The 114,289-nt window shown below is 69.4% G+C and carries 99 protein-coding genes, 1 tRNA gene and 10 pseudogenes (2 of these 110 only partly in view); 43 read left to right on the forward strand and 67 right to left on the reverse strand.

Annotation, left to right across the window (positions count from 1 at the left end):
• Positions 1 to 863 carry the 3' portion of a lectin gene (locus tag ACZ56U_RS31945; protein WP_469087408.1) on the forward strand. Its footprint begins 718 nt before the window's first position, so only the last 863 of its 1,581 coding nucleotides appear in the window; its start codon lies beyond the left edge, outside the window; the stop codon is at positions 861 to 863.
• Positions 864 to 1,049: 186 nt separating this feature from the next.
• On the opposite strand, the pseudogene ACZ56U_RS31950 reads toward ACZ56U_RS31945, so the two are convergent.
• Positions 1,050 to 1,740: pseudogene (locus tag ACZ56U_RS31950) on the reverse strand (haloacid dehalogenase type II).
• Between the two features lie 483 nt (positions 1,741 to 2,223).
• On the opposite strand from ACZ56U_RS31950, the gene ACZ56U_RS31955 reads away from it, so the two are divergent.
• Positions 2,224 to 2,367, forward strand: coding sequence for a hypothetical protein (locus ACZ56U_RS31955; protein WP_469087409.1), 144 nt, complete (start codon positions 2,224 to 2,226; stop codon positions 2,365 to 2,367).
• Positions 2,367 to 2,516, forward strand: coding sequence for a hypothetical protein (locus tag ACZ56U_RS31960; RefSeq protein WP_469087410.1), 150 nt, complete (start codon positions 2,367 to 2,369; stop codon positions 2,514 to 2,516). Before ACZ56U_RS31955 ends, ACZ56U_RS31960 begins: the two co-directional genes overlap by 1 nt.
• A 224-nt stretch (positions 2,517 to 2,740) precedes the next feature.
• On the opposite strand, the gene ACZ56U_RS31965 is transcribed toward ACZ56U_RS31960, so the two are convergent.
• From ACZ56U_RS31965 to ACZ56U_RS32010, 10 genes are all read right to left on the reverse strand, one after another.
• Complete coding sequence (locus tag ACZ56U_RS31965; RefSeq protein ID WP_469087411.1) at positions 2,741 to 3,415, reverse strand: CoA transferase subunit B; 675 nt, start codon at positions 3,413 to 3,415, stop codon at positions 2,741 to 2,743.
• Positions 3,412 to 4,167, reverse strand: coding sequence for a CoA transferase subunit A (locus ACZ56U_RS31970; protein WP_469087412.1), 756 nt, complete (start codon positions 4,165 to 4,167; stop codon positions 3,412 to 3,414). The genes ACZ56U_RS31965 and ACZ56U_RS31970 overlap by 4 nt, the downstream gene beginning before the upstream one ends.
• Positions 4,168 to 4,181: 14 nt before the next feature.
• The gene (locus ACZ56U_RS31975; RefSeq protein ID WP_469087520.1) at positions 4,182 to 4,409 is read right to left on the reverse strand and encodes a hypothetical protein; all 228 of its coding nucleotides are present in this window, start codon (positions 4,407 to 4,409) and stop codon (positions 4,182 to 4,184) included.
• Positions 4,410 to 4,673: 264 nt separating this feature from the next.
• Positions 4,674 to 5,456, reverse strand: coding sequence for an SDR family NAD(P)-dependent oxidoreductase (locus ACZ56U_RS31980; RefSeq protein WP_469087413.1), 783 nt, complete (start codon positions 5,454 to 5,456; stop codon positions 4,674 to 4,676).
• Entirely contained in the window at positions 5,453 to 6,430 is a 978-nt protein-coding gene (locus ACZ56U_RS31985) for a fumarylacetoacetate hydrolase family protein (RefSeq protein ID WP_469087414.1), read from the reverse strand. Before ACZ56U_RS31985 ends, ACZ56U_RS31980 begins: the two co-directional genes overlap by 4 nt.
• 105 nt (positions 6,431 to 6,535) lie before the next feature.
• The gene (locus ACZ56U_RS31990; RefSeq protein ID WP_469087415.1) at positions 6,536 to 7,474 is read right to left on the reverse strand and encodes a VOC family protein; all 939 of its coding nucleotides are present in this window, start codon (positions 7,472 to 7,474) and stop codon (positions 6,536 to 6,538) included.
• A 24-nt stretch (positions 7,475 to 7,498) separates the two neighbouring features.
• Entirely contained in the window at positions 7,499 to 8,575 is a 1,077-nt protein-coding gene (locus tag ACZ56U_RS31995) for an amidohydrolase family protein (protein ID WP_469087416.1), read from the reverse strand.
• The gene (locus tag ACZ56U_RS32000) at positions 8,572 to 9,702 is read right to left on the reverse strand and encodes an FAD-dependent oxidoreductase (RefSeq protein WP_469087417.1); all 1,131 of its coding nucleotides are present in this window, start codon (positions 9,700 to 9,702) and stop codon (positions 8,572 to 8,574) included. Before ACZ56U_RS32000 ends, ACZ56U_RS31995 begins: the two co-directional genes overlap by 4 nt.
• Before the next feature lie 23 nt (positions 9,703 to 9,725).
• On the reverse strand, positions 9,726 to 10,697 hold the full coding sequence (locus ACZ56U_RS32005) for a cyclase family protein (protein ID WP_469087418.1): 972 nt from the start codon (positions 10,695 to 10,697) through the stop codon (positions 9,726 to 9,728).
• Complete coding sequence (locus ACZ56U_RS32010) at positions 10,694 to 11,698, reverse strand: fumarylacetoacetate hydrolase family protein (protein ID WP_469087521.1); 1,005 nt, start codon at positions 11,696 to 11,698, stop codon at positions 10,694 to 10,696. Before ACZ56U_RS32010 ends, ACZ56U_RS32005 begins: the two co-directional genes overlap by 4 nt.
• Positions 11,699 to 11,822: 124 nt before the next feature.
• On the opposite strand from ACZ56U_RS32010, the gene ACZ56U_RS32015 reads away from it, so the two are divergent.
• From ACZ56U_RS32015 to ACZ56U_RS32025, 3 genes and pseudogenes are all read left to right on the forward strand, one after another.
• Positions 11,823 to 12,764, forward strand: a complete 942-nt coding sequence (locus tag ACZ56U_RS32015; protein ID WP_469087419.1) for a LysR family transcriptional regulator — start codon at positions 11,823 to 11,825, stop codon at positions 12,762 to 12,764.
• Positions 12,765 to 13,054: 290 nt separating this feature from the next.
• The gene (locus tag ACZ56U_RS32020; protein ID WP_469087420.1) at positions 13,055 to 14,350 is read left to right on the forward strand and encodes an MFS transporter; all 1,296 of its coding nucleotides are present in this window, start codon (positions 13,055 to 13,057) and stop codon (positions 14,348 to 14,350) included.
• A 196-nt stretch (positions 14,351 to 14,546) separates the two neighbouring features.
• A pseudogene (locus ACZ56U_RS32025) lies at positions 14,547 to 14,973 on the forward strand (transposase); the annotation flags it as partial.
• Positions 14,974 to 15,022: 49 nt separating this feature from the next.
• Here the strand turns inward: ACZ56U_RS32025 and ACZ56U_RS32030 are convergent.
• Positions 15,023 to 15,742, reverse strand: a complete 720-nt coding sequence (locus tag ACZ56U_RS32030; protein WP_469087522.1) for a hypothetical protein — start codon at positions 15,740 to 15,742, stop codon at positions 15,023 to 15,025.
• Between the two features lie 92 nt (positions 15,743 to 15,834).
• Between ACZ56U_RS32030 and ACZ56U_RS32035 the strand changes: the two genes are divergently transcribed.
• Positions 15,835 to 16,407: an ArsR/SmtB family transcription factor gene (locus tag ACZ56U_RS32035; protein ID WP_469087421.1), complete on the forward strand. Its 573-nt coding sequence runs from the start codon at positions 15,835 to 15,837 to the stop codon at positions 16,405 to 16,407.
• A gap of 339 nt (positions 16,408 to 16,746) precedes the next feature.
• Positions 16,747 to 16,998, forward strand: coding sequence for a hypothetical protein (locus ACZ56U_RS32040; protein WP_469087422.1), 252 nt, complete (start codon positions 16,747 to 16,749; stop codon positions 16,996 to 16,998).
• Positions 16,999 to 17,039: 41 nt separating this feature from the next.
• Here ACZ56U_RS32040 and ACZ56U_RS32045 read toward each other — a convergent pair whose 3' ends face one another.
• Both ACZ56U_RS32045 and ACZ56U_RS32050 read right to left on the reverse strand, forming a co-directional pair.
• A complete protein-coding gene (locus ACZ56U_RS32045) occupies positions 17,040 to 19,226 on the reverse strand; it encodes a glycoside hydrolase family 97 catalytic domain-containing protein (protein ID WP_469087423.1) in 2,187 nt (728 codons plus the stop codon).
• Positions 19,227 to 20,097: 871 nt separating this feature from the next.
• Positions 20,098 to 20,239 (reverse strand): annotated as a pseudogene (locus tag ACZ56U_RS32050) (transposase); the annotation flags it as partial.
• 153 nt (positions 20,240 to 20,392) lie between these two features.
• Here ACZ56U_RS32050 and ACZ56U_RS32055 point away from each other — a divergent pair.
• Both ACZ56U_RS32055 and ACZ56U_RS32060 read left to right on the forward strand, forming a co-directional pair.
• The gene (locus tag ACZ56U_RS32055; protein ID WP_469087424.1) at positions 20,393 to 22,444 is read left to right on the forward strand and encodes a family 43 glycosylhydrolase; all 2,052 of its coding nucleotides are present in this window, start codon (positions 20,393 to 20,395) and stop codon (positions 22,442 to 22,444) included.
• Positions 22,445 to 22,601: 157 nt separating this feature from the next.
• Positions 22,602 to 25,787, forward strand: coding sequence for a glycosyl hydrolase family 95 catalytic domain-containing protein (locus ACZ56U_RS32060; RefSeq protein WP_469087425.1), 3,186 nt, complete (start codon positions 22,602 to 22,604; stop codon positions 25,785 to 25,787).
• Positions 25,788 to 25,876: 89 nt separating this feature from the next.
• Here the strand turns inward: ACZ56U_RS32060 and ACZ56U_RS32065 are convergent, their stop codons facing one another.
• From ACZ56U_RS32065 to ACZ56U_RS32110, 10 genes are all read right to left on the reverse strand, one after another.
• The gene (locus tag ACZ56U_RS32065; protein WP_469087426.1) at positions 25,877 to 26,020 is read right to left on the reverse strand and encodes a hypothetical protein; all 144 of its coding nucleotides are present in this window, start codon (positions 26,018 to 26,020) and stop codon (positions 25,877 to 25,879) included.
• A gap of 185 nt (positions 26,021 to 26,205) precedes the next feature.
• Entirely contained in the window at positions 26,206 to 26,841 is a 636-nt protein-coding gene (locus tag ACZ56U_RS32070) for a LutC/YkgG family protein (protein ID WP_469087427.1), read from the reverse strand.
• Positions 26,838 to 28,334 carry a LutB/LldF family L-lactate oxidation iron-sulfur protein gene (locus tag ACZ56U_RS32075; protein WP_469087428.1) on the reverse strand — a complete coding sequence of 499 codons (1,497 nt, stop codon included), beginning with the start codon at positions 28,332 to 28,334 and terminating at the stop codon, positions 26,838 to 26,840. Before ACZ56U_RS32075 ends, ACZ56U_RS32070 begins: the two co-directional genes overlap by 4 nt.
• Positions 28,334 to 29,071 carry a (Fe-S)-binding protein gene (locus tag ACZ56U_RS32080; RefSeq protein ID WP_469087429.1) on the reverse strand — a complete coding sequence of 246 codons (738 nt, stop codon included), beginning with the start codon at positions 29,069 to 29,071 and terminating at the stop codon, positions 28,334 to 28,336. The genes ACZ56U_RS32075 and ACZ56U_RS32080 overlap by 1 nt, the downstream gene beginning before the upstream one ends.
• Complete coding sequence (locus ACZ56U_RS32085; RefSeq protein WP_469087523.1) at positions 29,062 to 29,961, reverse strand: amidohydrolase family protein; 900 nt, start codon at positions 29,959 to 29,961, stop codon at positions 29,062 to 29,064. Before ACZ56U_RS32085 ends, ACZ56U_RS32080 begins: the two co-directional genes overlap by 10 nt.
• Before the next feature lie 5 nt (positions 29,962 to 29,966).
• Positions 29,967 to 30,278, reverse strand: coding sequence for an L-rhamnose mutarotase (locus ACZ56U_RS32090; RefSeq protein WP_469087430.1), 312 nt, complete (start codon positions 30,276 to 30,278; stop codon positions 29,967 to 29,969).
• Positions 30,275 to 31,285, reverse strand: a complete 1,011-nt coding sequence (locus ACZ56U_RS32095; RefSeq protein ID WP_469087431.1) for an aldo/keto reductase — start codon at positions 31,283 to 31,285, stop codon at positions 30,275 to 30,277. Before ACZ56U_RS32095 ends, ACZ56U_RS32090 begins: the two co-directional genes overlap by 4 nt.
• Entirely contained in the window at positions 31,282 to 32,040 is a 759-nt protein-coding gene (locus ACZ56U_RS32100; RefSeq protein ID WP_469087432.1) for an SDR family NAD(P)-dependent oxidoreductase, read from the reverse strand. The genes ACZ56U_RS32095 and ACZ56U_RS32100 overlap by 4 nt, the downstream gene beginning before the upstream one ends.
• Positions 32,037 to 33,374 (reverse strand): L-fuconate dehydratase, encoded by a 1,338-nt coding sequence (locus ACZ56U_RS32105; RefSeq protein ID WP_469087433.1) that lies wholly within the window; start codon positions 33,372 to 33,374, stop codon positions 32,037 to 32,039. Before ACZ56U_RS32105 ends, ACZ56U_RS32100 begins: the two co-directional genes overlap by 4 nt.
• Positions 33,375 to 33,385: 11 nt before the next feature.
• Positions 33,386 to 34,237 (reverse strand): fumarylacetoacetate hydrolase family protein, encoded by an 852-nt coding sequence (locus tag ACZ56U_RS32110; protein WP_469087434.1) that lies wholly within the window; start codon positions 34,235 to 34,237, stop codon positions 33,386 to 33,388.
• An 861-nt stretch (positions 34,238 to 35,098) separates the two neighbouring features.
• Here ACZ56U_RS32110 and ACZ56U_RS32115 point away from each other — a divergent pair.
• The 7 genes from ACZ56U_RS32115 to ACZ56U_RS32145 all read left to right on the forward strand — a co-directional run bounded on the left by ACZ56U_RS32115 (position 35,099) and on the right by ACZ56U_RS32145 (position 45,718).
• Entirely contained in the window at positions 35,099 to 36,151 is a 1,053-nt protein-coding gene (locus ACZ56U_RS32115; RefSeq protein WP_469087435.1) for a sugar ABC transporter substrate-binding protein, read from the forward strand.
• A gap of 131 nt (positions 36,152 to 36,282) precedes the next feature.
• On the forward strand, positions 36,283 to 37,878 hold the full coding sequence (locus tag ACZ56U_RS32120; RefSeq protein ID WP_469087436.1) for a sugar ABC transporter ATP-binding protein: 1,596 nt from the start codon (positions 36,283 to 36,285) through the stop codon (positions 37,876 to 37,878).
• A 2-nt stretch (positions 37,879 to 37,880) separates the two neighbouring features.
• Positions 37,881 to 38,924, forward strand: a complete 1,044-nt coding sequence (locus tag ACZ56U_RS32125; RefSeq protein ID WP_469087437.1) for an ABC transporter permease — start codon at positions 37,881 to 37,883, stop codon at positions 38,922 to 38,924.
• A gap of 87 nt (positions 38,925 to 39,011) precedes the next feature.
• Positions 39,012 to 39,713: a FadR/GntR family transcriptional regulator gene (locus ACZ56U_RS32130; RefSeq protein WP_469087438.1), complete on the forward strand. Its 702-nt coding sequence runs from the start codon at positions 39,012 to 39,014 to the stop codon at positions 39,711 to 39,713.
• 190 nt (positions 39,714 to 39,903) lie between these two features.
• Entirely contained in the window at positions 39,904 to 42,918 is a 3,015-nt protein-coding gene (locus tag ACZ56U_RS32135; protein WP_469087439.1) for a hypothetical protein, read from the forward strand.
• Between the two features lie 516 nt (positions 42,919 to 43,434).
• The gene (locus ACZ56U_RS32140) at positions 43,435 to 45,498 is read left to right on the forward strand and encodes an alpha-L-fucosidase (protein WP_469087440.1); all 2,064 of its coding nucleotides are present in this window, start codon (positions 43,435 to 43,437) and stop codon (positions 45,496 to 45,498) included.
• 67 nt (positions 45,499 to 45,565) lie between these two features.
• Positions 45,566 to 45,718: a hypothetical protein gene (locus ACZ56U_RS32145; protein WP_469087531.1), complete on the forward strand. Its 153-nt coding sequence runs from the start codon at positions 45,566 to 45,568 to the stop codon at positions 45,716 to 45,718.
• Between the two features lie 12 nt (positions 45,719 to 45,730).
• Here the strand turns inward: ACZ56U_RS32145 and ACZ56U_RS32150 are convergent, their stop codons facing one another.
• A complete protein-coding gene (locus ACZ56U_RS32150) occupies positions 45,731 to 46,219 on the reverse strand; it encodes a hypothetical protein (protein ID WP_469087441.1) in 489 nt (162 codons plus the stop codon).
• Positions 46,220 to 46,422: 203 nt separating this feature from the next.
• Here ACZ56U_RS32150 and ACZ56U_RS32155 point away from each other — a divergent pair, with 203 nt between their 5' ends.
• Positions 46,423 to 46,995 (forward strand): MarR family winged helix-turn-helix transcriptional regulator, encoded by a 573-nt coding sequence (locus ACZ56U_RS32155; protein WP_469087442.1) that lies wholly within the window; start codon positions 46,423 to 46,425, stop codon positions 46,993 to 46,995.
• Between the two features lie 51 nt (positions 46,996 to 47,046).
• Here the strand turns inward: ACZ56U_RS32155 and ACZ56U_RS32160 are convergent.
• The 4 genes and pseudogenes from ACZ56U_RS32160 to ACZ56U_RS32175 form a co-directional block, all read right to left on the reverse strand.
• A pseudogene (locus ACZ56U_RS32160) lies at positions 47,047 to 47,250 on the reverse strand (ATP-binding protein); the annotation flags it as partial.
• Positions 47,251 to 47,434: 184 nt separating this feature from the next.
• Positions 47,435 to 47,557, reverse strand: a complete 123-nt coding sequence (locus tag ACZ56U_RS32165; RefSeq protein ID WP_469087443.1) for a hypothetical protein — start codon at positions 47,555 to 47,557, stop codon at positions 47,435 to 47,437.
• Between the two features lie 128 nt (positions 47,558 to 47,685).
• Positions 47,686 to 48,378: a gamma-glutamyl-gamma-aminobutyrate hydrolase family protein gene (locus ACZ56U_RS32170; RefSeq protein ID WP_469087444.1), complete on the reverse strand. Its 693-nt coding sequence runs from the start codon at positions 48,376 to 48,378 to the stop codon at positions 47,686 to 47,688.
• Positions 48,375 to 49,865: an aldehyde dehydrogenase gene (locus ACZ56U_RS32175; RefSeq protein WP_469087445.1), complete on the reverse strand. Its 1,491-nt coding sequence runs from the start codon at positions 49,863 to 49,865 to the stop codon at positions 48,375 to 48,377. The genes ACZ56U_RS32170 and ACZ56U_RS32175 overlap by 4 nt, the downstream gene beginning before the upstream one ends.
• Positions 49,866 to 49,976: 111 nt before the next feature.
• Between ACZ56U_RS32175 and ACZ56U_RS32180 the strand changes: the two genes are divergently transcribed.
• Positions 49,977 to 50,690, forward strand: a complete 714-nt coding sequence (locus ACZ56U_RS32180) for a type 1 glutamine amidotransferase (RefSeq protein WP_469087446.1) — start codon at positions 49,977 to 49,979, stop codon at positions 50,688 to 50,690.
• Positions 50,691 to 50,969: 279 nt separating this feature from the next.
• Here ACZ56U_RS32180 and ACZ56U_RS32185 read toward each other — a convergent pair.
• The 9 genes and pseudogenes from ACZ56U_RS32185 to ACZ56U_RS32225 form a co-directional block, all read right to left on the reverse strand.
• A pseudogene (locus ACZ56U_RS32185) lies at positions 50,970 to 51,290 on the reverse strand (hypothetical protein); the annotation flags it as partial.
• A 249-nt stretch (positions 51,291 to 51,539) separates the two neighbouring features.
• The gene (locus tag ACZ56U_RS32190) at positions 51,540 to 52,997 is read right to left on the reverse strand and encodes an APC family permease (protein WP_469087447.1); all 1,458 of its coding nucleotides are present in this window, start codon (positions 52,995 to 52,997) and stop codon (positions 51,540 to 51,542) included.
• A gap of 204 nt (positions 52,998 to 53,201) precedes the next feature.
• Positions 53,202 to 53,825, reverse strand: a complete 624-nt coding sequence (locus ACZ56U_RS32195; RefSeq protein ID WP_469087448.1) for a TetR/AcrR family transcriptional regulator — start codon at positions 53,823 to 53,825, stop codon at positions 53,202 to 53,204.
• Between the two features lie 105 nt (positions 53,826 to 53,930).
• Positions 53,931 to 54,788: a fumarylacetoacetate hydrolase family protein gene (locus tag ACZ56U_RS32200; protein WP_469087449.1), complete on the reverse strand. Its 858-nt coding sequence runs from the start codon at positions 54,786 to 54,788 to the stop codon at positions 53,931 to 53,933.
• Positions 54,789 to 54,796: 8 nt separating this feature from the next.
• Positions 54,797 to 55,723, reverse strand: coding sequence for a 3,4-dihydroxyphenylacetate 2,3-dioxygenase (locus ACZ56U_RS32205; protein ID WP_469087450.1), 927 nt, complete (start codon positions 55,721 to 55,723; stop codon positions 54,797 to 54,799).
• Positions 55,716 to 57,179, reverse strand: a complete 1,464-nt coding sequence (locus tag ACZ56U_RS32210; protein WP_469087451.1) for an aldehyde dehydrogenase — start codon at positions 57,177 to 57,179, stop codon at positions 55,716 to 55,718. The genes ACZ56U_RS32205 and ACZ56U_RS32210 overlap by 8 nt, the downstream gene beginning before the upstream one ends.
• 35 nt (positions 57,180 to 57,214) lie before the next feature.
• A complete protein-coding gene (locus ACZ56U_RS32215) occupies positions 57,215 to 58,021 on the reverse strand; it encodes an acetoacetate decarboxylase family protein (protein WP_469087452.1) in 807 nt (268 codons plus the stop codon).
• Between the two features lie 10 nt (positions 58,022 to 58,031).
• On the reverse strand, positions 58,032 to 59,240 hold the full coding sequence (locus tag ACZ56U_RS32220) for an NAD(P)/FAD-dependent oxidoreductase (protein ID WP_469087453.1): 1,209 nt from the start codon (positions 59,238 to 59,240) through the stop codon (positions 58,032 to 58,034).
• Between the two features lie 2 nt (positions 59,241 to 59,242).
• Positions 59,243 to 59,431 (reverse strand): ferredoxin, encoded by a 189-nt coding sequence (locus tag ACZ56U_RS32225; RefSeq protein WP_365662232.1) that lies wholly within the window; start codon positions 59,429 to 59,431, stop codon positions 59,243 to 59,245.
• Positions 59,432 to 59,799: 368 nt separating this feature from the next.
• Here ACZ56U_RS32225 and ACZ56U_RS32230 point away from each other — a divergent pair, with 368 nt between their 5' ends.
• Complete coding sequence (locus tag ACZ56U_RS32230) at positions 59,800 to 61,164, forward strand: glutamine synthetase family protein (protein WP_469087454.1); 1,365 nt, start codon at positions 59,800 to 59,802, stop codon at positions 61,162 to 61,164.
• 20 nt (positions 61,165 to 61,184) lie between these two features.
• Complete coding sequence (locus ACZ56U_RS32235; RefSeq protein ID WP_469087455.1) at positions 61,185 to 62,477, forward strand: cytochrome P450; 1,293 nt, start codon at positions 61,185 to 61,187, stop codon at positions 62,475 to 62,477.
• A 108-nt stretch (positions 62,478 to 62,585) separates the two neighbouring features.
• On the opposite strand, the gene tyrS is transcribed toward ACZ56U_RS32235, so the two are convergent.
• The gene (gene tyrS, locus ACZ56U_RS32240) at positions 62,586 to 63,860 is read right to left on the reverse strand and encodes a tyrosine--tRNA ligase (RefSeq protein WP_469087456.1); all 1,275 of its coding nucleotides are present in this window, start codon (positions 63,858 to 63,860) and stop codon (positions 62,586 to 62,588) included.
• 260 nt (positions 63,861 to 64,120) lie between these two features.
• Between tyrS and ACZ56U_RS32245 the strand changes: the two are divergent.
• A pseudogene (locus ACZ56U_RS32245) lies at positions 64,121 to 64,313 on the forward strand (endonuclease); the annotation flags it as partial.
• Between the two features lie 89 nt (positions 64,314 to 64,402).
• Here ACZ56U_RS32245 and ACZ56U_RS32250 read toward each other — a convergent pair.
• The gene (locus ACZ56U_RS32250; protein ID WP_469087457.1) at positions 64,403 to 65,017 is read right to left on the reverse strand and encodes a TetR/AcrR family transcriptional regulator; all 615 of its coding nucleotides are present in this window, start codon (positions 65,015 to 65,017) and stop codon (positions 64,403 to 64,405) included.
• Between the two features lie 411 nt (positions 65,018 to 65,428).
• Here ACZ56U_RS32250 and ACZ56U_RS32255 point away from each other — a divergent pair.
• A pseudogene (locus tag ACZ56U_RS32255) lies at positions 65,429 to 65,515 on the forward strand (IS5/IS1182 family transposase); the annotation flags it as partial.
• Positions 65,516 to 65,556: 41 nt separating this feature from the next.
• On the opposite strand, the gene ACZ56U_RS32260 reads toward ACZ56U_RS32255, so the two are convergent.
• Entirely contained in the window at positions 65,557 to 65,925 is a 369-nt protein-coding gene (locus ACZ56U_RS32260) for a helix-turn-helix domain-containing protein (protein ID WP_469087458.1), read from the reverse strand.
• A gap of 221 nt (positions 65,926 to 66,146) precedes the next feature.
• Between ACZ56U_RS32260 and ACZ56U_RS32265 the strand changes: the two genes are divergently transcribed.
• The gene (locus ACZ56U_RS32265) at positions 66,147 to 66,356 is read left to right on the forward strand and encodes a hypothetical protein (RefSeq protein WP_469087459.1); all 210 of its coding nucleotides are present in this window, start codon (positions 66,147 to 66,149) and stop codon (positions 66,354 to 66,356) included.
• Between the two features lie 488 nt (positions 66,357 to 66,844).
• On the opposite strand, the gene ACZ56U_RS32270 is transcribed toward ACZ56U_RS32265, so the two are convergent.
• Both ACZ56U_RS32270 and ACZ56U_RS32275 read right to left on the reverse strand, forming a co-directional pair.
• The gene (locus tag ACZ56U_RS32270) at positions 66,845 to 69,016 is read right to left on the reverse strand and encodes an MMPL family transporter (protein WP_469087460.1); all 2,172 of its coding nucleotides are present in this window, start codon (positions 69,014 to 69,016) and stop codon (positions 66,845 to 66,847) included.
• Positions 69,017 to 69,131: 115 nt separating this feature from the next.
• On the reverse strand, positions 69,132 to 70,049 hold the full coding sequence (locus ACZ56U_RS32275) for a hypothetical protein (RefSeq protein WP_469087461.1): 918 nt from the start codon (positions 70,047 to 70,049) through the stop codon (positions 69,132 to 69,134).
• A 41-nt stretch (positions 70,050 to 70,090) separates the two neighbouring features.
• Here ACZ56U_RS32275 and ACZ56U_RS32280 point away from each other — a divergent pair, with 41 nt between their 5' ends.
• The 3 genes from ACZ56U_RS32280 to ACZ56U_RS32290 all read left to right on the forward strand — a co-directional run bounded on the left by ACZ56U_RS32280 (position 70,091) and on the right by ACZ56U_RS32290 (position 73,880).
• Positions 70,091 to 71,569, forward strand: coding sequence for a pyridoxal phosphate-dependent decarboxylase family protein (locus tag ACZ56U_RS32280; RefSeq protein WP_469087462.1), 1,479 nt, complete (start codon positions 70,091 to 70,093; stop codon positions 71,567 to 71,569).
• Positions 71,570 to 71,651: 82 nt separating this feature from the next.
• Positions 71,652 to 72,983 carry a WS/DGAT domain-containing protein gene (locus tag ACZ56U_RS32285; protein ID WP_469087463.1) on the forward strand — a complete coding sequence of 444 codons (1,332 nt, stop codon included), beginning with the start codon at positions 71,652 to 71,654 and terminating at the stop codon, positions 72,981 to 72,983.
• A gap of 426 nt (positions 72,984 to 73,409) precedes the next feature.
• Complete coding sequence (locus tag ACZ56U_RS32290; protein WP_469087464.1) at positions 73,410 to 73,880, forward strand: hypothetical protein; 471 nt, start codon at positions 73,410 to 73,412, stop codon at positions 73,878 to 73,880.
• A 606-nt stretch (positions 73,881 to 74,486) separates the two neighbouring features.
• Here the strand turns inward: ACZ56U_RS32290 and ACZ56U_RS32295 are convergent.
• The 3 genes from ACZ56U_RS32295 to ACZ56U_RS32305 form a co-directional block, all read right to left on the reverse strand.
• A complete protein-coding gene (locus ACZ56U_RS32295; protein WP_469087465.1) occupies positions 74,487 to 75,017 on the reverse strand; it encodes a hypothetical protein in 531 nt (176 codons plus the stop codon).
• A complete protein-coding gene (locus ACZ56U_RS32300) occupies positions 75,014 to 75,262 on the reverse strand; it encodes a helix-turn-helix transcriptional regulator (RefSeq protein ID WP_392839217.1) in 249 nt (82 codons plus the stop codon). The genes ACZ56U_RS32295 and ACZ56U_RS32300 overlap by 4 nt, the downstream gene beginning before the upstream one ends.
• A 606-nt stretch (positions 75,263 to 75,868) precedes the next feature.
• Positions 75,869 to 76,843 (reverse strand): phosphotransferase family protein, encoded by a 975-nt coding sequence (locus ACZ56U_RS32305; RefSeq protein WP_469087524.1) that lies wholly within the window; start codon positions 76,841 to 76,843, stop codon positions 75,869 to 75,871.
• Between the two features lie 332 nt (positions 76,844 to 77,175).
• Here ACZ56U_RS32305 and ACZ56U_RS32310 point away from each other — a divergent pair, with 332 nt between their 5' ends.
• On the forward strand, positions 77,176 to 77,571 hold the full coding sequence (locus ACZ56U_RS32310) for a hypothetical protein (RefSeq protein WP_469087466.1): 396 nt from the start codon (positions 77,176 to 77,178) through the stop codon (positions 77,569 to 77,571).
• A gap of 88 nt (positions 77,572 to 77,659) precedes the next feature.
• Here ACZ56U_RS32310 and uppS read toward each other — a convergent pair whose 3' ends face one another.
• The 3 genes from uppS to ACZ56U_RS32325 all read right to left on the reverse strand — a co-directional run bounded on the left by uppS (position 77,660) and on the right by ACZ56U_RS32325 (position 81,002).
• The gene (gene uppS / locus ACZ56U_RS32315) at positions 77,660 to 79,369 is read right to left on the reverse strand and encodes a polyprenyl diphosphate synthase (protein WP_469087467.1); all 1,710 of its coding nucleotides are present in this window, start codon (positions 79,367 to 79,369) and stop codon (positions 77,660 to 77,662) included.
• A gap of 158 nt (positions 79,370 to 79,527) precedes the next feature.
• Positions 79,528 to 80,397 (reverse strand): ABC transporter permease, encoded by an 870-nt coding sequence (locus tag ACZ56U_RS32320; RefSeq protein ID WP_469087468.1) that lies wholly within the window; start codon positions 80,395 to 80,397, stop codon positions 79,528 to 79,530.
• Positions 80,394 to 81,002, reverse strand: a complete 609-nt coding sequence (locus ACZ56U_RS32325) for an ATP-binding cassette domain-containing protein (protein WP_469087469.1) — start codon at positions 81,000 to 81,002, stop codon at positions 80,394 to 80,396. Before ACZ56U_RS32325 ends, ACZ56U_RS32320 begins: the two co-directional genes overlap by 4 nt.
• Before the next feature lie 695 nt (positions 81,003 to 81,697).
• Between ACZ56U_RS32325 and ACZ56U_RS32330 the strand changes: the two genes are divergently transcribed.
• From ACZ56U_RS32330 to ACZ56U_RS32340, 3 genes are all read left to right on the forward strand, one after another.
• Positions 81,698 to 82,042 carry a hypothetical protein gene (locus ACZ56U_RS32330; RefSeq protein WP_469087470.1) on the forward strand — a complete coding sequence of 115 codons (345 nt, stop codon included), beginning with the start codon at positions 81,698 to 81,700 and terminating at the stop codon, positions 82,040 to 82,042.
• Between the two features lie 158 nt (positions 82,043 to 82,200).
• Positions 82,201 to 82,563 carry a YciI family protein gene (locus ACZ56U_RS32335; RefSeq protein WP_469087471.1) on the forward strand — a complete coding sequence of 121 codons (363 nt, stop codon included), beginning with the start codon at positions 82,201 to 82,203 and terminating at the stop codon, positions 82,561 to 82,563.
• Positions 82,560 to 83,816: an RNA polymerase sigma factor gene (locus ACZ56U_RS32340; protein WP_469087472.1), complete on the forward strand. Its 1,257-nt coding sequence runs from the start codon at positions 82,560 to 82,562 to the stop codon at positions 83,814 to 83,816. Before ACZ56U_RS32335 ends, ACZ56U_RS32340 begins: the two co-directional genes overlap by 4 nt.
• Before the next feature lie 331 nt (positions 83,817 to 84,147).
• On the opposite strand, the gene ACZ56U_RS32345 is transcribed toward ACZ56U_RS32340, so the two are convergent.
• On the reverse strand, positions 84,148 to 84,546 hold the full coding sequence (locus tag ACZ56U_RS32345) for a VOC family protein (protein WP_469087473.1): 399 nt from the start codon (positions 84,544 to 84,546) through the stop codon (positions 84,148 to 84,150).
• Between the two features lie 270 nt (positions 84,547 to 84,816).
• Here ACZ56U_RS32345 and ACZ56U_RS32350 point away from each other — a divergent pair.
• Together ACZ56U_RS32350 and ACZ56U_RS32355 are read left to right on the forward strand one after the other, a co-directional pair.
• A pseudogene (locus tag ACZ56U_RS32350) lies at positions 84,817 to 84,921 on the forward strand (IS5/IS1182 family transposase); the annotation flags it as partial.
• An 89-nt stretch (positions 84,922 to 85,010) separates the two neighbouring features.
• Complete coding sequence (locus ACZ56U_RS32355; RefSeq protein WP_469087474.1) at positions 85,011 to 85,466, forward strand: hypothetical protein; 456 nt, start codon at positions 85,011 to 85,013, stop codon at positions 85,464 to 85,466.
• 417 nt (positions 85,467 to 85,883) lie between these two features.
• On the opposite strand, the gene ACZ56U_RS32360 is transcribed toward ACZ56U_RS32355, so the two are convergent.
• A complete protein-coding gene (locus ACZ56U_RS32360) occupies positions 85,884 to 86,051 on the reverse strand; it encodes a hypothetical protein (RefSeq protein WP_469087475.1) in 168 nt (55 codons plus the stop codon).
• Between the two features lie 185 nt (positions 86,052 to 86,236).
• Between ACZ56U_RS32360 and ACZ56U_RS32365 the strand changes: the two genes are divergently transcribed.
• A complete protein-coding gene (locus ACZ56U_RS32365; RefSeq protein WP_469087476.1) occupies positions 86,237 to 86,461 on the forward strand; it encodes a hypothetical protein in 225 nt (74 codons plus the stop codon).
• Positions 86,462 to 87,161: 700 nt separating this feature from the next.
• On the opposite strand, the gene ACZ56U_RS32370 is transcribed toward ACZ56U_RS32365, so the two are convergent.
• From ACZ56U_RS32370 to ACZ56U_RS32385, 4 genes and pseudogenes are all read right to left on the reverse strand, one after another.
• Positions 87,162 to 87,235 (reverse strand) — tRNA-Met (locus tag ACZ56U_RS32370).
• Between the two features lie 119 nt (positions 87,236 to 87,354).
• Positions 87,355 to 88,245 (reverse strand): annotated as a pseudogene (locus ACZ56U_RS32375) (lactonase family protein).
• Positions 88,238 to 88,408 (reverse strand): annotated as a pseudogene (locus ACZ56U_RS32380) (sigma factor); the annotation flags it as partial. The pseudogenes ACZ56U_RS32375 and ACZ56U_RS32380, both read right to left, overlap by 8 nt.
• Positions 88,409 to 88,470: 62 nt before the next feature.
• On the reverse strand, positions 88,471 to 89,688 hold the full coding sequence (locus ACZ56U_RS32385) for an NAD(P)/FAD-dependent oxidoreductase (RefSeq protein ID WP_469087477.1): 1,218 nt from the start codon (positions 89,686 to 89,688) through the stop codon (positions 88,471 to 88,473).
• A 273-nt stretch (positions 89,689 to 89,961) separates the two neighbouring features.
• Between ACZ56U_RS32385 and ACZ56U_RS32390 the strand changes: the two genes are divergently transcribed.
• From ACZ56U_RS32390 to ACZ56U_RS32420, 7 genes are all read left to right on the forward strand, one after another.
• The gene (locus tag ACZ56U_RS32390) at positions 89,962 to 90,237 is read left to right on the forward strand and encodes an IS3 family transposase (RefSeq protein ID WP_469087478.1); all 276 of its coding nucleotides are present in this window, start codon (positions 89,962 to 89,964) and stop codon (positions 90,235 to 90,237) included.
• Between the two features lie 43 nt (positions 90,238 to 90,280).
• A complete protein-coding gene (locus tag ACZ56U_RS32395; protein ID WP_469087525.1) occupies positions 90,281 to 90,529 on the forward strand; it encodes a DDE-type integrase/transposase/recombinase in 249 nt (82 codons plus the stop codon).
• Between the two features lie 499 nt (positions 90,530 to 91,028).
• Positions 91,029 to 92,270, forward strand: coding sequence for a ricin-type beta-trefoil lectin domain protein (locus ACZ56U_RS32400; RefSeq protein ID WP_469087479.1), 1,242 nt, complete (start codon positions 91,029 to 91,031; stop codon positions 92,268 to 92,270).
• 1,507 nt (positions 92,271 to 93,777) lie between these two features.
• Positions 93,778 to 94,533 carry a (5-formylfuran-3-yl)methyl phosphate synthase gene (locus ACZ56U_RS32405; RefSeq protein WP_469087480.1) on the forward strand — a complete coding sequence of 252 codons (756 nt, stop codon included), beginning with the start codon at positions 93,778 to 93,780 and terminating at the stop codon, positions 94,531 to 94,533.
• A gap of 8 nt (positions 94,534 to 94,541) precedes the next feature.
• Complete coding sequence (locus ACZ56U_RS32410) at positions 94,542 to 95,945, forward strand: aldehyde dehydrogenase family protein (protein ID WP_469087481.1); 1,404 nt, start codon at positions 94,542 to 94,544, stop codon at positions 95,943 to 95,945.
• Between the two features lie 2 nt (positions 95,946 to 95,947).
• Positions 95,948 to 97,054, forward strand: a complete 1,107-nt coding sequence (locus ACZ56U_RS32415; protein ID WP_469087526.1) for an NAD(P)-dependent alcohol dehydrogenase — start codon at positions 95,948 to 95,950, stop codon at positions 97,052 to 97,054.
• A gap of 69 nt (positions 97,055 to 97,123) precedes the next feature.
• The gene (locus ACZ56U_RS32420) at positions 97,124 to 98,029 is read left to right on the forward strand and encodes a class I SAM-dependent methyltransferase (RefSeq protein ID WP_469087482.1); all 906 of its coding nucleotides are present in this window, start codon (positions 97,124 to 97,126) and stop codon (positions 98,027 to 98,029) included.
• 148 nt (positions 98,030 to 98,177) lie between these two features.
• Here the strand turns inward: ACZ56U_RS32420 and ACZ56U_RS32425 are convergent, their stop codons facing one another.
• Complete coding sequence (locus tag ACZ56U_RS32425; RefSeq protein ID WP_469087527.1) at positions 98,178 to 98,711, reverse strand: EF-hand domain-containing protein; 534 nt, start codon at positions 98,709 to 98,711, stop codon at positions 98,178 to 98,180.
• Positions 98,712 to 99,837: 1,126 nt separating this feature from the next.
• A complete protein-coding gene (locus ACZ56U_RS32430) occupies positions 99,838 to 99,993 on the reverse strand; it encodes a hypothetical protein (RefSeq protein WP_010059700.1) in 156 nt (51 codons plus the stop codon).
• 803 nt (positions 99,994 to 100,796) lie between these two features.
• Here ACZ56U_RS32430 and ACZ56U_RS32435 point away from each other — a divergent pair.
• Positions 100,797 to 101,489, forward strand: coding sequence for a hypothetical protein (locus ACZ56U_RS32435; RefSeq protein WP_469087483.1), 693 nt, complete (start codon positions 100,797 to 100,799; stop codon positions 101,487 to 101,489).
• Positions 101,490 to 101,875: 386 nt separating this feature from the next.
• Here the strand turns inward: ACZ56U_RS32435 and ACZ56U_RS32440 are convergent, their stop codons facing one another.
• The 9 genes from ACZ56U_RS32440 to ACZ56U_RS32480 form a co-directional block, all read right to left on the reverse strand.
• Complete coding sequence (locus ACZ56U_RS32440) at positions 101,876 to 102,226, reverse strand: hypothetical protein (protein WP_469087484.1); 351 nt, start codon at positions 102,224 to 102,226, stop codon at positions 101,876 to 101,878.
• 449 nt (positions 102,227 to 102,675) lie between these two features.
• Positions 102,676 to 102,948, reverse strand: a complete 273-nt coding sequence (locus ACZ56U_RS32445) for a hypothetical protein (RefSeq protein WP_469087485.1) — start codon at positions 102,946 to 102,948, stop codon at positions 102,676 to 102,678.
• Positions 102,948 to 103,175, reverse strand: a complete 228-nt coding sequence (locus ACZ56U_RS32450) for a hypothetical protein (protein WP_469087486.1) — start codon at positions 103,173 to 103,175, stop codon at positions 102,948 to 102,950. The genes ACZ56U_RS32445 and ACZ56U_RS32450 overlap by 1 nt, the downstream gene beginning before the upstream one ends.
• 395 nt (positions 103,176 to 103,570) lie before the next feature.
• Positions 103,571 to 105,004, reverse strand: a complete 1,434-nt coding sequence (locus tag ACZ56U_RS32455; protein WP_469087487.1) for a non-reducing end alpha-L-arabinofuranosidase family hydrolase — start codon at positions 105,002 to 105,004, stop codon at positions 103,571 to 103,573.
• A gap of 642 nt (positions 105,005 to 105,646) precedes the next feature.
• Positions 105,647 to 105,898, reverse strand: a complete 252-nt coding sequence (locus ACZ56U_RS32460) for a transposase family protein (RefSeq protein ID WP_469087488.1) — start codon at positions 105,896 to 105,898, stop codon at positions 105,647 to 105,649.
• Positions 105,899 to 106,075: 177 nt separating this feature from the next.
• Positions 106,076 to 108,517, reverse strand: a complete 2,442-nt coding sequence (locus ACZ56U_RS32465) for a non-reducing end alpha-L-arabinofuranosidase family hydrolase (protein WP_469087489.1) — start codon at positions 108,515 to 108,517, stop codon at positions 106,076 to 106,078.
• Positions 108,518 to 108,652: 135 nt separating this feature from the next.
• The gene (locus ACZ56U_RS32470; RefSeq protein WP_469087490.1) at positions 108,653 to 109,438 is read right to left on the reverse strand and encodes a hypothetical protein; all 786 of its coding nucleotides are present in this window, start codon (positions 109,436 to 109,438) and stop codon (positions 108,653 to 108,655) included.
• Complete coding sequence (locus tag ACZ56U_RS32475) at positions 109,435 to 109,965, reverse strand: SigE family RNA polymerase sigma factor (protein WP_469087491.1); 531 nt, start codon at positions 109,963 to 109,965, stop codon at positions 109,435 to 109,437. Before ACZ56U_RS32475 ends, ACZ56U_RS32470 begins: the two co-directional genes overlap by 4 nt.
• Before the next feature lie 537 nt (positions 109,966 to 110,502).
• The gene (locus ACZ56U_RS32480; RefSeq protein ID WP_469087492.1) at positions 110,503 to 111,258 is read right to left on the reverse strand and encodes a helix-turn-helix domain-containing protein; all 756 of its coding nucleotides are present in this window, start codon (positions 111,256 to 111,258) and stop codon (positions 110,503 to 110,505) included.
• Between ACZ56U_RS32480 and ACZ56U_RS32485 the strand changes: the two genes are divergently transcribed.
• Entirely contained in the window at positions 111,239 to 111,787 is a 549-nt protein-coding gene (locus tag ACZ56U_RS32485) for a hypothetical protein (RefSeq protein WP_469087493.1), read from the forward strand. The genes ACZ56U_RS32480 and ACZ56U_RS32485 overlap by 20 nt on opposite strands.
• A gap of 205 nt (positions 111,788 to 111,992) precedes the next feature.
• On the opposite strand, the gene ACZ56U_RS32490 is transcribed toward ACZ56U_RS32485, so the two are convergent.
• Positions 111,993 to 114,289 carry the 3' portion of an MGH1-like glycoside hydrolase domain-containing protein gene (locus tag ACZ56U_RS32490; protein WP_469087494.1) on the reverse strand. It continues 727 nt past the right edge of the window, so the window shows 2,297 of its 3,024 coding nt (coding positions 728-3,024); its start codon lies beyond the right edge, outside the window — the gene reads right to left on this strand; the stop codon is at positions 111,993 to 111,995.

Raw genomic sequence — 114,289 nt, forward strand, 5'->3', positions numbered from 1 at the left:
GTGCCTGGAACGACCCGGACATGCTGGAGGTCGGAAACGGTCTGTCCGACACCGAGTCCCGAGCCCACTTCAGCCTCTGGGCGCTGCTGAACGCGCCTCTGATCGCGGGCAACGACCTGCGCACCATGAGTGCCGCCACCAAGTCGATCCTGACCAACACCGAGGTCATCGGGGTCAACCAGGACTGGGGCGGCCGGCAGGGCAACCGCCTCGTCGACAACGGCAACACCGAGGTGTGGACCAAGCCGATGGCCAACGGCTCTGTCGCAGTGGTCCTCCTCAACCGCGGCAGCGGCACGGCCACCGTCTCCACGTCCGCTACGCAGATCGGCCTCGGCTCGGCGTCCAGTTACTCGGTACGCGATCTGTGGGCGCACACCACCAGTACGACCAGCGGCTCCGTCAGCGCCTCCGTCCCCGCCCACGGCGCCGCGATGTACGTGGTATCCGGCGGCGGGACGCCGCCCGGCAACAGCACCTACTCGCTCAAGGGCCAGGGCTCCGGCCGCTGTCTCGACATCACCGGCGGCTCCCAGGCCAACGGCACGCTCGCCGAGATCTGGGACTGCAACGGCGCCGCCAACCAGCAGTTCACCAGCACCAGTGCGGGCGAGCTGCGGGTCTACGGCGGCGCCAAATGCCTGGACGTCGTCGGCGCCGCCACCGCCAACGGCACCGCCGTGAACATCTGGGACTGCAACGGCCAGTCCAACCAGCGGTTCCGCCTCAATACCGACGGCACCATCACGGCCGTCGGCTCAGGTAAGTGCCTCGACGTCAGTGGCGGCGCGACCACCAACGGCACCAAGGTCCAGATCTGGACCTGCGGCGGCTCAGCCAACCAGAAGTGGACCCGCGTCTGACTGATCGCTGCCCACCGACACCCCCCTCTGTCTGCGCCGTACGGCGCAGACAGAGGGGGGCACTTCGTGTCTGATTGAGGCTCAGACCACGTCCGTGTTCACCGAGGGGATGCCGGTATCACTGACTTGGCTCCTGTGCGGCGGAGATCCGGGCATATGCGTTGGCTTCCAGCGCAAAGTACAGCTCTAAGCATGGTCGAGTTGGTCAGCCAGGCCGGCCAGATCGTCGGCGTGCAGGTCGAACCTGTCCGAGGAGATGGGTGGGTCGCCGACGGGGCGGGCGATGTAAGCGGTGCGCAGGCCGAGGCCCTGTGCTCCGCGCAGGTCCCAGGCGTGGGAGGCGACCATCAGAAGCCGCTCCGGCGGTCGCCCGGAGACGGTGACGGCCAGCTGGTAGACCGCTGGGTCCGGCTTGTAGGTCCGGGCGCCTTCGGCGGACAGTGCCTGGTGCCAGCGCAGTCCGGCGTGCGCGTTGAGTCCCAACAGCGCCATCCGGCTCGCATTCGAAAGCCCGATCAGCGGGAACCGTTCGGCGAGTCGGGCGAGCCCTGCCGACGGTGTCGGGCCACGGCGGCAGCCTGCGACCTGACAGGGCCAGCGCCGCTACGGCGGTCGGGTCGTCGACTCCGGCGGCATCGGCGACGAGCCGGGCGGCTTCCAGGTCAAGGACATCGCTGGTGAGGTACGGCCGGGCGCCGTCGAGGATGCGACGTTGCTCGCGGTCGATGTGCTGCCGCCACAGGCACAAAAGTTGCTCGACCTTCTGATCGTCGAGCAATGGGGTGAGTTCACTAATGCCGGCGCGAATACCGGCGGGTTCGTCGACGAGCGTGCCAAGCACGTCGAACACAACGGCATCGATCTTTGGCTCTGACATGAGAGAGGTCTCCTGGACGAAGCAGGCGCCTAAGAGTGGCTGTCAGCCGAACGCGGCTGGAAGCCACCCGAATTCCCCGGACCGCACGGCCCGTGAGGCAGCCCCGTCAACGTCGCCAACACCGCGCCCGCCAAGCCCCAAAAGACGGTCGGCCCCACGCGCACAGCTACGGGAGACGTGCGAAGAGCAGGTCAGCCGAGAGAGCGCCCCCGGACGGCGAGGGTTGTGCCCCTTCCCATCGGATCTCCGTGGTCAGCCCGCCGCGGCACCGGCCGATCGCCTCACCCGGCCACAACCGCCATTTCGAGCGCCCCGGCCGCGTGCCGGTCGGCCCGCGCGGTCGTGACGTTCCCCCGTCGGTTCAGTCCGCCCTGGCAGGCCCAGATCACGGTCCTCGTGCCGGGAGTAGTGCCGGAGGCCTCGGCATCCAGGCACTTGGCGCGTACACGCGCAAGGTCCCCCGCGGCAGCGCGGCTTGGAGTCGTGAAGACAACCGCCATCGAACGTCACGCCGAACTGCTGCCTCTGTACACCGGGCTGCCCTGGCAGTCCGCCCTGCGCCGGGTCGAGGCCGCCGCACCCGGCACGCTGCTGATCCCACAGCCGGACGCCGACCAGCTCCTGTGATGGCCGCACCGGCCTGGCGCCGGATCACTACCGTGCACCCGTGGGGCATCGAATACGTCGACCCGCGCCCGGACCGCCTCCTGATCGGCTTCCAGGCCGGCCCCTTCCTGACCAGCTGTGGTGTCCCGCCCGAGCGGCACGGACCGTAGCTTGCGGCCTTCGCCAAGATCAGCTGCCCTTCCGCCGTTCTTCTCGGGGCAGTGTCCGCCGACAGCGGCCCCTGGGCGGGGATCGAGCGCCTGCCTGGCCCTGGCTCTCACCCCACAACGCGGCCGCGGCCCGCACGCATGAGAGACATACCGGGCTCGGCAGTGTTCGGACAGTGGTGACGGGCCGCTGCCGAACCTGCGAGCGGGGTCCTGGCCGACCGCGATCAGCAAGCAGCAGTGACGGCGTCGGTCCGCAGGGGCGCGGCCGTCTTCGCGGTGATCTCGTCCAGGGTGATGCCGGGTGCGGTCTCGACGACGGCGAGGCCGTCGGGTGTGACGTCGAGGACGCCGAGGTCAGTGATGACGCGGTGGACGCACCGTTCGCCGGTCAGCGGCAGGGTGCACGTGGTCAGGATCTTCGGGCTGCCGTCCTTGGCCGTGTGCTCCATCAGGACGATGACCCGGCGGGCGCCGTGGACCAGGTCCATCGCTCCGCCCATGCCCTTGACCATCTTTCCGGGGATCATCCAGTTGGCGAGGTCACCGCGTTCCGACACCTGCATGGCGCCCAGCACCGCGGTGTCGATGTGACCGCCGCGGATCATGCCGAAGGACAGGGCCGAGTCGAAGAAGGACGCGCCGCTCAGGACGGTGACCGTCTCCTTGCCCGCGTTGATGAGGTCCGGGTCGACCTCGTCGGCGGTCGGGTAACGGCCGGTGCCCAAGATCCCGTTCTCGGAGTGCAGCACCACCTGCACGCCGGGCGGGAGATGGCCGGGGATGAGGGTGGGCAGGCCGATGCCCAGGTTGACGTAGGAGCCGTCGGTGAGTTCTGCGGCGGCGCGGGCGGCCATCTGGTCGCGGGTCCAGCCCCGGGGCGTGTCCGTCGTCGTGCTCATGCTCGTACCGTCCTCTTCTCGATCTGTTTGTCAGCGGCCTGAGCGGGGGTGAGCTCCACGATCCGCTGGACGAAGACGCCGGGCAGGTGGACGGCGTCGGGGCTCAGCTGGCCCGGTTCCACGAGTTCTTCGACCTCGGCGATCGTGATCCGGCCGGCCATCGCCGCGAGCGGGTTGAAGTTGGCCGCGGCGCGGCGGAAGACCAGATTGCCGTGCCGGTCCCCCCGCCAGGCCCGGACGAGGGCGAAGTCGGTGGTGATGGCGTGCTCCAAGACGTGCGGTCGGCCGTGGAAGTCGCGGGTCTCCTTGGGCGGGGAGGCCACCGCGACCGAACCGTCCGCCGCATACCTCCACGGCAGACCGCCCTTCGCGACCTGGGTACCCACACCGGCCGGGGTGTAGAAGGCGGGGATGCCCGCACCGCCGGCGCGCAACCGCTCGGCCAGTGTCCCCTGCGGCACCAGCTCCACCTCCAGCTCGCCCGACAGGTACTGGCGGGCGAACTCCTTGTTCTCGCCGACGTAACTGCCTGTCACGCGGCCGATCCGGCCGGCGGCGAGCAGCACGCCCAGGCCGCGGCCGTCCACGCCGCAGTTGTTCGACACGACCTGCAGGCCGGTGGCGCCCTGCTCGTGCAGGGCGCGGATCACCACTTCCGGGATGCCGCTGAGACCGAAGCCGCCGACGGCCAGTGACGCGCCGTCGGGAATGTCGGCGACTGCCTCGTCGGCGTTCGCGCTCACTTTGTTCACGGACGTGGTCCTTTTCAGCCGGGGAGTACGGACGACCGGCCGCCGTCAACGGGGGTGGCGCCGGTGGTGCAGGACGCCTCGTCGGAGGCGAGGAAGACGGCCGCCTGACGACCTCCTGGGGAAGTCCGACGCGGCGGAGGGGGATGCTTCGGGCGATGGTCCGCACGGGATGGTCGTCGTTCTGCTGGTCGCCGCGCGTGACCTCGGCGTCGATCACCGGGGCTGACGCAGTTCGCGCGGATGCCGTACGGGGCTTTCTTCGGCGGCGAGCTGCCGGGGCATCGCGATCACCGCGCCCTTGGACGCCATGGGAGCACTTCCCGATCGAGCGAAGCCGAGAGCTGGGGGAGGCCGGTCCGCTGATGCGTGAGCGAACCGGTCAGACCCGCCGGCCACACCGACTCCAGCTCGGCGCCGTCTGGTTCGGCACGGTCGACACCCAGCCTTACGAGGACTTCGGCTTCACGACCGTGCCCGACATCAGGGCCACCTTCGTCTCCAGTGTTTCAATTCCCCTCCGAACTCGAAGCAGCCGAACCCAGAGCAACCGAACCCAGAGCGTCCGAGATGGACTTGACGCCGCCGTGCGCGGTGAGTCCGCCGTCGACCGGGATCTCGGCGCCGGTGATGAAGGACGACTCGTCGGACAGGAGGAAGACCACGAGCGGGGCGACCTCGTCCACCGTGCCGGTGCGGCCGAGAGGGGTCTCGCGGATGTTCGCCTCGCGGAAGGCGGGCGCGGCGGAGGTGGTCATCTCGGTCTCGATGAAGCCGGGGTGGATCGTGTTGACGCGGATGCGGCGCGGGCCCAGCTCCATGGCGGCGGTCTTCGACAGGCCGCGCAGTGCCCACTTGCTGGTTGTGTAGGCGACCGGGTAATGGCCGCTGAGCGCGGCGGTGGAGCCGACGTTGACGATGGACGAGCCGGGCGGCATCAGCGGTGTCAGGTGCTGGATGCCCAGCAGCGGGCCCGTGACGTTGACGGCGTGGACGCGGGCGAAGTCGTCGGGGGTCACATCGCCGAGGCGGGCGCGCCAGGTGATGCCCGCGTTGTTGACCAGGCCGTGCACCTGGCCGTACGACTGCCGCAACTCGGCGGCCAATTCTGCCCAGTGCTCCTCGTCGGTGACGTCGAGGTGGCGGCAGCCGGGGGCATCGGTCACGTCGGTGGCGATGACGCGGGCGCCTTCGCGGGTCAAAGCCTCGGCCTCGGCGGCGCCCTGGCCGTGCGCGGCGCCGGTGACGACGACGACCTTGCCGAGGAGCCTCTTGGGGTGCAGATCGTTCACGGCCGCTCCCGGCTGCGGCGCCGGGCGGTCGGCAGCGGCTGCGGATCCCTGCCCGCGACCACGGTGTTGGAGACGGTGCCGATGCCCTCCACGGTGAGGGTGACGGTGTCTCCCGGCTTCAGCGGGGGCGGGGACTGCTCCCCCCGGACGCCCCACAGCTCGGCGAGGCAGCCGCCGTTGCCGCAGGTGCCGGAGCCGAGCACATCGCCGGGGCGGACGACGGTGCCGCGGGAGGCGTAGGCGACCATCTCCTCGAAGGTCCAGCTCATATTGGACAGCAGGTCCTTGCCGACGACCTCGCCGTTCACCGAGGCGGTCAGCGCCAGGCGCAGGAAGCCGTCGGTGTCGCGGTACGGCTCCAGCTCGTCGGCGGTGACCAGGTACGGGCCGAGGGTGGCGGCGGTGTCCTTGCCCTTGCACGGGCCGAGGCGGACCTGCATCTCGCGGGACTGCAGGTCGCGGGCCGACCAGTCGTTGAAGACCGTGTAGCCGATGATGTGGTCCCGTGCCTGCTCTGGCGTCAGGTCCCGCCCCTCCCGGCCGATGACGGCGGCGACCTCCAGCTCGAAGTCGAGGACTTCGCTGCCCGGCGGCACCGGGACGTCGTCGTGGGCGCCGATGACGGCGTACGGGTTGGTGAAGTAGAACGTGGGGGCGTCGTACCAGGCTTCGGGCACCCCGCCGACGCCGACACCGTCGACGGATCGCCGTACGCCTTCGACGTGTTCCTCGAAGGTGACGAAGTCCCGCACGGTGGGCGGCTGAAGCGGTGGCAGCAGCCGCACTTCGGAGACGTGAGGGCCCGGCGGGACGTCGAGCGTGGCGGCGCCGGCGTGCAGGAGCGCGTCGAGTCCGTCGCCGGAGCGGATCAGCTCCGTGAGCGAGCGCGCCCCGGGAACCGGGTGGAGGGTGCCGTCCTCCTCCACGACGGCGGCCCGTCGCTGGTGTCGATGTTCATAGGTGGCGAAACGCATGTACGGCTCCAGGCTCCGGAGGTCTTCGGCAGCGGTGGGAACCGGGGACGCGGCGAGGGCGTCAGGGCGGTGACAGGGCCGCCACGTCCCCGGGGTTCGAGGGGGTCAGACCGGCGGGGCGACGAAGCAGCCGCGGTCGACGTCGTTGAAGGACTCCTTGGCGACCAGTTCGTTCATGGGGTTGGCGGTGCCCCACTGGTCGGTGACCTCGGGCTGGGAGAAGTCGTAGACGTGGGGGTGCCAGGTGTCCTCGTCCAGCAGCTCCAGTTCCGTCGTGTACTCGACGGTGTTGCCGTGCGGGTCCAGGAAATACGTGAACGTGTTGTCCCCCGCCAAGTGCCGGCCGGGGCCCCAGACCTTTTTGAAGCCGGCGCGGATCACGCGGCCGGAGCCGCGCATGTACTCGTCCAGGCCGCGCATCTCGAAGGAGACGTGGTGCAGGGAGGTGTGCGGGCCCTTCGCGATGGCCATCGAGTGGTGCTGGTTGGAGATCCGCATGAAGTGCATGACCTCGCCCATGTGCGGCGTGCCGAGGGTGTCGGAGAGCCGGAAGCCGAGGTGGGTCTCATACCACTCGCGGGTCCTGTCGAGGTCCGGCGAGTTCAGCACGACGTGCGACAGGCGGACCGGGATCGCCTCCTTCTCCTCGATACGGCGGTGCTGCCGTGCCTCGACATCGGCGGAGACCTCGATGGTGCGGCCGTCGACGTCGAAGAAGCGGAAGCCGTAGCCGCCGCCGGGGGTGTCGAGCTTGCCCGGCTGGGAGATCAACTGCACGCCGCCCGCGAGGAGTTGCTCGGCGAGGGTGTCCACGTCCCCGGTGGAGCCGGCGCCGTACGAGACGAGGTCGAGGCGCTTCTCCTCGGCCTTGCGCAGCCGCACCACGTACTGCTCGGGGCTGCCTTCAGCGGCGAGGAAGGAGATGCCGGAGTCCTCGGCGACCTGGGTCAGGCCCCAGACGCCGGCGTAGAAGTCGAGCTGCTTGTCGTAGTCGGGCACGGCGAGGTCGACGTGCCGCAGATGTGTGAGCAGGCGTGCGCTCATGGTGGGTTTCCTCCGGTGTGGGGGTCAGGCGAGGCGCAGCAGGGTTGTCGCGTTGCCACCGCGCACGGCGTGGAAGTCGTCGTCGGGCAGGCGTGCGGCGCGCAGTGCGCCGACGGGGTCCTCGGTGCCCATGTCGAAGGGGAAGTCGGAGCCGAGCAGCACACGGTCCGCGCCGACCGCGCCGATCAGCGCCCGCAGTACCTGCGGTTCGTGGACCAGCGAGTCGAAGTACAAGCGCTTGAGGTAGCTGCTGGGCCGGTGGGCGCAGCCGGCACCCGCGTCGGAGCGTGCCGACCAGGCGTGGTCGGAGCGGCCGATGTGGGTGGGCAGATAGCCGCCCCCGTGCGCGGCGATGACCTTCAGCTCCGGGTGCCGGTCCAGCACCCCGGAGAAGATCAGGTGCGAGAGCGCGATGGCGTTCTCGGTGGGCTGGCCGACGGTGTTGGACAGGTACCACTGGTCGAGGCGCTCGTCGAGCGTGCAGCCGAAGGGGTGCAGGAAGAGGATCGCGCCCGTCTCCTCGGCCCGGGTCCAGAAGGGTTCGTACGCCGGATCCGACAGCTCCCGGCCCGGCGCGTGCGAGGAGATCTCGACACCCAACAGGCCCATGCCCATGGCGAGTTCGAGCGCGCGCACCGCCGATTCCGGGTGCTGCAGGGGGACAAGGCCCAGACCGTGCAGCCGGCCGGGCGCCTGGGCGCAGTGGGCGGCCGTCGCCTCGTCGGCGAGGCGGTACACCTTCTCCGCGGTCTCCTCGTCCGCCCAGTAGTGGTAGTGCGACGGCGACGGGCTGACCAGCTGGACGTCCACACCCTGCGCGTCCATCGCGGCCAGTCGTACGGCCACGTCCGTCAGCCTCGGGATGCGCTCGGCGACCATGGGGCCACTGACGGCCTGGGCCGCGGGCCCGTTGCGGCGGGCGTCGAGGGCCCTGGCCGTTGCCAGGCCCGGCAGGCCGGCCACCAGGGCCTCGACCTCCGGGATCAGGACGTGCGCGTGGACGTCGACAGTCGGGGAAATGCGCGCGTCCGTGCTCGGCCAGGGGCGAGGATCGCGCCGGGGGCGGCTCCCGGCGGTGGCCGGGGGAGGGTGGGCCGTCACGGCAGTTCCTTGAGGGCGGCCATGGTGCGTCCGATCAGACCGGGCACATCCGCGTCGTGCACCTGGTCCAGCTGCCACTGGCAGAGCTGGACGGACGCCTCGACAACGGTCCGGACGCGCGGGACGCGTCGGTCGTAGTACGCCTGGAAGAGGGCGTCGTCCCATTCGCGCCCACTGGTGAGCAGTTCCGTCAGGACGGAAGCGTCCTCCAAGGACATCGCCGCGCCCTGGGCGAAGGTGGGCGGGCAGCAGTGAGCGGCGTCCCCGACAAGGACGACCCGGCCGCGGTGCCAGGAGCCCTCGACCAGATGCCGGTCGAACCACGTGTAGTTGACCTTCGCCGGGTCCGTGATGTGCTTGGTGATCTCGGGCCAGGCACCGCCGTACTGCTCGGCCAGCCGGCGCATCTCGTCCGCGTAGCTGGCCGGGTCGATGGAGTCGCGGTCCCGGTTGGCCTCGACGACGTAGGCGTAGAGGGTGTTCTCGCCGGTGGGGGTGTAGCCCGCGATGTAGGCGGGGCCACCGAAGGTGAGGTCCGAGCGGGTGACGCTCTCGGGGCGCGGGGCGGGGGCGCGCCAGATGGCCATGCCGACGGGCTCGGGACGGTCGCTGATGCCGATCGCGGCGCGGGTCGCGGAGTTCAGGCCGTCGGCGGCGATCACCAGGTCGTAGCGGCCCTCGGTGCCGTCGCTGAACCGGACGGAGACACCGTCGGCGTCCTGCTCCAGAGTCTCGGCGGTGGTGCCCAGGCGTACGGTGGCACCTGTCGCGCGGACGGCGCCGATGAGAATCTGCTGAAGTTGCGGCCGCCGCATGCCGAGGGTGGCGGGCAGGTCGGCACCGCCGGACTTTATGTCCTCCTTGACGAACAGCAGGGTGCCGTCGGGGGCGGTCACCCCCAGCGAGCCGTAGGCGAACCCCGATGCTTCCACCTGCTCCCACACGCCCAGCTCGCGCAGGACACGCAGGGCGTTGCCCTGGAGGGTGATGCCGGAGCCGGTGGTGGCGTTCCAGTCGGGTCTGGCCTCGATCAGGTCGACGGAGAGGCCGGCCCAGCGCAGCAGGATGGTGATGGCGTTGCCGGAGGCGCCGCCGCCTATGACGAGGACCGTGCGAGGTGTGGTCATGGGGAACTCCCTTGTTCCGCCGCTTACTTGACGGCGAGCGGATTGACGGGGGAGCCGACGGCTCCGGTGATGGGCAGGGGCGCGGCGGTGAGCCAGAACTCGTACACCCCGTCGCGGGCGCAGTCGTCCGCGAGAGCGTCGGGGTCCCACATCTCGCCGATCAGCAGGCCCATGTTGGGGATGACGACCTGGTGCAGCGGCTGGAAGGCGCCGTCGAACTCGTTCGGCCGCACCTCGAAGCCCCACGTGTCGGTGGCGATCGCGGCGATCTCGCTCGTGTGCAGCCAGCCGGCGGTGGTGAAGGACAGGCCGGGCGAGTCTCCGCCCGCGTAGTCACCCCAGCCCTCGCGGCGGGCGCGCGTCAGCCGCCCGGTCCGGACGACGACGATGTCCCCGCGGACGACGGCCACGCCGTGCGCCTCGGCGGTCGCGGTCAGGTGTTCCTCGGTGATCGCGAAACCGTCCGGCAGTTCCCCGCGTTCGTCGCCGATCACCCGGCCGACGTCGAGGAGGACTCCGCGCCCGGCGACGTACGGGGCCATGTGCTCGATGCCGGTGACCAGATCGCCGTCCGAGGTGACGGTCTTCGCGGCGTCGCGTCCGTTCCACGCCTTGCCGTGGTCGAAGATGTGCCCGAGCCCGTCCCACTGGGTGGAGCACTGCAGGGGCATCGTGATCACGTCGTCGGCGCCGCCGATGCCGTGCGGAAAGCCCTGGTTGCCCAGCGCCGCGTCCGTTCCCGTGTCCAGCATGGTGTGGACGGGGTTGGTGCGGCGGCGCCAGCCCTTCTGCGGCCCGTTCATGTCGAACCGCTGCGACAGCGAGAAACTCACGCCCCGGCGGACCAGTGCCGCGCCCTCGCGGCGCTTGGCCTCGTCGAGGAAGTTCAGGGTGCCGAGCACATCGTCCACGCCCCAACGCCCCCAGTTGGAATACCGCTTGGCGGCCTCGTTGATCGCGCCCTCGGCGTCCGTGGGATCAAGCGTGGCCGTCACGACGCGGTCCCCTCGGCGACGCAGCGGGTGCGCTGCGCGCCCAGACCTGTGATGGAGCCCTCCATGACGTCGCCGTCGCGCAGCAGCCGTCCCCAGTGCATACCGTTGCCGGCCGGGCTGCCGGTGAGCACAAGGTCGCCGGGCAGGAGCCGGGAGGTCTGGGAGATGTACGACACCAGCCGCGCGATGCCGAAGAGCATGTCCTTGGTGGACTCGTCCTGCATGGTCTCGCCGTTGAGCTTCAGCGTGACACGCAGGTCACCCGGGTCGGCGATCGACTCGGCGGGCACGATCCACGGGCCGAGCGGGGTGAAGCCGGGGGCGTTCTTGCAGCGCAGCCAGTCGGTGCCGATGGCCTTCATGTCCCGGCGGAAGACGGTGGCGCGATCGGTGAGGTCGTTGGCGATGGTGTAGCCGGCCACGTACTCCAGGGCCTCCTCGACCGTCACCCGGTAGGCGGGCCTGGCGATGACGGCCGCCAGCTCCAGCTCCCAGTCCGGCTGCTGCGCCCAGTCCGGAAGTACGACGTCGTCGAACGGGCCGGCGATCGCGCTCGGCAGGCCGATGAACACGTACGGCAGGTCCTCTGCCGCCCGCCGGTCCATGACTGCGGCGATCTCCGCGCGCGCTTCCTCCACGGTGCGGGGGTCGTCGGAGGAGCGGTGGGCGACCTCCAGGTCGATCACGTGCTGCCGGTAGTTGGCGCCGGACTGGAAGACCTGGCGGGGCTCGACCGGCGCGTGCGCCCGCAGGTGCTCCAACGGCCGCCAGCCGGCCGTCTCGTCGGCCGCGAGCTCGTGCAGGCGAGGGAACATCTCGTCCCAGCGCTCAAGGATCCCCCGGGTCGTCAGGGCCGGCTCGCCGAGGGCCGTACGAAGATCCAGCACGCGCCCCCCGGGTATCACGAGACCGGGGAAAGGCGCCTGGCCTGGGGCGGAGAGGACGCCAAGGGCGAAGGGTCCGGAGAAGGACGCGGAAGCGGCTGCGAGTTTCACGGGAATGTCCTCCAGATTGCGGTGCGACCAATGTGGCTCCCCACCCCGTAATCTGGGAAATAGATTGTTTAGATGTTGATCATCTGTGGTGCAAATGTTCCGCCGCAAGCGGTCTCGCTCTGGAGGCGTCGTGTCCCTCTCCGGCCTCGATCTCAATCTCGTCCTGTCCCTGCGGGCCCTGCTGGAGGAGCGCAACGTCACCCGCGCCGGGCAGCGCGTCGGGCTCAGCCAGCCGGCGATGAGCGCGGCCCTGGCCCGCCTGCGCCGCCACTTCGACGACGACCTGCTCGCGCGCGTCGGCAAACAGTACGAACTGACCGCCCTCGGCCGCGCTCTGCTGGACCGCACCTCGACCGCCTGCGACCTGCTGGAACGGGTCTTCAGCAGCAGGGCCGACTTCGCCCCGGGCAGCGAGGAGCACGAGTTCACCCTGCTCACCTCCGACTACGCCCTCGCCGTATTCGGCGCCGAGTTCGCCCGGACCGTGCACGCCGAGGCCCCGGGGGTACGGCTGCGCTTCCAGCGGACGCCCATCGACGTCACGGAGGACACCGCACCACTGCTCAGCACGGCCGACGGGCTGCTGATGCCGCGCGGCGTCATCGGCGGCTTCCCCGCCGTCGACCTGTTCACCGACCGCTGGGCCTTCCTGGTGGCCGAGACGAACGACGAGGTCGGCGACCAGCTGACCATGGACGACCTGGCACGGCTGCCCTGGGTCATCTACCAGCGCGCCTACGACGCCCCTGCCGCCCGGCAACTGAGCATGCTGGGTGTCGATCCCCACGTGGAGATCTCCGTCGACAGCTTCCAGGCGCTGCCCTTCCTGGTCGCCGGCACCCGCCGGATCGCTCTGGTACAGCAGCGCCTGGCCGAGCTGCTGCGCGGCGTGGCCGCCGTACGCCTCATGGAACCTCCCTACGGGGCGGTGCCTCTCCAGGAGGCACTGTGGTGGCACCCCGTGCACACCCACGACGCGGCCCACATCTGGCTGCGCGAGACCGCGGCCCGCGTGGGAGCGGAGCTGGCCGCTTCCGATCCCGGCCGTATCGCCACGGTCGCACCGAGATAACGGGCTCCTGCAGATGCCCAGCATCCAGGTCCCAGATGATCCACATCTTCGATATCGATCGGATGAGGGCTAGGCAGGACCTGCTCCTTGGCCCATAGTCGACTCAACCCGGCGCCGGAGCCGCACCATCACCCGCTGGCCGGGACCGCGCAGGCGCCCGGTGCGTCTGCCCGCCGCGACGCCCGGCAGTCACCGGCACTCCGCTCCGAACCTGCCACGGGCACCGGGCAGCCCGACCACGACGGCCGCACCGCCCGTTCCCCTCCCGACCCGCCACGTGGAGATCCCGCATGCCTGCACCCCTGCCCCCGCTCCCGTCCCCGACGCCCACAGCCGTCAAGGACACCCCGACCGAGCAGGCCGTGTCCGGCCCCGGCCACCGACTTCGCCTCATGCTGCTGATGACTGGGAGCTGCCTGCCCATCCTGGGCGCCGTACTCATCGCCCCCGTCCTGCCGCAGATGCAGTCCCACTTCGCCGACGTGCCGGGCGTCGACGCGCTCGTCCCCATGGCCCTGACCATCCCCGCCCTCTCCCTGGCGCTGCTGGCCCCCTTCGCCGGCGTCATCGTCGACCGGCTCGGCCGCAAACGCCTGCTCGTCGTCTCGACGGTGCTGTACGCGCTCCTCGGCACCGCCCCCCTGTGGCTGGACTCCCTCGGCGCCATCGTCGCCAGCCGCGCCCTCGTCGGTGTCGCCGAAGCCGCCATCATGACCTGCAGCACCACGCTGATCGGCGACTACTACTCCGGCCGGCAACGCGACCGCTACCTCGCGATGCAGACGATGTGCGCCTCGATCTCCGCGACGGCCTTCTTCGTCCTGGGCGGCGCCGCCGGATCGGCCGGCTGGCGCATGCCCTTCTGGGCCTACGCCGTGAGCCTGCTGCTCGCCCCCGCCATGGCCGCCTTCCTGCCCCAGCCCCGACCGGCTGACCACGCGGACGAGACCTCCCCCACCGCCTCGGAACCGACGGAGCAGGCGGTCAAACGGCCCTTTCCCTGGCGTCCGCTGGCCGGCACGTGCGCGCTGACCCTCTTCGGCGCCATCCTCTTCTACACCGTCCAGGTGGAGATGGCGTTCCTCCTGGACGACATGGGCGTGAGCAACCCCGGCGTGATCGGACTGGCCACAGCCAGCTCCAGTGCCGCGGTCGTGGTCGGCGCCATCGTCTTCGCCAAGGCCGGCCGCAGCCCTCAAGTCTGGCTGCCCACCGCCTTCGGCCTGTGCGCCCTGGGCTTCGCGGTGATCTGGCTAGCCCCCAACCCCGTCATCCTGACCGTCGGCGCCGTGATCAACTGCCTCGGCAGCGGCATCCTGCTGCCCAGCCTGCTCACCCTCGCCATGTCCAAGCTCGACTACGCCGACCGCGGCCGCGGCACCGGCCTGTGGACAGGCTCCTTCTTCCTCGGCCAGTTCATCTGCCCGCTCGTGGTCCTCGCACTCACCTCCGCCGTCGGCACCCTCGCGAACGCCCTGGGCATCCTCGCCCTCGCCGGGACCGCCGCCACCGCCGCACTCAGCCTCACCGCCCGGCGCCGCCGGACGGGAGCCACCCCGGAACCGATCCGCCAAATGGCGGGCTGATCTGACGCGGCGCCGATCCATCAGGCCGGTGCGCTTCGCAGTAGTCCGAAGACACCGGGCGCCACCGTCTTTCAGAAGGTCTCGCGGGACCGGGATGCCGCAAGGAGGCAGCCCGGCGCCGACCGACCGGTACGAGCCGCACCACATCAACAGGCCGGCCGGTCTCCGACGGGGGCCGACCAGAACCGCTCATGCGTCGACCCAGCGCGGTGCACGCAAGGTATTGCAGGACATCTACAGCGCCGAGGACCGCGAGCACGCGGTCAAGGCCGTCGCCGCGTTCGACAAGACGTACGCCGCGAAGTGGTCCAAGGCGGCTCAGAAGATCACCGACGACGTCGACGAACTGCTGGCGTTCGACGACTTCCCCGCCGAGCACTTGGGTTCACCTGCGCACGGAGAGCCCTATCGAATCGACCTTCGCGACTGTCCGGCTCAGGCCCAGGGTCACCAAGGGCGCCGGCAGTGCGACCGCCGCCCTCGCCATGGTCTTCAAGCTCGTCGAGTCCGCCCAGCAGCGGTGGCGAGCGGCCAACGCACCCCACCTCGTCGCGTTCGTCCGGGCCGGAGCCCGCTTCGAGCGCGGCCACCTCATCGAACGCTCCGCGGCTCACGCGGCCTGAACCACCTCAACTGGCTCACGGGTATGGACAATGACTCAACTGCACCGGTCTACATGTAGGACCGGATGGCTACCGTGACATCCATGTCGAAGGCGTTCGCCCCCGCCGCGGACGGCAGGCCCAGGGCCCGGTCGAGCGCGCGGCCAAGGAGGCCGCAGCCACTAGTGCCCGGGGCGGCGAACTCCGCGTCCTGGGCACTGAAGGCGACGACCAGGGGGTCCTTGGATATCACCCGGGTGGGATCGGTGTCCTTGAGTACTAGGTGGACCGCGTCCTCATCGCTGCCCACCGAGCAGCCCGACGACAGCCGGGCCGGCAGCCCGTGCGCCCAGCCCATGGCGAACTTGATGTCGAACTCGCCGCGCCGGGTGTCGTCGGACAGGAAGTCCGAGTAGCCGCCGTACTGCGGAGTCAGGGTCAACAGGGTGCCTCCCGCCCGGATCGGCGCAGCGGTCATCTTCCCGAAGACCTGGCGGAATTCACCGTCCACACGGCCTTCCGCAAAGGTGATCTTCATAGGTTCGGTGAGCGGCTCGTCGACGGCGCCCATGCGCAGATGCCCCGTGGCGTGCATGACCTCGCAGCGCCAGGTCCCGGGGTCCGCACCCGCGGGCAGCTCATCGACGGTCGGGCAGGCGGAGAAGTCGAACTTGGGCAGATCCGCGGCCCGTTCAGCTCCGTACGCGGGAGCGGCGCCCAGGGCGAGTGCGGCAAGCAGGGCCCCAGCGGCAGCACTTGTGAAGCGTCGGACTGTGCGATTCAAGGTCACTCGGTTCGGCGTCATACGTCACAGCATTGCAGAGGTTTCTCTGCAGAGGAAGGGCTGCAGGGAAACCGCTGCAATCTGGATAGACTGGTGTCATGACGAAAGAGCGGAGCGCGGACGCCGCAGGGCGGCGCACGGTCGACAGCCCCCAGGTGCTCAAGGCCCTCTCGCACCCCCTGCGCCTGCGTATCTTGCGCCACCTCGGCACGGCGGGCCCGGCCACCTCGACCACGCTGTCCACCGCCCTCGGCGAGAACACCGGGACGCTCAGCTACCACCTGCGCATGCTGGAGCGCAGCGGCCTCATCGAGGACATCCCCGAACGCTCCACCGGGCGGGAGCGCTGGTGGCGCGGGGTGCGCGGCCTCGACATCCGCAGACCGCCGCAGGGTGAGCTGACGGAGGCCGAGCGCGCCATGTCGGCCGAGCTGGACAGGATGAGGATGGAGGAGGACGTCGAGCTCGCCCGGCAGTTCACCGCCGGACAGGCGGAGTCCGAAGGCTGGATGCGGGGTTCCCGCAGCCTCATCCACCTCACGAAGGGTGAGCTGGACGCATTCCATGACGACTATCTGGCCCTGCTCGCGCGCTATGCCCGCGGGCCCGAGGGCGCTCCCGACGACGCACGACCCGTACTCCTCCGCTGGTTCGGCCTGCCCGCTGACTGACCGGCAGCCGGCCGGCGAACTGTCTGATCGGCCGACTGACCGTACGGGTGAGCTGAGGGAAGGCACCATGTCGGGCGAACGTCTTCACGGGCAGCCACGGTCTCCTCATTCGGGCGACGCATTGCGCGGACCTCGAACGAGAAGAGGATCAACAATCAGTCACGCCGCCCATCGAGACTGTGGGCGTGACCAAGATCGATCCACAGGTCTTGACAATTGCTCATGCCGGGGTGAACCGGGCCTCAGCAGCTGTGCGTCGGGGCTCTGATCGGCGCACTCGGGACACTGGTTCTGTCCGACGCAATGGCGCAGGTGGCGGCCGGCGGAGTCGCGGAAGGAGTGGCAGTTGGCGTCCGTGAGGCCGAGCACGACCGTGAAGGTCGTGCTCGGCTTGACGGGCAGTCGCCGCACGTCTCCCGCTCGGAGGACCGCGAGGCCGACCAGGGCGGGCTGGTGCAGGTTCCGGACGGCGCACGGCACTTCGTGACCTTCGTGACCCATCACGGCCACGGCGGCTGGGAGCGGAGCGCCCTCCTCACCGCCGGGGCCGTGGCCTTCGAGCACGGCCCCGGCCGGGGCACAGGGTTCTGACCCGGTGATGTACTGCTGTAAGGCTGTCTCGTCCAGCGGTTTCAGGAGACGGTGAACATCTGGTGGTCGGCCCTGTCGAACGGGCGCTGCTCCAACTGGTCGCCCTGGGCGCTGCCCGCCGTGAGGTAGAGACCGCTGTGCCGGTTGAGGAGCCGGATACGGCCGTTGCCCGCGTCTTCCGCCAGCCATTCGTCGTTGGTGTTCGCGCCGGCTTCATACGAGTACTGGACGGCCGTCGCGCCCGCGTCGCGGGAGGCATACCGGACGACGACGTCCTTGCCGCTCGCCTCATTGACGATCCGCGTGTATCCGTCGCCGAGGGGCACGAACGCGAAGCGCTGGTTGGTACCGCCGGTGCTGGTCCAGCGGATGATCGCGGCGTCGTTCGCGAGGCTCTTGCTCTTCACGTCCAGTACCTGGCTGCTGCCGGCGACGGTCACCGTGCGGTTCCCGGTCGGGATGACCGGGACCTTGGTCAGCCTGACCACATGGCCGCCGTTGGCGACCACCGGGACGCTCAGCGTGTCACCGGCCTGGATCACCTTGCTGGTACGGGTCAGGCCGTCGGAGCCGTCGGTGGTGATCTCCGCGTGCCAGGTACCCGAGCCGAGGAACGTGGTCGGGTAACTGACGGTGGTGGCGCCGCCGCGCCTGAGAGCCCCGACGAACCACCGGTCGCCGTCGCGGCGCGCGATGACCCCTCCGGTGAGCGGGTCACCCGAGACGTACTTCGTCTCGTCCCACACGGTCGGCAGCATGCGCATCCACCGCTGTGCCTCGGGCCGGGCCTGGTAGTCCGGGATGCGGCTGCCCGGCAGCATGATGCCGCTGTCCAGGAGTACGCCGAGGGCGAGTTCGGCGGCGTCGCTGTTCGGGTTGCGCTGCTGGAAGCTCATCGGCGAGTAGTCGGCCGGGCCCAGCAGGCCGCGCGTGAACGGGAGCGCGGACACGTGCCCGATGTCCCGGCCGCCGGGGTATTCCTCGCCGCGGACGGCCTCGTTGGTCAGCACGTGCGGCCAGGTGCGGTGGACACCGACGGACAGGCGCGAGCCGTGCAGGTCGACCATCAGCTTGTAGCGGGCGGTGTCGGCCAGGGCCGCGTCGTACCACTGCTGACGGGCCCGGGTCTCGGAACCCATGAAGTCCATCTTGACGCCGACCGCACCCCACCCGGTGATCTTGGTGAACTCGGCGTCCCGCTCGGCGGCGGTGTCCAGGTCCTGCCAGTGGTACCAGAGCATGATCCGTACGCCGCGGTCCCGGGCGTAGGTCACGAGCTCGGGAATGATCGCCTGGTTGGCCTTCCACCCGTCGTCCACAAGGAGATAGGGCCAGCCCTGCGAGGAGGCGTAGTCGACCCACTGCTTGAGCTTGGTCAGGTCGCGCTGGGTCTCGAACATGCCGTCCAGCCACGGCCACGCGGCGATACCCGGCTTGATCCACGAGGTGTCGGAGATCTTCGACGCGGGCGCGACGTCATCGACCAGCGTGGACTCCACGATCGTCGCCGTGCTGCCGATGGTGGCGGTGCGCCAGGCCGTGGTGAACGCGTCGGACCGCGCGATCTGCGCGTCGGCCAGCGCGACGGTGAACCGGCCGGTGCCCTGGGTGTGGGTGAACGAGCCACCCGAATAGCCACCGTCCACACCGGACTCGGCCAGCAGCACCCGCGCGCCGTTGGTCTGCTGGGCGAACATGCCCATGTCGTAGGAGCCCGTCGGGACGTCGGTGACCGCAGAGGTCACGTAACCCCTCTCGTGATCGGGGCTGAACACCTGGCGGGACAGTTGGGCGTCGGTCGGTAGTTCGAACGATGTCGCTTCTCTCAGCACCGTCGCACCCGACGGCAGTTCGTAGCGCAGCGCCATACCGTCCGCGGACGTGCGGACATGCACGGTCATCTGCGCGGAGCCCTTCGCGAACACCAGTCTCGTCTCGGTCGCGGACCGCGTCCGGACGCGCGACTTCCCTGCTATCACCTGGTAACTGTCCGAGACGGGCGTATCCGTGCGCCGGACGAACTCCAGTCCTGTGGTGAAGTCGGCTTGGCTGGTCACCAGCCCGATGGGAGCGGGTATCAGGGCCTGGCGGCAGTTCCAGGTCGCGCCGAGCGAGAGGGCGCCGGTCGCGTCCAGCGCCACGGTCGCGCGCACGCCGTCACAACCGGTCTGTGCGACACCGGGCTGGACCGAGGTCCAGTTCCCCGGCGTGGCGGCGGATGCGGGCACCGAGGTGAGCGAGCCTACGCCGGCGAGGACGGCGACGGCCGTACCAGCGACTCGAATCCCGCTTCGTTGGAGGAGTTTCATCCGGCCTTCCGAGTAATGGCAGGTGGCCCGTCGCGTATCGCTCGCGTCGGGAGTCGGTGGGACACTCGCCTTTACATCCCATGGCTGTCAAGGGATATGTCTCTGGATCACCGAAGTTACCTCGCAGTTGGGGCTTGCGGCCCGGTTTATATGGGATGTCTGGTGCCTGGCTGGGGGTTGTCGGAGTCGGGTCAGCTCGTCACGCGAGGTGGCGTCGCCAACGTCCTGGACGTGGTGGTGATCGGATCGAGGCGGAGTCGGTACGCGTAGTGCCGGACGTACCGGTCGGGGAGGGCACCAGGTCGGCCGCTTCGGCACCGATGACCCGGCCACCGGCATCGCCGAGCGCCAGGCCTTCGTCGTGCAGATCCGCAAGGACGTGCCGAGGATCCACTGGGCGGCGACTGGGTCGGGAAGATCGTGTCGTGCGGACGCGGGCGGCAGTGTTCGACTGGAGCCATGGGTAGGCGTAGATGTGAACGGCGTCGAACCTCTCCGTTGGCGCTGTGCCCAGAACCTGTACGAAGAGATCCCAGCCCGTGGGCGGGTGGTCGCTCTGGCTGTACGACCTCGTGGTCAGGCGCATCGGGGACCGTATACAGCGGGGATGTCTTCTGCCCTGGGGACCTGCCCCCCCTGCCATCCCACCGTTGAGTTGGCCGGGACCGACTGACCGCGTCATCAGCCAGGCCACTCGGTGATGGCGTGGCCCGGACGCCGGTGTACGGCCGCGTCCAACTCCTCGCCCACCGACTGCGGCAAGGGCTCACCCAGGGCCCAGTCGAACACTGACGGCGGTCAGCCGCCGCTGCCGCTTCTTGACGATCTGCGACTCGAAGCTGCCGCCGCGGTCACGCGGCACGTGATCTGAACCGGGCCGACATCGGCCAGCACGGTCTTGGACCGGGCCACCCGTTACGGCTGTTGCCGCTGCCGGTACACGAACACCGCCTCCGCGGCACCGACTTCCATCCGATGTTTCTGATCGACATCTATGCGTAACACAGGAACCACGCTATGGTTCGCGTCGAAAAGCGCCAATACATCGGATGACTTGCAGAGTCTTGTTATGCAAGGACGGGTTCGTGGACATCACCAGACGGCAACTCGGCCGGCTCGCCGCGGTCGGCACCGGGGCGTTCCTTCTGCCGGGCCTGCTGCCACCGGGTACCGCGGCAGCAGCCGCACTCTCGGCCGGGAAGTGGGGGGACCAGGGGGACGGCACGTACGTCAACCCCGTGCTTCCGGGCGACTTCAGTGACTGGGACTGCATACGGGTCGGTTCCGACTACTACGGCATCACCAGCACGATTCAGTTCTCCCCCGGCATGGCCGTCCTGCACTCGAAGGACCTGGTCAACTGGCGGACCATCAGCGGCGCGGTCGACGATCTCACCCGCATCGGGCCGGCACTGAACTGGGACCGCATGAGCCGCTACGGCCGCGGCGTGTGGGCCGGGGCCATCCGCTACCACGCGGGCCGCTACTGGGTGTACTTCAATACGCCCGACGAAGGCTTCTTCATGACCTCCGCCCCGTCGCCGGCCGGCCCCTGGGAGCCGTTGACGGCGCTGTGGCGGACCTCCGGCTGGAACGACGTGTGCCCGTTCTGGGACGACGACGGCCAGGGCTACCTCGTCACCACGCACTTCTCGGACTCCTACAAGGTGCACCTGTTCAAGCTGTCGGAGGACGGCAAGTCGCTGGTCGGCGCGTCCACGGTCATCCACCAGTCGCCACGCAGCGAGGCCAGCAAGCTGTACAAGATCAACGGTGTCTACTACCACCTGTTCAGCGAGGTGAAGACCGAGGGCCGGGTGCTCATGATGAACCGCGGCTCCAGCCCCTACGGCCCCTTCGAGACCCGGCAGCTGCTGCACGTCAACACCCCGGTCGACCGTGATCCCAACCAGGGCGGCCTGCTGCAGACTCCGGACGGCACGTGGTACTTCGTGACCCATCACGGCCACGGCGACTGGGAGGGTCGTCCGCTGTCCTTGCTGCCGGTGACCTGGGTGGACGGCTGGCCGATCATCGGTGAGGTGGGCTCGGACGGCATCGGCACCATGGTGTGGACCGGCCAGGTGCCCGCCGGCGGCACGCCCGGTCTGCCGCTCGACGCGCTGCCGCCCGTGGTGACCAGCGACCGGTTCACCGACACCCGCCTGAAGCCGCAGTGGGAGTGGCACTACCAGCCGCGCGCGGGCTACTGGTCGTTGACCGAACGCCCCGGCTACCTGCGGTTGAAGGCGTTCGCCCCGCTGGTGGCCGACAACCTGACCAAGGCGGGCAACACCCTCACCCAGCGGGTGCTGCGCACGGCGGGCGGCGCGACGGTGACCGTCCGCCTCGAACTGGCCGGCCTCGCCGACGGCCAGCACGCCGGGCTGTGCCACTTCGCGGCCACCTACGCGGGGCTGGGCGTCCGGCGCTCCGGGACCACCACCACGATCGCGCACAACGCAAACGGCACCGTGACCGACGGTCCGGCGGTCACGCAGGACGCGGTGTGGCTGCGCACCATCTGGGACGTCAACGGGGTCAGCCGGTTCTCCTACAGCCTCGACGGGAACGCCTTCACCGCGTTCGGCGGTACCTACCAGCTCACCTGGGGCGGTTACCGCGGTGACCGGATCGGCCTGTACACCTACAACCCGAACGACACCGGCTATGTCGACGTCGACTCGGTGCAGTACACCATCACACCCAACCCGGCCTACAAGTGCGTCAGTGCGCGCAGCGGCAAGGTCGCCGACATCTACCGCGCGTCGACCGCGGACGGCGCCGCCGTGATCCAGTGGACCGACAACGGTGAGTCGAACCAGCACTGGGCCTTCCAGTCCACCGGCGACGGCTACCACACCATCACCTGCGCCCGCAGCGGCAAGGTGCTCGACGTGGCGGGGTCCTCGACCGCGGACGGCGCACGAGTCGTACAGGCGACCGCGGACGGCCGGACGAGCCAGCAGTGGCAGTTGCGCCCGCTGACCGGTGGTGCGTTCACCGTGGTCAACCGCAACAGCGGCAAGGTCCTCGACGTCAACTCGGGCAGTACGGCCGATGGTGCCCCGCTGATCCAGTACACCGACAGGGGAAGCACCAACCAGCAGTGGACCTTCCGCCGCGTCACCCCCTAGGGAACCCCTTCCGGTCGACACCGTCGCAACAGGCGTGACGGACAGCATCAGTGCCCCCAGATGATCGCCCGGGATGGATGTCGCTGCCCTCGGCGGATGTCGATGTGGCTGCCCTTCTCCCCTGAAAGAACCGACCTGACGGTCAGGAGAACTAGCCGTGACCCATGAGCCGCAACCGCAGCGCAGAAGCATCCTGAAGTTCGGCGGCGCTCTCGCCCTCGCCCCGGTGATCACTCACCTGGCCGGCGGAAGCCTCACCGGCCAGGCTGTCGCCGCCGAGGACGCCGCCGCAGCGGCCATCACGTGGCCGACCCTGTCGCGCAAGGCGCTGAAGTACCCCGTCCCCGCCACCGACTGGCAGTCGCAGGCGTTGCCGATCGGCAACGGCCGACTCGGAGCCATGCTCTTCGCCGACCCCGACGAAGAGCGCATTCAGTTCAACGAGTTGAGCATGTGGGGCGGTGCCAACAACTACGACAACGCCCTCGCGGGCAAGCCGGACAGCGCCTTCGACACCAGCGTGACCGGCTTCGGCTCCTACCGGAACTTCGGTGATGTCACCGTCACTTTCACTCCCCGCCCGAAGGTCACGGCGCCGGGTGGCCCGTACCGCACCTCCTCGACGGAGGGTCTCGACAAGTCCCACGACGGCAGCTCGGCCACCAAGTGGTGCATCGAGGGGCCGCCCGCGAAGGTGCAGTGGCAGATTGACCTGCCCAAGCCCGTCGCTGTCGCGTCCTACCGTCTGACGAGTGCCAACGACCGGCCGGAGCGCGACCCCCAGGAGTGGACGCTCTACGGTTCCGTGGACGGCACCACGTGGGCGAAGCTCGACAGCCGCACGCTGGCGGCACCCTTCGAGAGCCGCTTCCAGACGAAGGAGTTCACCTTCACCAACAGCACGGTCTACCGCTTCTACCGGTTCGACTTCGTCCCCAAGGCGGGAGTCACCCACTGGCAGGTGAGCGAGATCGCGCTGGCGGGCGACCCCGTCGGGGCAGGCTCGATGTACCTGTGGTCGCCGAGCGGGCACGCCGCGGGATCCAGCACCGCGGCCACGGACATCTCGCGTTCGGTGGACGGCGACGCGACCACCGTCTGGCGGGTCGACACCGCCCCGGCGACCGTCGTCTGGCAGGCCAACCTGCCGCGCGCTTCCGCCGTCACCTCGTACACGCTGACCGCCGCGGCCGACCGCCCGCTGGACGACCCCCGTCGCTGGACGCTCGAAGGGTCGCAGGACGGGCAGGCATGGGTGACCCTCGACACCCAGAGCCCCGGCGCGCCGTTCGCCGGCCGCGGCGAAAGCAGGACCTTCCGCATCACCAACACCACGGCCTACCGCGCCTACCGGCTCATGTTCACCCCCGGCGATTCGTCCACGAGCTTCCAGATCGCGGACATCGTCCTGGAGGGCAGCGGATTCACCACGCGCACGTTGCGCACGCTCACCGACTACCAGCGCGCGCTGGAGTTCGGCGACGGTGTCCACGTGACCCGCTACGGCGCGCCGGGCAACCGCGTCCTGCGGGAGGCCTTCGCGAGCCGGGCCGCCGACGTCATGGTCTTCCGCTACACGACGGAGAGCGCCGACGGCCTGTCCGGAACGATCTCCCTCACATCCGCGCAGGGGGCCACGACGACGGTCGACGCCACCAATCGGCGGATCACGTTCCGCGGGACCACGGCCAACGCCCTCAAGCACGCCTGCACCGTCCAGATCGCGCACACCGACGGCACCTTCAGCGCCGACGGGTCGGTGCTCCGGTTCAGCAAGTGCACCACCCTGACCCTGCTGCTGGACGCCCGCACCAACTACAAGCTCGACGCCGCCGCCAACTGGCGCGGGGCCGATCCGGAACCCGCCATCGCCACCGCGCTCACCAATGCGGCCGCCAAGACCTACGATGCTCTGCGCACCGAGCACACCGCTCAGGTCCGCGCTCTGATGAACCGTGTCTCGGTCACCTGGGGCACCTCCGACGACGCGGTTCTCGCCCTGCCGACCAGCGCCAGGCTGGCCCGGTACGGGGCCGGCGGGAAGGACCCGAGCCTCGAGCAGACCATGTTCGACTACGGCCGGTACCTGCTGATCAGTTCCTCGCGCCCCGGCGGCCTGCCCGCCAACCTCCAGGGCGTGTGGAACGACAGCAACTCACCGGCCTGGGCGTCCGACTACCACAACAACATCAACGTCCAGATGAACTACTGGGGAGCCGAGACGACGAACCTGCCGGAGTGTCACGAGGCGCTCATCGGGTTCATCCGGCAGGCGGCGGTGCCCAGCCGCGTGGCGACCCGCAACGCCTTCGGCAGCGGCGTGCGTGGCTGGACCGCCCGCACCAGCCAGAGCATCTTCGGCGGCAACGGGTGGGAGTGGAACACCGTCGCGAGTGCCTGGTACGCGCAACACCTCTACGAGCACTTCGCGTTCACGCAGGACCTGGACTACCTGCGCACCGTGGCCTACCCGATGATCAAGGAGATCTGCGAGTTCTGGGAGGACCGCCTCAAGGTGCGCGCGGACGGCCTCCTCGTCTCGCCCGATGGCTGGTCGCCCGAGCACGGGCCGCGCGAGGACGGCGTCATGTACGACCAGCAGATCATCTGGGACCTGTTCCAGAACTACCTCGACTGCCAGGCGGTGCTCGGGGTCGACACCGCCTACCGGACCAAGGTCGCCGACATGCAGGCGCGGCTCGCGCCGAACAAGATCGGCAGCTGGGGTCAGCTCCAGGAGTGGCAGGAGGACATCGACAGCCCCACCGACATCCACCGCCACACCTCACACCTCTTCGCGGTCTACCCGGGCCGCCAGATCACCCCCAGGACACCCGCTTTCGCGGCAGCCGCCCTCGTCTCGCTCAAGGCACGGTGCGGTGAGAAGACCGGCGTCCCCTTCACGGCGGCCACGGTGTCGGGCGACAGCCGCCGCTCGTGGACCTGGCCCTGGCGGGCGGCCCTCTTCGCCCGCCTCGGCGACGGACAGCGCGCCCAGACCATGCTGCGCGGACTGCTGAGCTACAACACGCTGTCCAACCTGTTCTGCAACCACCCGCCCTTCCAGATGGACGGCAACTTCGGCATCTCCGGTGCCGTGACGGAGATGCTCCTACAGAGCCACGACGGCGTCATCCACCTGCTGCCCGCCCTCCCGGACGAGTGGAAGGCGACGGGTTCCTTCACCGGGCTCCGCGCCCGCGGTGGTTACCAGGTCAACTGTGAGTGGCGGGACGGGAAGGTCACGACCTACAAGATCGTGGCCGACCGGGCACGCGGCACAGGGAGCGTCACCGTGCGGGTGAACGGCGCCGACACAAAGATCACGCCGATCGTGCCCTGACGGCGACACCCGCTCACCGGCACATCAGCCGGGGCGGCGACCCGCCGCCCCCTGGGACGAGGGACACGGGTCGCCGGCTGCTCAGCGGACTAAGGACCGTGCTCACCGAAGGTGCGGACGACCCACTCCCACTGCTCCTTCTGTGAACGTTCGCCGTCCTGCGTCTGAAGATGGGTGAGCGAGGTTTCGCCGACGATCGCGGATGCGTCACGGTGCTTCACGATGCCGGTCACGCTCTCGTTCGGGCCCTGGTGGGCGGCCCGTCGGCAAGAAGGCCGGCAGAGTGGTGGCCGCGTACAGCAGCGGTAGCCGAAGTGGGCGACATCCTCCATGGTGCATGTCTGTGGCGACCTCGTGGCGCGCCCCGCGCAGCACCTCCCTCAGGCCGCCATAGAGCGGCGGACATGACCTCAGGCCCTTACGTGGCCGCGACGACGATGATGTCCAGTGTCCGCGGGCCGTGCACACCCTCGACCCGGTCGAGCTCGATGTCGCTGGTCGCCGAGGGACCGGACACCAGTGTCAGGGGCCGGTACGGATCGAGTCGGCTCAGCGCCTCGGGTACGTCGGGGGCGATCTGGTCCTCGCGGACCAGGCAGATGTGCTGGTCCGGCAGGAGGGTCAGGGCCCGGCGGCCCTGGCCGGGGCCGTGGTCGAGGATGACGGTCCCGGTGACGGCGATGGCGGTCGCGCTGGTGGTGAGCACCGCGTCCGCCGCGTCGAGCTGTCCTGGCGTCAGCGGCGGAGTGTCCTCCAGCAGCGTCCAGGGTCCCTCGGGGATCAGATCGGCGGGCAGGCCCGGCGGTACGACCAGCGAACGTGCTCCGGTGCGTGCCAGCGCGTCTTTGACCGCGGCAGCGGCACGTGCCGCCGGAACGCGGACCACCGTGGCGCGGTATTCGGCGGTGCGTTCGCTGAAGAGTTCGACGATGTCCGGCCCCGTGGGGTCGTTGCGGTGACCGTGTGGGGGTAGTGGGCCGTCGGGGTTCTCAGCGCGGGGCACGTCGGTCAGGGCGTTCCTGACCGCCCGCAGCACGGTGTCGCGGCCGCTCATCGGCGTCCCTCTTCTTCCGTCGTCGTACGGGGTGTTTCGTTCACGGCTCTGGTGCGGCGCCACCACGCGCGCAGGGACTCCCGGGCTGGTGCCGGCGTGTCGCGGGTGCCGGTCCAGCGGGCCAGCGGGCCCGGCAGGGAACCGATGAGGCCGTCGCGGGCGACGAGGCGGGCGCCGAGTGCGGCCAGCCGGTGGGCTGCCGCGAGCCGCTTCGGGGAGGACATGACCCATCCGGCGGCCTTCATGGCCAGTGCCTCGGCGGTGGGCAGGAGCCGGCTGCGGCGTTTGGCCTCCACGACCTGGGCACGCAGATGGACCAGCACCTCCGGAATGTTGATCTTCACGGGGCAGGCGTCGTAGCAGGCGCCGCACAGGGTCGAGGCGAAGGGCAGTGAGGCCGCGTTCTCCACTCCGACGAGCTGCGGGGTCAGTACGGCTCCGATCGGTCCGGGGTACACCGAGCCGTAGGCGTGGCCGCCCGTGCGCTCGTACACCGGGCAGACGTTCAGGCAGGCCGAGCAGCGGATGCAGGACAGGGCCTGTCGGCCCACCTCGTCGGCCAGGGTGGCGGTGCGGCCGTTGTCGAGCAGCACCAGGTGGAAGTTCGTGGGGCCGTCGCCTTCGGTGACGCCCGTCCACAGCGAGGTGTACGGGTTCATCCGCTCGCCGGTCGAGGATCGTGGCAGCAGTTGGAGGAAGACGTCCAGGTCGGCGAAGGAGGGCAGGACCTTCTCGATGCCCATGACGGTGATGAGGGTGTCCGGCAGGGTCAGGCACATCCGCCCGTTGCCCTCCGACTCCACGACCATCACCGTGCCGGTGTCGGCGGCCGCGAAGTTGGCGCCGGAGACGGCGACCTTGCACCGCAGGAACTTCTCCCGCAGATGCAGCCGGGCGGCTTCGGCGAGGTCGCGTGGGTCGTCGCCGAGGCCCTCGGGGGCCGCTCTGCCCCACTCCCCCATCTCCCGCAGGAAGATCTCCCGGATCTCGGAGCGGCCCCGGTGGATGGCCGGCACGAGGATGTGGGACGGGCGGTCGCCGTCCAACTGCACGATGAGTTCCGCGAGATCGGTCTCGTAGGCACGGATGCCCGCGTCGGCGAGCGCCTCGTTGAGGCCGATCTCCTGGGTGGCCATCGACTTGACCTTGACGACCTCGCTCTCGCCCGTCGCCTTCACCAGATAGGTGACGATGCGGTTGGCCTCGGCGGCGTCCGCGGCCCAATGGACCGTGCCGCCGGCGGCGGTCACCGCCTTCTCCAGCCGCAGCAGATGGTGGTCGAGGTGGCGCAGGGTGTGGCGCTTGATGGCCGCCGCCCTCTCGCGCAGCTCCTCCCAGTCGTCGAGTTCGGCGGTGACCGCCAGCCGCTTGTCGCGGATGGTCGCGGTGGCCCGGCGCAGGTTCGCGCGCAGTCGGGTGTCGGCGAGCGCTTCACGCGCGGCCTCGGGAAAAGCCGGCGTGCCCAGCCATACGACGTTGTCGGCGCCGCTCATCAGGCATCCCCTTCCGTGGCGGCCAGGATCTCGGCCAGGTGCAGGGTCCCGATGCCGGTACGCAACCGGGACAGGCCGCCGCCGATGTGCGTGAGGCAGGAGTTGTCGCCCGCGCACAGGTACTCGGCTCCGGTGCTTTGGACATGGCGCATCTTGTCGGCCAGCATGGCGTTGGAGACCTCGTGGTTCTTCAGGGCGAAGGTGCCGCCGAATCCGCAGCAGGAGTCGGCGGCGGGCAGCTCGACGAGGTCGATGCCCCTGACGGCGCGCAGCAGGCGCAGTGGCCGGTCGCCGACCCGGAGCATGCGCAGCGAGTGGCAGGTCGGGTGGTAGGTGACGCGGTGCGGGAAGTAGGCGCCCACGTCGGTGACGCCGAGGACGTCGACGAGGAGTTCCGACAGTTCGTACACCGTCGGGACCACCTCTTCCACGGCCTCGGTGAGGGCGCTGTCCCCGTACTGGGCTGCCACCACCCGGTGGTGGTCGCGCACCATGCCCGCGCAGGAGCCGGACGGGGCGACGACGGCGTCGTAGCCTGCGAAGACCTCCGCGAAGCGGCGCACCATGGGCAGGGTTTCGGGGCGGTAGCCGGTGTTGAAGTGCATCTGGCCGCAGCAGGTCTGGCCCTGCGGGAACTCCACGGTGTGGCCGAGCCGTTCCAGCAGGACGGTCACCGCGCGGCCGGTGCTGGGGAACATGGTGTCGTTGAAGCAGGTGATGAAGAGAGCTATGCGCATGGTGCTTCCTGGGGTGGGCCTGGGGAGCCGGTGACGGTCAGGCCGTAGGTCCGCGCGGCGGTGCCGGTGAAGACCTGGTGGCGTTCCCCGGGGGTGAGCTGGGTCGTCAACTCGCGGGCGGCTGCGATGACTTGGCCGTAGTCGGCGGCGAGTCGGCAGACGGGCCAGTCGGAGCCGAACATCAGCCGGCCGGGGCCGAAGGCGTCCAGGACGGTGTCGGCGTACGGCTTGAGATCCTGTGTGGTCCAAGAGCCCCAGTCGGCTTCGGTGACCAGGCCGGAGAGTTTGCAGCGAGTGTTGGGGAGGGCGCCGAGCCGTCGGGTCTCCTCGGCCCAGGGTGCGAGGGCGCCGGACGCGATGGGCGGCTTGCCGAGGTGGTCGAGGACGAACGTGAGGTGCGGAAGGCGCGCGGCGGCCTCTGCCGCGGCCTTGATCTGGTGGGGCTTCACCACGAGGTCGTAGACGAGTCCCGCTTCGGCGACCGCGGTCAGACCACGCAGCACGTCGGGGCGCACCAGCCAGCGGGGGTCCGGTTCTGCCTGTACCTGGTGGCGGATGCCCACCAGGTACTCGCCTCCCGGGCCCGCGCGCAACGACGCGAGCTGGTCGGCGACATCGGGTGCGGTCAGGTCCGTCCAGCCGACAACGCCGGCGACCAGGTCGCTGCACGCGGCCAGCTGAAGAAACTCCGGGGTCTCCTCCGGCACGGTGATCGTCTGTACCAGCACCGTGGCGGTGACGCCGGCCGTGCGGGCCTCCGGCTCCAGGTCGGCGAGAAGGAAGTCGCGGCGCAGCGGCGCGAGTTCGGGGCCGCTGATCCAGTCCTGATCGCGGACGGACAGGTCCCACACGTGATGGTGCGCGTCGATGACGCCGGGTTCGGTCTCCACGCGGTTCACAACCGCCACACCACCGGGAGGGAGGCGTCCGTGCCCTGCGACGAGTAGTCGTGGACGACGTCCAGCAGCTCGGCCATCCGGGCCTGCCAGGCGATGTTGACCGGCAGCTTCTCCAGTTCGGCGATCATCGCCGCGTAGTCCTCGACCTCCAGGACGTGGAACAGGTCCGTTCCGCTGCGCCAGATCGTCCACTCGCTCGCCCCGGCGGCACGGATGGCGGCGGTCAGCTCCTCGGGCACCTCGCGGTGGGCAGCCTCGTACTCCTCGATGCGGTCGGCGCGGACCTTGGTGTGCAGGGCGATCCTCATGACGGCTCCTTCGACGGCGTGGCCGCGGGTACGGGGGTGTCCGGGGTCAACAGCCCCTCGGCGCGCAGCTCGTCCCACAGCGCGTCCGGGATCGGGCGGCGTAGCTGCTCGAGGGTGTCGCGTACCTCTTCGGGGGAACGGGCGCCGGTCAGGATGCCGGCGACCGCCCGGTGGCCGAAGGGGAAGTGCAGAGCGGCGGCGCGCAGCGGCACGCCGTGGCGTTCGGTCACCTCCAGCAGGCGCAGCGCGCGGTCGAGCACCGGCCGGTCCGCCGGGGCGTAGTCGTACGTGGCGCCGGGGCGCGGGGCGGTGAGCAGCCCGGAGTTGAAGACCCCGCCGATGACCACGCTCCGGCCGCGGGCGGCGGCCTCGGGCAGCAGTTCGGCGAGGCCGCCTTGGTCCAGGAGGGTGTAGCGGCCGGCCAGCAGCACCACGTCGATGTCGGTCTCGCGCAGGAAGCGGGCGGGCAGCGCCGACTGGTTCATGCCGACGCCGATCGCCCCGACCACGCCTTCGGCCCGCAGCCGCTCCAGCGCCGGGTACGCCTCGGTGAGGGCCTGCTCGGCGTGGTCGTCCGGGTCGTGCAGGAGGGCGATGTCGACCCGGTCCAGGCCGAGGCGGTCCAGGCTCGCCTCCAGCGAGCGCAGCACGCCGTCGGCGCTGAAGTCCCAGATACGGCGGTGGGTCGCGGAGACGGCGAAGCCGTTCGCGAGGTCGTCGCCGAGGCCGTCGTCGTGGTTCGGTACGAGCAGCCGGCCCACCTTGGTGGAGACGGTGAACGTGCCCCGGGGGCGGCCGCGCAGCGCGGCGCCGAGCCGCCGTTCCGACAGGCCGAGCCCGTAGTGGGGCGCGGTGTCGAAGGTGCGGATTCCGGCGTCCCAGGCCGCCTCCACGGTGGCGAGGGCGGCCTCCTCGGTGACTGGCTGGTAGAGGTTGCCGATGCCCGCGCAGCCGAGCGCGAGTTGCGTGACCTGCACCGCGCTGCCGCCCAGCATGGTGGTCCTCACGACTGGGCCGCCGGACGCAGCCGCAGTCCCTGCACGCCGCCGTCCACGGCGAGTACGGTGCCGGTGACGCTGGCCGCGGCGGGACTCGCGAGGTAGACGATGGCGGCTGCCACCTCGTCGGCGGTGACCAGGCGTCCGATGGGCTGGCGGGCGCCCAGGGCGGCGCGCTCGGCCTCGGGGTCGTCCGCCGCGTCGAGGAGCCGGGCCACCCAGGGGGTGTCGGCGGTGCCGGGGTTGACGCAGTTGACGCGGATGCCCTCGCGGACGTGGTCGGCGGCCATGGCCAGGGTCAGGGACAGCACGGCGCCCTTGCTGGCGGAGTACAGGGCGCGCTGCGGGAGGCCGGCGGTGGTGGCGATCGAGCCGGTGTTGACGATCGCCGCGTGGGCCGAGCGCCGCAGATGAGGCAAGGCGGCCCGGGTGGTGCGCACCATGCCGAGGACGTTGACGTCCAGGACGCGGTGCCACTGCTCGTCGGGGTTGTCCTCGATGGTGCCGATGGCGCCGATGCCCGCGTTGTTGACGAGGATGTCCAGGCCGCCGAGCCGCTCGGCGGCGCCTTCCACGGCGGCGCGCACCGAGGTGTCGTCGCTGACGTCGGCCTTGAAGGCGTGCAGCGGCTCGGGCACCCCGGCGGGTTCGAGGTCGAGCACGGCCACCGCCGCGCCCTGCGCGGCCAGCGCGCGGGCTGTGGCCAGTCCGATACCGGAGGCGCCGCCGGTGACGAGGGCCTTGAGCCCTGACAGGTCGGTCATGAGGCACTCTCCTGCTGGGCGCGGTCGGCGGTCCAGAACGTTCCGTCCGGGAAGTCGTAGGCGGCGATGGACTCCTCGTGCATGGTGGCGGAGAAGCCCGGCGCGAGGGGGGCGGTGTAGTGCCCGTCGCGCATCACCACGGGCGCGGTGAAGTGCTGGTGGAGGTGGTCGACGTACTCGATGACCCGGTTCTCGGTGGTACCGGACAGGGCCAGGTAGTCGAACATCGACAGGTGCTGCACCAGCTCGCACAGCCCCACTCCGCCGGCGTGCGGGCAGACGGGCACCCCGAACTTCGCGGCGAGCAGCAGGATCGCGAGGTTCTCGTTGACGCCGCCGACCCGGGCCGCGTCGATCTGCAGCACGTCGATGGCGCCGGCCTGCAGAAGCTGCTTGAAGACGACGCGGTTCTGCACGTGCTCACCGGTCGCGACCTTCACGGGGCCGACCGCCTTGCGTACGGAGGCGTGGCCGAGGATGTCGTCGGGGCTGGTGGGCTCCTCGATCCAGTACGGGTCGAACTCGGCGAGCGCGTTGGTCCACTCGATCGCCTCGCCGACGTTCCACCGCTGGTTGGCGTCGACGGCGATGCGGATGCCGTCGCCGACCGCGGCACGAGCCACGCGCAGCCGCCGGATGTCGTCCTGAAGGTCGGCGCCGACCTTGAGCTTGATCTGGGTGAAGCCGTCCGCGACGGCCTCCTTGGCCAGCCGGGTGAGCTTGTCGTCGGAGTAACCGAGCCAGCCGGGCGAGGTGGTGTAGCCGGGGTAGCCGCGGTTCAGCAGCACGGTCTCGCGCTCGGCGAGACCCTCGCGGCCCTTGCGCAGGAGGGTGAGGGCGTCCTCGGGGGTGAGGGCGTCGGCGATGTAGCGGAAGTCGACCTGGGACACGAGCCACTCGGGTTCGGCGTGGGCGAGCAGGCGCCACAGTGGCTGACCGGCCCGCTTGGCGGCCAGGTCCCACACGGCGTTGACGACGGCGCCGATCGCCATGTGCATCACGCCCTTCTCGGGGCCGAGCCAGCGCAGCTGGCTGTCGCCGATCAGGTCGCGGCTGAGGGAGCCCGGATCGGCGCACAGCTCTTGCACGGAGCGGCCCACGACGTGGTGCCGCAGGGCGCCGATCGCGGCGACCTGCACGTCGTTGCCGCGTCCGATGGTGAAGGTGAAACCGTGGCCCGCGAGGCCGTCACCGGCGTCGGTACGCAGCACGACGTAGGCCGCGGAGTAGTCGGGGTCCGGGTTCATCGCGTCGGAACCGTCCAGTTCCCGCGAGGTGGGGAAGCGGACGTCGTAGGTGTCGACCGCGGTGATCCGGGCTGAGATGGCAGTCAAGGGGGTGCCTTTCACGCTTGGCCGAAGGTCTGGCGCTGGCTGCCGAGCCTGTCGACGGAGAGTTCGACGGTGTCGCCGGGGCGGAGGTAGGGCGTGCCCGGCAAGCCGAGGGCCACACCCGCGGGGGTACCTGTGTTGATCACGTCGCCGGGCTCAAGGACCATGTACTGGCTCAGGTACGACACGATGTGGTCGACCGGGAAGATCATGTCGCTGGTGTGGCCGTTCTGCCGCTTCACGCCGTTGACGCTCAGGTGCAGTCCGAGGTCCTGCGGGTCGCCGACCTCGTCGGCGGTGACCAGCCACGGGCCGAGCGGGTTGAAGGTCTCGCAGGACTTGCCGAGGTCCCACTGCGGGGAGTACTCCAGCTGGAACTCCCGCTCCGAGACGTCATGACTGATCGCGTACCCGGCGATCACGTCCCGGGCCGCTTCGGGGCCGTCCAGGTAGCGTGCCCGGCGGCCGATGACGACCGCCAGCTCGACCTCCCAGTCGGTCTTCACCGAGCCACGGGGGACGAGTACCTCGTCGTACGGCCCGACGACGGTGCCCGGGTCCTTCATGAACACCACCGGCCGCTCGGGGATCGCCGCGCCCGTCTCGGCGGCGTGGTCGCGGTAGTTCAGACCGACGCAGACGATCTTGCCGGGGCGTGCGACGGGCGGGCCGATCCGCAGACCGTCCGCGTCCAGCTCGGGCAGGTCTCCCGCCGCGACGGCGGCACGGGCACGGCCGATACCGTCCGAGGCGAGGAACGCGGCATCGACGTCGCGGGTCACGCGGGACAGGTCCAGCAGCCGGCCGTCGTCGGTGCGGACAGCGGGCCGCTCTTCGCCGGGGGCACCGACTCGTAGCAGTTTCACTGGCAGTTCCCTTGCCGTAGGTGGTTCTCGAAAGGAAGGTGGCGGTCGGTCGTACGGGCCGTGCCGCCGGCCGCGCCCTGACCGGACCAGGAGGGAGCTACCAGCTCCCTGCCCCCTCCCAGTCATCGGATGTATGGCCGGCAGCGCGACTTTAGACGCAGCCAAGCCGACTGACAACAAATACCTCGGATGTCTTTCTCTGTCGTTGCCAGTTCGCCCGAATTTACTGGGACTTGGCTCCGGCATCACGGACGGCCAGGGCGGCGAGCGAAGGTTTCCTCGGATGACTGAGACATCGGCTGTGTGCGGCAAGATCCGCTGGTGGGAGCCGCGAGACGGCATGCAGAGCATCCCCGGTGCGGGTGGCAGGTCCCCCGGGCACGCCCCTCAGCCGCCGCCGCGACTGAAGCGGCCGCGGACGTCGTTGCCGAACCGTGAGGCGGTGCCGGTCCCGGCAGCCCGACCGGAGGACTGGGAAGAACTGCAGGTCACGAGGGGATGGTGGCGGGTTGCCGACTCCTTCCGGCGGGGCTGCGGAGCCTTGCGCCGTCATACTGCGCAATTCAGTGGCGGCGAAGGCTTGTCAACTTCGGCAACGTCGTCGTAACGTCCTCGGCGTCCGAGAGACATCGGAGGAATGGATCGCATTCTTCTACGAATGCGAACTTCGCGCTTGACCTCTGTCCTTCGGCACCGGCTGTCCCACATGATCCGTCCCCATCGGGCGCGGTCCGCACTGTCTCGTGCCGGGCCACCTTCTGCCCGGCCCGCGTACTCGCCCGTCATCCTCGGCCGGCGCATACGCCTCCCTCTCCGCGCTGCCCCGCAGTCCTCCGCCCCGTCAAAGGAGACACCACAGCCATGAAGCTCACTCGCACCCGCTCCACCGCCGCAGCCGCCACCGCCGTGCTCGCGGTCCTCACCCTCGCCACCGCGTGCAACCGCAGCGGCTCGGAAGCCGCCGGCTCGGGCGGTGACAAGCCGGCCATCGGCATCGACCTGCCGCGTTCCGACTCCGACTTCTGGAACTCCTACGCGCAGTACCTGAAGACGGGCATCAAGACGGACGGCATCAACGCCCTGCCGATCAGCAACTCGCAGAACGACGTCACCAAGCTCGTCGCCAACGTCCAGGTCTTCCAGAACACCGGAGCCAAGGCCGTCGTCATGGCCCCGCAGGACACCGGCGCCATCGCCTCCACCCTCGAATCCCTCTCGGCGAAGAAGATCCCGGTCATCAGTGTGGACACCCGACCCGAAAAGGGCGACGTCTACATGGTGGTCCGCGCCGACAACCGGGCGTACGGCACCAAGGCCTGCGAGTTCCTCGGCAAGCAGCTCGGCGGCAAGGGCAAGGTGGCCGAGTTCCAGGGCGCCCTGGACTCCATCAACGGACGCGACCGCTCGGAGGCGTTCGCCGAGTGCATGAAGACCAAGTTCCCCAAGATCAAGGTCTTCGAGCTCCCCACGGACTGGAAGGGTGACGTCGCCTCCGCCAAGCTGCAGTCGCTGCTGGCCCAGCACCCGGACCTGAACGGCATCTACATGCAGGCCGGCGGTGTCTTCCTGCAGCCCACGCTGGCGCTGCTGGAGCAGAAGGGCCTGCTCAAGCCCGCCGGGCAGAAGGGCCACATCAGCATCGTCTCCAACGACGGCATCCCGCAGGAGTTCGACGCCATCCGCAAGGGCCAGATCGACGCCACCATCTCCCAGCCCGCCGACCTCTACGCCAAGTACGCGCTGTACTACGCCAAGGCCGCCGCCGAGGGCAAGACCTTCAAGCCGGGTGCGACCGACCACGACTCCACCATCATCAAGCTGCCCAACGGTCTGGAGGACCAGCTCCCCGCCCCGCTGGTGACCAAGGACAACGTGGACGACAAGTCCCTGTGGGGCAACTCCGTCGGGCAGTGACCCGGCGGGCACCGACGCCGCAGCCGGGGACCTCGCCCCTCCTCCCCCGGCTGCGCCTCCCGCCCCGGATCCGGGTCCACTGCCCGCTCCGCGCTCCCCCACCATCCGTACCCCGAAGGACGGTACCCACCATGGCGGACACCGCCACCATCCCGGCGGCCGGCTCCGGAACCCGGGCCCCGGTCGCCGAGGCGACCGGCATCAGCAAACGGTTCGGCGCCACCGTCGCGCTGCGCGACGCCCGCATCAGCATCGCCGAGGGCGAGTCGCACGCCCTGGTGGGACGCAACGGCGCCGGCAAGTCGACGCTCGTGTCGATCCTCACCGGCCTCCAGCAGCCCGACACGGGCTCACTGCGCTTCTCCGGCGCGCCGGCGCCCGCCTTCGGCGACATCGACGCCTGGCGCTCGAAGGTCGCCTGTGTCTACCAGCGGTCCACCATCATCGGTGAGCTGACCGTCGCCGAGAACCTCTTCCTGAACCGGCAGAGCCCCGGCGCGGTGCGCCCCATCCGCTGGAAGCACCTCAGGCAGCGTGCGGAGGAGCTTCTCGGCGAGTACGGCGTGGCCGTCGACCCCGCCGCCCGGGCCAGGGACCTGACCGTCGAACAGCGGCAGTTCATCGAGATCGCCCGCGCGCTGTCCTTCGGCGCCCGTTTCATCATCCTGGACGAGCCCACCGCCAAGCTCGACGCCCGCGGCATCGGCCGTCTCTTCGACAAACTCCGGGACCTGCAGGAACAGGGCGTCGCCTTCCTCTTCATCTCCCACCACCTGCAAGAGGTGTACGACCTGTGCACCACGGTCACGGTCTACCGCGACGCGGCCCACATCCTGACCGCGCCCGTGGCCGAACTCGGTCACCGCTTGCTCGTGGAGGCCATGACCGGAGAGGCCGCCTCCGCGGCCACCAGCCTCGCGAGCGCGTCCCCGACCGCACCGGCCGACGGGGCGGAGCTGCTGCGCATCGACGCCCTGACCCTGTCCGGCACCTGCGAGGACCTCTCCCTCTCGGTGCGCTCCGGCGAGGTGGTCGGGCTCGCAGGAGCGGCGGCCAGCGGCAACGTGCAGGTGGGTGAGGCCGTCGCCGGTCTGCACCGCGCCACGAGCGGTCGCATCTCGGTCGGCGGCAGGAACGTGCGCACCGGCAGCGTGCCCTCCGCCCTGGCCGCCGGAGTGGGCTTCGTCCCCGAGGACCGGCATCTGCAGGGCCTGGTCAACAACCGCAGCGTGGCGGAGAACGCGACCCTCACCGTCACCGACCAGCTCGGCCCGTTCGGCGTCGTGCTGCCCGCCCGCACCCGGGCCTTCGCCCAGCACATGATCCGTGACCTCGACATCAAGACCCCGCAGGCCGCCACCCCGGTCTCCGCGCTCTCCGGCGGCAACCAGCAGAAGGTCGTGGTCGCCCGCGCCCTGGCCACCGACCCGCATGTGCTGGTGGCCATCCGCCCCACCAACGGCGTCGACGTCAAGTCCAAGGAGTTCCTTCTCGGCCGGATCCGGCGGACCGCCGACGAGGGCAAGGCCGCGCTGATCGTCTCCGACGAACTGGACGACCTCAAAGCCTGCGACCGGGTCGTGGTCATGTTCCACGGACGGGTGGTCGCCGAGTTCGACCGCGGCTGGAAGGACGAGCACGTCGTCGCCGCCATCGAGGGCGTCGCCGACACCACCACCCCGCCCGCCGCGTCCACGGCGGCCGGTACTCACCAGCACGGAAGGTAGACATGTCCACCACCACAGACGTCACGGAGCCCGCACCGAGCACGACGGCGCCGGCCGCGGCGGACACCACCGGGCGCCGGCTGGACCTCGGCCGATTCCGTGAACTGTCCCTGATCCCGGCCATCCTCGTGCTGGGCCTGATCGGTTTCATCGTCTCGCCGGCCTTCCTCACCGCCGACAACCTCATCGGGGTGGCGCAGCAGTCCACCGAACTGAGCCTGCTCGTCCTCGCCACCGCCCTCATCCTCATCTGCGGGCGGATGGACCTGTCCCTGGAGTCCACCATCGGCGTGGCCCCGGTCATCGCCGTATGGCTCGTCCTGCCCACCAGCGGCGGGCGGTTCAACGGGCTCGGGCTCTTCCCCGAGTGGATGGCCATCCCGCTGTGCCTTCTGGTCGGCGTAGCGATCGGCGCCCTGAACGGCTTCCTCATCCTCAAGCTGCGGCTCAACGGCTTCATCGTCACCCTCGGCGGTCTGACCATGCTGCGCGGCCTGCAGGTCGCCCTCTCCGAGGGCCAGTCCATCGTGGACCTGCCGTCCTCGTTCACCTACCTGGGCAAGGCGTCCTGGTTCGGCGTCCCGGCAGCCATCTGGATCTGCGCCATGCTGTTCGCGGCGGGCGGCAGCGCACTGGCCTGGCTGCGCCACGGGCGGGCCCTGTACGCCATCGGCGGCAACGCGGAGGCCGCCCGCACCGCCGGCATCCGCGTCGACCGCATCGTGTGGGCCGTCCTCATCCTCGGCAGCCTGCTGGCCGCGTTCGCCGGCATCCTCTACAGCGGCCACTACGGCTCCATCTCGGCGACGCAGGGCAGCGGCTGGATCTTCCAGGTGTTCGCCGCGACCGTCATCGGCGGCGTGAGCCTCAACGGCGGCAAGGGCTCCGTGTTCGGCGCCCTCACCGGTGTCCTCACCCTCCAGCTCGTCGTCAACGTCATGACGCTCGCGGGCGTACCGGCGCTGTGGAACCAGTTCCTGAACGGCGCCATCATCATCGTCGCCCTGATCATCTCGCGCTTCGCCTCCGGCGAGAAGCAGGACTAGTCACGGCTCGCGCGCCGCTCCGCCCCCGCCCCGGTACCGCACGGCGGAGCGGACCCCGCACCTCCCCCGGCACAGGAAGGCACGCTCGTGGCACTCACCGACGAGGCGATGGACAAGATCAAGGCGATGATCATCGCCGGAGAACTGGCGCCCGGGTCCCGCCTGCCCAAGGAGGAACTCCTCGCCGCCCAGCTGGGCCTGTCCCGCAACTCGCTGCGCGAGGCCGTCCGCGCGCTCACCGCGATGCGCATCCTCATGGCGCGGCAGGGCGACGGCACCTACGTCTCCAGCCTGGAGCCCCACCTCCTCCTGGAGACGCTCTCCTTCGCCTCCGACGTCTCCCAGGGACGGACCGCCCTGCAACTGATCCAGGTACGCAGGCTCCTGGAGCCGCAGGCGACCGGGCTGGCCGCCGCACTGCTGACACCCAAGGACCTGCGGGAACTCGGCGACATCCTGGAACAGTCCAAGTCGGCCGCCACCGTCGAGGAGTTCGTCGCCCACGACATCGCCTTCCACGCAAGGATCATCGAAGCCGTCGGCAACCCGGTGCTGTCCATGCTGCTGCGCGTGCTGTCCACCAGCACCCAGCGGGTCCGCATCGTCCGCGGCAGCCAGGCCCGGCGCGCCGTGGACAACGCGCACCGCGACCACCAGCAGATCCTCGACGCGCTCCGGGCACGCGACGCCCTGCTGGCCGCCTCGGCCGCGACGGTGCACATCACCGCCGTCGAGCAGTGGCTGGCGACCAGCCTGACCGATGCCCCTGAGGAACCTCTCACCGGCTGACCGCCCGGCCCACTCCGCTCCCGCCGCCGCCAGAACCCCCTCCCACGCCGCTCTGGCGGCGGCGGGTCACCAACTCCCCAAGCCGCAGCCGGTACATGCTCGGCGTGATCCACGCCGACGGGCGCCGCCCTTGTGGACCGGGGGGTCGCATCCCCGATTTCCTCACCGCTCACCCCCTGAAGGAGCATCAATGCAGCTGTTCCGCTCCAGAGCCGCCGGCCTGTCCGGTGCGCTCGGCACACTGGCGGGGCTCATATGCGCCGCGCTCTCCTCGGCCGGCCCGGCGTACGCCGCCACCCCGACCGTGTTGTACGCCTCTCCCTCCGGCTCCGGCAGTACCTGCTCGCTGAGCGCGCCGTGCAGTCTGGACGGCGCCAAGAGCAAGGTGGCGGGTCTCGCCCCCGGCATGGCAGCCGACATCGACGTCTATCTGCGCGGCGGCACCTACCGCCTGTCCCAGGCGTTCGCCCTCGGTCCGTCCGACTCCGGCCGCAACGGCTTCAAGGTCGTCTACGCCGGCTACCCGGGCGAGAAGCCCGTCCTCAGCGGGGCGACCAAGATCAGCGGTTTTTCCCAGTTCGACAGCGGAAAGAACATCTACCGCGCCTCGGTGCCGGCCGGCACGCAGAGCCGGCAGCTGTTCGTCGACGGAGTACGGGCCCAGCGCGCACGCGGTCCGCTCAACCCCTCGGGTTTCACCCTCTCCGGGTCCAGCTTCACCACCAGCGACTCCTCCTACACGTCGTTCACCAACGCCTCCTCGGTGGAGGTCGTGGACAACAACGCCTGGAAGCAGATGCGCTGCCCGCTGGCGAGCATCACCACGCCCAGTGGCGGCGGGTCCAGCCTCAACGTCGACCCAGCCTGCTTCGCGAACAACAACACCTCGGTGCCCAACCGGGGCTTCCCCTTCAACGGCGCCGGACTGCCGAAGCTGGACGGGATCAGCTACGTGGAGAACGCCTACCAGCTGCTCGACTCCCCAGGCGAGTTCTACCTCGACAGCTCAGCGGGGTTCGTGTACTACAAGCCGCGCAGCGGTGAGGACCTCAGCACCGCCGACGTGGAACTGCCCACCACCGAGACACTGCTGAACGTCAAGGGCACGCCCGGCCACCTCACCCCGGTCAACGACACGGACCCGGCCATCACCTACACCGGCTCCTGGAGCTCCTCCAGCGGCCGTGGCCTGGGCGACCTCTACAACGACGTGCACACCACCACGACCAACGGCGACTCGGTGAGCTACACCTTCACCGGTACCGGGATCGACGTGCTGTCGGAGACCAACAGCGACGAGGGCGGCATCGACGTCTACATCGACGGCACCAAGGTCCAGAGCGTGTCCGCCGCCGGCTCCTCGCGCCTCGCCCAGCAGGTCGTCGCCTCCGTCAGCGGCCTCGCCAAGGGCCAGCACACCATCAAGCTGGTCAAGACCGGCGGGACGTCCATGCTCCTGGACGGCTTCACCGTGGTGCCGGACGCGATCACGCCCGTCCACGACATCGCCTTCCAGAACCTGACCTTCGCCTACACCACCTGGACGCTGCCCTCCACGGCCGGCTACATCGACAACCAGGCCGGCGTGCTGTGGGACCCCAGCAACAACAACGCCCCCATCCGCATCCCCGCCGCCGTCCAGGTCCACCGCGGATCCGACATCACCTTCACCGGCGATGAGATCGCGCACACCGGCGGCACCGGCATCGACCTCGCCGACGGCACCAAGAACTCCACCATCACCGGGAACTTCATCCACGACACCTCCGGCGGCGGCGTCTCCGTGGGCGAGGTGGACGACTACTACCTCACCGACACCAACCGCATGACCACCGGCGACACCGTCTCCCAGAACTGGATCTCCGACGTCGGGCAGGACTACTCCGACGCCGTCGGCATCTGGGCCGGCTACACCCGGAACCTCACCGTCTCGCACAACGACATCGGCCACACCCCCTACTCCGGCATGTCGCTCGGCTGGGGCTGGGGCTACGCCTCACCGTGCTCCATGCAGTCCGCCCAGGGCCTGCGCACCTGCGCACACGGCACCAACTACGCCGGCGACAACCAGATCCTGAACAACCACGTGCACGACGTGATGAGCATCCTCCACGACGGCGGCGCCATCTACACCCTCGGCGGTCAGGGCAACGGAGACGGCTCCACCACGTCCGTGCTCGCCGGCAACCTCGTCGAGGTAGGCAACAACACCAACAACAGGCTGTACCAGGACGAGGGCAGCTCGTACTGGAACACCCACGACAACGTCACCCGCATCGGCGGCGGCAACTGGATCGGCATGTGGACGCCGACCATCCACGACATCAACATCCACGACAACTACTCCGACATCTCCGCCACCCTCAACCACGGCACCAACATCACCTTGAACCAGGCCACGATCGTCTCCGGCGGCGCATGGCCCTCCGCCGCCCAGGACATCATCGCCGCCGCCGGCCCCGACGCCGCCCACCAGCCGCTGACCGGCTGGATCGACGACGACGACACCGCCATCTCCTACACCGGCAACTGGACGGCGAACGGCCACCGCGGCGCGGGCGACTACGAGGACGCCGTGCACGCCACGAGGAACAACGGCGACACCGCCTCGCTGACGTTCACCGGCACCGGCATCTCGGTCATCGGCGAGAAGAACACCGACCAGGGACAGGTCGAGATCTTCATCGACGGAACCTCCAAGGGCCTGGTCAACACCAGCGCCACCACCCGCCAGGCCCAGGCGGTGATCTACAGCACCAGCGGACTGAGCGCGGGCAGCCACACCATCCAGTTCGTCAAGCGCAGCGGCACCTGGGCCACCCTGGACGGCTTCGAGGTCACCGGTGTCCACAACGACACCAACTCCTCCATCACCTACACCGGCGCCTCCTGGCGCTCCTACGACAACCGGGGTTTCGGCGACTACAAGGACGACGTCCACGCCACCACGGCCAACGGCGACTCGGCCACCGTCACCTTCACCGGCACCGGAATCAGCCTCGTCACTGAGACCAACTCCGACGAGGGCACCATCGCGGTCTCCCTCGACGGCGCCTCCAAGGGAACCGTCAACGCGGTCTCCGCGAGCCGCCAGGCCCAGCAGACCGTCTACTCCGTCAGCGGCCTGCCGCTGGGACGGCACACCCTCACCCTCACCAAGACAGGAGGCAGCTGGCTGGTGATCGACCGGTTCGACGTGCGCTGACCGCACGGCGGCCACCGGCCGCACCACACCGCCCGTGCCGGACCCACCGGCACGGGCGGTCCGCCCCGCGGCGGCATCCTGGGACGCGCACGCAGGCCGTCGGCTCCCACCCACCGCCCGCCCCAGGCCACCGCACCAGCGAAGACCTGACCATCTCGACCAAGGACTGGTGGACGTCTCCCTGGACAACGTCCTGCGGGCCACAGCACGCCATCCCTCCCCAGGAACCGCCCCCCTAAGCCCCACCAGCTGGACAACTCCCCCGTCATAGATCCGATGTATAGAGCTCCCACTCATCGAGCGGGCGACCTTTCAGGGGCTAGCCCCTCGCCGAGAAGCCTTCTTAACCTTGTTATTTGGATTGATATCGCCAGAGCTGTAGACGCGGCCATCATGGTTCCTCTATAAATCCATCGGATGTCTTCTGGAAGTTGAAGCGGAACACCGCCGCCGCGCCGGTGCTCCGCTCCTCGCGCCCTGCTCTCCCTCCTCCCCTCTGACACATGGAGCCGCACCATGTCCTCTGCCTCCCTCAGCAGACGTTCTTTGATGAAGGCCGCCGCCCTTGCCGGGGGCGTGGCGGCCATCGGGTTGCCGCAGGCCCTGTGGCCCTCCTCCGCCGAGGCTTACACCGTCCCCTCGAAGATGGACTGGTGGTACCAGGCCAGGTTCGGGATGTTCATCCACTTCGGGTCCTACTCGCATCTCGCCAAGGGTGAGTGGGCGATGGACCAGCAGCGGTGGAGCAAGGCGAGCTACCAGACCCAGGTCAGCCAGCAGTTCGACCCGAGCCAGTTCAACGCCGCCGCCGTCGCCGAACTGGCCAAGAACGCCGGCATGAAGTACCTCGTGATCACCGCCAAGCACCACGAGGGCTACGCGATGTGGAACTCCGACGTGGCGAGCTTCACCGACACCACCGGCGCCAAGCTGTACAACCTGCACGACTACAGCGGCTTCCAGACCGACGTGCTCGGGGACCTCAAGAGGGAGTGTGAGAGCCGTGGGATCAAGTTCTGCCTGTACTACTCGATCCTCGACTGGAACCATCCTTCACAGTTCGACCGCTACCAGGGCGGTTTCACCACGATGTCCTCGCAGGCCGCCCGCACCGCCTACATCACCGACATGAAGGCGCAGCTCCAGGAACTGCTGGACCGTTACGACCCGGCGCTGCTGTGGTTCGACGGCGACTGGTCCGGCGAGCCTTCCAGCCCCACCCTTACGGACTGGTGGCTGAAGTCGGACGGCGTCGACCTCTACAACTGGCTGATGGCCCGCAAGCCCGGTCTCATCGTCAACGAACGGGTCAAGCGGGACCTCGGTCTCGGCGACTACGCGGTCGCGGAGTTCGGGGTGCCAGCCCAGCCGATGGACCGGCAGTGGGAGAAGTGCGCCACCATGAACGGTTCCTGGGGTTACAACGCGGGCTTCGAGACCCGCTACAGACCCTTGAAGGACCTCGTGCGGGAACTCGTCACGGTGGTCTCCCGGGACGGCAACTACCTGTTGAACATCGGCCCCACGGGCGAGGGCCTGGTCACCCCGGGAACGGAATCCGTCCTGAACGGCCTGGCCTCGTGGATGTCGACGTACAGCGACAGCATTCACGGGACCAGCGGCAGCCCGTTCACCTTCGAACCGGGGTGGGGGAAGGTCACCAAGAAGAGCGGCAAGCTCTTCGCCCACGTCTTCACCTGGCCCACGAACGGCCAGCTGCGGATCCCGGCGCTCGACAACACGATCAGCCGCGTCTATCTGCTGAACAACCCCTCGGTCTCGCTCTCGTACACCATCAGCGGCGGCACCATCGACGTCACCGTGCCGGCCACCGCGCCGGACGCCAACGACTCGGTGGTGTGCGTCGAGGTCCAGGGCATGCCCGTCGGGGTTTCCGCGTCAGCGACGGTGTTCTCGAACGTCAACTACCAAGGCACCAGCGCCGTTCTGCCGCTGGGCAGCTATACGTCCTCCCAGCTGTCCGCCGCAGGCCTGGGGCCCGCCATGGCCTCCTCCATCCTGGTACCGGACGGCTACCAGGCGACGGGCTACTCCGGCGACAACTTCACCGGCACCGCCTGGACGTTCACCTCCAACACCCCCGACCTCGTGGCGACCGGCAACAACGACGCGATCAGATCACTGAAGGTGACATTCAGGGCGGACAAGTACTACCGCCTGACCAATGTCACGAGCCGCTTGGTGCTGGACAGCGGCGGCGATGTCGCCAGCGGCTCGAACCTGAAGCAGTGGTCGCCGGGAGACCACCCCAATCTTCAGTGGCAGGCAGTCGAACTCGGCGACGGTTACTACAAGCTCGTCAACCGCACCAACGGCATGGTCGCCGACGGTTGGGGCTCCACCGCCAACGGCGATCCGGCCCGACAGAAGGCCTGGGACGGCAGCGACACGCAGCAGTGGCTCATCACCCCCCGCGGCCAGGGCCAGTACTCGATCGCCAACCGCAGCACAGGACTGGTCCTCGACAGCGGCGGAAGAGTCGCCTCAGGGTCCGTGACCAAGCAGTGGACCTGGCAACAGAACAACAACCTGCTCTGGACGATCCGACCGGTCACCTGACCGGCGCCTTCCCGGTGACCCACCTTCCCACCCGCTCGGGGCTGCGGCACACGACCGGGTGGGAAGCATGGAACAGGTCTTCTCCGCCCAGGCCATCTACGGCTGGCGCGGCGCCCGCGATGTGATGACCGGCTTCGACGCCATCCACCTGGCGGTGTGCATCGTGGAGCTTGCCGGTCAAGTGGGCTCCGGGGTGCTCATGCTGGTCGGGGGCGGATGACTCCCGGCAAGGTCATCGGTCAGCGGGCGACTTCGCGTCGTCCAGACGGCCGGCTCGGGACACGGGCAACCCGAACTCCGCGTCCGTGACCGCGTCCGACAGATCCTGCTTACGCCACCGGATACCGGATCGGTGATGACGTCCGGGCACCAGCGCACCGGTCCGCTGCCCGTGAATGAACCGATGGCGTTCATTCACGGGCAGCGGTAGCCACGTTTTGCGCTTGCAGGCGGCCCTGTCACCCGGTCGTGGGCGTGGCGCGGTCGGTCGCGGCTTGTTGTCCGCGGACAACAAATGCCTGTCGCCGAAGAGGAGAGGGCGAGACCCGGGTGTGTAGGCGACGTACACGACGCCCGCGATCACCGCTGCCCCCGCGAGTCCCATGGCCCAACAGATGCCGATGTTCAGAACGCGGATCTCGGTCTCCTTGATCACACCGTCTCCCTGGTAGGCCCCGGCCAGGGTCTGGATGTAGATGAGTGAGGCGAAGACCAGCAGCATGGCGCCGACGACGCCGCTATCAGGCCCGCCCAAGTCACTACAAACGACCCGGACACAGCCCCTGAGAACTGCCCAGCAATCAGAACAAGCACCGTTGCAGTACTGAGGGGCGCCTCCGTCACTGTGACGTCGGCCCCTTCGGATCGAGGCATCGGCCGGCCGTCTCGTATAATTCGGTTCCGAACGATCAGAGGAGCGTGCCTGTGCCCGGCGACCGGTCCGTCACCGATGCGGAGAAGCGGGCGGCGGCGAAGCTCGCGGGGATACCGATCCGTCGCGAACAGATGGCGGTGGTCGCCAACATCTACCGCGCCGCTTCGGTTGTCCGCCAGCACCTGGAGAACTCGGTGCTGCGGAGCGCCGACCTGACCTGGACGGCGTTCGTCGTGCTCTGGGTGGTGTGGATCTGGGGCGAGTCGGAGACCCGGCATGTCGCGGAGGAGGCGGGGATTTCCAAGGGGACGCTCACCGGGGTGTTGCGGACGTTGGAGGGGCGAGGTCTGGTCAAGAGGGCCGGTCATCCTTCCGACGGCAGGCTGGTGCTGGTCAGCCTCACTGGTGAGGGCGAGGCGCTGATGCGGCGGCTGTTCCCGGAGTTCAACCAGGAGGAGGCGTTCGTCGCCTCGCGGCTCAGTGACGAGGAGTGCCGGCGCGTCGCGGAGGGACTGCGGCAGGTCGTACGGCAGGTGGAGGAGCACGGTGAGGAGCGCCGCCTGACCCTCCTCGGCGGTGCCGATCCGGCCCCCCGCCGCAGCGGGCGGCGACCGAAGCGCTGAAAGTCCGTCACCGTCGTCACAGGGAGAAAGAGGCAACTGGGGCGGGTTCGGGGGCACTTCGGTCCAGATCGTCTTGCCTGCCGGCGTGTAGCGGGTGCCCCAGCTGTCGGTCAGCTGCGCCACGAGGAACAGGCCCCGGCCCCCCTCGTCCTGCATGGCGACCCTGCGCAGGTGCGGGGAGGTGTGGCCGCCGTCGGAGACCTCGACGATGAGTCCGCGTTCCCGGATGAGCTCGCTTGAGCGGCGACGGACCGGCAGTCAGTTTTCGCAGGCCGCCCCGTGTCACGACCCCGATGGCCGCCGTCGTGTCACGACCCCGATGGCCGCCGTCGACAGTGCCTCCCGTCCTTCGCCGTATCGCTGCCGGTGTTGGTCGGCCTCGACATGGGCCGTCTCGCCGTGTCCTCCTCACCCTCTCCCTAGGGGTGTAATCGGCTGCTCAACTGCGGCTCCAGTAGGTGAAGCGTTCCACGGGGTGACCGTCGTGGCCCCATGGCCAGGGGGTGACCAGCCCGCCGGTCGTGGCGAACAGGATGGGCGCGGTCTCGGTGAGTACGCGCACGCGGTGGCAGCGGCGGTCCCGGCCCGCGGCCGGAGCCGAGTCTCTTCAGGACCCGGCCCAGCGGGATGTCGTCGAGTTCGGGCGTGAGTCGTGGACCCTGCTTGCTGCGCAAGAGGTCCATGGCGGGCTCAGCGTCTGTCGCGGGCGGCTCGGACGAGCGCGTCGAACAGACCCTGCTGTGCGGGGTCCTCGTGTGCGGTGTCCTCGGGGTGCCACTGGACCGCGGTGAACCATCCGTGGGAGCCGGGGAGTTCGACTCCCTCCACGGTGCCGTCGGCGGCCCGCGCGGTGACTGTCAGTCCCGCACCCGTGCGGTCCACCCGCTGGTGGTGATAGCAGGAGGCGTCCGTCTTCTCCTCGCCGGTGGCCTGTTCCAGCAGGGTGCCGCGCTGGATCGCCACCGGGTGCACGACATGCCGGTGGTCGCTGTCCATGTGCTGTTCCAGGGTCCCGCCCAGGGCAACGTTGACGACCTGGAGGCCACGGCAGATCGCCAGCAGGGGCAGGCCCAAGTTCAGGGAGGCGCGGGCGACTTCGAGGTCGAAGGTGTCTTGGAGATCGTCGACGTCGTAGACGCTGTCATGGGTGTCGGCGGCGCCGTAGCGGTGCGGGGCGAGGTCACCGCCGCCGGGGAGGAGGAGGCCGTCGAAGCGGGCGAGGCGTTCCTCGGTGCCGTCCTCGGCGGGGTGGATGCTCGCGGGTTCGCCGCCCGCCCGGTAGACGGCCTCGATCAGGGCGCGGGCGTTGGCCTCGGCGGCGTACCGCAGGGCGGACGTGGTGGCGGAGAAGCGGGCGGGAATCGCGATGAGTGGTCGGGTCACAGCTGGATCCAGGTGGTCTTGAGTTCGGTGTACTTCTCCAGGGCGTGCACGGACTTGTCGCGCCCGTTGCCGGACTGCTTCATGCCGCCGAAGGGGACCGTGAGGTCGCCCTCCTCGTAGCAGTTGACCCAGACCGTGCCGGCCTTCAGGGCGCGGGAGACCTGATGGGCGGTGGAGAGGTCGGAGGTCCACAGGCCCGCGGCAAGGCCGTACTCGGTGGCGTTGGCGAGGCGGACGGCCTCGTCGACGTCGTCGAAGGTGAGTACGGAGAGCACGGGGCCGAAGATCTCCTCGGCGGCGAGTCGCATGCCGGGGTCGACGTGGTCGAAGACAGTCGGCTCCAGGAAGCTGCCGCCGGTGTCGGTGAGGACGCGGGAGCCGCCGGTGAGCAGGCGGGCGCCCTCGGCCAGGCCCGTGGCGATGTGGTCCTGGACGCGGGCCAGGTGGCTCTCGCCGACCAGGGCGCCCATCTCGGTGGCCGGGTCGAGGGGGTCGCCGACCCGCAGCTCGCCGGCACGGCGGACGATCGCCTCCGTGACCCGGTCGGCGATCGAGGAGTGCACAAGGAGCCGGGAGGGGGCGGTGCACATCTCGCCCTGGTTGAAGAAGATGCCCCAGGCCGCGGTGGCGGCGGCCTTCTCCAGGTCGGGGGCGTCCGGGAGGATGATGTTGGGTGACTTGCCGCCCAGTTCGAGCCAGACGCGTTTGAGGTTGGAGTCGGCGGAGTAGCGCAGGAAGTGCCGGCCGACGGCGGTGGAGCCGGTGAAGGCGAGGACGTCGACATCGGGGTGCAGGCCCAACGCTCGCCCGGCCACCGGCCCGTTGCCGCCGACCACGTTCAGTACGCCCGGAGGCAGTCCCGCGTCGGTCGCGATGCGGCCCAGCAGCAACGCCGACAGCGGAGAGTTCTCCGACGGCTTCAGTACGACCGTGCAGCCGGCTGCCAGTGCCGGGGCCACCTTCCAACCGGCCAGTGTCAGCGGGAAGTTCCAGGGCACGACGGCTCCGACGACACCAGCCGGCTCACGGGTGACCAGGGCCAGGGCGTCCGGTGCGGTGTGCGGGGACTCGTCTGTGAGCTTGTCGGCGAGCTGGCCGTAGAAGCGGAAGGTGTTGATCAGAGCGCGCAGTTCAATGGCGTACGCGTCCGTGATGGGCTTGCCCATCTCCAGGCTCACGGTCAGCGCCAGTTCGGCACGCCGCTCTTCGAGCAGGTCGGCGACCCGCAGCAATGCCCGGCCGCGCTCCACGGGGGCGAGGCGGGGCCACGGCCCGGAGTCGAAGGCCCGCCGGGCGGCGGCGACGGCGAGGTCGACCTCGGCCTGCCCCGCGTCCGCGACCTGGGTCAGCACCTGACCGTTACGGGGCGAGACGGCCGCGAACGTCGCCCCTCCTCCGCCCTCGTCGACGCCGTCGATGTGATGGGCGCCGACGAAATCCAGGGACTTGGCGTGGCGCTGCCACTCCTCGTGGGTGACGTCCGGCATGCGGAACCTCCAGGAAGTTATTTGAACCCAAACGATAGGATGCGCGACGAACCACTGCAAGGGCTCTGGGCAACGATCCGGCGGGTCCGCGGACCCGGAGGAAGGGAGCGCATGGTGCGCGCACTCGTCGTACAGCACGACCATGTGACGGACTCCGGGCTGGTCGGCGACCGGCTCGCGGAGCACGGATACGATCTGACAACTCTGAGAGTCGTACCCGCGGACCGGTACCATTCGCCGGACGTGGCCTTCGACTTCCCCGACGCAGACGGCTGGGACCTGATCGTGTCGCTGGGTGCCCCCTGGTCGGTGTACGACGAGACGGCAGTCGGCAGCTGGATCGGCGGCGAACTGGCGCTGCTGCGCAAGGCCCATCACCTCGGCGTCCCGGTCCTGGGCGTCTGCTTCGGCGCCCAGGCGCTGGCCACCGCGCTCGGCGGCTCGGTCGAGGCGGCACCGCGCCCCGAGATCGGCTGGGTCGAGGTCGACACGGACGATCCCTCCCTGGTCGGTCCCGGTCCCTGGTTCCAGTGGCACTACGACCGCTGCGTCCCGCCGCCCGGCGCCGTGAGCGTGGCCCGCAACGACGTGTGTGTACAGGCGTTCCGGACCGGGCGCAGCCTGGGCGTGCAGTTCCATCCGGAGATCACCACGAGGACGGTGCGCGGCTGGCTGGACAACGGTGGTGCGAAGCAGTGTGCGAGGCGCGACGTGGACCCCGGTGAGCTGCTCGCCCGGTGCCGGAGCATGGAGCCCACGGCCCGGACGAACGCCCGCCACCTGGTCGACGGCTTCCTCGACCGGGTGGCGGGCGTGGCCGGCTGACCTCCTGGCCACCGGCCCGTCGGGGGCTCGGACCGCCCCGGCGGGCCGGGGAAGGACACGCTGGCGACCAGCACACGCAGGCCAGCGGGTCCAGCGCGTGGGGTCGAAACCCTGGCCATGACGATGAGTTCGGGGGCGAAAGCAGCAGCGTGGGGGCGACGATGTGCTCGGAGGCGTAGAGGTAGCCGAATTCGCCGGTGCCGGGCAGGAGCGAGACGTTCCCCGCGCTGCCGGGGGCGGCGGGGCCACGGCGCTCGGTGAGGTGTCCATCGCGACCCGTCGTACGCTCAGGGCCGCCCGGGCGTGGGCGATCGCGACGGCCACGTTGTTCAGCAGGCAACGGCCCATGCCCGTATGGGCTGGCGCGTGGTGGCCCGCGGGGTGCACAAGCGCGTAGCCACTGTCCGCCTGCCCGGTGACGACGTCCTCGACGAGGGCGATCGTGCCTCCGGAGGCGAGCCTGGCGATGTCGCAACCGCCCCCCTTTCCGAACAGCGACATCTCGTCGCCCGGGTCGCCGCCCTTGAGCAGGGCGCTGCCGGCTGCCAGGCGCGCGAGGTGCTCGGGGGCGTGCACCCGCAGAGCTCCTTTTCGGTGGCGGGCCCTGGCGCTGCACGGACCAGGTGGTCGATCAGTCCCGAGAAGACGACGAGTTTGTGCAGGCGGCGCTTGGTGTCGGGGTGTGCCGCGCGGTGACTGATCGGCTGCATCCCGACCGCCGGGTCGGCGGGGAACAGACCGCCGCTGCCAAGGCCCAGAGGGTGGGAAGCCGCGAGTGGCGTCGGCCCCGGCAGGAGGCCTGGCGCAGTGCCGGGCAGGGGTCCTGGCGGGCCCGACGCCGGGTCGACGTCAGGCGTCGGCCGCCGTCCTGCCACGGCTCAGCCAGGCCGCGAGAACCCCCAGGGCCAGAACCAACGGGACGGTGAGTTCGAGCCAGAGCGCCGTCGTCGGGTCGCCGCCGATGAGCGTGGTGAAGTTCCCGATGATCAGCACGATGGCACCGGCGATGCCGAGGGCTCCCAGCACGGGAGCGATCAGCGTGTTCCAGGGCCGGGTGTCGAGCTGTTCGCGGCGGAAGAAGACGACCACGGAGACCGAGGTCAGAAAGTACAGCAGCATGATCCCGAGCACAGCCACACCGCTGCCCCAGGAGAACAGGGTCAGCACCGGGTCCTTGTCGGCCAGCGCGAAGGGCATGACGAAGAGGACCGCGATGGCGGTCTGGACCCGGCCGGCCACTCCGGGAGAGTGGCGTCGGTTGATCGACGACAGCTTGCGGGGCAGCAGTCCGTCGCGGCTGAGGGCGAACAGGTAGCGGTTGGCGGAGTTGTGGAAGGCGAGGATGCCGGCGAAGAGGGAGGTGACCAGCAGGAGGGGCAGGACGTCGTTCACCCAACCACCGAACAGGGCGGCGATCGGCGCGAAGACGAAGCCCGTCGAGTCGCCGCTCTCCAGGGCCTTGCCGGCCGCCGCCGTGGCCTGGGAGGTGCCGTGGGCGGAGATCAGCATCCAGGAGGCGAACGCGAAGAACCCGGTGACGACGGCGACGGCCAGGTAGGTGGCCCGGGGCACCGTCTTGCGGGGTTCGCGGGCCTCCTCGCCGTAGATGGCGGTGGCCTCGAAGCCGATCATGGACGCCATGGCGAACATCAGCGCCACACCCGGCGCCCCGTCCAGAGCCGCGCTCGGCGAGAACGACTGGGTGAGGCCGAGACCCTCGGGCCCGCCGCCCTTGAGGAGGGTGACGAGCGCGAAGACGCTCAGGATGCTGAACTCCGCGAGCACGAGGACGGCCAGCACCTTGGCGCCCATCTCGATGCCCGAGGCGCCCAGCACCTGGACGATCGCCATGGTGACCAGCGCACACGCCCACCAGGGCACGTCCGCCCCCGTGTAGTGCCCCAGCAGGGCGCTCGTGGTCGCACCGTACAGGCCGTACATCGCGGCCTGGATCGCACAGTAGGCGAACAGCGCGATCCCGGCGCTTCCGATGCCCGGATACCGGCCGAGGCCCTTGCCGATGTACGTGTAGAAGGCGCCGGCATCCACGACGTGCCGCCCCATGGCCACGAAGCCCACCGAGAACAACAGGGTGATCACACCGGCCGCCAGGTAGGCGGCCGGCGCCCCGGCGCCGTTGCCGATGGCGACGGAGATGGGGACGGAACCCGCGATGCCGGTGAGCGGCGCCTGGGCGGAGAGAACGAAGAAGAGAATGCCCAGAACACCGAGGGAGTTGGGCTTGAGCTTGCCTGCGGTGGAGGCGTCGGCCGCGGTCCCGTTTCTGACCACCGTCGGACTGTCCACTCAGATCACCTGCCAGGAGAGAAGGAGTACTTCGTTTCTGGCCAAACGAGTTGCCTCATGGTGAGCCGAAACTATCCACTTGGCAAGGGGTTGCATGGAGATTCTCAGACGGCGCCCGGTTCTTTACGACGTCGTAATCGCCACGGAATGCGAAGGCCCCGGACGCCGAACGTCCGGGGCCTCGGAATGCGCAGGGCAGAGCTGTCAGCCGGATGTCTCACCGGTCCGCCCGTCCGCCTCCAGCAAGCGGAGCAGGGCGCGCAGCTCCTCGATGGCGGCGTCGGTGGTCTCGGGCTCGCCGAAGACGAGCTGGTGCAGTACGAGCCCGTCCAGGGCGGCGAAAACCAGCCGGGCCAGCGGCCGGTCGGTGCCCGCGGGCAGCATCCGGGCCAGCTCGCGCCGGGTGGCGTCGAAGTACTCGTTGTACAGCGCCCGCAGATGCGGCAGCAGCTCGGGGCGGCGCCGGCCTTCCAGCAGCAGCTCGTACTGGAAGGCCTGTATGTCGGGATGGCCTGTCACCATGTCGGAGACTCCCGCTGAGAAGTCCGAGATCTTGCCTGTGCCCGGTTCCAGTGAGCTGGTGTCCAGCGAGGTCCTGATCGCGTGTTCCAGCGCCGCCTCGATCAGGGCATCGCGCGAGCCGAAGTGGTGGACGACCAGGCCGTGCGTGGTTCCCGCCTCCTGTGCGACCGCCCGGTAGGTGAGCTTGCGCAGTCCACCTCGCGCCACCACGCGCACGGCGGCGTCGAGCAGGGCTTCGCGGCCTTCCCCGTAGTTCATGCGCCGACGTGGCTTGCGGTCTTCAGGAGTCTCGGCGGGTTCGGTCATGGCTGCGACCATACCCGGAAGCTCCCATGACCAGGTGTGGGCGTGAGCGCGGCCGACCGTGGGTGACCGCGCTCATGGCAGCGCCGCACCGGGAGACCTCCTCCGTCAGGCCCGGTGACGGGTGACGGGCGGGCGGATACCGCGGAACTCCCAGTCGCCGCCGAGCGCGGTGGACAGCACCTCCTCCGACTCGGTGGGCTGGGCGCCCACGTCGGTGCGGATCGGGGTGGGGCCGGTGACGATGTGGTTGGTGAGGCGGCCGAGGCCCTCGACCTCGACCTCGACGACGTCACCGGGCTGGACGGGACGGGAGTTGGCGGGTGTGCCGGACAGCAGCACATCACCGGGGTACAGGGTGATGGTGCGGGCGATGTCCGCGACGAGGTAGTGCATGTCCCACTGCATCTCGTCGGTCGAACCGTCCTGGACGACCTCGCCGTTGACGTATGTCCGCAGGCTCTTGCCGTGGAAGTCCCAGTCGGTGACCAGGCCGGGGCCGAGCGGGCAGAGGGTGTCGGAGCCCTTGACGCGAAGCATGGAGCCCGCGTCGGTGTCGCGGAAGTCGTGCAGGCCGTAGTCGTTGGCGACGGTGTAGCCGGCGATGTATTCGCCCGCCTCGACCGGCGAGATGTTCCGCGCGGTCTTCCCGATGACGATGGCGACCTCGCCCTCGTAGTTCAGCCACTTGCAGCCCTCGGGGCGCACGATCGCGCCCTTGTGGGAGTTGAGGGCGGATGTCGGCTTGTGGAAGTAGGTGGGGGTGGCCGGGAGTTCGATGCCGAACTCGTCCACGCGGCTCTGGTGGTTGAGGTGGACGGCGATCACTTTCGACGGCACGACAGGCGGCAGGTGCTGTGCCTCGTCGATCTTGACGCGGCGGCCGTCCCCGGCGACGAGTTCGTCACCGTCGACGGTGACCTGGACAGCGGCGCCGTCGAGGAGGATGCGGCGGTACTCGGGCATGGAGGCTCCTAGACGCGGGAGTGGGGGTTGTGCGGGGTGGGCAGGCCGGTGCCGGTCCAGCCGTCGGCCGGGCGGTCGAACCAGAGGTGGACCTGGCCGGTGCCGATGGAGTTCTCGTACTCGCCGTACTGGCGGGCCTTGGCCACGCAGGCCTGCTCTCCGAGGGCGCCGGCCATCATCAGGTAGTGGAAGAACTTGGCCTCGGGCTTGTACTTCCAGAAGGCGTCCATGGTGTCGAGGACCTTGTCGTGACGGCCCTCCTTGAACCAGGCGATCCGCTCGTAGTCGGCCTCGCGCGCTTGCGGGGTGAAGATGTGCGCCGGGTCGCTGGCCTCGTGGTCGCGCAGCTCGCGCAGTGGCCAGAAGGTGTGCGAGAGCGCGCCGGAGGCGATGATCAGCACCCGTCGCCCCGGAGTGGCGGCGATGCCGTCGGCGAGCGCGCGGCCGAGGCGCAGGTGGTCCTCCATGTCGCCGGTCTGGCATACGCCGATGGTGACCCACCGCTTGTCCGTGAGGCCCTCGCCGAGGTACTTCCAGAGGTTGATCGTGGCGTAGTAGATCGGCAGGTACTCGTCGTCGATCGCGGTGATCCAGGTGCCGTGCTTGTCCGCGAACTTCTCGATGTTCTGGGCGAGTTCCTGGTCGCCCGGAAAGTCGTACGGCATCCGGCACATGCCGCGCGGGAGTTCCTCGGAGGTGAAGAGGCCGGCCCGGCGCGCTTGCGCGGTGACGACGAACTCGACGGTGGTCGCCCAGTGGGAGTCCAGGACGACGACGGTGTCGTAGTCGTCGCGCTCGAAGACGTCCCGGCGAAGCTCCTGGAGCCCGGTGACGAGGGTGATCTCCTTGCCCTCGTTCAGCTCCAGCCGGTCCTCCTCCGGGAGCACGATGGTGGGGACGTGGGCGAGGAGCCCCGCCCCGACGATCTCACCCATGGTCCTTCCAGCCCTTCGGTGCGGTGACGGTGTTCTTGACGTCGCAGTAGAAGTCGAAGCTCCAGGTGCCGCCCTCGCGGCCGACACCGGAGTGGCGGGAGCCGCCGAAGGGGGCCTGCAGGTCGCGTACGAAGAAGCAGTTGACCCACACGGTGCCCGCGACGAGGCGCGCGGTGACGCGTTCGGCGCGCTCGGGATCGCCGGTGGCCAGGGTGGCGGCCAGTCCGAAGCGGGTGCCGTTGGCGAGCCGTACGGCTTCTTCCTCGGTGGTGAAGGTCTGGAGGGTCAGGACCGGCCCGAAGACCTCTTCCTGCACGATCTCCGAGTCCTGGGCGACGTCGGTGAGCAGGGTGGGCGCGTAGTACTGCCCGTCCTTGCGATGCCCGCCGATGACGGCGCGCGCTCCGGCGGCCAGGGCCCGCTGCACGAAGCCGTCGATCTTGTCCAGCTGACGGGGGTGGATGTTCGGCCCGATGTCTGTGGCCTCGTCGCGCGGGTCACCCTGCACGAGAGTGGCGGCCTTCTGGACGAACCGCCGGGTGAACTCCTCGGCGACCGACTCCTCGACGAGGAACCGGGTGGCCGCGAGGCAGACCTGCCCCGCGTTGTCGTACTGCTCCACCGCGAGGTCGACCGCGAGGTCCAGGTCGGCGTCGGCGAACACCAGCAGCGGGGACTTGCCGCCGAGTTCGAGGCTGAGCGGGGTGAGGTTCCCCGACGCCGACTCGCTGATCCGCTTGGCCGTGGGCACGGACCCGGTGAAGCTGATCCGCCGCACGTCCGGGTGGGAGGTGAGGGCGTCGCCGATCTCGGAGCCGTAGCCCTGCACGACGTTCAGGACACCGGCGGGGAGCCCGGCCTCGGCGGCGATGTCGGCGAGGAGGGAGGCGGTCAGCGGGGTCCACTCGGCGGGCTTGAGCACGACGGTGTTGCCGGCGGCGAGCGCCGGGGCGACCTTCCAGGTGGACAGCATCAGCGGCGCGTTCCACGGGGTGATCAGCACGCTGGGACCCGCAGGGTCCCAGCTGACGTGGTTCTTGTGCCCGCGCGTCTCGAAGTCCCCGTGCTCCAGCTGCAGCAGCCAGTCCGCGAAGAACCGGAAGTTGTGCGCGACCCGGGGCATCACACCGCGCCGGTGCGAGCGCAGCAGCGCCCCGTTGTCGGTGGTCTCGACGATCGCGAGCTCTTCGAGGCGCTTCTCCACGCCGTCGGCGATGGCGTGCAGGACGCGGGCGCGTTCGGCGCGGGGGGTGGCGGCCCAGCCGGGGAAGGCGGCCTTCGCGGCGGCCACCGCGGCCGCGGCCTCCATCGCGGTGCCCCGCGAGATCTCGCCGAGGACACTGCCGTCGATCGGCGAGACGTCGGTGAACGTCTCGGCGGAGGCGACGCGTTCGCCGCCGATCCAGTGCCGGGTGTCGATGGCGACCCCGGCCACCGTGAGGGTGTGTTCGGTCATGTCCGGTTCTCCAAGTCCTGTGATGTGTGAGGGGGCTACTCGGCGCCGGACGTGCCGGACTCCAGCAGCCGCCCGCCGTCCCACACGACACCGACCTGGCGGTAGTACGCGGCGATCGGCTCGCGGATCTCCAGCCGGGCCAGCTCCTCGGTGGGCGCCTCGAACAGCTCCAACTCGGCGTCACCGACCCACGGCTGACCGCCCTCGAAGGACGCCGCGCCGGACTCGATCAGCTCGTCGAGTGCGAGCCCCTTGCCCTTCTCGATGGAGGGCAGCCAGCGGTGGTGGGCCATGGGGTGGCCGTTGACGAAACCGTTGGTCTCCGACGGCTCCCGCAGGGTGACCACGGCCTGGGCGAGGCGCCGGTCCGCGGCGGCCAGGGTCGCGCCGAAGCGGGCACCGGCCTCGATGCGCGGCGCGGGGCCGTACGGGTGCGGGCGGGTCTGGTGGATGGAGCCGAGCTTCTTCGGGTAGCCCTGGTGCAGTCCACGGGCGATCGCGAAGTCCTTGTCGACCCAGATGTAGACGCAGCGGGTATAGGTCTGCCCCTTGTACTTGCAGCGGACGACCGCGAAGGCCTCCTTGTACTGGGCGAGCACGGGGTCGAGGAGCTCGTCCCCGGAGGCGGAGCAGGACTGCCAGTCGGCCCAGATCAGCGCGACCGCGCCCGGGTCCTCGTCGGCCGGCTCCAGGGGCTCGGGGAGCAGTTCGCGCACCCGGGCGGGGTCCGTGCGGTACTCGACGGTGAGCAGGTCGCCGGAGTAGCGCCACGGCGGGGAGGGGATCAGCGACGAGGCACCGCTCGCCGTCTTGGGGTGGAAGTAACCACGGACAGCAGACACGACGGGTTCCTTACGGGGTGAGAGCGGGCTGCTTCAGCAGCTGGGAGCGGTAACGGGCGGCGCCCGTGGCGGCGGCCTGACCGCCGAGCGCGACGACACCCACCAGCTGACCGCCGGTGTGGTAGCCGACCAGGACGTCACCCTCGAGGTCGCCGTCCAGGATCCGTACGTCGTCCTTGCCGAGCGCCGGGGCGCCGAAGGACTGCAGTCGGAACTCGTGCTGGTCGCTCCAGAAGGTGGGCAGGGGCGCGAAGGGCGCGAGCTCGGCGCCCGCGCCGTTGAGGTGGGCGACGAGGACCTTGGCGGCGTGCTTGGCGGTGTCGGTGGGAATCGACCAGTGCTCGACCCGGCGCGGCACACCGTCGTAGCGGGTGTTGGGGAAGCGGGCCACGTCACCGACCGCGATCACGTCCGGCCGTCCACCGACCCGCAGCTGTTCGTCGGTGAGCACACCGTCGGAGAGGTCGAGTCCGTTCCCTTCCAGCCACTCGACGTTGGCGACGGAGCCGACCGACTCCACCACCACGTCAGCGGGGAGGACGGTGCCGTCGCTCAGAACGACCCCGGTCACACGGTCCTCGCCCTCGAACCCGGCGACACCGGTACCGAGCGCGAAGCGCACTCCGCGCTCCTCGTGCCGCCTGAGCAGTGCCTCGCCGAGCAGCTCGCCGAGCGGTCCGACCATGGGCAGCGGCAGCGGATCGACGACGGTCACCTCTCGGACACCGAGTCCTACGGCGGTGGCGGCCACCTCACACCCGATGAACCCGCCGCCGACCACGACCACGCGCACGCCGGGCCGGATCAGCGCGTCCCGCAGGCTCTGCGCGTCGGCCAGGGTGCGGACGGTGTGGCGGCCGGTGAGCGGGCCGGGACAGCGCAGGCGCCGAGGGCGCATGCCGGTGGCGACGACCAGACCCGCGTACGGCAGAGCCTCCCCGTCGTCCAGCATGACGATCCGCCGGTCCAGGTCGGCGGAGGTGACCCGGGTGCCCAGCCGCCAGGTGACGTCGGCGACGCTCGCCCGGGGCCGGAAGGCCAGCGACTCGAAGGGTGCCTTGCCGGCCAGCACCTCCTTGGACAGCGGGGGACGGTTGTACGGCATGTGGGGCTCGTCGCCGACGAGCGTGACGGCCCCGGTCCAGCCGGCCGCCCGCAGTTGCTCGGCGGCGCGCAGGCCGGCCATGGAGGCACCGGCCACCACGATGGGTGCGCTCACGGTCAGTCCTCGATCCGGATGGCCTGCAGCGGGCATACGTCCGCGGCTTCCTCGACCTCGTCGCGCAGCGCGTCGTCCGGGTCGGCGACGTAGGCCAGATGGCCGGCGTCGTCGAAGCTGAAGACATCGGGGGCGGCGAAGACGCACTGGCCGTGGTCCTGGCACTTGTTCATGTCGACGACGACCTTCATGGCCGGTCCTCCAGGTGCTGAGGCGTCGGGCGGGGAAAGAGACAAAGGGCTGAAGGAGCCCGGCCCGGAACACGGGCCGGACCCCGGCCAAAGGGGCGAGGCGATCGCCGTACGGCGAGAGCCGCACCCCCTACTCGTTTGGCTTCAAACAACATAGGAACGCGCGGGGCTCTGGTCAATAGCTATCCGGATGGATAAATTTCTGCCACCAACCCCTTGCGGGAAGGTGACAACCGTTCATACCGTTTGATGCCAAACAACGGAACGCGGCCCCCGTTCCCCCCGCAGTGCGAGCCGCGTCCGCCTCCCTCTCCCCCAGTGGCCTCCGCGCCCTGGGCGGCGCCCCACTTCCCCTAGAGGAGACATCGGTGAGCGCATCCGACACCCACCCCGTCCACCGGTACACGGACCGGCTCGCCGCCGAGGGCATCGACGTCGTGCGGGTGACCTATCCCGACCTCATCGGCACCGAACGGGCCCGGGACGTCCTGCTGGACCACCTACCCTCGGCCTGCGACCACGGCCTCGCGTTCTGCCGCGCCGTCTACCACACCAGCCCCCAGGGCGACGTGGTGCCAGTGGCCGGCGGCATGGACGCCGGGCTGCCCGACATCTGCGTCGTCCCCGACCTCGACACGCTCACCGCGCTGCCATGGGAGCCCGGCGTCGCGACCTGCCTGGGCGACGTCACCGACCCGGCGACCGGCCGGCCCGCCCCCGAATCCCCCCGCCACCTGCTCCGCACCGTCCTCGACCGGTGTACCGAGCACGGCCTGCGCCCGGTGATCGGCCCCGAGCTGGAGTACTTCCTCTGCGATGCGGCCCCCGACACTCCGTCCGGCTGGCGCCGCTACGACGAGGCCACCGGCGTCGTCTACACCGCCGGGCTGCGCGCCGACCGTGACAACCACCTGCTGCGGACCCTTCGCAAGCTGCGCGACCTCGGCATCGGCGTCACCAACGGCAATCACGAGTTCGACGGGGGACAGTTCGAGATCAATCTGACCCACTCCGATGCCCTACAGGCCGCCGACCGCGCCTTCCGCTTCAAGGCGGCGATCAAGGAGCTGGCCCGCCAGGAAGGCCGCATGGCCACCTTCATGGCCAAACCGTTCAACGGCGCGGGCGGCTCTGGCTTCCACCTCCACCTGTCCTGCCTGACCGGCGACGGCGAGGAAGCCCGCAACGCTTTCGACGACCCGACGGCGCCGTTCGGCCTGTCCGCCACCGCCCGGCACGCAGCGGCCGGCGTCCTCGCCCACGCCCCCGCACTGGCGGCGCTGGCCAATCCGACCATCAACTCCTACAAGCGCTTCGGCCCTGACACCCTCGCCCCCTGGCTGGTCGACTGGGGTCTGGACAACCGCAGCGCCATGCTCCGCGTCCCGCCCGAGCGCGGCCCCGGCGCCCGTCTCGAACTGCGCCTGGGGGACGCCAGCGCCAACCCCTACCTGCTGATCGCCGGGACCATAGCCGCCGCACTGCTGGGCATCCTGGCCCGCCAGGAACCACCCGCCCCGCTCGAGGGCTACGGCTACGACACGACGAAGTCCGCCATGCTGCCGGCGACCCTGCCCGCCGCACTCGACGCACTGGAAGCGGACAGCGCGCTCACCGAGCTGCTCGGCAAGGACTTCACCGCTTCCTACCTCTCGTACAAGCGCGACGAAGTCGCACGCTTCCACCGGCACGTCACCGACTGGGAGTTCACCGAGTACGCCTTCCACCTGTGACGCCGAGGAGACCACCCACCATGACCACGACCACACACTCCCTCACCGACGCCGTACGCGAGCCGATGCCGCTGGCCGACGTCGATCTCGCCAACCTCGACCACTTCACCGACGGGGTGACGCCCTGGCGGATGTTCCACACCCTGCGCCACCAGGACCCGGTCCACTGGCAGGAGGAGGAAGCCCCCAACTCCGGCTTCTGGTCCATCACCCGGCACGCCGACATCGCCCGCGTCGATCGCGACGCGCAGACCTTCACCTCCACGAAGTTCGTGAACCTGGAGGAGGTCGACGACGACCAGATCAAGAAGCGCGCCTCCATCCTGGAGCTGGACGGCGTCCGCCACCGCGCCCTGCGCAGCCTGCTGCAGCGCCAGTTCGGCGCCAGCGTGATCAACTCCTACACCGACTTCCTGCGCGGCCTGACCGCTACCACCCTGGACGCCGCGCTCGCCAAGGGCACCTTCGACTTCGTCAAAGAGGTCTCCGCGGACTTCCCCATCAACGTCCTCGCCCGCCTCCTCGACGTACCCCCGGAGGACAACCAGCAGCTCATCGACTGGGGCAACCGCATCATCGGCAACACCGACCCCGATTACGCGGACGTCCTACTGAACAGCGAGGAGAGCGAGAAGTACCGCGACCTGCCCTTCCGCTCCCCCGCCTCGCTGGAGGTCTTCGAGTACGGCCGGGAACTGGCCCGGCAGCGGCGCGGCGGCAACGGCACCGACCTGATCTCCAAACTCGTCAACGAGACCCCCCGGGACGGCGTCCCGCTCTCCCCCCAGGACTTCGACAACTACTTCCTGCTCCTGGTCGTCGCCGGCAACGAGACCACCCGCCACACCATCACCCACTCCATGCTGGCCCTGCTCCAACACCCCGAGCAGCTCGCCCGCCTCAAGGACGACCCCTCCCTCATCCCGACGGCGGTGGAAGAGTTCCTGCGCTGGGCCTCCCCCGTCTACCACTTCCGCCGCACCGCCACCCGAGACGTCGAACTCGGCGGCAAGAACATCAAGGAAGGCGACAAGGTCGTCATGTGGTTCGCCTCTGGCAACCGCGACGAGGAGGTCTTCGGCAACCCCTACGACCTGGACGTCGCCCGCCAGGACAACGACCACGTCACCTTCGGCAAGGGCAGTCCCCACCTGTGCCTGGGCAACCTGCTCGCCCGTACCGAGATCCGCATCATGTTCGAGGAACTGATCCCGCGCCTGGCGGACATCCGCCTCGCCGGGGACGTCCCCCGCGTCCGCTCCAACTTCGTCAACGGCATCAAGAAGTTGCCGGTCACGGTGACGCTCGCCTGACCGCCCTGCCCTCACCGCGACGACCGGAGCCGCGCCCCCTCTGAAGGGGGCGCGGCTCCACGCCTCCGCACATGTGCGCCCCGGTGCCGACCTGACTGTCGGGCCCGTTCAGACGCCGCTGCCAGTAATCTCCACCGCGGCCAGATTCCTCTTGCCGCGGCGCAGTACCAGCCAGCGGCCGTGCAGCAGGTCCCCGACAGCGGGAACGGCGTCCTCGGTGGTCACCTTGACGTTGTTCACGTAGGCGCCGCCCTCCTTGACCGTGCGGCGCGCGGCCGACTTACTGACCACCAGCCCGGTCTCCACGAGCAGGTCGACCACCGGTCCCGGCTCGGCCACCGTCACGCGCGGCAGTTCCGCCAGCGCCGCCCCCAGCGTCGCCTCGTCCAGCCGGTCCAGTTCCCCTTGTCCGAACAGGGCCCGGGACGCAGCGATGACCGCGGCCGCCTGGTCCGCGCCGTGCACCAGCGTCGTCAGCTCCTCGGCCAGCGCCCGCTGCGCCGCACGGTCCTGCGGCCGCTCCGCGGTCCGCCGCTCCAGCTCCTCCAGCTCCACCCGGGACCGGAAGGAAAGAATGCGCATGTAGCGAGAAATATCCCGGTCATCCGCATTCAGCCAGAACTGGTAGAAGGCGTACGGTGACGTCATCTCCGGGTCGAGCCACACGGCGCCGCCCTCGGTCTTGCCGAATTTGGTGCCGTCCGCCTTGGTCAGCAGCGGTGTGGCGAAGGCGTGCACCTCGGCCTCAGGCTCCAGGCGGTGGATCAGGTCCAGACCGGCCGTGAGGTTGCCCCACTGGTCGCTGCCGCCGGTCTGCAGTACCGCACCGTGACGCCGGTGCAGTTGCAGGTAGTCCATGGCCTGCAGGATCTGGTAGCTGAACTCCGTGAAACTGATCCCCGCGTCCGATTCCAGGCGCCGGGCGACGGAGTCCTTGGTCAGCATCTTGCCGACGCGGAAATGCTTGCCCACATCGCGCAGGAAGTCGATCGCGGACAGGTCTCGTGTCCAGTCGAGATTGTTGACCATCACGGCCGCGTTGGCCCCCTCGAAGGAGAGGAACGGTTCGACCTGGGCGCGCAGCTTCTCCACCCAGCCAGCAACCGTCTCCGGCGGGTTCAGGGTGCGTTCCGCAGTAGGCCGGGGGTCACCGATGAGACCGGTGGCGCCGCCGACCAGGGCCAGGGGCCGATGCCCGGCCTGCTGGAGTCGGCGCACGGTCAGTACCTGCACCAAGTGCCCCACGTGCAGTGAGGGCGCCGTCGGGTCAAAGCCGCAGTAGAAGGTCGCGGGACCGTTCGCGAGCGCCTTGCGCAGGGCGTCTTCATCGGTGGAATGGGCGAACAACCCGCGCCACTTCAGCTCGTCGACGATGTCCGTCACGATAGTCACTGTTCCTTGCGTCATTCCGGTGCTGCCGATCGTCCCACCACCGGTGGACGTCGCCGGCGCACCACGACGGCTCTCAGCAGAGGCGCGACGCCTCCCGCAGTGGCGAGCCGATGACCACGCGATCGTTTGCTTTCAAAAGATACGTGGCGCCGCCCAACCCGGCAAACCTCCGAGGCGGCCTCCCTCCTGGTGGACGACATGTCGCTCCAGGAAGGTCATGACAGCGCCCAGCCCTGCGGCGACAGCTGCCAGACCTGGAGCTCGACGACGCCGTCACCAACGGCACCGTCCCCCTCCACGGCCGCCTCTCTGTCCTGAAGGCAGTGGAACGACGAGGACCCGCCGGACGCCTTCAAGGAGCGCCGCCAGAACCTCATCTACTCCAACTACCAGGGCAACCGAAACCCGTTCATCGACCACCCGGAGTGGTTCGAGGCGATCTGGCCAAGGACTGTCCCGGATCTGCTGGCTAGCCCCGAGCAGGCTGTGGGCGCCAGAGGCGTGCGGTGCACAACACATTGAGGCTCGGCGAGTCATCTGTGGCTGGATGCTCTTTGCAGCAGGTGGTCGATGTGGCGTTGGAGGATGGCCCGCGCCATCTCCGGAGAGTGGTGGCCTGCAAGGACGTGGACCGTGAGGCCATCAGCCAAAGCGAGGAGGGTGTGGGCCTCGCGGGTGGGGTCGAGGTGCTGTGGGATTTCCTGGGTGTCCTGGCCATAGCGGATGAGCCACGCGATGAGGTCGTGGAGCTTGGCGTAGGTGTCGTGCAGGACGGCGGATAGTTTCTCGCTCGCCGGTGCGTGGGTGACGAAGGCCAGCCAGACGTGCGCCTGCGTCTTCGATTCCTCATCCAGCAAGGCGAGTTCGGTCAGGGTGTGTGACAGCAGAGTGGATGCGGCCTGGGGGGCGGAGGCTGTGGCGATGCGCTGGTTAGCGCGTTCGCTGACGTGTTGGGAGACGTGCTCCAGCGCAAAGAGCAGCATGTCCTCCTTGGTGCGGAAACACCGCTGGACGGCGCCCATGGACACGTCCGCCTGAGCGGCGACGTCTCGGAGGCTGACGGCTTCCATGCCGGAACGCGCGATCAGGGTGCAGACCGCCTCGGTGATCCGGCGGCGTCGGTCCTCGTAGTCGACCTGCCTGGGCACGCTTAGCTCCTCCTGTTTTCCGATGCACTTGCATCATATCCGGTTCCGCTGCACGATGTGATGCGATCGCATCGAAAACGGGTGCGCACACCGGAGAGGACGCCCGTCATGGGGAAGCAGCTAAAGAAGTCGGACAACAGCTCGGGCCAGGGGCTGCTCTGGCTGTTCGGTGCCATCCTGGCCATCCAGGGGTTCGGCTCCGCCATCACGGAGGCCGGATGGGATACAAGCTTCGGTGTCGCCGGCCTTCTGCGGGCAGCTCACGTGCCTGAGTGGGGAACCCTCCTGGTCGGCTTTGCAGGTGCCGCCTTACTGGCGACAGCGGCGCGCCGTCACCATACGAGGAGGCAGGCGCACCGACGTCCGTGAGCGGTCCAGAGGTCAACCACCGCTGCGTGGGAAGCACTTGACGTGACTGGTGTGATCACGGCGTCGGAGCCTTCCTGGATAGCCCCGTTCACCGGGCTGAGCCCACGGCTGTTCCAGAAGCTGGTGACAGGGTCGAAGACATCTCAGTCGCTGGCGGGTCAAGTAGGCGCTCAGGCAGCAAGATCCATGGGTGGTGCGAAGGCACGGTCGGGGTCGAACAGCGTGCGGTGCTGTAGGCAATGGAAGAGGCAGCCGAGCAGCTGCGTTCCGCCCTCCGGCACCGCTTCCAACGTCCGCACCACCACCTCCTCGACCTGCGCATCGGTGATGGTGCGCGGCACCCCGGGGCGCGGCTCGTCGGACAAGCCGTCGAGCCGCTCGGCCAGAAACCGGGTCCGCCACCGGCGCATCGTCTTGCGGTCGGTCTCCAGCCGGGCCGCCACCGCGGTATTGCTCAGGCCGTCCGCGCAGGCGAGCACGATCGCGGCCCGCTTGGCCAGGCCCTGCGCCGTCGACCGGCGCCGGGCCCAGTTCCGCAAGATCGGGGGGTCGCGATGGACAGCACGTCCCAGGCCTTGCAGGCGGCCAAGTTCTCAGTGGACGCGTTGGCCGCGAGAGGCCAGAGCCGCTCGATCATTTAAGTCTGTGACGTGTCTGGATGGCCAGGTCCGTTCCGACGCATGTGTCCTGGATGAGCCGATGCGGTGGCGGCGCGGCGTGGGACGCCGTAACCGCTGCACCTTCCGACGATTATGCAGATGTGATCAAGCACATCGCCGCTACCGCGGCCTTCGCCACCGTCGCCCTCGGAGGCTTCTCCGCCTCTGCCCAGGCAGCCGACGGCATCAACCTTCCCGTCGGCTCCGTCATCTACGACACGGCCAACACCACCCTCGTCGTCGTGTCGGACGTCGTCACCGTCTTGGTGCCCCCCGGTCAGGTGCTGCCGCCCACCGCCCCGCCGGTCTGACCTGGCGCATGAAGTTACCGGCCGACTCGCTGCCCTTGCGTTCTGTCGCACGTGCCTGCCTGCCCGCAGGGCTTCCATCCAGGCAGCCTCAAGATCGCTGGGACAAGTCTTAGCCGCACCGGTACCCCCAGGGGCCCGCCAGGAGCGGGCCCCCTTTCGTATGTCCGCACGCCCGCCAAGGTGTGGGGTGCCAATCATCCGGGAGGCCGCCACTTTGTCGGAGTTGGCGACCTCGGTGTGCACCGTGAGCCGAAGAACGATAGTTGTCACATAGGCAGGTCTCTTGTCACCGGCGAGGCCGTTGCTGATCGCCGTGGCCGACTTCGTCGCAGGCGGTCTCGGTCCTGCCCTGGAATCCGCCGCCTGCGGTATCAGACCGTCTCGGATGCTGGGCTTGTTCTGGAGCCACCCGCGCATCAGCCGGTTGCCGTCACCGTTCACCGTGACACAGGCGGTGGGGTGCGGGTGGTGACCTGGCAGCCGGGCGGTCAGTCCGTCGCGGGTTCACTTTGTGCGGTGCGAGGGCCGCCACCACGTCGTCGGCCGATGTGTGCCGGCCTCCACCAGTTGGCGGGACCGAGAAGTGCCATGACTGAGGGGACGAGGATTCCGCGGACCAGGACTGCGTCGAGGATCGCTGCCGAGGCGATGCCCGCGCCCATGAGTTTGAGGATGGTGACGTGGGATGTCGTGATGGCAGCGGTGGAGATGGCGAGGGCAGCTGCGGCGGAGGTCATCAGCCGTCCGGTGCGGGAGATGCCCTTGATGATGGCCGCCTGGTTGTCCAGGCCGCGGTCGAACTCCTCCCTGATCCTGCCGAGGAGGAAGACCTCGTAGTCGATGGAGAGGCCGAACGCGACGGCCAGGGTGAACAGCAGCAGACTTGCGTCGAGGGTGCCGGTGACCGTGAACCCGCCCAGCACGTCCGCCCCGTGTCCGTACTGGAAGGTCCACACGATCAATCCGGTTACGGCAGTCAAGCTGATGACGGCCACCGCGAGCGCTTTCAGAGGGGCCATTGCACTGTGGGTGAACGCGGTGAGCGCGGCCAGCAGGAACACACACATCGCCACTGCCACCCAGGGCAGCGCGCCGCGCACCGCGTCCGTGGTGTCGGTGATCTGCGCGGCACGGCCGCCTACCAGGACCGGGCCCGGCGCGGGAGTCTTGCGCAGCCCATCGACCAGACGCGCCGCCTGGGGCGTGTCGGGTCTCACCGTTGCCGCCACCAGCACCACTGCCGGGCGCTGTTCCTGCGCCGCCTGTCCGGGCCGATGCGCCGCAGGGTTGGGCACAATACGCACCGCACCTACATGCGGCAGCCGGGCCACGGCGGCCGTGTAGTTTCCAAGACTCGCGCCCGGCCGTTCGAGGATCACCACCTGGACTCGTTCCGGAGATACGTCGAAGCGCCCGCGCAGGTCCGCGGCCGCAGTGGCGGCCGAGGCCGCCGACGGCAGCGTCTGCTCGTCGATCGCGCCCAACCGCAGACCCATTGCGGGCCAAGCCACCACGACCAGCACCGCGAGCGCCCCCAGGCCCGCCGCCACGGGCCGGGCAACGACACGGCGGGCGAGCTCCCGCCAGAACCGGCTGGCTCCTGCGACCGGAGCCCGGCGCAGTCTGCGCAGCGGGTCGGCGCCATCGACGTGATCACCCAGCAGCGTCAACGCGGCCGGCAGCACCGTCAACGCGGCCAGCGCCGCCAGCAACGTCACCGCCACACCCGCAAGAGCCAGCGCGCGCAGCAGCGGGACGGGGATGAAGGCCACCGCCACCAGGCATGACGAGATCACCACAGCCGAACAGAACACGCAGCGACCAGATGTATTGAGCGCCACGTCCAGTGCCCGGGCGCGCGGCCTTCCCTTCGCGTGCTCCTCGCGGTAGCGGGCCAGGACGAACAAGGTGAAGTCGATCGACAGACCGAAGCCGATAGCCGCGGCCGCGTTGACCGCGAATGCTGACACGTCACTCACGTGGCCCAGCAGACCCAGCAACGGTACACAGCAGACGACGGCCAGCATCGCGACCACGAGGGGCAGCGCGGCCGCAGCCCACGAACCGTAGGTCAGCAACAGGAGAAGCATGATGAGCGGCGCAGCCCAGAGTTCCGCCTTCAGCAGATCGGCCTCGGCCTGTTGGTCGATCTCGGCCGTCGCCCATGAGACGCCGCTCGCGTCCACCCGCATCCCCGGCACCGCCGCCCGCGCCTTGGGCACGAGACGCAACGCCGCTTCCTTGCGGTCCGCGTCGCTGCCCGACAGCGAGACCGTCACCAGGCCGGTGCGTCCGTCCCGCGACATCAGCCACGGATCTCCCGTGGCGGCCGACTGCACCGTACGCACACCCGGCTCGCGTGCCAGCACACGGGCAACGACACCGGCACCGGCTGCAAGCGCCGGCCGTGCGCCCCCGTCGCGCACCGTCACGGCGAGCACCAGATCCGGAGTGCCGACTCCTAGTACCTCAGCCTGAGTCTGAGCCCTGGTTGACTCGGTGCCTGTGGCGATGGTCCCTCCTGCGCCGAAAGCGCCGGACACGGCTGGGAGGCTCAGGAGCGCCGCGGCCAGGGCAACCGCCGCGCACAGCACCACCCTCCAGGCTCGGGAAGCCGACCATGCATCCCTCCCTGTCCCGTCCTCGCTGCGTACTGGCATACCGGCACTAACGATCAAGGCGCACACAAGTGATGTTGTTGTTGGTGGGAAGACCACTCAGCGGCCGAGCCGGGGCTGCTTCCCCCCGCCCGCCCGGGGCGCGTCAAGTGCGGGTTCACGGGCGCATGGTGAGGTTTTCATTGCGGGCGTCGGGCAGTTGGGCCGGCATGCTGGCGGGCGCGGCGTCCAGAGCGGTGCGGCGCCGCTGGCACAGGCGGTCCAGGACCTGCACCCCCGGTTCCGCGCCGCGGAGCAGGGAGGGTCCGGAGGGGACGAAGCGCGAGCAGACGCCCACGTGGGCGTGGTGAACATCTGTCAGGACTTCGACCAGGTGACGGTGGGCGGGGCGCAAGCTGGAGGACTTCGCCGGTGCGGCACGCCCCCACTCGCACAGACTCTGCACGAGGACGCGGTGATCGGCCGACCACAGGCCGGAGAATCCACGGGGAGCCTGCGGTGGGGCCATCGAGGGCCGGACAGTGTTGTGGTAGTCCTGCGCGTCGAAAGACGCGGTGATGCGCAGGGCGGACGCGCTGGCGCGCAGGAAGTGAGCGGCGCTTTCCAGACCGAGGGCGGAACCTGCGGGCGAGGGAGCGCGAAGGGCGTGACGCAGAGCGACCACGGTCGCCTGGGTGAGGGCGAAGAACAGCCGGTGCCCCTGAATCCAGCGTTGGCGCACCGTGGCCTGCGTCCGGGGCTCGTAGAGGCCGGTCTTCGGGGTCAGGCCGGCCGCGTGCGCGGCGAGATCGAGGTCGGGCTCCGTTAAAGATCCGTCCGGCTGACGGGAGAAGGCCCGCACTGTGGCGAGGGTGTCGTCGAGGGCGTCGATCAACAAGGGCGCGGGGGCGCAGGCGCATCGTGCGACCGCGAAGTATTCGTCGAACGCGGCTTCGCGGGGGTCGCTTTCGTGGAGCCGACGGTGGTCTGGGGGTGTGTGGTGACGGTCGGGTCGGTCCGCGGCCTCGCGCAGGGTCCCCAGGCCGTGGGGCAGGTGCTGGGGCGGGGCGAGCCACAGCACGGATTCGCTTGTCATCTGGGCCATTTCACTAGTTTTTATGCGGTACGTTACCCAGCATGTCAGTGACTCTTGGTGATGCTTCGTTTCGCAGCGCAATCGGCGAGGTCGCCGCGATCCTCGAGGACTACTGGGAGGACCTGCGCGAGGAACGCCTGCCGGTGACGCCGGATCTTCACCCCGGGGACGTACGCGCGATGCTGCCGGACTGCGTACCGGAACACGGCGAGCCCATCCGGGACGTCCTTGCCGATGTACGGCGGGTGGTGATCCCCGGGCTCGTCCACTGGCAGCACCCTTCGTTCCTCGGCTACTACCCGACCCAGACCAGCCCCGCGTCGGTGGTCGGCGAGCTGTTGGCCGCCGGCCTGGCGGTCCAGCACATGATGTGGTCGACGGGCCCGGCCGCCACCGAACTCGAGGAGGCGGTCCTGGACCACCTCGCGGTCGCGCTGGGCCTGCCGGAGCGATTCCTCAGCACCGGGGACGGCGGCGGGGTCCTGCAGGACTCCGCGTCCTCAGCGGTGCTGGTGGCCGTAGCCGCCGCCTTGTACCGCGCGTCAGGCGGACGCTGGCGCGAGCGCGGCACCGAGGGGCGCTACCGCCTGTACTGCACCGGCCAGGCGAACTCCTGCATCCCCAAGGCCTCACGCATCGCCGGCCTGGGGGAACCGACTCAGATCCCCACCCTGCCTGGCACCTGCGAGATGGACCCCCGCGCCCTGCACGAGCAACTGGCAGCCGATCGCGCCGCAGGCCTGGTGCCCGCGATCGTGGTCACCTCCGTCGGTACCACCGGCACGTGCGCCATCGACCCCGTCGCCGCCGTCGCCGCCGTGTGCCGCGAGTTCGGGGCCTGGCTGCACGTGGACGCCGCCTACGCCGGCTCGGCCGCCGTCTGCCCAGAGAACCGCTGGATCAACGAGGGCGTCGAGCACGCCGACTCCTACGCCGTGAACTGCCACAAGTGGCTGCTCACCGGGCCGCCCTGCGACGCCATGTGGGTAGCCGACCGGCACAGCCTCACCGCCGCCATGGACATCCGCCCGCCATTCCTGCGCAACCAGGCCAGCGACTCAGGCGACGTCACCGACTTCCGCGACTGGCAGGTGCCGCTCATGCACCCCTTCCGCGCCCTGAAACTGTGGTTCGTCCTGCGCACCCACGGCGTCGAGGGCCTGCGCGCGCACATCCGCGAACAGCTCTCCCACGCCGAGCTGCTCGCCGACCTGGTCCGGGACAGCCCCGGCTTCGAACTGGTCTCACACTCACTCGGACTGGTGTGTTTCCGCCTCACCGGTGACAACGCCCGCACAGAGCGCCTGCGTGACAAGCTCGACGCTACCCACCGGATCCTCGTGACACCCACCACCGTCGACGGCCGCTACATCCTGCGCGCGGCCCTCGGCTCGCGCCTGGCGTCCCAGGCCTCCGTACGCAACGCCTGGGCGCTGGTGCGCGAGATCGCCGCCGCGATCCCCGACGACCGGCCCGCGTCATCCGAAACGTCGCCGACGACCTCAGTAGGCGCCCGGTAACCGGGAACGCATCGGTATGACACCACGCCCCCGGGAGGCCGCGGACGTGGACGTGAGCAAGTCCCAGGTAATGACACGCCGCGTGGACACAAGCGCGCACACCCCCATCTCGGCACGCGAACGACATTTAGCGGAGAACACCGTGCACGACCATGACGACGCGAGCGCAGCGGGCGAACGCTGGTTCGACTACGCGGCGGCACACCCGCACACGAACATGGAGATCGGAGGGGTAGCCGTGGTCACCGGCCCCGCCCCTTCGACCGTCGAACTACACGCGTTGATCGACTTGGTCCGCGCGGCCCACCCGCCGCTGCTCGACCGGGCCCGCCCACGGGGCGTGAATGCGGGAGGCCCGCCCGAGCCGTCCGATCACTTCGAGGAGGTCGCGCTGCCCGTGCACGGCGGTGACGTCGCACTGCACGCAGGGATCGAGCGCGTGTGCGGCCGGCCGCTTACGGACGTCACCTGGGGCATGACCCTGCTCCACGGCCACCGTGACAACGAGTTCGCCCTGCTCCTTCGCGCCCATCACGGCCTCCTGGACGGCATGTCCCTGATCGGTATCATGCACGCCGCGCTGGGCGCGCCCGGCCTCCCGCGCCGCCGCACACCCCCGGTGCCCCCACCTTCCTGGACGACCGCTCGCGTGCGCGCCCTGATGCGAGCGGTCGCCGGCATCGCGCTGCCCGCGAACGCAATCAGCCTCGGCCCCGACCGCGTCCAGGTACCGACCGGCCCACCGCGACGCATGTGGGTCCACACGCCACTGCCTCGTATGAAGGCCATCGCGCGGGCGGGCGATGCCAGCCTCAACGACGTCTACCTGGCCGCCCTTGCCGGCGCCCTGCGGCCCGGGGTGCCCGACCGTGCCACAGGCAGCGTGCGGGCGATGGTCCCCCTCAGCACTCGCGGCGGCAACAGCGCCGCGTTGGGCAACTTCCACCGTGGCATCCCCGTCGTCCTGCCCTGTCACCTGCCCACCGCCGCCGAGCGCCTGGCCGCCACGCACCTGGCCACCGCGAACATCCGGAACGGCCGCCGCGATCCCAACGCGGACGTCCTCTTCGAGGTCCTGCCCACGCGCTGGCACGGCAGGGCCCTGGCGCGGGTTCTGCATCCGCAGCGCACCACCATGGTGGCCACCCATGTCCCCGGTCCCGCACGTCCCCTCGAACTCTACGGTCACAGCATCCGTACGTTGTTGCCGCTGATGTTCCTGCCCGCAGGACATCACCTGTCGGTCTGCCTGGGCGAATACGCCGGAACCGCGCACCTGGCCGCCGTCGCCGATCCCAGCCTGCCCGACTTCAACTCACTACCTACCCGCTGGCTCGCCGAACTCGACGCACTCGAAGCCACCCTCGTGCACCCCCGACGACCTTCTGATGCGGGCGCTCGGGCAGCGTGGTGAGAGCCGGGTCGACTCGCGCTTCGGTTCACCCAGGCCCGGGCGCAACAGATCACCGAAGTGGAAGACCGTGTACACCCGCTTCCGCCGTTACGCCCTCGACGGGGTGTTTCACCCAAGCCCTGCAGCACATCCAGACCCACGCCGACGCAGCCGGCGACATCGACTGGATCGTGCAGATCGACTCCACCATCGTCCGCGCCCACCAGCCCGCCGCCGCCACCGGCTGAAAAAGGGGACCAACCGGTCGGAGACAAGGCCTACAGCTCCCGCAGCTTCCGCGCCTACCTGGGCAAACGCGGCATCGGCCACACCATCCCGGAGAAGACCGACCAGCAGCGAAACCGGCACAACCGCGGCCGCCGCGGCGCGCGACCGCCAACGTTCGACCGGCAGATCTACCGCCGACACCACCCCGCCCTGCAGCGCATGGACTGGAGTTCAGTGCTGTCGACGGTTGTCGGCGCGGCAATCGGCATCACAGCCACCGTCATTGCGGATCGCAATCGCTGGCGCCGAGAAGTGTCCACTCGGGCGCTGGAGGTTCGGCGGGAGACTTACACATCGTTCATGACAGCCACGAACGATGGTGACGAAGCCATCCGTGCAGTGAGTCTCGGCGACCAACAAAACGAGGCGGCGCGAGACTCGCTGACACGGGAGGCATTCAGGTCCGCGGGAGTTCACGCCGCGCTGGAGCGCCTTCGCCTCGTGGCGTCACCTGGTGTCGAAACAGCAGCCAATGAGACCTTCCGATCCATGCGCCGTCTGCGCGTTCAGTACGCCGCCGGTAAGGCTCCCACCAATACCGAGGCGCATGCCGTTCGCATGGAGCTCGAGGCCAACTTCGCAATCTTGCGAGGCTTGATGCGGACAGACCTGACGGTTACGAATTCTTGATCGCGGTGGAGTGGTTGTTCCTCAGGGTTGGGAACCTTCTCCGTGCCACCTGAGCACAGAGTGCTACACGTCGATGGGGGTGACTTCGACGACGGTGCTCGAGTTCGAAGACGACCTGATCGCAAGCCTCGCCGAGCTGTGCCCAGGTGGCAGAACGGCCAGAGCGGATTGCGGCCGCGGCCACCACAACGCCGCCCGGATCGGCGCTCTGCTGCTGGCCGTTCCCAGACTCCCCCTATGGCCGGCCCACTCTCGGCGAGAACCCGGTGCGCCTGACCTCCTTCCCCACCGCACAACGCGACGTTCGCACGAGCAGAATTCGACGCCGGACTTCAAGGAGTTCCGACCGTTCTGCTGATTCGGGTGGGCTCGCGAGGCCCACCCGAACCGGGTCACCGTGCGTCAGTCACAGCAATGGCACCGCGTTGAGCTTGGAGTGTCCAACTCGGGTGCTCACTGGCCAACTGAAGCGCCCAGCCACAGCCGCTGTGACTGAGCGTCGTGGTTGGCCCCTGAGCGCTTGAGTTGTCCCACGTGAGCGCGAGAGTTGGCCCGGCCGATCTCTGACGCATCGGAGCGATCAGCTGTCGGCCGGCAGCGAACATGTCAGGCCGCGAGGCCGTCGTCTTCGGCTGGCTCGTCCTGAGCCATCAGGCCGGCCACCCACAATGGCATCAGCCAGTGCACTACAAGGACCGCGATGAGCAGCGGCGCCGCATACGCCGTGGGGGCATTGCCGTCGGCCGCACCCGCGATCAGCAGGCCGGCGGCGGATGCGGCAAGGAGCAGGGTCATCGCCCGGTGGGCGCGGGCTTGCACCCGGGTGCGTTCGGCGGATTGCCGCTCGTCCAGCGCTCGTTCGCGCAGTTCGAGCAGGCCACGGGTGGCTGCATTGATCGCCCCGGTCGCGACCATCCACGGCAGCAGCAGCAGCGCCATGACGACGACGGCCCAGATCGGTTCCCCCTCCACGAGGTAGGAGTAGGTCATCAGCCCGCCGATGGCCGCGGTCAGCACCAGATGCGCGGCGACGACCAGGCGCCGACGGGCGGCCGTGACGTACATCGGCCGGCCTCGGCGGTCGTTCATCAGCCGCAACATGGTGCGGTCGTAGCGCGTCAGCCGTGTCGTTGTCATGACGTCTTCCTCCCGTAGATCTCATCCGTGAGCGGCCGGAACGGTTCGAGCGAGAACAGCGCCTCCACCGGCAGCTCGAAGAACTTCGCGATCTTCAATGCCAGGTCGAGGCTCGGGTTGTACTGCCCCCGCTCGATGTAGCCGATGGTCTGGTAGTGCGCCCCCACCGCCTCGGCCAGGCGCTGCCGCGACACCTTCCGCTCGGCGCGAACCATGGCCAATCTGTTGTGCACCTGCTCGCTCATATACAAGAACTACTACATTCTGCGCGAGAGTTGCAACCATCGGCAACACTCCTATGGATCGAGGATGCCGCTGGGGCAGCTCTCGCGCTCAGCCGGGCCAACTCAAGTACTCAGGGGCCAACTGAAGCGCTCAGTCACAGCTTGGCGGCCTGGCTGATGTCCCCGGCCCCCGCTGCGTCAGCGAACGTGGGAGAAGGACACGCTGGTCACCGTAGGCCGTCCGGGGCCCGCGTGCCGTCACACGGTGCCGGGGGTGGCATACGCCGACCATGCCCTCACCGCCCGCCGCCTGGTCGCTCCCCCAGCCCATGCGCGCCGTACCGGTCAACAGCCCGGCATTGCCCGCGGGGTGGGCAGCGCGGCCCAAGTGGGGCGGTTCTCCAGACACTTGAAGGTGTCTCAGCCGCGTGACATCGCGGCATCTCCCAGCACACCTCCGACCGGCGCCGAAAGACTGCACGTTGCCGGAGTGGTGACGGCTGCTTGTGGGGTCATGTGCAGCTGTTCGTCACCCAACGGCATCTACCACCTCGGCTTCCCACCGGGAAGCAGCTACAACCCACCTCACCTGCCGGCTACTTGCCGAACAAGTCGACACCCGGAAGTTCAGGCGTGGGCCAGTTCCAATGCCTGCTTCAGGTTGTACTCGGCGATGCCCGCCATGAACGCCCGGTCAGGGAAGTCGCCGTCGAGCAGCCGCAGCGGGCCCGCCGTCAGAGACAAACGCTGCGCGAGCATGTAGAGCGCGAGCCGGTCCTCGTCCAAGCCATCCGCCTCCAGCCGCTGGTAGGCATCGTGCAGGCGGATTCGCAGAAACACGTGCTCCCACTCGACGTCGAAGTACATCAATCCCTCGATGTCGATCGCCACGGGGTTCCCTTCCTCGTCCACAAGCACATGGTCGGGTCCCAGTTCGCCGTGCACGACCGCGTACTCCGCGCGTGGCTGCACCGCCGCCGCCAGGATCAGCAGCCGCTCCTCCAGCCGGTCGCGGGCGGCCGCGATCCGCGAATCGCGCGAGGCCGCCTCGGCAAGGTCCCGCAGCGCACGGTCCAGAACCAGCCCCTCGCACGAGGTTCCGCGCGAGGTCCCTCCTCCGTCGACCAGGGCCACTTTGCCGTACGTCGGTGCACGGTGGCGTCGCATGGCCTTCAGCGACTCCGCGAGCCGGGCCATAACCGGAGCAGCAGCGCCTGGATCCCGCGCGAGCAACTTCTCCAGGCTCTCGCCCGGAAGGTCCTCGACGATCGCAAGGTCGGCCGGGCAATGAGTACCGTCGCGATCGACGAGACGGATTGCTGGAACGCGAACGCCGAGCGCGTCCAGCCGCGCGTGCGCGGCCTGGAACAGATCGAGCCCGAGACCGGGCGAGAACGGGTCGGTGAGGTCGTCGTCCCCCTCGGCCGCCGGCCAGTAGTTCTCGGTGCCATCCCATAGGTAGGCGATCGCTGTCGTCGCGTCGTCCATCACCAGGCGGTACACGCCCTTCTTACTGCCGCCCGCGACCCGTTCGACCGCCTCCAATCGCCGCCTGCGGCCCAGCGCGGCCCGCGCTGCACTCGTCAACTGCTCCCGCGTCACTGCCCTGGGTGCCACGTTGGGTGCCACGTTCCGACCCGCCTCTCCCCCACGACAACCCGCGAACCCTACGGGAGCATCGACGTTGGGGCGATTGGTTTGTTCCGGATCCGAGGACTCCAAGAGCCGAGATCACGACGGTGAGGCGGAACTGGACTCCACAGAAGCTGGCGACAGTTGAATACGCGAGCGCACCAGTATCCGTCCCGATGTCTCATGAGATACATCAAAGTCTGGAGAAGGACGGCTGAGGTCGAAGGCGACCAGGTGCGCCGGGAACTCGGCGGCCGCGCGGGCCGCGGCTCCTTGCGGAGGGTCTGTCGGCTCCTTGGTCGTTGTGCCCGACCACGACCGACCCCAAGCAGGCGGCCGCGTGGCTGGCCGACTTCCCGGCCGTCGGCATCGAGGGGCTGGTGTTCAGGCCCATGACGAACAGGTATGTGCCGGGCGGGCGCGGGTGGACCAAGTACAAGATGAGGCACACCACGGAGGCCATCGTCGGCGCGGTCACCGGCAGTCTCACCGCGCCCACCACGGCGCTGCTGGGCCGCTACGACGAACACGGCCGTTTCCGATACACGGCCGCACCACAACGCTCAGCGCGGCCATCCGGCACGCCCTTGCCGACCAGCTGCACGCCGCGGACGCGGAGCCGGGTCGGCGGTCGTCCGGCCCGCACGCGAATGTGCGCACGGGCCGGGGCCCACGCCAGGACCGATGGCTGGCCCTGATCCGATCTGGAACGCGGAACCGTCCGCCGTTGAATTTGCCGGATGTCTGGGGTGCCCGTCGGTGTGGACTTCGCCGAGCGCGGACTCGTCAGCTCCGAAAGTCAGATCGGCCGTGACGGAACGGTCGGTGGTGAGAGGCGGGGGCGGCGCCGTGGCGGCGTTGGCGTCGGCTGTATTCGGTGATGGCCTGCCACAGGTCACGCCGGTCGACGTCGGGCCAGTAGTCGGGGGTGAAGTGCAGCTCGGCGTAGGTGGCGTGCCAGGGCAGGAAGTTGGAGGTGCGCTGTTCGTTGCCGGTGCGCCACAGCAGGTCGACGTCCGGCATGTCGGGGTGGGGCAGGTGGCGGGCGAAGTCGTCCTGACCGATGAGGTGGGGGTCGATGTCGCCTGCTCGGGCTGCCTGGGCGAGGGCTGCGGCGGTGCGGGTGATCTCGTCGCGGCCGCCGTAGTTGAGGCACACGGTCAGGGTCAGTGCGGTGCGGTTGCGGGTGCGGCGCTCCTCGCGTCGAAGGGCCTGGACGAGCTCTTCGGGCAGTTTGGCGGGGTGGCCCAACCAGCGCTGGCGTACGTCGAGGTCGCGGAGGGGGCCTTCGTCGAGGTCGCGTCGGATCGCTTCCAGGATCGTGGTGATCTCCTCGGTGTCGCGTTTCCAGTTCTCGGTGGAGAACGCGTAGAGGGTCAGGTGGCGTAGGCCGATCTCCAGGGCGCCGTAGACCATCTCGTGGACGGCGGCGGTGCCGGCGCGGTGACCTTCCGGGCGGGGCAGGCCGCGCTGCTCGGCCCAGCGGCCGTTGCCGTCCATGATGACCGCCACGTGTAACGGCATCTGGTCGGCGGCGATCTGCGGGGGTCGGGCGCCGCCTGGGTGCGGTGGCGGGCGCCGGAGAGCTGTGTCGTCCGCTGCCGGGCTCGGATCGCGCGTGGTCATCGCGGGTCGTCGCGGTCCGGGCACGGTCAGGGGCGTCAGGCTCCAGGCCAGGCGCGAGCGCAGGCGGGCAGGGGCAAGGATGCGGGTGCGGACGATGAGGGAAGGGCGCGGTGCGCGCTTGAGCAAGGCGGGTCCGGCCGCGTCGACGGCATCGAGTTGGGCGCGCATCAGGCAGGCGGCGGTGTTGAGCATGTTGGCAGCGCCCGGGTGCATACCTCTGGTCATCGCGGGCCTGGTCAGCCACTGGCGGGCCAGAGTCGTCAGCTCTCGGATCAACGCCGCCGTGGCCGGGCTCCAACGCCCCTGCCGCAGGTCGTCTTCCGCGCCGGGAAAGGCGTCGAGGGCCTCATGCGGCAGGAGCAGGTCGCCTTGAGGGAGGTCAGTGCTCAGGTCGGTGAGGGTGTCGGTGAGCTGGGCGCCGTCGACGAACTGCTCGTAGTCCTTGTGCCGGTCCAACCGGAGTGTCATCGGGGCTCCGGCTTGCTCGAACAGGTGCCGTAGCTGGTCGACCCACGGCACCACTGCCTCGTTGCACCAGGCCCGCCACTCGGTCCAGTCGGCGAAGCGCCGGCCGCGGACGTCGTCACGCGTGCTGATCATGGCGCCCTGCAGGCTGGACAGGTCCAGATGCCATTGCAGGGCGGTATCCACCAGGGCATGCCGGATCAGATCCGTGCTGGTGCCGGCCGCCAAGTCCCGTTGCAGGGCTTGGGTCCACGCTTCGACGCGGGCCTCACGCTCGGCCGGTTCCGCATCCCGCCGGTCGGCCAGGTCATCCAGGACGCTCACCGCCGCCCACAACGCCCAGCCTGCCGGGCGCAGCACGGCCGGCATCAGCTGGATGAGGGCGTAGACCCCGGGATCGTGCACACGTGTGGTGTGTCGGCACAGCTGGTACGCCGCCCGCAGCGACGGGTCATCACTGGTGGGCGGGCGGCGAACGCGTCGCCCTCGCTGTGCGGGCAGGGCCGCATCGAGGTCTGCCGTGGTGAGCTTCATGGTGGGGCGCATGTCGGGGAACCGGGACCTCAGTGTGCTTCCGTGTCAGACGCCGCAGCCGATGGCGTGGCAGCTTGGCGCGGCGCGGGAAGGCCCGCCTTGCTGCTTCCCGGCCCGGGCGGCGAGGTGGGGGCGGTCGACGGCAGGCAGTTGCGGGTGCTGCCACGAAAGCCCAGCAGGGCGAGAAGGGCGGCACCGGCGAACCAGGTGAGCTGGATGGCCAGATGCCCGGGGACCGGGGTGGTGGAGAATCCGGCCGCCGTGCTGGCCTGCATGGCCCCATACGAGGGCAGGTAGCGCACGACCGGGTTGTCAGCCCCGGAACTCGTGATGGGATTCTGCAGCGCCAGGTCGATGATGCTGGTCATCACGATGGCGAACATCCCCTCGACTTCTCGGCGCAGCAGTGACCCGAAGCCGACGCCGAGGGCGCCGTAGGTCAGTCCGGCGCAGAACAGGGCGGCGGCGAGCAGGAGGGGCTGGCGGGGTGTCCAGGCCAGGCAGGTGATGGCGGTGGCGTAGACGGCGACCGCCGCCGAGACCAGAGCCAGGGCGGTGACCTTGGCCAGGACCAGGTGGGCGCGCGGGTAGCCGGCCATGGCCAGCCGGCGGTCGAAGCCGCTGCCGGAGAATGTGGCGGCGAACATCATGAATCCGGTGATCAGGGTGACGGCGTTGAGGGCGCCGCTGATCGAGGTCAGTTCGTTGCCGTGCGGTGCCAGCGCCTCTCCGGTGGCGCGAAGCCGCATCCGGGCCGGCGTGTCGGGCATCGCCAGGTACGCCAGGGTCGTCCACACCGGGATGAACAGGGTCACCAGGATCATGGCGAACCGGTTGCGGCCGTGCTCGAGGAGCGTGAACCGGGTGGCGACGGTGAAGCGGGTCAGGTGGAACCTCATGCGGCGGCCCCCGCCTCGTCCGCACGCAGCACGCCGGTGTCCAGGCGCCACAGCTCATCCAGACGCTCCGTGTCGTACGCCAGATGGGAGACGACCAGGACCGAGCGTCCCGCGTCCCGCAGTCGCGCGGCCAGGTCCCAGAACCGCTGGTAGGTGTCCCAGTCGAAGCCCTGATACGGCTCGTCCAACAACAGCACCTGCGGATCGTGCATGAGTGCCAGCGTCACGTTCAGCTTCTGCCGCGTGCCGCCGCTGAGCACCCCGGCCCGCTCATCGGCGTATCCGGTAAAGCCCAGGATCTCCATGATCTCCTCGGCGTAGCGCACATCGGCCAGGCGGTAGGCCGTCTGGAAGAACGTCAGGTGCTGCCGGACGGTCAGCGCGTCATTGAGGACCACGTGCTGCGGGCAGTAGCCGAACCGGCCGCTGTGACGGACCGTGCCGCGCGTGGGACTCAGTTCGCCGGAGAGGACCTTCAGCAGCGTGGACTTGCCGGCGCCGTTCTCCCCAACGATCCCGCAGAGCGTCCCTGGCAGAAGCCGCAGGTCAACACCTCGCAGGACCACACGCCGACGGTAGGCATGATGGACATCCCTGACCTCCACTCCCGTCTCCCCCCATAGGCCCAGACCGACCATGTACCCAATGGCCTAACGATCGCGGGGCGGAACAGACACGAGCCCCATGTCACCGGCGTAGCCGCGAGGAGCCGGCGGCGTTCAAGACGATGACGCTGCTGCGCCCCGCAAAGCTGCCGATACCTCAAGCGGTGGTGCCTCGCGGAAGACGCCGGGGCACACACCGCGTGGATCGCGGCCGGTTTCCTGATCGAGTGCATGCAGGAGGTCGACCAGGTGAGCCAGTTCCTCGCCGACATCCGCGGCGATGCCGGCGCCCGGTACAGGGCGGCCGCGGCCTGAGCCGAGCGGGAGGCCGGCGGCCAGGGGGCGACGCGCGCCACCGCACCGCATGTCCGGTGCGGTGGCGCGCGGGTGCGGACTGGCACGCCGCACGGTGCGTTGAGTTGCGGACGATGTAACGCACTTCCCCACCCGGTGGAGCGCACCGAGTGGACTCCACCCGCATCCGGTGGCCTCCACTCTCCACTCGGTGCGGACGACGCCGTGCGCTTCCACTCGGTGAGCCTCCGCCAACTACCGCAGGCCAAAGGGCTGGTGTGACCGGTTCCCGGAGTGCTCACGCTGGTCCTGGGCGGCAGTCTGAGGACTCGATCGTCTGGCGGGCGGCCGGTGCGTCGATTCCTGTCCGTGTGGCCGGGCAGCCTTCTACGATCCAGGGCATGGATCCCGAGCTTCTGGAACGGATCACCGCGCGGCGCGCGGAACTGGACGACCTCGAAGGGCAGCTGGCCAAGCAGTTGACGGAGGTGCGGGCCGAGCGGGACGAACTCGCGGTTGCCGAGCGGGTTCTTGAGCGGGTGAGCGAGCAGCTCTCCGACAAGCGCGCCTCGGCCGCGCCGCTGTCCGGGCAGGTGGGCGGACGGACGGTGATGCTGATCCCGCACCGCACATCGGGCGTGGACGAGGCCACGCTCCCGCCGGATTACCAGCGCGCACAGGTCTTGTACCGCCAGGTACACGCGAATGTGCCAAGCGGCTGCCCTCTTCGTAGCGAGGCCAGGTAGGTTGATCGTTTGTGGCGCACGTGGCCTGAAAGCGGTCTTCGGCCCTGTGCAAGAAAAGTTGAAGAAAGTTGTCGTCGGATGTCGAGGGCCCGTTCCCGGCTCCGACTGAGGGGTGACAGCGCGCCGACGGGGCGCGCGGGACTGAGGGGACACCCGAGATGAAGTACGTCGCGATGATCTACGGCAACCAGGCCAAGTGGGAGTCCTTCCCGGCCGAGGCATGGCCGGAGGCCATCGCCAAGCAGGAGGCGTTCAACAAGAAGTACCGGGAGACCGGAGAGCTTGTGGGCGCCTACGGCCTGGCGGACGCGGCCAACGCCCAGCTCGTCATGCGCAAGGACGGGATCCCCGCGGTCACCGACGGTCCGTACCTGGAGACCAAGGAGTACATCGCCAGCTTCTACCTGCTCGACTGCGAGAGCGAGGAGCGCGCGCAGCAGATCGCGGCGGACATGCCCTTCGCCGATGTGGAGCCGGTCGAGCTGTGGCCGGTCCTGCACGAGTCCGCGGCGGACGTGTGAGCGAGCAGCACCGTGTCGAGGACCTGCTGCGCGAGCTGGCGCCGCAGGTCCTCGGCACGCTGGTCCGCCGGTACGGCGTCTTCGACACGTGTGAGGACGCCGTCCAAGAGGCGCTGCTCGCCGCCGCGCTCCAGTGGCCTTCCGAGGGAATACCGGACAGCCCCCGGGCCTGGCTGGTCACCGTCGCCTCCCGCAAGCTGGTGGACCAGGTACGCAGTGAACAGGCACGCAGGCAGCGCGAGGACCGCATCGCCCTGGCCACCCCGCAGGCGGAGCTGCTCAGTCGGTCCGCCGACGCCGAGCCGGCGGCGGCGGACCGGGACGACTCCCTCGCGCTGCTGTTCCTGTGCTGCCACCCGGCGCTGTCGCAGCCGAGCCGGATCGCGCTGACGCTCCGCGCGGTCGGCGGCCTGACCACCGCACAGATCGCGGCGGCCTTCCTCGTTCCCGAGGCGACCATGGCCCAGCGCATCAGCCGGGCCAAGCAGACCATCAAGGCCTACGGCAAGCCCCTGCGCATGCCGCAGGCAGCAGCCCATGCCGAGCGGCTGGGAGAGGTGCTGCACGTGCTGTATCTGATCTTCAACGAGGGATACACCACCACGGACGGCGTCGACCTGACCGCGCCCGCTCTGTCGACCGAGGCCATCCGGCTCACCCGGCTGTTGCACCGTCTGCTGCCCGACGACGCGGAAACGGCGGGCCTGCTGGCGCTGATGCTGCTCACCGACGCGCGCCGCCCTGCTCGCATCGGCGCCGACGGCGATCTGGTGCCGCTGGCGGAGCAGGACCGCGGTCAGTGGGACCGCCGGCTCATCACCGAGGGAATCGACCTGATCAGCAAGACCCTGCCGCGGGGGCAGGTCGGCCCCTACCAGCTGCAGGCAGCCATCGCCGCTGTCCACGATGAGGCCGAGCACGTCGACGCCACGGACTGGCCGCAGATCCTCGCCCTGTACGAACTGCTGGAGCACATCACTCCCAACCCGATGGTCACCCTCAACCGCGCGGTCGCCGTCGCCATGGTGCACGGTCCCGCCGCCGGACTCGACCTGCTCGCAACCCTGCAAACCGACAAGCACATGGCACGCCACCATCGCCTGCTCTCCACTCGAGCCCACCTCCTGGAAATGCTCGGTCAGCTTGACGTCGCGGCGGACACCTACCGCGACGCCGCCCGACGCACCACCAGCGCACCGGAACGCCGTCACCTCACCGCCCGCGCGGCACGACTCACACCCGCACCGAGTTGATCAAAAACGCCCGAGCTGTCAGCACCAACATGTAGCCCGGGCACAGACGCTGTGTACTGCAGAGGTACGCCGACACCAGGGACGCTCCCGCCCGATGCGGTGCCTCACGGGAGTAACCGCGTTGCCGTCAGGGGCCGTTGGGCGCGGGCAGGTTCCGTACCCGGCCTGGACTGGGCCGTCACCGCAGGACTCCTGCGCTACAGCGGACCCGCCTACCAGTGCCGCCACGCCTGCTTTCATGGGTGGGGTCGTGGGCGTGGGGTTTTCGCATCGTGACTCTGGTCGGGCCCTGGTGGTCGGCTTCCTGGTCGCGGCCGGCTGCTCGCCTGTCCTAGAGGCGCGGCGCCGGTGGTGGTGTCGCGGCTCGGTCGGACTCGCTGCGCAGAACGCAGAACTCGTTGCCTTCGGGGTCAGCAAGGACCGCCCAGCCAGAGCCATCGGGATTCCGGTGATCGGTGACAAGGGTGGCGCCGAGGCCCAGCAGTCGTTCTACCTCCTGCTCGCGCGAGGTTTCTGGGCGCAAACACAGATGGATCCGGTTCTTGATCGTCTTGGACTCGGGCACCTGGTTGAAGTGCAGCACTGTGCCCTCCGCCAACAGCACGTGAACCTCCGGATCACCCGGTTTGTCCTCCGGGTGCAGCGGACGGCCGGTCACCCTGCTCCAGAACCGGGCCAGCTCGTAGGCATCCGCGCAGTCAATCGCCACGTTCTGCAATACCGAGACCATGTGCGCGAGCCTTCCTGATTTCCACTCCAGACGCCATCGAGTTGCGCTCGTTCATCGCGCACGTGCGTTGGGCGACCTGCAAGTTGGGCTGGTTGGATGCGGCAGGCGGGACAGCCCGGTGGCTGGGAGTTTGAGGGTTGGGCAGGTAGCCGACCTTGATGCTGGCCGACTCCCGGACGCGACCAGGTGGAGATGGCACGCCCAGGCCTTCGGATTCGACAAGCCGTCCGGCAGATTCCGCCCGGGCCAGGCCCGTACGAGCGGGCCGGCGGCAAGGGCTTCGTCCCGCAACCGAAGCGGTGGGTGGTCGAGCAGGTCAACAGCATCCTCATGCTGCACCGGCGCTCCGCAGCCCCTGCCTCGGACGCACCCCGAGCGCCCCCACCCTGATAGCTGTCAGGGTCACGACATCCCTGGTGCGGTCTACGGTTCGAGTCGCCGATTACGACTACAGAGGAGATCACATGGGACTGAGAAAACGAGCGGCTGCGACGGTCACGACGCTGATCGCCGCGTTCCTTCTTCCGCTGGCCGCGCAGGCACCGGCACAGGCCGCCGCCACCGCGTGGACGCCGGGGATCTCCCCCCTGCACTCAGGCGAGTATGTGGAGCGGGACATACCAGGTGGTGCCGATGCTGACAGGGCGCTCAAGATTTGCGCCGCGGCATCAGGGATCGCCTGTGTCTCGGTCGGTCAGGGCGACGGCAAGCAGAGCATCTTCCACCTGTACAGGTGCGGCACCCGGTCGCTCTCGAACTTCATCGACGCGCTCTCCGTGCTCAACAACCAGACGGGCGGAGCCGAAGTCAAATTCACGGGGCCCAACGTGGGTACGTACCGCGCCCCTGCCAACTCCAACGTCATCTGGAGGTTCCCGAACGAGGCGACGTACGACTTCAACACCATGTCCATCTGCTGAGGTCACACCACCCCGGGCACGTCGGTCAGGGTGTCCGGGACGTCGCCCCGTACGACTCCTGAGCAACTCGACGACCCTGACCCTGATCTCCGTCGCCCCGAACCCCCACAGCGCGGCGCCGTCCTCCTTGTGGAGGCGGATGCCGCCGGCTGGGTGCCGGCGGGGGGCGTGGCCAGCACGCGTCACCGCCGTAGACGCGCTCGTGGACGTCGATGAGCGTGGCAATGGTGTCGGGGGTGTCTGCGAGGCCGGCCCACTGTCCGTGCGCGGTGAAGACCGGCACGGCGTCGACGATGACGACGTAGTCGCCGTACCGGTTGAGCGCCATGTCGTGCAGGCCCGGAACCGGTGCGGTGTTCAGGACTTCCAGGCCGTCGACGGTGAAACATGCGGGTTCGCCGGGCGTCTGAGGCAGGGTCAGGGGTCGGTGACGCACATCAGGTCGCTGGGCTGGATGCCGGTCAGCAGCTCGTGGGTGATCCGGGGGCGGTCGCTGGTGCAGGACACGAGCGTGTCCGGGGCGCCCTCGGGGGGTGTCGATGTCGACGGGCCGCACGACGATCTGGCCCGGGGTGTCGCGATCACCCTGAAACAGATCCTGCCCGGCGATCTGCTCAGCGCCACAGTCCGGCACGCTGTCCTGGACAAGTACGCCTCCAGCCTCTCCCGCCACGACGAGCGAGGGGAGCGACAGGAGGTGACCCATGTGGCGGACACACTGTCAGAGGTAGTCCCTACGGTGCCCGGCATGAACGAACTCCTGCCTCTGTGTGAGGCAAAGACGGCCCTGTCCGACTCTCGATCGCTTCCGCCTTGCCTTCGTAGAGCACGAAAACGAGGAGATCCCCAAGCGCATCGAGCTGGCAGCCGGCACGTGGAATCCCATCTTCGAGGACTGGAACGTTTGGGAGTCCCTGCGCGAACACGTCGCCGAACGCCCGGATCTCACACTCGACGACATCATCGTGCGCCTGGACTTCGCCCTGCTGGACTGATGAACGCAGCTCCTGACCTCACGGCCAGGAGAAAGGAAGCCCATCCCCCTGCCCTGGACCCGGGGCGTCGCACTGCCGGCAATCGCCGCGCCGCCCAACTCCGTACGTGGGTGGGGTGTGGGCGTGGTCGGGAGTGGGGTTATCGCATCGTGACCGTGGTCGGGTCCTGATGGTCGGCTTCCTGGTCGGGGCCGGCTGCTCGCCTGTGAAGGGCTCGTGGACCCGATCACGTTGCCTCAGGCGGGCCGGACCCTGGTCTGGTTCCCCGCCGGTTACGGGGCCGAGGTGGCCTCGGAGTGGCCGGAGTTGCCGGAGTGGCAGCTGGCGAAGCCGGGGGCGCCTGTTACAGGAAGCCGCCCTGCCCTCCCGCAAGGACGGTACCGACGCGCCGGCTCTGGACGGCTCTGTCCGGCAGCAGCGTTCTACTGGTCGCCGGCCGGTGGCGACGGCTTGGTAGGGGCTGCCGTGCGCCGGCGGCGGGCGCGCAGTGCAGTGGGACCGCTCAGTAGCGCCTCAGGCCGCAGGCCAGAACCCAGCGGTAGGAAGTCAAGGACCCGATCGGGCATTGTGCAGCCAGCACCACATGGTGGGGGCCGGCCCGGAACAAGCCGGAGTGCCGGACACGACACGCGCGCCCTGCAGTCCACGGTACAAACGCGGCAGGGCCCGGATCCCAACGGATCCGAGCCCTGTATCGCAGTAGCGGGGACAGGATTTGAACCTGCGACCTCTGGGTTATGAGCCCAGCGAGCTACCGAGCTGCTCCACCCCGCGTCGGTAGATCCCACAGTACGCCATCACCACCCCGGCGAAGACCACCCCGGTGCACGACGGCAGCCTGGCTTCGCCAGGGCCTGGTGTGCGGCGGGACCACACCCCGAGCGGGTCTGCTCTCAGGGCGCGGCTGGTTGGCCCCGGACTCTGGTTGCTCGTCGCGGTGCAACCGTCCTCGTTGATACTCGAAAGGCGGTAATGGTGTCGGTTGCCTGGTTGGCGGCGTACGGAGTGGTACCGGTCGGGTCGGTGGTGAAGAACCGGGGCTGTTGGCCGCCGATCGGAGTCCAGCGCGGTGTGTGCGAGGTGCCGTCGCCGCGGACTGCGTAGGTGGTGATGAACGCGGTTGGAGACGAACAGGACGCGTGCGCCCGGGGTGAGTTGGATCCCGGCTGCGGTGTTGTCGCCGGTGTAGGTGGGCGGCAGGCTCGGTAGCCAGGAGCGGGGCATGAGGGCGCCCGTCGCGGGGTCGTAGGTGTACGTGGTGACCTGGGAGTTCAGTTCGTCGGCGACGTAGGCCAAGGGCAGGTGGGGGTGGTAGGCGGTGTGGCGGGGACCTGCGCCGGAGCGGACGGTGGTGGTCGCGGGGGTGGCGGGGATCAGGCGTCCGGCGGTCGAGTCGTAGGTGAAGTGGTGGATGCGGTCGGTGCCCTTGTCGGAACGAGGACGTGGCGTTGGTCGGGGGGCGAAGGGGATGTGGTGGGGGTGAGGGCCGGTTTGCTGCGTGCGGTGGGGCCGGGGGCACCGGTCAGTTCGATGGCCTGGTCGGCCGGCCGGAGGCGGCCGCCTGCACCGCGGGGCAGGACGGCGAGGGTGCCGGTGGCGTAGTTGGCGACCAGGAGACACCGGTTGTCGGGGGCAAGGTGGACCCCTTGCTCGGCTGGCTGCCGAGTGGGGTGAGGCGTCCGCTGCGGTGGTTGATGGCGTAGGCGCTGACCTGGTCGAGGCCGCCATGTCCGGCGTAAAAGAACGACTGGGTGTGATCGAGGGGCTTTCCGATCAGCGCTGATCGCGTACCTGCTCCCGGTCGGCCCTGGCCCATTGCAGCCAGCTCTCCTGGAGGACGTCCTCGGCGTCGGCCGCCAATCCGAGCACTTCATAGGCGGCCGCGAAGAGAAGGCCGCGGTGGGCGAGGAACGCCTCGGTCACCGGGCCGTCGGCGTCGCCGCTCACGTCCCGGCCGGTGTCCTCGTCCTGCGCGGGCGTCCGCGGCGGGTTCCCGGAGCGCACACCGGTCAGGCCGTCCGGTCAGGGGCGGCCGGTGCCTCGATCCCATGAGTGCCGTCGGCGTACAGCAGCCGTCGGCGCTTGGCTGCTCCACCCGGCACTCGGTGCAGGCGGAACGAGCCGGGCTGGTGCGCCTCCGCGGACAGGTGCTCGGGGATGGCCTTGCAGATGAGTTCCTTCATCTTGGCGCCCAGCCCCTGGCCGATGTGCAGCCCCACGGCGACGTCCGACCGGTTGGCCAACTGATAGATGCCCGCGCCCCGGCCCAGGCTGATGCACTGGGCGTAGAACCCCTGGTGGATGGGGCCCGGTCGTTCGCCCGCGAGTCGACTCAGAATCGTGTCGGCGGCTCGCGCGCCCAGCGGTGTCGCGTTCAGGCAGCTCATGCGCAGCGGTCGATGCGACGGTGCCGCCGAGTCCCCGGCCGCGAGGATCCGCTCGTCGTCCACGCTCGTCAACGTCTCGTCCGTGAGCAGCCGACCCATGGCATCGGTGCGCAACCCGCTGCGCGCGGCCAGATCGGGAACGCCGAAGCCGGCGGCCCAGACGATGACCTCGCTCGGCACCTCGCGGCCGTTTGCGAGCCGTACGCTGTCGCGGGAGACGGCCGTCGCCTTGGCCTCGACGCCGTCGAGCACCGTCACGCCGAGCTTGGCCAGTCTCCCGGCGACCGAGCGCCGACCCCGAGTGTGCAGGTACGGGCCGAGGAGGGCGCCGCACACCAGGGTCACCTGGCGGCCCGCCTCCGCCAGTTCGGCGGCGGTCTCGATGCCGGTAGGACCGGCGCCGATCACCGTCACCGGGGCCGTCACGGGTGTGCCGTCGAGGACCGTCCGCAGCCGCCGGGCCTCCTCCAGAGTGGCGACCGGGTGGGCGAACTCAGCGGCTCCGGGCACGTCCGGTGCGGCGCTGCCGCTGCCCACGGCGTAGACCAGGTAGTCGTAGTCGAGCGTGCCGCCGCTCTCCAGCGTCACGGTGCGCTCGGCCGCGCCCAGCCGGGTCACCGTGTCGACCATCAGCCGGACACGCTCGGACAGCACGTCCTCATAGGAGACGACAGCGTCGCCGGTCCCGCACACCAGTTGGTGCAGGCGGACCCGGTGGACAAGGTCCGGGCGTGGGTTGATCAGCGTCACGGTCACGTCGGCGCGCTGCGTCAGCCGGTTCGCGGCCATCACGCCCGCGTATCCGCCACCGATCACGACCACATGCGTGTTCCCTGCCATGGTGCCTCCTCAGTTCCCAGGTGCTCGGCCATAAGTCACCGTGCCATCAACGGTTGTGACAGGAGGGAGAGCATTATGAGCCAGATCACGTCTCCAAGGACGGGCGGACTGGACCACAAGGCCATGTGGTCAGCTGCCGGCGTGCGATGTACCCGACGTCGATGGATGCCCGGTTTCTCCACACGCGGATTGCAAGTGCCGTTAGGCCTCATCCTCTTTGACGGACATCTGAGATCAGGAGTTCTGCCCTGGAGGATATCCATCCTGGAGAGCATGGGGAAGAAGAAGCCAGCCACGCCCTCGCCGTTCGTTCACGCCGGAGTTCAAGGCCGAGATCGGCCGGGGCCGCGGGCGGTCCGGGACACCGCGGTGACCGGCGAGATCGCCGAGGTCCATGCCAAGTCCCGCGGCACCTACGGCGCCCCACGGATCCACGCCGTCCTGAAACGTGAGGGGGCTGGCTGCGGAAGCCGCCGCATTGCCAGACTGATGCGGGCGGCGGGCTTGGCGGGCCGCCACCGTCCGGGCCGGGGAAACGACGGCACCTGAACACTGTCCCCGACCCTCGCGCCGCCACCCGGCCCGACCTCGTCTGCGGCAGTTCGATCCCGACCCGGTCGGTGTCGACACGCGCTGGTGCGGCGGCATCACCTATGTCCCGACCAAGGAGGGTCGGCTCTATCTGGCCACCGTCATCGACATCGGCTCCCGCCGGGTAATCGGCTGGGCGACGGCCGATCACCTGCGCACCGATCTGGTCGCCGATGCCCTCACAGCGACGTGCCGGCAGCGTCGTCCCACCCGGCCGGTGATCTTTCACCCCGATCGTGGCTGTGAGTAAACCAGTCATCAACTCGCCACCCTGGCAACGGAGTTCGGCGCCCGCCTGTCGGTCGGCCGCACCGGACAGTGCTGGGACAAAGCGCTCGCCGAATCGCTCTTCGCCGGTCGACGTTGTCGGCGGAGACTCCGGTGCGGTTGAGCACCAACCTCGCCTTGGGCTGCCTTGAGGGGATCCCTCCCGGTCGGTCGCTCGCACATGGGGCAGCTGCGGGTAGTGCCGCTCTTCGCGACTGGGGCGTGCGCACCGGACGTGCCGGTTGCCGCGGGGGCACCGCAATCGATGTCGTTGCCTACAACAGCGCGCGGCACGGGTCGGTTGATTGCCAGGGACCGTCGGATGCCCGCCCGACGATTCCTGACTCGAGTACCAGGGCCCCACGAATGGTCCGTACCAAGGTATTGACGGGGCCTTATTTCACTCCTTGAATCAAGGGTGTCCCCTTACCCCCACCTCGCTCGGCGCCCCCGACACTGGGCGCCGTACGGAAGGGAGAGCCGTGTCCCGTTCTCGTCCGCTCCGCGGATGGCTGTTCGCCGCACTATCCGCGACGCTCGTCGCCACGCTCGCCACCGGTCCCGCACAGGCGCACGCCGCCTCGCCGACCGCGGTCAACGCCGTGACGTTCTCCGACACCTTCGACGGTCCGGCCGGCGCGGCCGTCAACTCCTCGAAGTGGCAGATCGAGACCGGGGACAACGTCAACAACCACGAGCGGCAGTACTACACCTCAGGCAACAAGAACGCGGCACTGGACGGCCAGGGCCACCTGGTCATCACCGCTCGCCGCGAGAACCCGGCCAACTACCAGTGCTGGTACGGCACCTGCCAGTACACCTCCGCCCGGCTGAACACGGCCGGAAAGTTCACCGCCCAGTACGGACACGTCGAGGCGCGGATGAAGATTCCGCGTGGCCAGGGCATGTGGCCGGCCTTCTGGATGCTGGGCAACGACCTCGGCCAAGTCGGCTGGCCCGCCTCCGGCGAGATCGACATCATGGAGAACGTCGGCTTCGAGCCCTCCACCGTGCACGGCACGATCCACGGCCCGGGCTACTCCGGCTCAGGAGGCATCGGCGCCGGCTACACCCTGCCCGGCGGCCAGGTGTTCGCGGACGGATTCCACACCTTCGCCGTGGACTGGGCGCCGGACTCGATCACTTGGTCCGTGGACGGCACCGTCTACCAGCGGCGCACGCCCGCCGACCTGGGCGGTCGGCAGTGGGTGTTCAACAAGCCGTTCTTCCTGATCCTCAACCTGGCGGTAGGCGGCTACTGGCCCGGAGATCCGGACGGTTCCACCGCCCTTCCGCAGTCGCTGGTGGTGGACCACGTTTCAGTGACGACCAGCGACGCCGCACCAAGCTCCGCGATCCGGGGCATCGGCGGCAAGTGTGTGGACGTGGCCGGCGCCAACTCCGCCAACGGCACGCCCGTGCAGCTCTACGACTGCAACGGCACGGCCGCCCAGCGATGGGCGGTGGGATCCGACGGCACGATCCGCGCGCTCGGCAAGTGCCTGGACGTCAACGCCGGCGCCACAGCGGACGGCACCACCGTCCAGCTGTGGGACTGCAACGCAACAGACGCCCAGCGATGGGTCGTCACCGCCGCGCACGACATCGTCAATCCACAGGCCAACAAGTGCCTCGACGCCACCGGCAACAGCTCCGCCAACGGCACCCGGCTACAGATCTGGACCTGCACCGGCGCCTCCAACCAGAAGTGGACCGTCGGCTGACCTCAACCCACGCCAGGAATCGCCCGCCGCGCCACGGCAGCGTGCGGCGTCGCGGGCGTCTCCTTCCGCCGACAGTCCCCCTGCAAGCCGATGGGGCTCCTTGACCTGGCAGGAGGCGTGACGCAGGTCGCGCTCAGGCACATCGCGCATTACCCACGCATTACGCCTGTGCATTTTCGCGACACTCGGCATCACCACAGCACACACCCGCTCTGACCTGCGAAAAGCGCGATCCCGTGAGACGGGAGGGTTCACCGGAACTTCACGGCTGATCCCGCCCGGCGGACACCACCAGGGCCATGCAGTTGCTGCGCGGCAGCCAGTCACACGCGCCTTACCAACGCCGAAAACCACCGGTAGACGACTCCACCGTCAACGAGCGCGCGTCTACGTACCGCTCCCCCACCCGGCGACCAAAGACGCCGCGCCCCGCACCACGTCACCGACTCTCCGCTCCCGGCCGTGCCGGGGGCTTCTTGCTGCCTGGAGGACCAACGCGCCGACCTACGAGACCCTGCCCCGCTTCACCAACGATCTGGACCGCCTCCCCTCAGAGCAGCGCCATCGTTTCCACCAGACCGTGGCGGCCTTCGACGAGGACCTGCGCATCGGGCGCTTCCGCGCTGGCCTCCGCGTCAAGCGTGTCCAGCGAGCACCGGGCATCTACGAGCTGACCTGGTCCATGGGCACCGACCCCGCGGGCCGCGCAACGTGGGAGTACGGGGCGCTGATAGTTCCCGGCGAGCAGCACATCGTCAGGCTGCGCAATTCGGCTGGTCATTACGCATCGCACGAAGCCAGCCGGCCCCCCGCGGTGGCGCAGACTGCGCACCCCCCTGTCGTGCACGCCTCGGGTGCGCAGGCACGCAAGGGCCTGCACATGGCTGCGCAGCAGCCCGCGGCTTGCAGTGCGCGGGGCCGGCCGGCTGCGCCGCGTGCACAGCTGGATGTGGCAGCGGCTGTCCGGGCTGGATGGTGACGTGCCATCTGGGCCGCGCTGCGCCTGGGAGAAAATACTGGTCACTGGCAGGGTCGGATTTCCGCCTGCTGGCTGTGAGCCGGCGATTTCCAGCCCGTCTCTGCCCTCGCCCGACCACTTGCCTGCCCCAGCCGTGAACGCCACGGACGTCTGGACAGGGTGTTCGCCAATGCCGGGGTCGGAGTGTTCGCGCAGTGGCGAGGTCACTGAGCGAGACTTCGATCAACTTCGGAGCCCATTTATGGCGAACATCAACTACCCGTGAGCTGAAGCACAAGAGCCGCCACAAGGGCAGACCGGTTGTCACCAATGCCCGAGTTATTGCCCGCCTGGGCGAAATGCTGCCTGCGGGCCGGTTTGAACCGGTAATCGACGGCGCATTGTGCGTGGACATGAGCACCCTATGGGTACTCTGTGCGCCCTCCCGATTCCCCAGGGTGATGGAAATGATGAGCGCACCGCACATGTGCCAGGCGATCCGCAGTCCCCTGCCTTCTGCCGGGCGGACTGGCGGCGAAGGAGGTCAGGGTGTTACTTCTCATCTCCCCGGACGGTGTTGAGGAAGCTCTCGATTGCGCGAAGGCTGCGGAGCATCTCGACATCGTCGACGTCAAGAAGCCTGATGAGGGCTCTCTCGGCGCGAACTTCCCCTGGGTCATCAGGGAGATCCGCGAAGCGGTCCCGGCGGACAAGCCGGTGTCCGCGACCGTGGGGGATGTCCCGTACAAGCCCGGCACGGTGGCCCAGGCCGCGCTCGGCGCGGTCGTCTCGGGGGCCACGTACATCAAGGTCGGCCTGTACGGGTGCACGACGCCCGATCAGGGCATCGAGGTCATGCGTGCGGTCGTCCGTGCGGTGAAGGACCACCGCCCCGAAGCACTCGTCGTCGCCTCCGGATACGCCGACGCTCACCGCATCGGCTGCGTCAACCCGCTCGCCCTGCCCGACATCGCCGCCCGATCCGGGGCCGACGCGGCCATGCTCGACACCGCCGTCAAGGACGGGTCGCGGCTGTTCGACCACGTTCCGCCGGACGTCTGTGCCGAGTTCGTCCGGCTGGCCCACGCGTCCGGTCTGCTCGCCGCCCTCGCGGGCAGTGTCAAACAGACCGACCTCGGTCCGCTGACCCGCATAGGCACGGACATCGTGGGCGTGCGCGGAGCGGTCTGCGAGGGTGGCGACCGCAACGCCGGAAGGATTCAGCCGCATCTGGTGGCCGCCTTCCGGGCGGAGATGGACCGGCAGGCCAGGGAGTACGCGGCCGGCGTCCCCGCGGTGAACTGACCACCGGCATGCCGACATCCGAGTCCGAACGCGTTCCCGGACGTCAACCCGCGCGTTTCGCCGTCGTCGACCCGGCCACCGGGGAGAGCTTCGACGAGGCCCCCGACCAGCAGCCGGACGAGTTGGACGCCGTGGTCGACCGGGCCCACCGGGCCTGGCACGGCTGGCGGGCCGACCCCGTCGTACGCACCACTGCGTTGCGCGTGGCAGCCAACGCCGTGGAGGCGGCGGGCGATGACCTCGCTCGGTTGCTCACCCGGGAACAGGGCAAGCCCCTGGCCGAGTCGCACGCGGAGGTCGCCCGTACGGCGTCTCGCCTGCGCTACTTCGCCGACCTGGCCCCCACAACCCGGCGGATCACCGACGGCCGGCCCGTACACAGCGAGATCCGCTGGCGATCCCTCGGACCTGTCGCCGCGATCGTGCCGTGGAACTTTCCCCTCCAGCTCGCGGCGGCGAAGTTCGCACCCGCACTCGCGGCGGGCAACACCGTGGTCCTCAAACCATCCCCGTTCACCCCCCTCGCCACCCGGCTGCTCGGCACGGTCCTCGCCACCGCCCTGCCCGAGGACGTCCTGACCGTCGTCACCGGCCGCGAACCACTCGGCGCCCGCCTCGCCTCCCACCCGGGCATCCGCCACGTCACCTTCACCGGCTCGGTACCCACCGGGCGGGCCGTCGCCGAAGCGGCGGCGGCCTCGCTCGCCCGGGTCACACTGGAACTGGGCGGCAACGACGCCGCCGTCCTGCTGGACGACGTCGAGGTGGACCGGATCGCGGACCGGCTGTTCTGGGCCGCGTTCCGCAACTGCGGGCAGGTCTGCATGGCGGTCAAACGCGTCTACGCCCCGGCCCACCTCCACGCCGAAGTCGTCGAAGCCCTCGCCCAGCGCGCGAAGACCATCGCCGTCGGCTCCGGCCTGAACCCTGAAACCCGGCTGGGCCCGGTCAACAACGCCCCCCAGCTGGCCCGGGTCGAGCAGGTCACGAAGCAAGCCCTGGCGGACGGCGCCCGGGCGGCGGCCGGCGGCCACCGGCTGGACGGGCCCGGTTACTTCTTCGCTCCCACGATCCTTACCGACGTCCCGCCCGGCAGCCCGGTGGTGACCGAGGAACAGTTCGGACCGGTCCTGCCGGTGCTGCCGTACCGCAGCCTCGACGAAGCCGTCGACGCGGCCAACGGCACCGGCTTCGGCCTGGGCGGCTCCGTATGGGGCACCGATCTCGACCGGGCCGGGGCGGTGGCCGACCGGCTCGAATGCGGTACCGCCTGGATCAACCACCACGCCGAACTGTCCCTCGCCCAGCCCTTCGCAGGCGTCAAGAACAGCGGTGTCGGCGTCGCCGGCGGGCCGTGGGGGCTCTACGGCAACCTCCGGCCGTTCGTCGTCCACCGCCCGCAGGAAGCATGACGATGAGGTTCCAGGCGGCCGTACTGCGTTCGCATGAGGACCCCTTCGCGGTCGAGGAGGTGACCCTGCGCACGGAACCCGCAGACGGTGAGATCCTGGTCGAGATCGCGGGCTGCGGGATGTGCAGGACCGATCTCGCGGTCCGGCGATCGGCCGGCCGCAGCCCGCTGCCGGCGGTGCTCGGCCACGAGGGGGCCGGGGTCGTGGTGCGGACGGGCGGCGGCCCGGACACCGCGATCGGCGTCGGTGACCACGTCGTGCTGAGCTTCGACTCCTGCGGACACTGCCGCAACTGCCGCGGCGCGGCCCCCGCCTACTGCGACTCCTTCGCCTCCCTCAACCTCTTCGGAGGACGCGAGGAGGACACGCCGCGGCTCACCGACGCGACCGGGGGCGCGCTGGCCCCCCGCTGGTTCGGCCAGTCCTCGTTCGCCGAGTACGCGCTCGTCCCGGCCCGCAACGCCGTCCGGGTCGACCCCGCACTGCCCGTCGAACTGCTCGGACCGCTCGGCTGCGGCTTCCTCACCGGCGCCGGAGCCGTGCTGAACACCTTCAGCGCCGGCCCCGGCGACACCCTCGCGGTCTTCGGCGCGGGAGCGGTGGGCCTGGCCGCGGTGATGGCGGCCACCGCCGCTGGCGCGCTGACCGTGGCCGTCGACCGGCATCCCGGGCGGCTGGCCCTGGCGGAACGGTTCGGCGCGATCCCGCTGCCCGCCGAAACGGCCGGACTGCCCGAGCAGATCCGGCGGCTGACCGACGGCGGCGCGCAATACGCGCTGGACACCACGGCCTCCGCCCCTCTCATCAACGACGCGCTCCGGGCACTGCGCCCGACCGGCAGCCTCGGCCTGGTGGCACGGCTCCACACCGCGCTGCCGCTCGACCCGGGCACGCTGGACCGAGGCCGCAGCATCCGCCACATCTGCGAAGGGGACGCCGTACCCGGACTGCTGATACCCCGGCTGACCGGGCTGTGGCAGGCCGGACGCTTCCCCTTCGACCAACTGATCCGCACCTACCCACTGGCCGACATCAACGAGGCCGAACGCGACTGCGACGCGGGCCGCGTGGTCAAACCCGTACTCCTTCCGGCGGGAAGAAGCCGATGAGCGAGGCACGCCGCACCGCATCCGACAAGCAGGCACCTCGCGCCCCCCACTCCCACCAACGGAGGAAACATGGCCGGCACGGCACCCCAGCACACGGACGCGGAAGGCGTGGACGCAGGCGTGGGGCTGACCGCACTCCTGGTCGCCGCGGCACGGGCGATCGAGACCCACCGCCACGACAGCCTGGCCCAGGACACCTACGCGGAACATTTCGTGCGCGCGGCCCCGGCGTCCGCGGACTGGCCGGTGCGCATCCAGCAGACCCCGGACGGCGACGGCAACCCGCTGTGGGGGCGGTTCGCCCGCTACTTCGGCCTGCGGACCAGGGTCCTCGACGACTTCCTCCTCCGGACGGTCCGTACGAGCGCCCGCCAAGTCGTCCTGCTGGGCGCGGGGTTGGATACCCGCGCCTTCCGCCTGGACTTGCCGTCCGACTGCGTGGTCTTCGAGATCGACAGAGCGGGCGTGCTGGAGTTCAAGCACCAGGTGCTCAAGGACCTGTCGGCCACCCCCAAGGTGAAGCGCGTCCCCGTACCGGTCGACCTGCGCGCCGACTGGGTCACCGCGCTGACCACCGCAGGCCTCGACCCGGCCGCACCGAGCGTCTGGCTGGCCGAGGGACTCCTCTTCTACCTGCCAGGCCCCGCCGAGACGTACCTCATCGACACGGTGGACCGGCTGACCACCGCAGGCAGCGCACTGGCCTTCGAAGCCAAGGTGGAGAAGGACCTGCTGGAATACCGCGACAGCCCGATCTACACGGCGACGCGGGAACAGATCGGCATCGACCTGCTTCACCTCTTCGACAAGGGACCACGACCCGACTCGGCGGGTGACCTGACGGCCAAGGGCTGGTCCGCCTCGGTACACACCCCCTTCGACTTCACCCGCCGGCACGGACGTGGCCCCCTGCCCGAGCCGAACGACGCACTGGAGGGGAACCGGTGGGTGTTCGCGCACAAGCCCTCGCCCTGACGCCCGCACCGCTCACGACGTCCGCCCGCAGGCCAGGGGCGGGGCCCGCCGCAAGGCCCCGCTCGGTGGGACGTGTCCCGATGGAAGCGGCAGTTGGGTCACGTCGTAGCGGTGCCGCGAACGGCCGGAAAGCCGCTGACGGGCCGTGTCAGACAGCCCCGGCAGCCACCAACTGGTCGCCCGGGATCCCGGCCATGTCCGGCGCGTAGTAGTCCTTGATGCCGGCGGCCCACGTAGCCACGGTGATGCGGTCCTCAGCGTCCGGACCGAAGGCGTCGAAGAGGGCGTGGATGTTCGCCTCCTCGAAGCCGATCGCCGTCATCAGCGATACGAAGAGGGGGCGCTCGATCAGGCCGTCCCCCTCGGGGTCGCCGAGTGCGGAGAGCGCCTCGGCGAACTCGGCGATCGTGGGACCGAAACGCTCGGGGTCAAGCACGAACGGACGGAACTCGTCCACGGTGATCACACCGTCGCCATTGGCGTCCAGTTCAGTGGCCAGCGTCGTCCAGTAGCGGCGGAACGCGGCCCGCATGGCGGCCTTGGCGCCGTCGTCCGAAGCGTCCGCCGCCTCCAGAACACGGCCCGTCATCAGATCGAAGTCGTCGGAGTCGATGACTCCGTTGCCGTTGGCGTCGAAGAGGGAGAAGACCAGCTCGACCCGCTTGGCGGCCTCGTCTCGCATTTCCATCACCTGTCTTCTGTGACCCGACGATTCCGGGCCCGGGCCAATGAGGACCTCTGCTCGACCGTGTCGGGACACACGAAAACCTTCTCCCAACTGCACTGATGCAACCCCGCACGTGCAGCGGCCATGACCCATGGAACCGCCATGACGAGCCACAGGTTCTCGATCTCCGCATTTGACGCCAAAAGGACTGCTGAATGAGCGTATGTGACAAGTCAGATGCCTCGCCTGTCACAACCAGGCTGCTTCGACCGATCCCATTCCCCAGCTCGGGACAGCACCATTCGACGGCGCCTCCCACTGCGACTCCACGGGCATCACCGTCCGCGGACGCGGCTCGCGCCCTCCTCGAAAGCATGGAAACCCTGGTAGGGCAGCGGGCCGCTCACCTGCAGACGGTCGTGGCCGAGCCGCGCTCCGCCACGACGAACCTGCGCCGGTCTCAGCAGGAGTTGGAGCAGCGAAAGCGGGGGGCTACGCGAGAAGGCGGCGATCGTCGGGCTGCTGCAGGAGGTAGGCAGCGTCCTGGCCGCCGAACTCGACCTCGACCCGCTGGTCCAGCACGCGGTCGACGCCGCCACCCGCCTGGCCGGAGCGGGGCGTTCGGCGCCTTCTTCTACAACGTCCTGTGCGAGATCGGGGAGTCGTACCTGCTTTACGTGATCTTGGTGTCGACCGGTCGGCCTTCGACACATTCCGCATGCCGCGCAACACCGAGGTGTTCGATCCGCTACGGCACCCTTGCACGCCTGGACCGGCGTCGGCTATCTCACCGCAACCGCCTCCTGGGATGCTTTCCCGGGGCACACTCCCGACGACGTGCAGAGCGGCATCGGCGTCTTGCAGACCAAAGCGGCGGCATCCGCCTCACCCCGCAGCCAGGCGCTGCCCTCGACGACCGGAGGGCAGGGCAGGGCCCGGCTCAGGGCAAACCCATCGCCAACGAGACAGGGCGGGGCCGGTGCACGGCCCCGCCCACGCGGTCCCTCTCTCTGGCCGGGCTCTCACCTCGTCCCGGCCTCGAGTAGTCCAGATGCTCCTCACGGCGTGGACTTTCCGACGCGGAGGGAGTCAAGTCATAGACACGTCACTCGTCGCAGAGAACTGGTGAGGCGCCCTGACTTTAAAAGAAGTGCTTGCGTCCACCGACCGCGCGACCGGTCGCACCCAGGATCCACAGGATGGCGCCAACCAGAATGAGGATGCCACCGATCGTCGTCAGCAGCCCCATGCCTACAAGCAGGCCAATGATCAGCAGAATAAGCCCAAGAATGATCATTCCATACCCCATCGTCAATTCCGGCTCAGGCGCGTGTGCGTATGAGCTTCACAAGGACCTGAGTTCGTCCCTTGGTGGGTAGATCCCGACCAACTCCGAATGCCAGGACCTCGGTGCGATAGCCCTTGTGCCCGGCGACGCGGCGTTCACGCCCTCCCTCGAAAATTCGTTCAGTACGCCACCTCCTCGACCGTCCTCCGCTCCGGAAGGTCCTTCCACCCCGGACCGGTTTGGACGTTGGTGACGGAGACACCGGGCAGCGGCGCCTACGGGCAGGTCCTCAGGTCCCGGCAGCGGAGCGCGGGTACGGGTCGGCGACCTGGTCCAACGTGCCTCGCAACAGCCGTCACCGCTGCGACCGAGCCTCCCACCACGCCGACGCCCCTCGATCTCGCAGTCGCTAGTCACTTGTCATCGTGCTCTTGCCGTTCGGTGAACCGGCCGGCCCCGTAGTCGAGTCGCTGCGCGGTTTCGATGAGCGGTGCCAGGGGGTCTTGTGCCGTGCGCCGCCGGTCGTACCAGGGGCTGCAGCCCTGCCGGCCTTGCCATGTGCGGAGGCGGGAAAGCCATCGCTTGATGGCGGGGGTCGCAGGCTCTGCCTCGGCCGGAACCTGGTCGCGCCGATGCCCCGGCGGGTCGCGCCACGAAAGCGCCACGGTGCGCCACCCCTTCCGCCACACAGAAATGTCGACCAACATGAACCCGCCGAATCCGACTAGACCGTCGGAATCTCGCACATTTTTGCGACCCGCCCTCGACCCAGGGCGGGCTGTACGCCATCCCCTCGCGAAGGAGAGCGCGCCATGAGAACCGACGCCAGGCAGGGAGCGGAATGGCTCGCCGCCGCCGCAACCGACCCGCGAGAGTGCAAACGGCAGTGGCACGGCGAGGTAGGCACCGCGGTCCTGGCCTGCGGCCGGTTCTGGGACGTGCTGAGCGTGCCCGAGGAACTCGGCCTGCTCACCTTGGACGTCCTGCTGCGTACCCCTCGGCAGGAACCCGGCCCCACGCTGGCCGACTTCAGCGCCCACCGGGTGGGTTTCTTCCTGCCTCCCGACCCGGCCAGCCTCTGGGTCGGCTCCGGGCTCCGCTACGCCGGCCAGGGCGCCTGGATCGCCGCGCCGGCGCCCCAGCGGGCCACCGGGTCTCTGCGCTGGCTGGTTCCGCCGGACGGCAGCGGCATCCTGTACGCTCCCGCCGCCGTGGAACTGGCCCTGCTGCAGGCGACCGAGACACTTAACGCCCTGATCGACTCCGCCTCACGGCCGCCCGCGGTCCGGGGCCGCAGCAGCCGTCGCGCATCGCGTCGGCTGGGCAGCCCGGCCCCCGCGGACGGCCGGGATGACCCGCCCATATCCAGGAGTGACGCTCAGCCGGCCGGTTCGGCGCCGGGCGGCATTACGGCCACACGGTCCCACCGCCCCACGCCTGACCCGGAGTTCACGCTCGCCTGCCGCCCGCTCACGGGCGGAGCGGTGAGGGCCGCCCACCGCTGATCCGGCCGGCCCGGCACGGTCCGCCCCCTGGCCTGCCATTCGACGGCCAGGGCGGCGTAGATCGGCGGGTGCATCCCGTGCGGACCAGCGAGGCCGGCGTATACCCAGGGGCGCTCCGCACGGCCCAGGAGACGCCCCGTCGTGGTAGAGGTGCTGTCCATGCCGCTGCAACGCGACGGGGTACGCCAGTGGTACGCCCGCGCACGCCGAGGGTACCGAATCGAGTGAGCGGGCCTCCCTCGATCGGGGCCATGTGCTCGTCGGATGAGAAGCGCAGCGGCCACTCGCCCTGGCGTATCCCGCACCCTCATCCAGCTACCTAGCCGCCCCGGGCCACACCGACGGCGAAGCGGCATGCGACGCACTCGTCGGCGCATTCTGGGACCTCATGCTGATGACGACACAGGGGCAAATGCGGTGGGATGGGCCACCCAGCGCAGGACGGCGGCGGTCACCGCGTCGCCGAGGGAACTGATGGCGTCCAGGGCGTGCTGGTCGCCGGGAAACGGCGCGATGCCGCGGATGGTGAGTGCGGCACACAGGTCCAGTCGGCGCTGGTCGACGGGGCCGAGGGGGATGTTCAGGCGCTGAGCCGGGTCGGGGGGCGGCAGCAGGTAGTCGCCGCCCTCACGGACGCTGGTCCGGCCCGCATCGGGGTCCAGCGCAGCGGGGGCGTACGGGTCGCAGATCGGCCAGACGTCCTGCGCCGGGACGAGTGTGTCGCTGTATGCGTTCACCGCGGATCTCCCTTGCTTGGCGTGTTTGTCTGCCCGTTGAAGTCGCTGGGCGGGCGGGCCCGGTTGCACCGCTCCTCAGCAATCCCCCGAATGCCGCAAAAGTAGGGAAACCCGCATCGCACATCTGGCCTCGCCCGCGCGGACACGGCACCTCCGTCACCGCAGGCCGCGCCGCGATGACCGGCCTGACCACCCCACGGTCACCAGGACCGGCGTCGCAGGGCAAACGGTCGACACCGCGAGCCGTCGAAGGTACACACCGCACTGGTTGGACCCGTTCACGCCTCCGGCCGGCCGACAGCCCTCGGACGCCAGAGGTGGCCTCTACCGGGCCACGGAGTGGTCCCGCGCCGAAGACGCCGTGTGCAGCGTGGCCTCGCGCCAGATCTCCTCCCCGACAAGGAATTCGTCACGTCTGGCGCGCAGCAGGCCAGGCGCGCCAACCCTGGTCAGATCTCGATGTAGGCCACGACGACCACGGTGCGCAGCGCGGTCACGAAGTACAGGACCCGGACGGCTTCGACGTCGTCGGTGTATTGGCGCAAGGCTGGTGCGTCGGTGGTCGCGGGGAGTGGGTCGCCGATGTCGGGGTCGACGCTGATGACGACCAGGGCGCGGTCGAGCGCGTGCAGCTCGGTCTCGGAGGTGATGGCCTCCAGCTGCTTGGCGGCCGCGTCGGAGAAAGTGATTCTGGCGCGGCGGCCGCGGTGATGAGGGGGCATCAGGCGACGGCCGGAGGCTGGCCGGCGAGCCGGGCCAGATGCTGCTCGCGCAAGTCTTCCCACGGGGTGCACTGTTCGGGGTCGGGCAGGCCGTTGGTGGCGATGTCCTCGAGGACGGCGGCGAACTGGTCGGCCCGGGCGCGGGCTTGCGCCGCGACCGCGCGCACGGCGTCGGCGGTCTCGGCATCCAACGGCTGCCGGGTGGCGGGGGCCGGCTGGTCGCTCATCGAGGACCTCCATCGGGACGACGCGTACCAACACGGTAGCGCCGGACGGATGGCCCCGGGCTTGTTCGGGCGGCCATGGGCTCGAGATCGCATCCCGGTTGCGGACTATCGGCTGAATCCGAGTCGGTCGCGACCACAGAACGGCGGCTCCGACATGGGAAGTGCGAAGTGCTGCGTGCGGAGGTAGCGGAGCCTTTCGCCCCCCTCAGAGCGGAAGGCGAACCCCCCACCGACATCAGCCACCTTGCTGCTGCTTGTCCGTCACGGTCGGCACCACCACATCAGATAGGGAAACTGAGGTTGTTCTCTGCTGGCACAGCCTTGCGTCAGGGCTGCTTGTGACTCCCCAGCCGACGTGCGGCTGGGGAGTCACTGGGTTGTGCGTGTCGGGCGGGTCAGCGCTGCAGGGTGAGGACACCTGGCCGGTACGGCCACTTCAAGTAGTCGGTGCCGCTCGCGGTGGCGCCCCTGCCTTGGTAGAGGAACTGCAGGTTGCAGGGGTCGATGGTCTTGGTCTGGTCGGGGTTGTTGCGGACCAGGTCACCGTGGCTGATGTCGTTGGTCCAGGTGGCACCACTGTTGGCCTTGCCCGCGAAGGGGCTGCTCTCGCTGCCGGCCTGGACGGTCCACGGACCGTTCAGGCTGGAGGCGGTGTACGAGCGGAAGTAGCGGCCGTTCGCGCCCCGCGCCTCGACGATCATGAGGTACTGGTTCTGGCCCTGGACCTTGTAGACCTCCGGCGCCTCGAACACTCTGTCCACGGTGTCGCTCAGGACCGTCGTGTACGACGAGCCGAAGTTGCCGGGGAAGTTCCCGATCGGCATGCTCGCCTTGTAGATCTTGCCGTTGTCACCGGCGAAGAACAGGTACATGTTCTGGTCGTCGGCGATCAGCGTCTGGTCGATCGGGCCGGTGCCGGAGTTATCGGTGCTGGGCAGGGTGCCGGTGAACAGCGGCTGCGGCGCGGACCAGCTGTTGGGGTTGGTGGGGTCGGTCGACGTGCGGTAGTTGAAGGGCCAGCCGCCGGCCCACTGGGAGGCCATCACCCAGATGTTCTTGGGCGCGAAGTAGAACAGCGTGGGCGCCACCGCGCCCTGGCTCATACCGGTTTGGGGGGCCGTCGCCATGTCCGACCAGTTCGTGAAGGCACCGAAGCCCATCGAGCGCCAGTTGCTGCCGTCGGAGTACGTCCCGTAGACCAGGTGCTTGCCGTTGTACGTCACGGTGGTGAAGTCCTTCAGCGCGGACCACCCGTTAGCCGGCTGCGCCAGCGCGGCGGTCGAGGACCACCGGTACGTCGACGGCAGAGAACACGTGGTGCCCGACGCGGACAGGCCGGACCACTTCTGGTTGCTGCCGCCGTTGCACGTCGCGATCTCCACCGCAGTGCCGTTGGCGGTACCGGCACCCACGACGCTCAGGCACAGCCCTGACTCCACGCCGACGACCGTGCCGTCGGCGTTCACCCGCCACTGCTGGTTCGTAGCGCCGTTGCAGTCCCAGATCACCGGCCGGGTTCCGGACGTGGTGGCGTGGCCAGGGACGTCCAGACACTTGTTGCCGTACACACTCAGCTGGTTGCTGTCCGTCAGCGTCCACTGCTGGTTGTTCCCGCCCCAGCAGTCCCAGATCTGGGTGCTGGTGCCATTGGTCTGACTGGCGCCCGGCACGTCGAGACACCGGTTGGAGCCGACGCCGCGCAGGGCGCCACTGCTGGCCGCCTGGGCGGTCGGACTGGCGACCAGCAGCGCCGCCATCGAGACCAGGGTCGCGGTCGCGGCGGCGAGCACCGCGGACGGACGTCTGCGGCTGAAGCTGAGTCTGTGCATGGGGACCTCGTTTTTCTGAGTGCGCGGCTCTGCCGGCCCCTCGGAGGCTGTGCGAATGGTGGTGCGGCACAACTTCGCTCATGTTCGCGATTTCGAACATAGATCGAAGTATCGATCAAGTGGATCATAAAGATCCGGCCACCGGCGTCAATACTTCTCACGAAATTCACAAGCCGGAAAAGTCACGAGCCGAAGAACGCCAGGTACTGCAACGGAGCTTGTGCTGAGTGCTGGGCGGTTTTCAGGGGCTGTAGCCGCGTCGTTCGTAGTGGCTGATGCGGGCCTGGAGCGGGCGTCGCCGGCGCCGGTGGGACCAGTGCAGGATGTGGTCGACCGGGGGGCGGCGGTCGGTGAGGCGGGTGATCAGCCGTCGGATCTCGGCGAGGCTGAGGTGGATGAGCCGGGAGGATCCGTATGGGCAAGGCCGCGGCCTGACGTCGTCGTGGGGTCACGTGTGCGGCGGCTCGCCACGATCTCGACGAATGGCCGACCGCGAACGGCGTAGTGGGTGGTCGGGGCGATCTGCAGTTCCCGCGCAGGTCGCCGCCCGCTATCAGGTCGTGGTGCCGGGTCGCTCTCCGGCGGCGCGCTGCGTCGGATGATCGCGGGTGGGTGCCTCATGGAGTTGCGTTCTTGCGGGGGCTACGAACAGGCGGTCATGCGGCCCAGGACCGTCAGGGTGGCCGCGGTCGGCTCCGTGGCCCATTGGCCGATCGCGGTGAAGCCCTTGGCGCCGGCCAGGACCACGCACATTGCCACGGCGATCACCGCGGCCAGCGGATACCTGCGCCCGCGGGGCTGACGCGGATCAGGGACGCTCGACAGGCCCAGGAACAGCTGATCGTGACGCGAGACAGGCTCGACGGCGAACCCGCCGAGACGGGAAGTTGGCACAAGCGGGAGGCCCCAGGCGGATCACGAAACCCCCGACCCCTTCGCTCCGCTCGGCCGTTTGACACGCCGCCGGTACCGACCGGGCACCTCACCTGGTCGCCGCCTTGTGCGGCACGACGAAAGGTGCCCCCATCTCTTCGATGAGGGCGCCTTTCGTCGTCTTCGGCGGGCTGAGGGTCAGCGCTTCAGGGTGAGGATGCCGGGGCGGTACGGCAGGTTGTCGTAGGAGGTGTTCGGCGGGATGTTGGGGGACTTGCCCTGGTAGAGGAACTGCAGGTTGCAGGGGTCGATGGTCATGGTCTGGTCGGGGTTGGTGCGGATCAGGTCGCCGTGGCTGATGTCGTTCGTCCAGGTGGCGCCGCTGTTGGCCTTGCCGGCGAAGGGGTTGGACTCGGTGGCGGCCTGCGGGGTCCACGGACCGTTCAGGCTGGTGGCGGTGAAGGAGCGGAAGTAGCGCCGCTCGTTCGCCCCGCGAGCCTCGACGATCATCAGGTACTGGTTCTGGCCCTGGACCTTGTAGACCTGCGGTGCCTCGAAGAGGTTCTTGACCGGGTCGCTCATGACGGTCGTGTAGGACGAGCCGAAGCTGCCGGGGAAGTTCCCGATCGGCATGGTCGACTTGTAGATCTTGCCGTTGTCACCGGCGAAGAAAAGGTGGATGTTCTTGTCGTCGGCGATCAGGGTCTGGTCGATCGGGCCGGTGGGAGAGTCTGTGCGGGGGATGCTGCCGGTGAACAGCGGCTGCGGCGCGGACCAGCCGCCCGGGTCGGTGGGGTCGCTGGAGGTGCGGTAGCTGAAGGGCGACGGACCCCACTGGTAGGCCAGCACCCAGATCTTCTTGGGCGCGAAGTAGAACAGCGTGGGCGCCACCGCCTTCTGGCTCATGCCGGTCTGGCGGGCCGACGCCATGTCCGACCAGTTCGTGAAGGGGCTGAACGCCATCGAGCCGTAGGACGATCCCGAGTAGTTCGACCCGTAGACCAGGTGCTTGCCGTTGTAGGTCGCGGTGGTGAAGTCCTTCAGGGAGGCCCACCCGTTCGCCGGCTGAGCCAGCGCGCCCGTCGAGGTCCACCGGTAGGTCGACGGAAGTGCACACGTGTCGCTCTTCGGCACCGCGGTCGGCTGGAAGGTCCAGCGTTGGTTGGCGCCGCCGCCGTTGGTGTCCCAGATCTGCACGGGAGTGCCGTTGGCGGTCCGCCCGCCGGGGATCTCCAGCGCCCGGCCGCTGGCGACGTTGGTCAGCGTGTAGGAGCCGTCGCTGTTGCGATGGGCTTTCCAGCGCTGGTGGGCGCCGCCGTTGGCGTCCCAGACCGTCGTCCTCGTCCCGTTGGCCGTTCGGTTGGCCGGCTCGTCCAGCACCCGGCCGCTGGCGATGTTGGTCAGCGTGTAGGAGCCGTCGCTGTTGCGGGCCGCCCGCCACTGCTGGTTGGAGGCACCGCTGGCGTCCCATACCTGGAGCGGGGTGCCGTTGTCGTTCTGTCCCGCGGGCTCGTCGAGAACGCGTCCGGCGGCCGCGTTGGAGAGCGTGTAGACGGTGCCGGAGGTGATGCCCCCGGCCTGCGTGCCACCGCCGCCGGTGCTGCCCAGGGCGCTGCGCACCGAGTCGTAGGCGGGCTTCTTGTTGCCGCCCGCGTCGAACAGCAAGGCGTTCTCACCGGTGCGCCAGGAGTCGCTGTCGCGGATGCCCCACACCGTGATGCCTGTGCAGCGAGCGACGTTCATGCACGCCTGGACGGCCTTGGTGTAGGCGGTGGCGGACGCCTGGGCGATGTCGAGCTCGGTGATCTGGACGTCCACGCCGAGCGCGGCGAAGTTGGACAGGGTGGTCTGGAAGCTGGCCGGCGGGCCACTGGTTCCGAAGTGGCTCTGGAGGCCGACGCAGTCGATGGGCACACCGCGGGACTTGAAGTCCTTGACCATCTTGTAGACGCCCTGGGTCTTGGCGTCGGACCAGTTCTCGATGTTGTAGTCGTTGTAGCAGAGCTTGGCGGAGGGGTCGGCGGTCCGGGCGGTGCGGAAGGCCTCCTCGATGAAGCCGTCGCCCAGCACGTCCTGGAACACGGAGCTGCGGTGCCGGCCGCTGCCGCCGTCGGCGAACGCCTCGTTGACCACGTCCCAGGCGTAGATCTTGCCCTTGTAGTGGGCCATCACGTTGGTGATGTGGTTCTTCATCACGGTGCGCAGGGTGCCCGCGTCGGTGATGGACTTGACCCAGCCGGGCAGTTGGGAGTGCCACACCAGGGTGTGGCCGCGCAGGCGCTGGCCGTGCGCGGAGGCGTGGTCGACGATCCGGTCGGCCGGCCCGAAGGTGAACGACCCGCGGGAGGGTTCGGTGGCGTCCCACTTCATCTCGTTCTCCGGGGTGACCATCTTGAATTCCCGGTCGAGAAGGGCGGAGTACGTGGAGTCGCCGAGCTTGCCCGCGGCCACTGCCGTGCCGAAGTAACGGCCACTGCCGGCCGCCGCGTCGGCGGCCGTGGCCGGTGCGGCGGCCTCCGGCGTGCGTGCGGCCAGGGCGACCAGTGGTACGGCGGCACCCGCGGCGGCGAGAACCGCCGCGGCGGCGATCACGCGGCGGGCTGCCGGACGGCGGCGATGAGAGCGGTTCTGATCTGACAACGGTATGTCCTTCTGGCACAGCGGGCCTTGAACCAGACCCGGATGCCTGTCAGTTGCCGCCCCGCACACAAAGGTTGCCGCGATCGCAGGCAGCACTTTGGCGGCCGCCGCCGTCGCCCTGCCGCACAGCGGCTTTCACCGGGTCGGGACGAACCCTCCCCGGACCGACGCGGAGCCGCCCGAGCCCTGTGCGTCGACGCGGTAGCCGTCGCCCGCGGCACTGCGCACGCCGGGGCCGTTGTTGAACTGCGCGGCGAACTCATGGCTCCCTGCCGGCACGGTCAGGCCCGGTTTGAGGACCCAGCGGTAGACCAGCGCGCCGCCGGCCTCCTGCACGGTGACGGTGAAGTCACCGTTCGGCAGGGTCTGCCAGGTGCCGGTGTTCTTCGCCCCACCGGTCTGCACGATCCGGATCTCGACCGTGAGCGAGGTGAGCGGCTGGGTCGTCTTGAGAGCGAGGTTGGTCTGCGTCCAGTAGACGGTGCTCGTGGCATCCAGCGAGCCGGCCGACCACAGCGGACCGTCCTGGTTCTCGCCGCCGGTCGGCGAGGGACTGGTGGCCGGCGGAGTCGGGCGCGAGCTGCCCGGGTTGGTGGCCGGGGGCGGCGCGACAGGGGTGGGGCGGGCCGATGTCGGGTGCGGGGAGCTGACGGTCGGGGACGGGGTGGCAGGTGTGGTCACGGTGGGCGACGGCGACGGGGTCGCGACGATGGCGGCGACGGCGAGACCGCCGGTCGTCAGGATGCCGGTGGCGGCGAGCCCGGCGAGGGCGACTCGGGTCCCAGACCTCGCGAACGGTCGCGCGCGGTGCCGGACCGCGGGGCCGGCCATGCCGCGTTCCACCCGGGCCAGCATCCGCGCGCGGTCGGGCCGGTGCGCCTCGGCGGCCTCGCGCAGCCGACGGTCGATGTCCTCGTTCACCGGTTCCTCCTTCCTGGCACCAGGTTCCCGGCCGCGTGTGCGCCCAGTAGCTTTTCCAGCTCGGCCATTCCCTTCGAGGTCTGGCTCTTCACCGTTCCGACCGATATGCCCAGTGCTGCCGCCGTGTCCTTCTCCGACAGGTCCAGGGCGTGCCGCAGCACCACGCAGGCACGCTTGCGGAACGGCAGCCGGGCGAGCGCCGCCCGGACGTCCAGCACGGCCGCCGTGTCAGGCCCCTCCACCGTCTCGGGAATTCGGGACCAGAACAGCGTGATCCGGCGTCGCTCCCGCACCGTGCTGCGGATCCGCCCCCGCGCCAGGTTGGTCACCACACCACGGGCGTAGGCGAGCGGGTGATCGGCCTGGCGCAACCGGTCCCAGCGCTGCCACAGGGCGACCAGGGCATCCGCCGCGAGGTCGTCCGCGGCGTCGGTCTCGCCGGTCAGCAGGTGTGCCAGACGGGCGAGTTCGGCATAGTGGCGTTCGAAGAATTCGTGGAACTCCGCGGACGCGTCATCGAGGACCATCCCCCGGTCGCCCTCTCCTTGCCATGATGTGCGCGTTAGTTGCGCATTAAACAACAACGAGGGCGCAGCCTAACAGTCCCCGGCCCGGGATTCGAACGGCGGTCGCCGCTCGGTTGCCGGGCGGTGAAAACTGACCGGCGGACCGGTCAGCGCCGGCCGAACCGGACGCCGGTCGGCTGCGCGACGCCCCGCTGCACGACGGCGCCACAACCGGTCCGCGCCTGCGCCACGGTTGCGGCGCGGCGCGCTTCGATGCCCTCATGCCCGTCCATCCAGTAGTGCGACTCGGCCTTCCGGTTCCCAGTTGCCGCAGAGGACGAGAAGGTTGCCGCCGCGTACTCCTCCAACGGCCCCGGCGGACACGGACGTCGCTCGGTCATCCTCGCCCAACCGCCTGCACGGGACCCCAGCCGGTACTGCTCCGCACTCACCTGCGCGCCGTCCTGTGCAGCGGCGACTCGGAGTCAACAGGTCCGCGCACCCTGGTCAGCCGGGCACGTCTAAGCCGCGGAGGCTCATCCGGCTTCGCCGTGATCGTCAGGGCTCGTCCGGGGGCGAGAAGGGTGTCGTGTTGTGGTGGAGGCGGCGCCACTGGCGGGGCGTGACGCCGTACGTCTGGTGAAAGCGGCGGGAGAAGTGGGCGGGGTTGGTGAAGCCCCAGGATCGGGCGATGGCCTCGATGGTGCGGCGGGCGTGCTCGGGCGTGGTCAAGTCGCGGCGGGTGCCCTCCAGGCGTCGGCGGATGATCCACTTCTCCAGGCTGAGGCCCCCTTGCTCACACAGCCGATAGAGGGTTCGTACGGAGATGTTGTGGGCCACGGCGATGCTGTGGGGGGTGAGCCCGGGGTCGGTCAGATGGGCGCGGATGTAGGCGAGGACACGGATCAGGAGGGTGTCTTCGGCGACCGACCGCCGGGTGCGTTTGCCGGCGGCCACCGAGACGATGAGGGCGCGGGTGAGTTCCAAGGTGGCGGAGCCGAGCGCCTCGGCGCCGAGGTCGGCGCTGAGCTGGTCGGCGCGGCGGTGCGGGCTCCGTATGTGATGCAGCAGCAGCGGTGCGACAGGGCTGTGCTCCAGGAGCGGTATCGCGGTCCGTACCAGGTGTTCCGGCAGGCCGAGACGTTCGGTGTCGACCATGAACGCCACCGACAGTCCGGCCCCGGACCACGCGTACTCGTAGCCGGCGGTCTTGTGTGCCAGAGCCAGGGCGTCGGGCCCCACGTGCTGCTGATGGCCGTTCCAGGTGAAAACGCCCCTCCCCTGGCTCTGCGTGATGATCGAGACAGTGTTCATCGAGTCGAACCGGGCATGCCGCGGGGTGCGCCAGATGCGCATGCCCGTGCCGCGCGTGGCGAACAGGGTCAGCGCGCCAAAGGTTGCAGGCGCATTACCGGCCGCCCATCACCGTCACCGCCGGCACGGTCCGCCCCTCAGCCGCCCCATTGCCGGGCAGGTCATCGGGTTCGCCCTCGCCTGGCCCGGCCAGCATCACGGACCGCTATGGACCACCGGAGACACGGTCCTGTACGGCGCCCTGCGCAAGACCGCCGCCGCCCTGCGCCCCGGCACCGTCCTGCTCCACCTGGGCGGCGTCCAGTTCCCCCTCACCGGACCCGTCCGCTACTCAATGACGGCCGCCGACGCGCTCGCCCTGTGCGAAACCATCCGTCCCACGACAGTCCATCCGGTCCACTACGAAGGCTGGCATCACTTCCGCGAAGGCCCCGAAGCCCTCACCACGAAACTCAAAGCCGTGCCCTCGGAGCGCAGCAAGCCATTCACCCGGCTGCCCCGGGGCACCCCGCACGTCACCGCCGTGTGACCAAGAGCTGGGCCCCAGTGGCACAGGCCAACGGCACTTCAAGAGCCAGAACTCGCCACGTCCGTGCCCTCACAGCCTCCGGAGGGCCGGAGGCCGAGGGGGCGCGGGGGAACCGCGCGCGTGGCTGGAGGGTGGACAAAGGGAAGTCCGCCGCCCCCCGGGGAGGGGACGCGGCGGACTTCAGGTCACGAGCCAGCCGGCCCGGTCACGAAGTGAACGGCGTGGACCCGTCCTGCGCGGTGATGTTCCACAGATGATCGGCGGTCCCGTTGTCGTCCCATTGCATGGCCGCCGCCCCCGACGACGTGGACATCCCGTCGATCCCCAGCACCAGGCCGCTGTTCTTGTTGACGATCTTGGCGTAACCGCCACCGGCGTCGACGATCGACCACAGATGGTCGGCGGTCAGCGTGTCCCCCCACTGCAGCGCCGCCGCGCCGGCGGTCTTGGACGCGTCCTTGACGCCGAGGACCCGTCCGCTGTTGGTGTTGAAGATCTTGTAGTAGCCGTTCTCGGCCGGGACGATCTCCCACCAGTGGTTGGCGCTGTCACTGGCGCTCTGCTGCTGTACGGCGCCACCGGCGGCGACCGAGGAACCGGCGATGCCGAGTTCCAGGTTGCTGTTCTTGTTGACGATCTTCACCGGCGGTGTCTCCGGGTACCAGGACTCCAGTTCGGTGACGCCGACGAACTTGCCCGCCTGGGGGGTGAAGACCACCCGGAACTGGGACGTGGTGATCGTCGGGAAGGTCACCTCGTTGGCGTTGTTCGCGACCGGCGCCGCCGGGCTCTTCGTCTGGCTCGGGACGTTCACCCAGTCCCCGTCCTTGAGGTACTGGACGGTGTAGCTCGCCGGGACGCGGATGTTCGCGCCGTCGTCGTAGGTGTAGAACTTCACCTCGTTGATCTTGCGCGGGGCCCCGAAGTCGACGCCGAGGTGGTCGGTGGCGTTCGGTGAGCCGGAGTTGGTCCACCGGTTGTCGGGGATCTTGTCGTAGCGGATCCAGCCGTCCGTCGCCCGGAGCGGGGCGTCGAAGGTGGTGGGCTTGCATGCCTGGCCGCTGTGGCAGTGCGGGCCGTTGGAGACGGTGTTGGTGTAGGAGGCGAACGCCTTCGGGTAGGGCTGGGTGATGGTGCGGCCCAGCCAGTCCTGCTCCGCGGTGAGCGGGTTGGCCGCCACGTTCATCAACCGCGGGGGCTGCGCCGGAGTGACGGGAGCGGCCACGTTCACCGTGGTGTTGCCGACGGTCGAGGACTGGTGGATGCGGACGCCGTCCTGGAAGATCTGCAGCCCGCTGCCCTTGCCGTAGTGCGTGCCGTCCCGGTCCCAGCGGATCGAGTAGGTGTGGCCGTGGTAAGGGAGGCTCTCCACCGCGAAGTAGTCCCAGCTGGACGGGACCAGGGGCTTCAGCACCAGCGTGTTGTCCGCCTGCGGCTTGATGCCCAGCAGTCCGGTGAGCACCAGGTCGTTGAAGCTGGAGTGGTTGTAGTTCTCGCTGAAGTTGAACCCGTCGTAGATCCAGTCGCCGGTGTCACCGTTGGCGGCCTCGGCGATGTAGGGCTTGCCGTCCTTGTGCTGGAGGTCGGCGAACTGGGCGAGCATGGTCGCGTAGTCGGCCTTGGTGACGTAACTCTGCGCCGGGTAGTCCTGGAGCAGGTTCGCCATTCCGGTGAGGACCTGGCTGGTCTGGAACGGCCAGCTCGGGCCGTTCCAGTGGCAGCAGTTGGCGTCGTCGCGCTTCTGCACGGCGGGTATCGCCTGGTAGTTGAAGTACGGGTTCGCGGTGATCCGGTCGATCTCGGCGAAGCTCGTGCCCTTGGCGAACTTCAGCGTGTTGGCCCCGGCCTTCATGGGGACCTGCACGGTCACGGACTGCGACTCGGAGAACTTCTGCCAGGCCCCGGTGGGCGCGTAGCTGACCGTGATCGGGTTCGCGGTGTCGTCGTTCACGATCAGCTTGTGGGTCGACGTGCCGGACGTGCCGTTGGCGTAGTGCACGGTCACGGGGTAGGTCCCGGCGCCGGGCGCGTTCACGGTGAAGGTGACGTAACTGTCGTCGAAGTCGATCTGGCCGACGTACTTGCCGTTGGAGGCGGTGGACCCGCTGAAGATGTTCGCGTGGTTGACGGTGGCCTGCTCGGCCTCGAGGTCGTGCACCCGCTCCAGCGTCGTGGGCCCGAACGGCGCCTTGAACCGCTTGGGGTCGTTCAGGTACTTCCACGCCGACGAGTACTGCGCGTCGGGCAGGTTGAACGCCCAGGGTGCGTAGCCCATCAGCTCCCGCCAGGTCGTCCTGGTCTGCTTCAGGGTGCCGTTGGTGCTGTCCGTGTTGTAGACCTGCATGAAGAAGTTGCGCTGCGGGTCCCACAGCGAGTTCTGTACGGCGGCCTTGAGCTGCGCGGCCTTGGCGTCGTAGTCGTTCGCGGTCGCCGTGTCGCCGTTCATGGTGGCGATCTTGCTGATCGCCTGGGCGGCCGCGTACATGTACGCGTTGATCGTGG

The sequence above is a fragment of the Streptomyces sp. NPDC034103 genome (assembly GCF_055575395.1).

What these genes read in the sequence shown, in the direction of transcription:
- ACZ56U_RS31985 (WP_469087414.1), bottom strand. Translation starts at nt 6,430, where the DNA reads ATGCGTTTCGCCACCTATGAACATCGACACCAGCGACGGGCCGCCGTC.
- ACZ56U_RS32335 (WP_469087471.1), top strand. Translation starts at nt 82,201, where the DNA reads ATGAAGTACGTCGCGATGATCTACGGCAACCAGGCCAAGTGGGAGTCC.
- ACZ56U_RS32075 (WP_469087428.1), bottom strand. Translation starts at nt 28,334, where the DNA reads ATGAGCGGCGCCGACAACGTCGTATGGCTGGGCACGCCGGCTTTTCCC.
- ACZ56U_RS32195 (WP_469087448.1), bottom strand. Translation starts at nt 53,825, where the DNA reads ATGACCGAACCCGCCGAGACTCCTGAAGACCGCAAGCCACGTCGGCGC.
- ACZ56U_RS32150 (WP_469087441.1), bottom strand. Translation starts at nt 46,219, where the DNA reads ATGCTGCTGGTCTTCGCCTCACTCATCTACATCCAGACCCTGGCCGGG.
- ACZ56U_RS32120 (WP_469087436.1), top strand. Translation starts at nt 36,283, where the DNA reads ATGGCGGACACCGCCACCATCCCGGCGGCCGGCTCCGGAACCCGGGCC.
- ACZ56U_RS32420 (WP_469087482.1), top strand. Translation starts at nt 97,124, where the DNA reads ATGGCCGGCACGGCACCCCAGCACACGGACGCGGAAGGCGTGGACGCA.
- ACZ56U_RS32295 (WP_469087465.1), bottom strand. Translation starts at nt 75,017, where the DNA reads ATGACAACGACACGGCTGACGCGCTACGACCGCACCATGTTGCGGCTG.
- ACZ56U_RS32115 (WP_469087435.1), top strand. Translation starts at nt 35,099, where the DNA reads ATGAAGCTCACTCGCACCCGCTCCACCGCCGCAGCCGCCACCGCCGTG.
- ACZ56U_RS32080 (WP_469087429.1), bottom strand. Translation starts at nt 29,071, where the DNA reads ATGCGCATAGCTCTCTTCATCACCTGCTTCAACGACACCATGTTCCCC.
- ACZ56U_RS32445 (WP_469087485.1), bottom strand. Translation starts at nt 102,948, where the DNA reads ATGCCCCCTCATCACCGCGGCCGCCGCGCCAGAATCACTTTCTCCGAC.
- ACZ56U_RS32035 (WP_469087421.1), top strand. Translation starts at nt 15,835, where the DNA reads ATGACGAAAGAGCGGAGCGCGGACGCCGCAGGGCGGCGCACGGTCGAC.
- ACZ56U_RS32390 (WP_469087478.1), top strand. Translation starts at nt 89,962, where the DNA reads ATGGGGAAGAAGAAGCCAGCCACGCCCTCGCCGTTCGTTCACGCCGGA.
- ACZ56U_RS32435 (WP_469087483.1), top strand. Translation starts at nt 100,797, where the DNA reads ATGAGAACCGACGCCAGGCAGGGAGCGGAATGGCTCGCCGCCGCCGCA.
- ACZ56U_RS32145 (WP_469087531.1), top strand. Translation starts at nt 45,566, where the DNA reads ATGGAACAGGTCTTCTCCGCCCAGGCCATCTACGGCTGGCGCGGCGCC.
- ACZ56U_RS32020 (WP_469087420.1), top strand. Translation starts at nt 13,055, where the DNA reads ATGCCTGCACCCCTGCCCCCGCTCCCGTCCCCGACGCCCACAGCCGTC.
- ACZ56U_RS31965 (WP_469087411.1), bottom strand. Translation starts at nt 3,415, where the DNA reads ATGAGCACGACGACGGACACGCCCCGGGGCTGGACCCGCGACCAGATG.
- ACZ56U_RS32225 (WP_365662232.1), bottom strand. Translation starts at nt 59,431, where the DNA reads ATGAAGGTCGTCGTCGACATGAACAAGTGCCAGGACCACGGCCAGTGC.
- ACZ56U_RS32290 (WP_469087464.1), top strand. Translation starts at nt 73,410, where the DNA reads ATGGACTGGAGTTCAGTGCTGTCGACGGTTGTCGGCGCGGCAATCGGC.
- ACZ56U_RS32270 (WP_469087460.1), bottom strand. Translation starts at nt 69,016, where the DNA reads ATGCCAGTACGCAGCGAGGACGGGACAGGGAGGGATGCATGGTCGGCT.
- ACZ56U_RS31990 (WP_469087415.1), bottom strand. Translation starts at nt 7,474, where the DNA reads ATGAGCGCACGCCTGCTCACACATCTGCGGCACGTCGACCTCGCCGTG.
- ACZ56U_RS32175 (WP_469087445.1), bottom strand. Translation starts at nt 49,865, where the DNA reads ATGCCGGACGTCACCCACGAGGAGTGGCAGCGCCACGCCAAGTCCCTG.
- ACZ56U_RS32300 (WP_392839217.1), bottom strand. Translation starts at nt 75,262, where the DNA reads ATGAGCGAGCAGGTGCACAACAGATTGGCCATGGTTCGCGCCGAGCGG.
- ACZ56U_RS32450 (WP_469087486.1), bottom strand. Translation starts at nt 103,175, where the DNA reads ATGAGCGACCAGCCGGCCCCCGCCACCCGGCAGCCGTTGGATGCCGAG.
- ACZ56U_RS32355 (WP_469087474.1), top strand. Translation starts at nt 85,011, where the DNA reads ATGGGACTGAGAAAACGAGCGGCTGCGACGGTCACGACGCTGATCGCC.
- ACZ56U_RS32090 (WP_469087430.1), bottom strand. Translation starts at nt 30,278, where the DNA reads ATGAGGATCGCCCTGCACACCAAGGTCCGCGCCGACCGCATCGAGGAG.
- ACZ56U_RS32070 (WP_469087427.1), bottom strand. Translation starts at nt 26,841, where the DNA reads ATGAGCGGCCGCGACACCGTGCTGCGGGCGGTCAGGAACGCCCTGACC.
- ACZ56U_RS32200 (WP_469087449.1), bottom strand. Translation starts at nt 54,788, where the DNA reads ATGCCCGAGTACCGCCGCATCCTCCTCGACGGCGCCGCTGTCCAGGTC.
- ACZ56U_RS32000 (WP_469087417.1), bottom strand. Translation starts at nt 9,702, where the DNA reads ATGACCACACCTCGCACGGTCCTCGTCATAGGCGGCGGCGCCTCCGGC.
- ACZ56U_RS32100 (WP_469087432.1), bottom strand. Translation starts at nt 32,040, where the DNA reads ATGACCGACCTGTCAGGGCTCAAGGCCCTCGTCACCGGCGGCGCCTCC.
- ACZ56U_RS32430 (WP_010059700.1), bottom strand. Translation starts at nt 99,993, where the DNA reads ATGATCATTCTTGGGCTTATTCTGCTGATCATTGGCCTGCTTGTAGGC.
- ACZ56U_RS32280 (WP_469087462.1), top strand. Translation starts at nt 70,091, where the DNA reads ATGTCAGTGACTCTTGGTGATGCTTCGTTTCGCAGCGCAATCGGCGAG.
- ACZ56U_RS32235 (WP_469087455.1), top strand. Translation starts at nt 61,185, where the DNA reads ATGACCACGACCACACACTCCCTCACCGACGCCGTACGCGAGCCGATG.
- ACZ56U_RS32125 (WP_469087437.1), top strand. Translation starts at nt 37,881, where the DNA reads ATGTCCACCACCACAGACGTCACGGAGCCCGCACCGAGCACGACGGCG.
- ACZ56U_RS32180 (WP_469087446.1), top strand. Translation starts at nt 49,977, where the DNA reads ATGGTGCGCGCACTCGTCGTACAGCACGACCATGTGACGGACTCCGGG.
- ACZ56U_RS32385 (WP_469087477.1), bottom strand. Translation starts at nt 89,688, where the DNA reads ATGGCAGGGAACACGCATGTGGTCGTGATCGGTGGCGGATACGCGGGC.
- ACZ56U_RS32345 (WP_469087473.1), bottom strand. Translation starts at nt 84,546, where the DNA reads ATGGTCTCGGTATTGCAGAACGTGGCGATTGACTGCGCGGATGCCTAC.
- ACZ56U_RS32210 (WP_469087451.1), bottom strand. Translation starts at nt 57,179, where the DNA reads ATGACCGAACACACCCTCACGGTGGCCGGGGTCGCCATCGACACCCGG.
- ACZ56U_RS32330 (WP_469087470.1), top strand. Translation starts at nt 81,698, where the DNA reads ATGGATCCCGAGCTTCTGGAACGGATCACCGCGCGGCGCGCGGAACTG.
- ACZ56U_RS32135 (WP_469087439.1), top strand. Translation starts at nt 39,904, where the DNA reads ATGCAGCTGTTCCGCTCCAGAGCCGCCGGCCTGTCCGGTGCGCTCGGC.
- ACZ56U_RS32275 (WP_469087461.1), bottom strand. Translation starts at nt 70,049, where the DNA reads ATGACAAGCGAATCCGTGCTGTGGCTCGCCCCGCCCCAGCACCTGCCC.
- ACZ56U_RS31960 (WP_469087410.1), top strand. Translation starts at nt 2,367, where the DNA reads ATGGCCGCACCGGCCTGGCGCCGGATCACTACCGTGCACCCGTGGGGC.
- ACZ56U_RS32475 (WP_469087491.1), bottom strand. Translation starts at nt 109,965, where the DNA reads ATGGTCCTCGATGACGCGTCCGCGGAGTTCCACGAATTCTTCGAACGC.
- ACZ56U_RS32320 (WP_469087468.1), bottom strand. Translation starts at nt 80,397, where the DNA reads ATGAGGTTCCACCTGACCCGCTTCACCGTCGCCACCCGGTTCACGCTC.
- ACZ56U_RS32425 (WP_469087527.1), bottom strand. Translation starts at nt 98,711, where the DNA reads ATGCGAGACGAGGCCGCCAAGCGGGTCGAGCTGGTCTTCTCCCTCTTC.
- ACZ56U_RS32480 (WP_469087492.1), bottom strand. Translation starts at nt 111,258, where the DNA reads ATGAACACTGTCTCGATCATCACGCAGAGCCAGGGGAGGGGCGTTTTC.
- ACZ56U_RS32140 (WP_469087440.1), top strand. Translation starts at nt 43,435, where the DNA reads ATGTCCTCTGCCTCCCTCAGCAGACGTTCTTTGATGAAGGCCGCCGCC.
- ACZ56U_RS32485 (WP_469087493.1), top strand. Translation starts at nt 111,239, where the DNA reads ATGATCGAGACAGTGTTCATCGAGTCGAACCGGGCATGCCGCGGGGTG.
- ACZ56U_RS32455 (WP_469087487.1), bottom strand. Translation starts at nt 105,004, where the DNA reads ATGCACAGACTCAGCTTCAGCCGCAGACGTCCGTCCGCGGTGCTCGCC.
- ACZ56U_RS32410 (WP_469087481.1), top strand. Translation starts at nt 94,542, where the DNA reads ATGCCGACATCCGAGTCCGAACGCGTTCCCGGACGTCAACCCGCGCGT.
- ACZ56U_RS32415 (WP_469087526.1), top strand. Translation starts at nt 95,948, where the DNA reads ATGAGGTTCCAGGCGGCCGTACTGCGTTCGCATGAGGACCCCTTCGCG.
- ACZ56U_RS32205 (WP_469087450.1), bottom strand. Translation starts at nt 55,723, where the DNA reads ATGGGTGAGATCGTCGGGGCGGGGCTCCTCGCCCACGTCCCCACCATC.